This is a genomic window from Collinsella sp. 4_8_47FAA, from assembly GCF_000763055.1.
In the GTDB taxonomy this organism is placed as follows: Bacteria; Actinomycetota; Coriobacteriia; order Coriobacteriales; family Coriobacteriaceae; genus Collinsella.
Genome location: NZ_KN214134.1, coordinates 452,909 through 562,011, shown reverse-complemented (window position 1 = coordinate 562,011; position 109,103 = coordinate 452,909). Strand labels below are relative to the sequence as shown.

General features: G+C 60.5%; 89 protein-coding genes, 1 tRNA gene, 1 other RNA gene and 2 pseudogenes. 26 read left to right on the top strand and 67 right to left on the bottom strand.

The annotated features are described in order from the left end of the window. From HMPREF9463_RS10375 to HMPREF9463_RS02530, 5 genes and pseudogenes are all read left to right on the top strand, one after another. Positions 1–367: pseudogene (locus tag HMPREF9463_RS10375) on the top strand (lantibiotic ABC transporter permease); the annotation flags it as partial. Then, positions 360–548 carry a hypothetical protein gene (locus tag HMPREF9463_RS02550; RefSeq protein ID WP_035136941.1) on the top strand — a complete coding sequence of 63 codons (189 nt, stop codon included), beginning with the start codon at positions 360–362 and terminating at the stop codon, positions 546–548. The pseudogene HMPREF9463_RS10375 and the gene HMPREF9463_RS02550, both read left to right, overlap by 8 nt. A gap of 45 nt (positions 549–593) precedes the next feature. Further along, entirely contained in the window at positions 594–1,256 is a 663-nt protein-coding gene (locus HMPREF9463_RS02545) for a response regulator transcription factor (RefSeq protein WP_035136940.1), read from the top strand. Positions 1,257–1,282: 26 nt separating this feature from the next. Further along, entirely contained in the window at positions 1,283–2,680 is a 1,398-nt protein-coding gene (locus tag HMPREF9463_RS02540) for a sensor histidine kinase (RefSeq protein WP_052044020.1), read from the top strand. A 529-nt stretch (positions 2,681–3,209) separates the two neighbouring features. After that, entirely contained in the window at positions 3,210–3,884 is a 675-nt protein-coding gene (locus HMPREF9463_RS02530; RefSeq protein WP_035136936.1) for a DUF3800 domain-containing protein, read from the top strand. 242 nt (positions 3,885–4,126) lie between these two features. On the opposite strand, the gene HMPREF9463_RS02525 is transcribed toward HMPREF9463_RS02530, so the two are convergent. The 5 genes from HMPREF9463_RS02525 to guaA form a co-directional block, all read right to left on the bottom strand. After that, complete coding sequence (locus HMPREF9463_RS02525; RefSeq protein WP_035136934.1) at positions 4,127–4,711, bottom strand: hypothetical protein; 585 nt, start codon at positions 4,709–4,711, stop codon at positions 4,127–4,129. Positions 4,712–4,739: 28 nt separating this feature from the next. Further along, positions 4,740–5,168 (bottom strand): hypothetical protein, encoded by a 429-nt coding sequence (locus HMPREF9463_RS02520; protein ID WP_035136932.1) that lies wholly within the window; start codon positions 5,166–5,168, stop codon positions 4,740–4,742. Positions 5,169–5,373: 205 nt separating this feature from the next. Beyond that, positions 5,374–6,639 (bottom strand): ATP-binding protein, encoded by a 1,266-nt coding sequence (locus HMPREF9463_RS02515; protein ID WP_035136930.1) that lies wholly within the window; start codon positions 6,637–6,639, stop codon positions 5,374–5,376. 201 nt (positions 6,640–6,840) lie between these two features. Further along, a complete protein-coding gene (locus HMPREF9463_RS10660; protein WP_324249158.1) occupies positions 6,841–6,984 on the bottom strand; it encodes a hypothetical protein in 144 nt (47 codons plus the stop codon). A 111-nt stretch (positions 6,985–7,095) separates the two neighbouring features. Further along, positions 7,096–8,694 carry a glutamine-hydrolyzing GMP synthase gene (gene guaA / locus HMPREF9463_RS02510; RefSeq protein WP_035136929.1) on the bottom strand — a complete coding sequence of 533 codons (1,599 nt, stop codon included), beginning with the start codon at positions 8,692–8,694 and terminating at the stop codon, positions 7,096–7,098. A 267-nt stretch (positions 8,695–8,961) separates the two neighbouring features. Between guaA and HMPREF9463_RS02505 the strand changes: the two genes are divergently transcribed. Then, positions 8,962–9,975 carry an asparaginase gene (locus tag HMPREF9463_RS02505; protein ID WP_035136927.1) on the top strand — a complete coding sequence of 338 codons (1,014 nt, stop codon included), beginning with the start codon at positions 8,962–8,964 and terminating at the stop codon, positions 9,973–9,975. 321 nt (positions 9,976–10,296) lie between these two features. On the opposite strand, the gene HMPREF9463_RS11545 is transcribed toward HMPREF9463_RS02505, so the two are convergent. After that, entirely contained in the window at positions 10,297–10,515 is a 219-nt protein-coding gene (locus HMPREF9463_RS11545) for a helix-turn-helix domain-containing protein (protein WP_035136926.1), read from the bottom strand. A 76-nt stretch (positions 10,516–10,591) separates the two neighbouring features. Between HMPREF9463_RS11545 and HMPREF9463_RS02495 the strand changes: the two genes are divergently transcribed. Beyond that, positions 10,592–10,981: a hypothetical protein gene (locus HMPREF9463_RS02495; protein ID WP_035136925.1), complete on the top strand. Its 390-nt coding sequence runs from the start codon at positions 10,592–10,594 to the stop codon at positions 10,979–10,981. 9 nt (positions 10,982–10,990) lie between these two features. Here the strand turns inward: HMPREF9463_RS02495 and HMPREF9463_RS02490 are convergent, their stop codons facing one another. From HMPREF9463_RS02490 to HMPREF9463_RS02465, 6 genes are all read right to left on the bottom strand, one after another. After that, positions 10,991–11,374, bottom strand: coding sequence for a DUF1648 domain-containing protein (locus HMPREF9463_RS02490; protein ID WP_035136923.1), 384 nt, complete (start codon positions 11,372–11,374; stop codon positions 10,991–10,993). An 11-nt stretch (positions 11,375–11,385) separates the two neighbouring features. Beyond that, on the bottom strand, positions 11,386–12,462 hold the full coding sequence (ychF, locus tag HMPREF9463_RS02485) for a redox-regulated ATPase YchF (RefSeq protein ID WP_035136922.1): 1,077 nt from the start codon (positions 12,460–12,462) through the stop codon (positions 11,386–11,388). Positions 12,463–12,576: 114 nt separating this feature from the next. After that, on the bottom strand, positions 12,577–13,830 hold the full coding sequence (locus HMPREF9463_RS02480) for a 4Fe-4S binding protein (RefSeq protein ID WP_035136920.1): 1,254 nt from the start codon (positions 13,828–13,830) through the stop codon (positions 12,577–12,579). A 151-nt stretch (positions 13,831–13,981) separates the two neighbouring features. After that, positions 13,982–14,434: a glycerol dehydrogenase gene (locus HMPREF9463_RS02475; protein WP_147330582.1), complete on the bottom strand. Its 453-nt coding sequence runs from the start codon at positions 14,432–14,434 to the stop codon at positions 13,982–13,984. A gap of 30 nt (positions 14,435–14,464) precedes the next feature. Beyond that, positions 14,465–15,565 carry a glycerol dehydrogenase gene (locus tag HMPREF9463_RS02470; RefSeq protein ID WP_035136918.1) on the bottom strand — a complete coding sequence of 367 codons (1,101 nt, stop codon included), beginning with the start codon at positions 15,563–15,565 and terminating at the stop codon, positions 14,465–14,467. Positions 15,566–15,643: 78 nt separating this feature from the next. Beyond that, positions 15,644–16,867 (bottom strand): iron-containing alcohol dehydrogenase, encoded by a 1,224-nt coding sequence (locus tag HMPREF9463_RS02465; RefSeq protein ID WP_035136916.1) that lies wholly within the window; start codon positions 16,865–16,867, stop codon positions 15,644–15,646. Positions 16,868–17,367: 500 nt separating this feature from the next. On the opposite strand from HMPREF9463_RS02465, the gene HMPREF9463_RS02460 reads away from it, so the two are divergent. From HMPREF9463_RS02460 to HMPREF9463_RS02445, 4 genes are all read left to right on the top strand, one after another. Beyond that, positions 17,368–18,444, top strand: coding sequence for a tetratricopeptide repeat protein (locus HMPREF9463_RS02460; RefSeq protein ID WP_035136915.1), 1,077 nt, complete (start codon positions 17,368–17,370; stop codon positions 18,442–18,444). Continuing rightward, positions 18,444–19,487, top strand: coding sequence for a hypothetical protein (locus HMPREF9463_RS02455; protein ID WP_035136913.1), 1,044 nt, complete (start codon positions 18,444–18,446; stop codon positions 19,485–19,487). The genes HMPREF9463_RS02460 and HMPREF9463_RS02455 overlap by 1 nt, the downstream gene beginning before the upstream one ends. A gap of 45 nt (positions 19,488–19,532) precedes the next feature. Next, a complete protein-coding gene (locus HMPREF9463_RS11295) occupies positions 19,533–21,710 on the top strand; it encodes a MurT ligase domain-containing protein (RefSeq protein WP_035136912.1) in 2,178 nt (725 codons plus the stop codon). Positions 21,711–22,009: 299 nt separating this feature from the next. Next, a tRNA-Glu gene (locus tag HMPREF9463_RS02445) sits at positions 22,010–22,086 on the top strand. Between the two features lie 637 nt (positions 22,087–22,723). Here the strand turns inward: HMPREF9463_RS02445 and HMPREF9463_RS02440 are convergent. Then, on the bottom strand, positions 22,724–24,811 hold the full coding sequence (locus HMPREF9463_RS02440; RefSeq protein WP_035136911.1) for a glutamine synthetase III family protein: 2,088 nt from the start codon (positions 24,809–24,811) through the stop codon (positions 22,724–22,726). 426 nt (positions 24,812–25,237) lie between these two features. On the opposite strand from HMPREF9463_RS02440, the gene HMPREF9463_RS02435 reads away from it, so the two are divergent. The 6 genes from HMPREF9463_RS02435 (at position 25,238) to HMPREF9463_RS02410 (ending at position 32,627) form a co-directional block, all read left to right on the top strand. After that, entirely contained in the window at positions 25,238–26,110 is an 873-nt protein-coding gene (locus tag HMPREF9463_RS02435) for a methylenetetrahydrofolate reductase (RefSeq protein WP_035136910.1), read from the top strand. Further along, positions 26,110–26,898, top strand: coding sequence for a hypothetical protein (locus HMPREF9463_RS02430; protein WP_035136909.1), 789 nt, complete (start codon positions 26,110–26,112; stop codon positions 26,896–26,898). The genes HMPREF9463_RS02435 and HMPREF9463_RS02430 overlap by 1 nt, the downstream gene beginning before the upstream one ends. 10 nt (positions 26,899–26,908) lie before the next feature. After that, the gene (locus HMPREF9463_RS02425; protein ID WP_198019897.1) at positions 26,909–29,467 is read left to right on the top strand and encodes a homocysteine S-methyltransferase family protein; all 2,559 of its coding nucleotides are present in this window, start codon (positions 26,909–26,911) and stop codon (positions 29,465–29,467) included. Positions 29,468–29,575: 108 nt separating this feature from the next. Beyond that, a complete protein-coding gene (locus HMPREF9463_RS02420; RefSeq protein ID WP_035136908.1) occupies positions 29,576–30,940 on the top strand; it encodes a PFL family protein in 1,365 nt (454 codons plus the stop codon). A 480-nt stretch (positions 30,941–31,420) separates the two neighbouring features. Further along, entirely contained in the window at positions 31,421–32,146 is a 726-nt protein-coding gene (locus HMPREF9463_RS02415; RefSeq protein ID WP_148334139.1) for a methyltransferase domain-containing protein, read from the top strand. A gap of 181 nt (positions 32,147–32,327) precedes the next feature. Further along, positions 32,328–32,627, top strand: coding sequence for a YhbY family RNA-binding protein (locus HMPREF9463_RS02410; RefSeq protein WP_035136905.1), 300 nt, complete (start codon positions 32,328–32,330; stop codon positions 32,625–32,627). A gap of 53 nt (positions 32,628–32,680) precedes the next feature. On the opposite strand, the gene HMPREF9463_RS02405 is transcribed toward HMPREF9463_RS02410, so the two are convergent. The 8 genes from HMPREF9463_RS02405 to ssrA form a co-directional block, all read right to left on the bottom strand. Then, complete coding sequence (locus tag HMPREF9463_RS02405) at positions 32,681–35,680, bottom strand: AfsR/SARP family transcriptional regulator (protein ID WP_035136904.1); 3,000 nt, start codon at positions 35,678–35,680, stop codon at positions 32,681–32,683. Between the two features lie 472 nt (positions 35,681–36,152). Beyond that, the gene (gene nagB, locus HMPREF9463_RS02400) at positions 36,153–36,881 is read right to left on the bottom strand and encodes a glucosamine-6-phosphate deaminase (RefSeq protein WP_035136903.1); all 729 of its coding nucleotides are present in this window, start codon (positions 36,879–36,881) and stop codon (positions 36,153–36,155) included. A 272-nt stretch (positions 36,882–37,153) separates the two neighbouring features. Continuing rightward, positions 37,154–37,621 (bottom strand): PTS sugar transporter subunit IIA, encoded by a 468-nt coding sequence (locus HMPREF9463_RS02395; RefSeq protein WP_320676340.1) that lies wholly within the window; start codon positions 37,619–37,621, stop codon positions 37,154–37,156. A 101-nt stretch (positions 37,622–37,722) separates the two neighbouring features. Next, positions 37,723–39,060, bottom strand: a complete 1,338-nt coding sequence (glmM, locus tag HMPREF9463_RS02390) for a phosphoglucosamine mutase (RefSeq protein WP_035136901.1) — start codon at positions 39,058–39,060, stop codon at positions 37,723–37,725. A 122-nt stretch (positions 39,061–39,182) separates the two neighbouring features. Next, positions 39,183–39,578, bottom strand: a complete 396-nt coding sequence (rpsI, locus tag HMPREF9463_RS02385) for a 30S ribosomal protein S9 (RefSeq protein WP_022094634.1) — start codon at positions 39,576–39,578, stop codon at positions 39,183–39,185. 2 nt (positions 39,579–39,580) lie between these two features. Then, positions 39,581–40,024: a 50S ribosomal protein L13 gene (gene rplM, locus HMPREF9463_RS02380; RefSeq protein ID WP_022094635.1), complete on the bottom strand. Its 444-nt coding sequence runs from the start codon at positions 40,022–40,024 to the stop codon at positions 39,581–39,583. Positions 40,025–40,258: 234 nt separating this feature from the next. Beyond that, on the bottom strand, positions 40,259–41,137 hold the full coding sequence (locus HMPREF9463_RS02375) for a patatin-like phospholipase family protein (RefSeq protein WP_035136900.1): 879 nt from the start codon (positions 41,135–41,137) through the stop codon (positions 40,259–40,261). A gap of 627 nt (positions 41,138–41,764) precedes the next feature. Beyond that, positions 41,765–42,128: a transfer-messenger RNA gene (gene ssrA / locus HMPREF9463_RS10645) on the bottom strand. A 239-nt stretch (positions 42,129–42,367) separates the two neighbouring features. Here ssrA and HMPREF9463_RS02370 point away from each other — a divergent pair. After that, on the top strand, positions 42,368–42,802 hold the full coding sequence (locus HMPREF9463_RS02370; RefSeq protein ID WP_035136899.1) for a hypothetical protein: 435 nt from the start codon (positions 42,368–42,370) through the stop codon (positions 42,800–42,802). Positions 42,803–42,859: 57 nt separating this feature from the next. Here the strand turns inward: HMPREF9463_RS02370 and HMPREF9463_RS02365 are convergent, their stop codons facing one another. From HMPREF9463_RS02365 to HMPREF9463_RS02275, 18 genes are all read right to left on the bottom strand, one after another. Beyond that, positions 42,860–43,375, bottom strand: a complete 516-nt coding sequence (locus HMPREF9463_RS02365) for a type II toxin-antitoxin system VapC family toxin (RefSeq protein WP_198019896.1) — start codon at positions 43,373–43,375, stop codon at positions 42,860–42,862. Then, entirely contained in the window at positions 43,372–43,725 is a 354-nt protein-coding gene (locus HMPREF9463_RS11050; protein ID WP_198019895.1) for a hypothetical protein, read from the bottom strand. Before HMPREF9463_RS11050 ends, HMPREF9463_RS02365 begins: the two co-directional genes overlap by 4 nt. Positions 43,726–43,869: 144 nt before the next feature. After that, positions 43,870–45,885, bottom strand: a complete 2,016-nt coding sequence (locus HMPREF9463_RS02355) for a heavy metal translocating P-type ATPase (protein ID WP_232219729.1) — start codon at positions 45,883–45,885, stop codon at positions 43,870–43,872. A 78-nt stretch (positions 45,886–45,963) separates the two neighbouring features. After that, complete coding sequence (locus tag HMPREF9463_RS02350) at positions 45,964–46,209, bottom strand: DUF6110 family protein (RefSeq protein WP_035136895.1); 246 nt, start codon at positions 46,207–46,209, stop codon at positions 45,964–45,966. Between the two features lie 684 nt (positions 46,210–46,893). Then, complete coding sequence (gene gatB / locus HMPREF9463_RS02345) at positions 46,894–48,570, bottom strand: Asp-tRNA(Asn)/Glu-tRNA(Gln) amidotransferase subunit GatB (RefSeq protein WP_035136894.1); 1,677 nt, start codon at positions 48,568–48,570, stop codon at positions 46,894–46,896. After that, a complete protein-coding gene (gatA, locus tag HMPREF9463_RS02340) occupies positions 48,570–50,084 on the bottom strand; it encodes an Asp-tRNA(Asn)/Glu-tRNA(Gln) amidotransferase subunit GatA (RefSeq protein ID WP_035136892.1) in 1,515 nt (504 codons plus the stop codon). The genes gatB and gatA overlap by 1 nt, the downstream gene beginning before the upstream one ends. Next, positions 50,084–50,395, bottom strand: a complete 312-nt coding sequence (gatC, locus tag HMPREF9463_RS02335; RefSeq protein ID WP_035136890.1) for an Asp-tRNA(Asn)/Glu-tRNA(Gln) amidotransferase subunit GatC — start codon at positions 50,393–50,395, stop codon at positions 50,084–50,086. Before gatC ends, gatA begins: the two co-directional genes overlap by 1 nt. A gap of 327 nt (positions 50,396–50,722) precedes the next feature. Then, on the bottom strand, positions 50,723–51,646 hold the full coding sequence (locus HMPREF9463_RS02330; RefSeq protein WP_198019894.1) for a class C sortase: 924 nt from the start codon (positions 51,644–51,646) through the stop codon (positions 50,723–50,725). Between the two features lie 734 nt (positions 51,647–52,380). After that, positions 52,381–54,093 carry an isopeptide-forming domain-containing fimbrial protein gene (locus tag HMPREF9463_RS02320; protein WP_198019893.1) on the bottom strand — a complete coding sequence of 571 codons (1,713 nt, stop codon included), beginning with the start codon at positions 54,091–54,093 and terminating at the stop codon, positions 52,381–52,383. A gap of 114 nt (positions 54,094–54,207) precedes the next feature. Then, the gene (locus HMPREF9463_RS02315; RefSeq protein WP_148334137.1) at positions 54,208–55,878 is read right to left on the bottom strand and encodes an isopeptide-forming domain-containing fimbrial protein; all 1,671 of its coding nucleotides are present in this window, start codon (positions 55,876–55,878) and stop codon (positions 54,208–54,210) included. Beyond that, complete coding sequence (locus tag HMPREF9463_RS02310) at positions 55,871–59,281, bottom strand: Spy0128 family protein (RefSeq protein ID WP_035136886.1); 3,411 nt, start codon at positions 59,279–59,281, stop codon at positions 55,871–55,873. The genes HMPREF9463_RS02315 and HMPREF9463_RS02310 overlap by 8 nt, the downstream gene beginning before the upstream one ends. 506 nt (positions 59,282–59,787) lie before the next feature. Beyond that, positions 59,788–60,609: an HAD family hydrolase gene (locus HMPREF9463_RS02305; RefSeq protein WP_035136885.1), complete on the bottom strand. Its 822-nt coding sequence runs from the start codon at positions 60,607–60,609 to the stop codon at positions 59,788–59,790. Between the two features lie 216 nt (positions 60,610–60,825). Then, positions 60,826–62,106 carry an MFS transporter gene (locus tag HMPREF9463_RS02300; protein WP_052044016.1) on the bottom strand — a complete coding sequence of 427 codons (1,281 nt, stop codon included), beginning with the start codon at positions 62,104–62,106 and terminating at the stop codon, positions 60,826–60,828. 264 nt (positions 62,107–62,370) lie between these two features. After that, positions 62,371–63,675, bottom strand: a complete 1,305-nt coding sequence (gene mobB, locus HMPREF9463_RS11515) for a molybdopterin-guanine dinucleotide biosynthesis protein B (RefSeq protein ID WP_052044015.1) — start codon at positions 63,673–63,675, stop codon at positions 62,371–62,373. A gap of 4 nt (positions 63,676–63,679) precedes the next feature. Next, a complete protein-coding gene (gene moaA, locus HMPREF9463_RS02290; protein WP_232219728.1) occupies positions 63,680–64,735 on the bottom strand; it encodes a GTP 3',8-cyclase MoaA in 1,056 nt (351 codons plus the stop codon). Positions 64,736–64,968: 233 nt separating this feature from the next. Further along, positions 64,969–66,006: a hypothetical protein gene (locus HMPREF9463_RS02285; protein WP_035136884.1), complete on the bottom strand. Its 1,038-nt coding sequence runs from the start codon at positions 66,004–66,006 to the stop codon at positions 64,969–64,971. A gap of 215 nt (positions 66,007–66,221) precedes the next feature. Then, positions 66,222–68,120: an ABC transporter ATP-binding protein gene (locus tag HMPREF9463_RS02280; RefSeq protein WP_035136883.1), complete on the bottom strand. Its 1,899-nt coding sequence runs from the start codon at positions 68,118–68,120 to the stop codon at positions 66,222–66,224. Continuing rightward, positions 68,113–69,942: an ABC transporter ATP-binding protein gene (locus tag HMPREF9463_RS02275; RefSeq protein ID WP_084591745.1), complete on the bottom strand. Its 1,830-nt coding sequence runs from the start codon at positions 69,940–69,942 to the stop codon at positions 68,113–68,115. Before HMPREF9463_RS02275 ends, HMPREF9463_RS02280 begins: the two co-directional genes overlap by 8 nt. A 260-nt stretch (positions 69,943–70,202) precedes the next feature. Here HMPREF9463_RS02275 and HMPREF9463_RS02270 point away from each other — a divergent pair, with 260 nt between their 5' ends. Further along, a complete protein-coding gene (locus HMPREF9463_RS02270) occupies positions 70,203–71,549 on the top strand; it encodes an MATE family efflux transporter (protein WP_035136882.1) in 1,347 nt (448 codons plus the stop codon). Positions 71,550–71,686: 137 nt separating this feature from the next. Here the strand turns inward: HMPREF9463_RS02270 and HMPREF9463_RS02265 are convergent, their stop codons facing one another. From HMPREF9463_RS02265 to HMPREF9463_RS10360, 9 genes are all read right to left on the bottom strand, one after another. Further along, on the bottom strand, positions 71,687–72,022 hold the full coding sequence (locus HMPREF9463_RS02265) for a type II toxin-antitoxin system RelE/ParE family toxin (RefSeq protein WP_035136880.1): 336 nt from the start codon (positions 72,020–72,022) through the stop codon (positions 71,687–71,689). After that, positions 72,012–72,254 carry a type II toxin-antitoxin system prevent-host-death family antitoxin gene (locus HMPREF9463_RS11480; RefSeq protein ID WP_255360336.1) on the bottom strand — a complete coding sequence of 81 codons (243 nt, stop codon included), beginning with the start codon at positions 72,252–72,254 and terminating at the stop codon, positions 72,012–72,014. The genes HMPREF9463_RS02265 and HMPREF9463_RS11480 overlap by 11 nt, the downstream gene beginning before the upstream one ends. Before the next feature lie 135 nt (positions 72,255–72,389). After that, positions 72,390–72,812 carry a PIN domain-containing protein gene (locus HMPREF9463_RS02255; protein WP_035136878.1) on the bottom strand — a complete coding sequence of 141 codons (423 nt, stop codon included), beginning with the start codon at positions 72,810–72,812 and terminating at the stop codon, positions 72,390–72,392. Continuing rightward, positions 72,809–73,201 (bottom strand): type II toxin-antitoxin system Phd/YefM family antitoxin, encoded by a 393-nt coding sequence (locus HMPREF9463_RS02250; protein WP_035136876.1) that lies wholly within the window; start codon positions 73,199–73,201, stop codon positions 72,809–72,811. Before HMPREF9463_RS02250 ends, HMPREF9463_RS02255 begins: the two co-directional genes overlap by 4 nt. Positions 73,202–73,485: 284 nt before the next feature. After that, positions 73,486–75,714 carry an NAD-dependent DNA ligase LigA gene (ligA, locus tag HMPREF9463_RS02245; protein WP_035136875.1) on the bottom strand — a complete coding sequence of 743 codons (2,229 nt, stop codon included), beginning with the start codon at positions 75,712–75,714 and terminating at the stop codon, positions 73,486–73,488. A 448-nt stretch (positions 75,715–76,162) separates the two neighbouring features. Further along, the gene (locus HMPREF9463_RS02240) at positions 76,163–77,623 is read right to left on the bottom strand and encodes a S1C family serine protease (RefSeq protein WP_035136874.1); all 1,461 of its coding nucleotides are present in this window, start codon (positions 77,621–77,623) and stop codon (positions 76,163–76,165) included. A 208-nt stretch (positions 77,624–77,831) separates the two neighbouring features. Beyond that, positions 77,832–78,494 (bottom strand): response regulator transcription factor, encoded by a 663-nt coding sequence (locus tag HMPREF9463_RS02235; protein ID WP_006234733.1) that lies wholly within the window; start codon positions 78,492–78,494, stop codon positions 77,832–77,834. A 50-nt stretch (positions 78,495–78,544) separates the two neighbouring features. Then, entirely contained in the window at positions 78,545–79,882 is a 1,338-nt protein-coding gene (locus HMPREF9463_RS02230; RefSeq protein ID WP_035136873.1) for a glutamine synthetase family protein, read from the bottom strand. A gap of 134 nt (positions 79,883–80,016) precedes the next feature. After that, complete coding sequence (locus HMPREF9463_RS10360) at positions 80,017–81,039, bottom strand: LacI family DNA-binding transcriptional regulator (RefSeq protein WP_052044014.1); 1,023 nt, start codon at positions 81,037–81,039, stop codon at positions 80,017–80,019. 232 nt (positions 81,040–81,271) lie between these two features. Between HMPREF9463_RS10360 and HMPREF9463_RS02220 the strand changes: the two genes are divergently transcribed. After that, a complete protein-coding gene (locus tag HMPREF9463_RS02220; RefSeq protein ID WP_035136871.1) occupies positions 81,272–82,306 on the top strand; it encodes a sugar kinase in 1,035 nt (344 codons plus the stop codon). Positions 82,307–82,559: 253 nt separating this feature from the next. Then, positions 82,560–83,201: a bifunctional 4-hydroxy-2-oxoglutarate aldolase/2-dehydro-3-deoxy-phosphogluconate aldolase gene (gene eda, locus HMPREF9463_RS02215; protein ID WP_035136869.1), complete on the top strand. Its 642-nt coding sequence runs from the start codon at positions 82,560–82,562 to the stop codon at positions 83,199–83,201. A gap of 391 nt (positions 83,202–83,592) precedes the next feature. On the opposite strand, the gene HMPREF9463_RS02210 is transcribed toward eda, so the two are convergent. Beyond that, complete coding sequence (locus HMPREF9463_RS02210) at positions 83,593–84,285, bottom strand: GntR family transcriptional regulator (protein ID WP_035136868.1); 693 nt, start codon at positions 84,283–84,285, stop codon at positions 83,593–83,595. A gap of 503 nt (positions 84,286–84,788) precedes the next feature. Here HMPREF9463_RS02210 and HMPREF9463_RS02205 point away from each other — a divergent pair. Continuing rightward, positions 84,789–85,880, top strand: coding sequence for an ATP-binding protein (locus HMPREF9463_RS02205; RefSeq protein WP_052044013.1), 1,092 nt, complete (start codon positions 84,789–84,791; stop codon positions 85,878–85,880). Between the two features lie 230 nt (positions 85,881–86,110). On the opposite strand, the gene HMPREF9463_RS02200 is transcribed toward HMPREF9463_RS02205, so the two are convergent. The 6 genes from HMPREF9463_RS02200 to HMPREF9463_RS02175 all read right to left on the bottom strand — a co-directional run bounded on the left by HMPREF9463_RS02200 (position 86,111) and on the right by HMPREF9463_RS02175 (position 90,400). Next, complete coding sequence (locus HMPREF9463_RS02200) at positions 86,111–86,350, bottom strand: hypothetical protein (RefSeq protein WP_052044012.1); 240 nt, start codon at positions 86,348–86,350, stop codon at positions 86,111–86,113. Further along, positions 86,350–87,039: a site-specific integrase gene (locus HMPREF9463_RS10640; protein ID WP_232219727.1), complete on the bottom strand. Its 690-nt coding sequence runs from the start codon at positions 87,037–87,039 to the stop codon at positions 86,350–86,352. Before HMPREF9463_RS10640 ends, HMPREF9463_RS02200 begins: the two co-directional genes overlap by 1 nt. Positions 87,040–87,044: 5 nt before the next feature. After that, the gene (locus tag HMPREF9463_RS11275; RefSeq protein WP_035136866.1) at positions 87,045–87,380 is read right to left on the bottom strand and encodes a hypothetical protein; all 336 of its coding nucleotides are present in this window, start codon (positions 87,378–87,380) and stop codon (positions 87,045–87,047) included. A 587-nt stretch (positions 87,381–87,967) separates the two neighbouring features. After that, on the bottom strand, positions 87,968–88,276 hold the full coding sequence (locus tag HMPREF9463_RS02185) for an MGMT family protein (protein WP_006234744.1): 309 nt from the start codon (positions 88,274–88,276) through the stop codon (positions 87,968–87,970). Between the two features lie 174 nt (positions 88,277–88,450). Next, positions 88,451–88,957, bottom strand: coding sequence for a CBS domain-containing protein (locus HMPREF9463_RS02180; protein ID WP_006234745.1), 507 nt, complete (start codon positions 88,955–88,957; stop codon positions 88,451–88,453). A 3-nt stretch (positions 88,958–88,960) separates the two neighbouring features. Continuing rightward, entirely contained in the window at positions 88,961–90,400 is a 1,440-nt protein-coding gene (locus HMPREF9463_RS02175) for an MDR family MFS transporter (protein WP_035136865.1), read from the bottom strand. Positions 90,401–90,920: 520 nt separating this feature from the next. Between HMPREF9463_RS02175 and HMPREF9463_RS02170 the strand changes: the two genes are divergently transcribed. Further along, entirely contained in the window at positions 90,921–91,262 is a 342-nt protein-coding gene (locus tag HMPREF9463_RS02170; RefSeq protein WP_006234747.1) for an arsenate reductase family protein, read from the top strand. 187 nt (positions 91,263–91,449) lie between these two features. Here HMPREF9463_RS02170 and ilvD read toward each other — a convergent pair whose 3' ends face one another. Both ilvD and HMPREF9463_RS10635 read right to left on the bottom strand, forming a co-directional pair. Then, on the bottom strand, positions 91,450–93,228 hold the full coding sequence (gene ilvD, locus HMPREF9463_RS02165) for a dihydroxy-acid dehydratase (protein WP_198019891.1): 1,779 nt from the start codon (positions 93,226–93,228) through the stop codon (positions 91,450–91,452). 108 nt (positions 93,229–93,336) lie between these two features. Next, the gene (locus HMPREF9463_RS10635) at positions 93,337–93,516 is read right to left on the bottom strand and encodes a GntT/GntP/DsdX family permease (RefSeq protein ID WP_232219726.1); all 180 of its coding nucleotides are present in this window, start codon (positions 93,514–93,516) and stop codon (positions 93,337–93,339) included. Here HMPREF9463_RS10635 and HMPREF9463_RS02160 point away from each other — a divergent pair. Further along, the gene (locus HMPREF9463_RS02160) at positions 93,515–93,877 is read left to right on the top strand and encodes a FadR/GntR family transcriptional regulator (protein ID WP_232219725.1); all 363 of its coding nucleotides are present in this window, start codon (positions 93,515–93,517) and stop codon (positions 93,875–93,877) included. The genes HMPREF9463_RS10635 and HMPREF9463_RS02160 overlap by 2 nt on opposite strands. Positions 93,878–93,976: 99 nt before the next feature. Here HMPREF9463_RS02160 and HMPREF9463_RS02155 read toward each other — a convergent pair whose 3' ends face one another. The 4 genes and pseudogenes from HMPREF9463_RS02155 to kdpA form a co-directional block, all read right to left on the bottom strand. Beyond that, positions 93,977–95,926: an NAD(P)/FAD-dependent oxidoreductase gene (locus tag HMPREF9463_RS02155; RefSeq protein ID WP_035136864.1), complete on the bottom strand. Its 1,950-nt coding sequence runs from the start codon at positions 95,924–95,926 to the stop codon at positions 93,977–93,979. A 248-nt stretch (positions 95,927–96,174) separates the two neighbouring features. Next, positions 96,175–96,765 (bottom strand): potassium-transporting ATPase subunit KdpC, encoded by a 591-nt coding sequence (gene kdpC / locus HMPREF9463_RS02150; RefSeq protein WP_035136863.1) that lies wholly within the window; start codon positions 96,763–96,765, stop codon positions 96,175–96,177. A 12-nt stretch (positions 96,766–96,777) separates the two neighbouring features. After that, positions 96,778–98,839, bottom strand: a pseudogene (gene kdpB, locus HMPREF9463_RS11540) (potassium-transporting ATPase subunit KdpB). Positions 98,840–98,855: 16 nt separating this feature from the next. Next, positions 98,856–100,679 carry a potassium-transporting ATPase subunit KdpA gene (gene kdpA / locus HMPREF9463_RS02140; RefSeq protein ID WP_035136862.1) on the bottom strand — a complete coding sequence of 608 codons (1,824 nt, stop codon included), beginning with the start codon at positions 100,677–100,679 and terminating at the stop codon, positions 98,856–98,858. 334 nt (positions 100,680–101,013) lie between these two features. Here kdpA and HMPREF9463_RS02135 point away from each other — a divergent pair, with 334 nt between their 5' ends. Together HMPREF9463_RS02135 and HMPREF9463_RS02130 are read left to right on the top strand one after the other, a co-directional pair. Continuing rightward, positions 101,014–103,749: a sensor histidine kinase gene (locus HMPREF9463_RS02135; RefSeq protein WP_035136861.1), complete on the top strand. Its 2,736-nt coding sequence runs from the start codon at positions 101,014–101,016 to the stop codon at positions 103,747–103,749. Next, on the top strand, positions 103,742–104,446 hold the full coding sequence (locus HMPREF9463_RS02130) for a response regulator transcription factor (protein ID WP_035136859.1): 705 nt from the start codon (positions 103,742–103,744) through the stop codon (positions 104,444–104,446). The genes HMPREF9463_RS02135 and HMPREF9463_RS02130 overlap by 8 nt, the downstream gene beginning before the upstream one ends. Before the next feature lie 186 nt (positions 104,447–104,632). Here the strand turns inward: HMPREF9463_RS02130 and HMPREF9463_RS02125 are convergent, their stop codons facing one another. The 6 genes from HMPREF9463_RS02125 to HMPREF9463_RS02100 all read right to left on the bottom strand — a co-directional run. Next, complete coding sequence (locus HMPREF9463_RS02125) at positions 104,633–104,833, bottom strand: hypothetical protein (protein WP_035136858.1); 201 nt, start codon at positions 104,831–104,833, stop codon at positions 104,633–104,635. A gap of 175 nt (positions 104,834–105,008) precedes the next feature. After that, entirely contained in the window at positions 105,009–107,336 is a 2,328-nt protein-coding gene (locus tag HMPREF9463_RS02120) for a ferrous iron transporter B (protein WP_035136857.1), read from the bottom strand. Between the two features lie 123 nt (positions 107,337–107,459). Beyond that, entirely contained in the window at positions 107,460–107,681 is a 222-nt protein-coding gene (locus tag HMPREF9463_RS02115; protein ID WP_006234774.1) for a FeoA family protein, read from the bottom strand. A gap of 39 nt (positions 107,682–107,720) precedes the next feature. Then, complete coding sequence (locus tag HMPREF9463_RS02110; RefSeq protein ID WP_022094360.1) at positions 107,721–107,963, bottom strand: FeoA family protein; 243 nt, start codon at positions 107,961–107,963, stop codon at positions 107,721–107,723. A 188-nt stretch (positions 107,964–108,151) separates the two neighbouring features. After that, a complete protein-coding gene (locus HMPREF9463_RS02105) occupies positions 108,152–108,400 on the bottom strand; it encodes an HPr family phosphocarrier protein (protein WP_035136856.1) in 249 nt (82 codons plus the stop codon). A gap of 278 nt (positions 108,401–108,678) precedes the next feature. Further along, positions 108,679–109,103, bottom strand: a 425-nt coding sequence (locus HMPREF9463_RS02100) for an IS256 family transposase (protein WP_035136855.1), incomplete at its 5' end; no start/stop codon positions are given.

Sequence of the window (109,103 nt, the reverse complement as noted above, 5' to 3'; positions counted from 1 at the left end):
GGGCATCGTGCTGGGCAGCCTGCCCCTCTACGCGCTGGGGCTCGGCGTGGCCCTGCGCCTCAGCCGCAACGCCGCCATCTGCGCCGGTGCGGCGGGGATGCTCCTCGCGTTCTTCTCAGTGGGCGGACTTGCGCACGGCCTCATGACCGGCGAGCTCACCGGTGCCCTGGCGACGCCCCTGAGCTGGGTGCCGCTCGCCTGGCCCGCGCGCCTGGGGTCGCTCGGGATAGAGGCCTTCATCGACGCCGCACGCGCGGCGGCCCCTCTCCTCACGACTGCGCTCGCTGGCCTCGTGCTCGCCCTGGCAGCCGCCGCCGTCCTTCTGGCCTGGTTCTGCCGCTTCGAGGACGGGAGGGCAGATGAGTAGGAAGCCGCTCGCCGCCGTGCTCGCCCTCCTCTCCGCAGCGCTCGTCCTGGGCGGGAATGCCCTGCTCGACGCCGGCTGGGGGTCGGCGCTGCGCTCGATCGCCGACCGCGTGCTGCCCAACCCTGAGATCACCATGTGGGCGCCCGCGCCCGCGGCTGCGCGCGGGGCTCTGGACCGCTGAGCGCGGCGCAAGTACAATGCCGACGGGAGTTTCAGGAGGTCGAACATGGCGAGAATACTGGCAGTGGATGATGAACGGGCGATCCTCGACGCGCTCGCGCGCGTCCTCGGCCGCGACGGCCATGAGGTCGTCAAGGCAGCGGACCCGACGGCGGTCCCGGGGATGGACCTCTCGCGCTTCGACCTCGTGCTCTGTGACGTCATGATGCCGGGGCTCGACGGCTTCGAGCTCGTGCGGCAGATCCGCCCGGACTTCGACGGGCCCATCATCTTCCTGACCGCGCGCGTGGCCGAGGAGGACGCCGTGGCCGGCTACGGCCTAGGAGCCGACGACTACGTCCGCAAGCCCTTCGGGGCCGCGGAGCTGCGCGCCAAGGTCGCGGCCCATCTACGCCGTGAGCGCCGGCCGCGCTCGCACACCCTCTCCTTCGGGGAGGTGCGGATCGACCTCGGGGCGCGCGGCCTCGCCGTGGGCGGCGAGGCCGTTCCGCTCACGCCCACCGAGTACGCCATCTGCGAGTACCTCGCCCGCCACCCCGGGCAGGTCATGAGCCGCGCGCAGATCCGCGAGGCGGTGCTCGGCTGGGAGAGCGACGCCGACGACGCGGCCATATCCATGCAGGTCAGCCGCGCCCGGAGGAAACTCTCCGAGGCCGGCGCCGATCCGATCGCGACCGTCTGGGGGATGGGGTACAAGTGGCAGCTCTGAGGACCGGGGCGCGAGGTCGCGGGGGCATGCCGCTCTCCTTCGTCATCGCGCGCTACTTCGCCTACGCGTTCGCGGCGGTCGCCACGGCGTGGCTCGCCTCGTTCATGGCGCTCTCCGCGGCGATCAACGCGGGCTTCGTCTACGAGGCAAGCTGGGGGCCGGCCAATGCGCGCGAGGTCGCGGAGGGTCTGGCACGCGACGGCGTCTGCGGGCAGCAGGACGTGCCGACGGCGTACCGCTACCTCATCCTGAATAAGGACGGATACGTGCTGATGACAGACCTCGAGGGCACGCGGCTCGAGGACGCGACGGAAATGGCCCGTGCGGCACTCGCCACGGATCCGGGCACAGTGGAGATCGAGGGCGGGGGCTCGGGCCTCACCTACGCCGCGTTCCCGCTCAAGGGCGGCGGGGCCAGCGCACTCGTCAGCGAGTACCTGCCGCAGTGGGTCTCGCGCGACCTCGCCGGCCTGCTTCCCAACCCGCAGAATCTCATGCTCGTCGGCGCCGCTGCGGGAAGCGCGCTCGCGCTCGCGCTCGTGGCGCGCCGCGCGAGCCGCGTGATCTCGCACAAGATGGCGCCGCTCGCGGAGGCAGCGGGGCGCGTCGGCGCGGGAGAGCTCGACTTCGCGGTCGGCAGCACCAACGTGCGCGAGGTGAACGACGTCCTCGCCGCGATGGACGCCATGCGGGCCTCCCTCGCCGAGTCGCTCGAGGCCCGCTGGGCCGCGGAGCGGGGGCAGCGCGAGCAGGTGGCGTCGCTCGCCCACGACCTCAAGACGCCGCTCACCGTGCTGCGCGCCAACGCCGACTTCGTGGCGGAGGAGCTGGAAGACGAGAAAGACGCCGACCTCGCGGCCGCCGCGCGCGACATAGCCGGCGGTGTCGAAAGGCTCGACGGATACGTGCGCCTGCTCATCGAGGCCTCGCGCGGGTCCGGCGGGGCGGAGAGGACCCCCATGCGGCCGGCCGAGCTCTGCGAACAGGTCCTCGCCGAGGCCGCCCAGATCGCCCGGGCGCGAGGCGTGACGCTCGACGCGGCCACGGGCCCTGCTGTCGCGGGCGCGCCCGAGGCCCCGCTCGACCGAACCGCCCTGGCGCGAGCCGCCGCGAACCTCGTGGCCAACGCCGCCGAGCACGCGCGCTCGCGCGTGGCGGTCTCCTGCGACGTCGCGGGCGGGCACCTCGTCATCGAGGTCGCTGACGACGGACCGGGCTTCTCTCCCGCCGCCCTCGAACGTGGCTGCGAGCGCCTCTTCACAGACGACTCCTCCCGCTCCTCGCGCGACGGAGGCCGCCACTACGGGCTCGGCCTCCACGCCGCCTCCGAGGCCGCGAGCGCCCACGGGGGCTCCGTCTCGCTCGCCAACAGCCCCTCGGGCGGCGCGGTGGCCACCATCGCGGTCCCCCTGTGCGGGGCCTGACGACTCAGGCCCCGCACACCGGCGTGGCTCGCAACCAAACGTTTCCCGGACAATAATACCCGTTGCGGGGATCGCCCTGGCTAGTCGCCGCCCCATGTGCATGAGCATGTCGGCGATGCGAGTCGCCATCTCGTCCGCCGCTGGACGGATGTTGGCGACCCAGGACGCAAGGCCGGCCTGATCGGATGCCTCCGCCTCAAGCACGTCGCAAATGACGGCCGCGACCGCCCCGGGAGCCGCCCGCGGCCGGGCACGCGAGGAAGCCTCGAGACGAAAGGAGCTCGAGGACGACCATGACCAAGAGCATTAACAGGAGCCAGGTGAGGCTCATCGCATCGACCAACGCGATATTCGGCGCCGACGAGGCGTGCGCGATGCCGCGCATCAGCCGCGACGCCATGTACCGGCTCGCCCCCCTTGATCTTACCGTCAGAGCATGCTATAAGGTTATTGGTGGCTCATTAAGCTACCTCCAAGTGCCGGGGGAGTCCCCCGGCTATTTTTTTATCCATTCCATTAGGAGTCCCCATTGGCCAAGGAGCTCAGCATCTTCGTCGACGAGAGCGGCGACCGCGGCGGCAAAGCTCGCTACTACCTGCTCACACTCGTCTTTCACGACCAGGCAAACAGCATCGCCGAGGCGGTCACGGGCTATGAGGCCAAGCTTGCCAGGGCCGATCTCCCTAACATTCCGTTTCACTCCGAGCCTCTCATGAACGGGCACAAGGATTATGAGTTTCTTGACATCGAGCAGCGCAAGGTGATGCTCGCCTACTTCTCCTCGTTCGTCCGCAAACTTCCCATTTCCTATATCACGTTCGTCTACCGCCGCAGCCAGTTCGAAGACCCGGCAAGGCTAATGGAGCGCATGGGGCGCGACATCTCCTCCGCAATGATTGAACACCTGGGCTTCTTCCAGTCCTTCGACGATGTGAAGGTCTATTACGACAACGGTCAGGACATTGTCAAGCAGGCGCTCGACCGCTCGGTGGACAAGGTTCTCTCAAAAGGGGTCGTCCGACGCCGCAAGACCTCGATGACCGACTACCGCCTCGAGCAAGTGGCGGATTACCTCTGCACTATCGAACTTGCCTTGGTCAAGTACGAGGCCAAGGAGAACGGTGAGACGTACAACAAGTTCTTCGGAGGTATAGGCTCTTTCAAGAGGAACTGGCTCAAGCAAGCCCGCAGCAAGCGGATATAGGTGGTTCCGCAGTCTCGCAGGGAGCGGTCGTCTCTCCTCCGGCCAGGGCCCCAAGCGACACGCTTCGAGCAGCGATAGCGAAACGCAAGCAACGGCGTCGCGGGCGCCTCGTGCGCCATAGTGTCCATGTGGTCATCTCCTATCGTCTCAGCGTGGTAGCTGAAGATTCTAGGCGCTGGCCACACCCCTTTTCCGGGGCGCCAACACCAACGTTTAGCACACAAGGAGTTTGACGAGATGGCTCAGCGAGTATTGAATCTATCCGCCCATGCAGCCACGTCGAATAACTCCAGATTGGGGTAACTGACCGTTTCCCCCGTTTCTTTAAGACAGGCCTCCGCGGCGTTGCACAGCGAGCTCGCGAGCGACGCCGCATCAACGCGGAACGTCACGCTCTTAGTCGCACGCATCCCGCTCTTGGGCGACGGCCAGGAAGAGCAGAGGGCGTTGCACCCGTGGAGGACAAGCTCGAACTTGTAGTCGTAGTCGAAGCTCTCGTCTTTCTCGGGAGCATCGACCGACACATCGTAGTCGCCTGAATGCAACAGGGAGCACCGGAGCTTCCAGCACATCTTCCCATTAAAGATTTGACCTGGAATCGTTTCACCTTCGTTCGAGGGGTCTCCCGAAAACAGGAAGTCGTTTGCCGCCCAGTCATCAAACCACTTCACATACTGCCGCCCCGCCGCTCTCTTCCCGTTATGAAGGACGAGATTGGGATAAAGAAGCTGCCCCATGGCGTCGGGAATGGTAAGGGAAGACATAAGGGCTGGGATAAGGCAGTCTTTCTCAACCGCATTTCTAATCGATTCGACGAGTAGCTTCATTTCGATGCCTCAAAAAGTCTATGCGGTCTTATGCGAAGAAACGGCCGATCGGCCATGAGCCGAGCGTCGTTCGTGCTTCTTCGTCAAGTGACGCTCTGAGCGCAGAGGCCATGTCCGAGTCTCCGCGCAAGGCTGCTGCGCATGCTTTCGACAGCGCACTATCTGAATTCAGCTGGATTGCCATTAACTCAGATTTCTCCTCGCTAGTAAGATCTCGCTTTCGAGCGGCAATTTGATATCGATTTATCAGGGTTGCCTCTCGATCCGCAAAAGCTTCCAGGGCGTCTACGGTCATCTCGCAGCATTTCAGCAACTCTTCCTTACAGCACGCATCTTGATCGTAGGCTGATAGCATTTCAAGCATCTTGTCGTTGACGTAGGCAGAGCTAACTTCGGTGACTGGATACTGCTTCAACGTAGCGGCAAACACCTCGGCATCGATATTGGCAAGCCTCATATAGTCCTGCATCGTTTGGACGAACAGAGGCGCGACGACTACGGGGGCATCCCCCCTCGCCCCGGAAGAACACCGAGACCGTCAGGTCATCCAGTCGAAGCCCATCGACCATTCGGTACATATCTTCAGATACTTGGTAAAACACGAGCTTAATCGGATGGTTCCCCAGATTGGACCTAACTGCCTCGCGATGAATCGCATGGCCCTAGAGGAAAAAGTCCCTCGCGCTCACGATGCGGATGCCGTCGATATCCGTGTCGTAGGAACCCTGCCTCACGACCACGATCTTCTCGTGGTTGTCTCGTATCGACTTCAGAGGGGCGATCTCTCGCTCCCTGGTCTCGCTTGCGAACATCTCGTCAGTCGCCTGCACGTAGAGCACGCGCCCGTCCTTCGTCGCAACGAAGTCGACTTCCTTGCCATAGAGCTTGCCCACATGCACGCTCCATCCTTCGTAGAGCAGCTGGAGATACACGGCGTTCTCGAACAGGCGGCCAGTATCCGTGACCCTATAGCCGGCCATCCAGGTCCTGAAGCCGGTGTCGACGATGTACTCCTTTGGGTTCGTCTTGAGGAGCGCCTTGCCGTGCAAATCGTAACGCGTGGCACGATAGAACAGGAAGGCCTCCTCAAGCGCACCCACATACGAGGAAACGGTCTTGTTCGTGGTCTTCGGCCCCGCAGAAGTTAACGCGCCGGCGATTCGACTCGACGAGCACTCGTTGCCGATGTTGTCCGCCAGGAATTCGGCCACATGGCGCAGCAGGGAAGGGTCAGTCACCGCACTTTTGCCCTTCCCGCGCTCACGGTTGACAATATCACGCACGGCGATGGCTTCGTAGACGCCGGACATGTACGCCGAGTGCTGCGCCTGGGTCGTCGAGAGGGATGCGATGGCTGGCATGCCCCCGTACTCAAGGTAACGAGTAAGCATGTCGTCGAAGAGAACGGGATCCCCCTCGGGAGTGAGAGCCACCGAAGTTCCCGATACGAACTCGATTCCGCAGAAGTCGGCGAACTCGGAGAAGGACAGGGGCAGCATCTTTACCTCTACGTAGCGCCCGGAGAGATAGGTGGCCAGCTCGCTCGAGAGAAGATACGCATTCGAGCCCGTGAGGTAGATGTCACAATCGAAGTCGACCCTCATTGCGTTGACCGCATCCTGCCAGCCATCGATTCTCTGGGGCTCGTCTATGAAAACGTAGGTGCGACCCTTGTCCGACAGGCGCCCGCGAACGTAATCATAAAGCTGGTCCTCCGTCTTGATGCCCGTACCCTTGCTTTCCAGGTTGACGCTCACAAAGCCGCGGCCAGCGACTCCTTCAGACTCGATGGCCATCCTAATTAGATCGAGAAGGCTCGACTTGCCGCACCTGCGCACGCCCGTGATCACCTTGATGAGGTCGGTGTCATGGAAGAGCATCGCCTCCTCGAGGTATCTATCGCGGTTCCTGAGTCTGCCACCCTTCAAAAGCTGCTCCTAAAACTCGAATCTGGTTACACTTTTAGGAGTATCGTAACTCCACGCCACAAGATGAGCAAAGAGCGCACCTCGAGACGGATCGACCAAGGGGATTACGCACCTGCCGGGAGGCAGGGCAGCTTGCTCGATCGACGCGGACTACCAATTGATAAACCCCAAAAGCCGGACCGCACGGCGGCGCTCGTTTCGCTAAATCGGCTTGATGGGATGGCGAATCACGGTCTTGAGCTTCTCCGGCGCGTACTTGCGCGGGTCGGAGAGGTAAATCTCGTGACAGAGGCGGGATTCGGAGAAGTCGGGCGCATATCCCCGTTCCGCCGCAAATGCACGCATGGCGCCTATGATCGTCAGCTCGTCATCGTAAGGCCCGTATAGCAATGGGCGCGGATTCGGAAGATGCCGCGCCCATTGGCAAACACTATAGCATAGAATCGAACGTCTGTTCTACTCCCACTCGATGGTCGCGGGCGGCTTGGACGTGATGTCGTAGCACACGCGGTTGGCGCCGGGGACCTCGGCAACGATGCGGCCGGAGATGCGGGCCAGGACGTCGTAAGGCAGTTTGGCCCAGTCGGCGGTCATGGCATCGCTGGACTCGACGGCACGCAGGATGATCGGGCGCTGGTAGGTGCGCTCGTCGCCCATAACGCCAACGGACTTGATGTCAGGCAGGACCGCGAAATACTGCCAGCAGCTGTGCTCGGAGTTGCGCTCGCCGGTCTGCTCAAACAGACGCTGGTTGTAGGCGTCGAGCTCCTCGCGCACGATAGCGTCGGCGTTCTTGAGGATCTCGAGCTTCTCCTTGTCGACCGCGCCGATGATACGGATGGCAAGACCCGGGCCCGGGAAGGGCTGACGGAACACGATGTGACCCGGCAGGCCCAGCGCCAGACCAAGCGCGCGGACCTCGTCCTTAAAGAAGTGATCGAGCGGCTCGATAAGGTCGAAGTGCACGCCCTCGGGGAACGGGATCAGGTTGTGGTGGCTCTTGATGGTGGCCGTCTTGCCGCCCGTCTTGCGAGCGCCGGACTCGATGATGTCGGGGTAGATAGTGCCCTGAGCCAGGTACTTGACCGGCTTGCCATCGGTCTCGAGCTGCTGCGCCACGGCGAAGAACTCTTTCCAGAACTGCGTACCGATGATGCGGCGCTTCTCCTCGGGCTCGGTCACGCCAGCCAGAAGCTCGGCATAGCGGTCCTCGGCGTGAACGTGGATAAAGTCGACGTCAAACTGCTTGGTGAAGACCTCCTCCACCTGCTCGGGCTCGCCCTTGCGCAGCAGGCCGTGGTTGATGAACACGCAGGTCATCTGCTTGCCCACGGCGCGAGCGCCCAGCGCAGCCACGACGGAGGAGTCGACGCCACCGGACAGGGCCAGAATCACGCGGTCGTCGCCGACCTTCTCGCGGAACTCGGCCGTCATGGTCTCGACCAGGTTGTCCATGCTCCAGTTGGGCTCCAGGCCGCAGATCTCAAACAGGAAGTTGCTCAGCAGCTGCTGACCATACTCGGAGTGCTTGACCTCGGGGTGGAACTGCGTGGTGAAAATCTTGCGCTCGACGCACTCCATGGCAGCAACCGGGCACACGTCAGTGCTGGCGGTAACGGTAAAGCCCTCGGGCACCTCGGAAACGGCGTCGCGATGGCTCATCCACACGGTCTGCTCCATAGGCGTGGAGTTAAAGAGCTTGGCGCCGGCCGTGCGCGTGATGGTGGCACGGCCGTACTCGCCCACCTCGGAGTGGCCGACCTTGCCGCCGAGCGTCACGGCCGTGATCTGATGGCCGTAGCAAAAGCCCAGGACGGGAAGGCCCAGGTCAAAGATGGCAGGATCGATGGACGGAGCGTCCTCGGCATACACGGAAGCCGGGCCGCCGGAAAGGATGAGCGCAGAGGCGTTCATCTCGCGAATCTCGTCGGCCGAGATGTCGCAGGGGACGATCTCGGAATACACGTTGAGGTCGCGGACGCGACGGGCAATGAGCTGACCGTACTGCGCACCAAAGTCGAGTACGAGGACCTTTGCGGAAGCCTTTTGATCCATGGTTCCCCCTCTTGTTGGCGGGGAGCCGGTGCCCACCCGCGCGAATAAACGAGAATAACTTTCATAGTGTACACGTTATATGGGGTTTCTCGTCCCTCGCAGCCATCAGCGCACGGCAAACGCACGACCTGGGCCCCTATTTAACAACAATTGAAGTGTTACCAAACGTTACAGATGATGTAATACGTTTGAACATTGGACGCCCTGTGCCACAATACTGCCGAACGACTCCGCCTCTGCGGCGGCAAATACGATAGGAATACCAGCATGAAGCGCATCCTTCTCATCGCCACGGGCGGCACCATCGCATCGACCGAGGACGGCAACGGCCTCTCCCCCGCCCTGACCGGTGAGGAGCTCGCCCAGAGCGTCCCCGAGATCTCGGGGCTCTGCGAGCTCGACGTCGTGCAGCCCATGAACATCGACAGCACCAATATGCGCCCGAGTGACTGGATGCGGATCCGCGACGTCATCGTCGAGGGCTATGCCGACCACGACGGCTTCGTGATTCTGCACGGCACCGACACCATGAGTTACACCGCGGCAGCGCTTTCCTACCTGATTCAGGACAGCCCCAAGCCCATCGTGCTCACTGGCTCGCAAAAGCCCATGGGCAACCCCTTCACCGACGCCAAGCTCAACCTGTACCAAAGCCTGCTCTATGCACTCGATGAGCACTCGCACGACGTCTCGATCGTGTTTGGCGGCGTCGCCATTGCCGGCACGCGCGCCCGCAAGCAGCGCACCATGAGCTTTAACGCGTTCATTAGCGTCAACTATCCGCCCATCGCCTATATCCGCAACGGCCGCATCGTGCGCAACGGGCTTCACGGTACGCATCAGGGCGAAAACCCGGTGCATTTCTACGACAGCATCGACCCGCGCGTATTTGTACTCAAGCTTACGCCCGGCGTAAACCCGGGCATCCTCGACGCCCTAGCCGATAGCTACGACGCCGTGATTCTAGAGACCTTTGGCATTGGCGGTATCCCCGAGTTTGGTGAGTCGGGCGAGTCGTTCCAAGAGGCAATTTTCCGCTGGGTCGATTCGGGCCGCACCGTCGTTATGACCACGCAGGTCCCCGAAGAGGGCCTCGATCTGGGCGTTTATGAGGTTGGCCGTGCTTACGCCGATCATCCGGGCATTCTGCGCGGCGATGACATGACCACCGAGACGCTCGTGGCCAAAACCATGTGGGCGCTCGGCCAGTCACGCGATGCGGCTGAGATTCAGCGTCTGTTCCACAGCCAAGTCAACCATGACCGCATCCCGATGGCGTAGTCCCTAAGGCAGTTCCACTTATCGCAGCCTCAAACGACAGGTGGTCCCCCTCGGGCCGTGCAAAAATCGGAGTATTCTGCAATTTCTCCTCCGGACGCATAGAATCGGCCGATTATTAGACGAACTTTTAGGACGAAGGGTCCGTTTAGTAAATATTTATTCCTCATTTTTATTAAGCGTGTGGATTAACTACTGTCAAAAAGGCAAAGCCAGCCGCTCGAGCTACCATCTACGGCTGAACAAGTGCTGAATACTCGCGATTTTGCACATCGAAACCAGGGGGACCCGCCCAAAGAGCGTCAATTAGCAGCGAGGAACGCCCTATTCGATGCCCTCGAGAAGCTCTGACACCGTCATACCGAGTGCGGGCGCGATCTTAAATAGAACCTTGAGCGTGAAATTTGCCGTCCCATCTTCGATTCGGTCGAGGTAGGGTCGGCTGATTCCTGTCGCCACACAAAAATCAACCTTGGAGATACCAAGGTCCCTGCGTGTCTCTTCGACCCGCCTGCCAAGAATCTGTTTCGCACGTTCGTCCATGCAGCCGAGTTTGAAATGGAGCCGAACATAAACGTAAACTATAGTTTACGTTTTGCCGAATACACAGGAGTTTTCTATGTCGGGTTCTTCGGTCCGCATGTACCGAGCCACGCCTCGCACAAACAGCGCGCCGCCCAAGCTCGTCGTCGTTGAAGCAGAATGCCTTTCGCCCGATGAGCGCACAGCATTTGCATTGCTATCAAGTCGCGTCGTCGCCGTTCTGGTCCCTTGCCCGGCGCAAGGTGAACTTGCCATCCAATGCCAAGCGCACAGCTGCTCGCTCAATCAGGCTGCCGTAATCGCAACCAGCCAACGCGGCCTGCCGCTCCTTTTAGAAGCCGGCATCGTGCTCGCCCTTCGTGGCGCCGGATACGAAAACGAGGCCGCCGCCGACATGGTCTTTAAACCACGATCGAGCGGCGGCCTCGCAGCAGCCATTGAATATGCGTGCAGACTCGTTGCCTAAAAGGACAAGCTAGAAACCAAAGCCAAAGCCCGTTCCGGTAATCGCCGAGTACATAAAGTAAACGTTAACCACGTTGAAGAACACGCCCGTGATACAGCCGTTGCGCAGGTAGCGCTCGCACACGATGCGCGCCATGGCGGCGGAGTCATCATTGTTTTTAGCCTGGCGTCCTGCCGTAAAGTACGTCGCCACGCTCAGCAGCAGGTTGAGCACCGGCAGTGCCAGCAACTCATAGCTCTTGCCCCAGCGCGTCGCCTCGCCGGCGGCATTAAACTTTGTTGCCACCTCGGGACCAATGTTGGGGATAACACACGCTGCAACCACCAGCGGAATCACCGCAAGCACCAGCAGCGCGATGCCCATGTAGCCGGCTTTTTTTCCATATTTAAACATGCGCGTCGTCCTTACACGTTAAAGCGGAAGTGCACGACGTCGCCATCGGCCATGACATAGTCCTTGCCCTCAATACGCAGCTTGCCGGCGGCCTTGGCGCCCTGCTCGCCGCCGAGCTCGATGTAGTCGTCGTAGCCAATAACCTCGGCCTTAATAAAGCCGCGTTCAAAATCGGTGTGGATGACGCCGGCGGCCTGCGGGGCGGTCGCGCCCTGACGCACCGTCCAGGCCTTGACCTCCATCTCGCCGGCCGTAAAGAACGACTGCAGGCCGAGCAGCTTGTAGGCAGCCTGCGCGAGCACGTCCAGGCCGGGCTGCTCCAAGCCCAGGCTCTCCAGGTAGTCGGCGGCGTCCTCGGGATCGAGCTCGGAAAGCTCGGCCTCGATCTTGGCGCAGATAGGCAGCGGCTTGACGCCGTCGATGGGGGCCAGATCGTCGTTGAGCATATCCTCGTCCACGTTGGCCACATACAGGATGGGCTTCATGGTGAGCAGGAACAGGCCCTTGGCGGCGGCACGCTCCTCATCGGTCATCTCCATGGATGCGGCGCGCTTGCCCTCGTTGAGCCAGGCAAGCAGGCGCTTGGCCACCTCGAACTTGGGCATGAGCTCCTTGTCGCGCTTGGCCTCCTTCTCGAGCTTGGGCAGCTGCTTCTCGAGCGTGCCCATGTCGGCCAGGATAAGCTCGGTCATGATGGTGTCGGCATCGCCGGCGGGATCGACGAACTCGCCCGTGCGGCCCACCTCACGCATGACGTTGGGGTCCTTAAAGTAGCGTACGACCTCACAGATGGCATCGGTCTCGCGGATGTTTGCCAAGAACTGGTTGCCCAGGCCCTCGCCCTCGTTGGCACCCTTCACCAGGCCCGCGATGTCGACAAACTCGACCGTCGCCGGCACAATGCGGCCCGGGTTGACGATGTCGGCAAGCTTTTGCAGGCGGCTATCGGGCACATCGACGATACCCACGTTGGGGTCGATCGTGGCAAACGGGTAGTTGGCGGCAAGGCCGGTCTTTTTGGTAAGCGCGGTGAACAGCGTCGACTTGCCCACGTTGGGCAGGCCCACGATACCGATGGAAAGGGACACGACAGCTCCTTTTAGTACAGGTACTTCAAACTGTATAAGTATAGCGCCGCCGCGGTGTCCGGATTCGCCCGGATGCTGCGGCGGCGCAAATGAAGCAGAGATAGAGCTCGCTGACTAGTCCGCGAGCTTCTCCACCTGATCGAGCATCTTGTCAAGCTTGGCCTTTGCCTCGGCCTTGGCCTTCTGGGCCTCTTCGTGGGCCTTGGCCTTCTGAGCGGCCTTTTCCTCGGCCTCGGGGTCGACAACGACCAGATTGGACGCATCGTGCTCGACCAGCTTGAGCGCATGCTCGGGGCACACCTTGACGCAGGCTCCGCAACCTAGGCAATACGTGGACTCCAGTGCAAAGCGACCGCTTCCCACCAAATCGCAGGCAAACGTGGGGCACACGTTGACGCAATCGCCGCATGACGTGCACTTGTCAAAATCGCATTCCGGTGTGCTCACCTGCATATTCTGGGCAAGCTCGGGGTGGTTCTGCAGCGTCGAGAGCACCAGCTGCCGCCCGTGCGTGAGCGAACGGCGACGCTTGGTCGTCGTGGTGCCGCACATGGTGTTGAGCGTGCGCTCGAGCTGCGTGATCTGGTGACGGTGAGCCTTCAACTTCTGCGTCACCGAGGCCAGCGCCGCCGTCGCCGGATTGAGCTTGGTCACCGTCAGGCCCGTGGTGCGGGCAATCTTATCCATGTACTCCTTGCGCTCGTACTCGCGGCGCTTATGGCATTTGAGGCTCTTGGGGTCGACCTCCAGGCCCATGCCCGTACCCGCCCACTCCTCGGCGGTAGCAATGGCCTCGCCCAAAATGTCCTCGCCACCGGTGTTGCGGCACTTATCGCACACGCCCAGTGGCAGGTAGACGCTCACGTTGGGATAGTCCGCCAGTACCGAGAACCAGGTCTCGGCCGTAATATCGCCCACGCAGGCAACGACGACCTCGTTTTCGCGCGGCATGCGCTTGAGGGCGCGTGTGCAGGTGACGTAGGCGGTCTCGTGGCTCGTAGCAGCGGAGACGATATCGTCATACAGGTTTTTAGGCGCCAGGCGCGGCGAGATGATCGCCTCGGTCGGACAGGCAGCGGCGCACAGGCCGCACTTGCGACAGGAGTCGAGGATCTCGATGGCGTCTTCCTCGACCTCGATAGCGTTGACCGGGCACACGTCCATGCACGCGGCGCAACCGCTCTTTTCGTTTTTGCAGGTCAAGCACGGAATGGTGTTGCCGCGCGGACGCTCCTTGTAGTCGGCAGGATTCCACTGCGGCGCCGACGGATCGAGCGCGTCGGTCACGCCGCCAAGCGGGTTTTTAAGAAAGTCGAAACCCTTGCTGATCTCGATAATGTCATCAAACAGATCGTGTTCCTGCGCCATGCGCGGCCCCTCCCTGAGCAGTGCAAACAAGCAAGAGATAATGATACGCCATCGGCCCACGCCTCGGGTAAATTACACGCGGCGCATCTTTGCGGCAAATAGCCCATGGCTTATCGCCGCCCCGATTGCACAAGGTCGATCAAGCGCCAAGCTATGCCTCGCACATGAGCTGCACGAGCTTCTGTTTGGTCACCTTGGCCTGCTCGTTGGCCATGTTACGCTCGTTACTAAAGACCGCATTTGCAACACCTTGCAGGTCGACATCGGAAATCTCGCTGCACGGACCGTCATAAATCTTAAAGAACGGCTCGCTTAGATCTTCGCCCAGAAATCCATCGACGATCTGTTTGCACAGTCGATCCTCGGTGCCTTGGTCAAACAGGACATAGGCGGAGCACCCCAGCCATGACAGAAATCTGCCTTGACGCGAGAGCTCTCCCGGCCCCTGAACATACCGGCCCGGACCGCCATAAACCATGGGAGCGCCATACGAGAATCCGCCCTTCATCAAACAACGATTGGCGCAAAGTAACCTGCCCTCTGCACCAACTTGTGCATTGGAGACAGGCCACTTTGCACCATAGCAAAAAAGGGGCAAAGCCATCTGTCGGCTTTGCCCCTTCCTTACCTAAGTTTACTCATCCATGAGATAGTAGTGGCCCAGTGCGTCTGCACCCAGAATGGCGTTTGCGACCATCTCGGGCGTCACCTCAAAGGGCATGTTGCACATGGTGTCCTCGGGCGCGCAGGCGGCCTCGGCAACAATCATGGCCTGCTCGCGCGTAAGCTCGGCAACGCCAAGTTCCTTCATCGTGACCGGCAGGCCCAGCTCAATGCAGAAGCCCAAGACTTCCTCGAGCTTCTCGGTCGGGGCATCCTCGAGCACCAGCTGGACGATGGTGCCGAAGGCGACCTTCTCGCCGTGATACATGCCGTGGCACTCGGGCAGCATCGTCAGGCCATTGTGGATGGCATGAGCAGCAGCAAGGCCCGAGCTCTCAAAGCCAATGCCCGAAAGCAGCGTATTGGCCTCGATGATATGCTCGACGGCAGGCGTGAGCGCACCCTTCTCCAGCGCGACCTTGGCCTTGACGCCATCGGCCATAAGCGTCTCGTAGCAGAGCTTGGCGAGCGCCAGGCCGGCCATGCCGCCCTTGCCGCCAGCGCAGGTGCCGCCGTCGGCATCGTGCGTCGCCTGGGCCTCGAAATAGGTTGCGAGCGCATCGCCCATACCGGAAACCGTCAGGCGCACCGGGCTCGCCGCGATAACCGTCGTATCCATAAGGACGATATTGGGGTTTGCCTTAAGGAAGAGATACTTGTCGAACTGGCCGTCATCGGTATAAAGCACCGAAAGCGCCGAGCACGGTGCATCAGTCGAGGCGATGGTGGGGCAAATGATAACCGGGGACTCCAGGTAATAGGCGACAGCCTTCGCGGTGTCGAGGATCTTGCCGCCACCGACGCCGACGATGATGTCGCAACCGTTGTCACGAGCGAGCGCAACCAGGCGATCGACCTCGCCCTTGGAGCACTCACCGTTAAAGTCCTCAAACAGCAGCTCGGCCTTAGCCTCGGCAAAGCCGCCCTCGATCTTGGCGCCGACGCGCTTCTTGCCCGAAGGCGTCACGATGACGAGGGCCTTAGCGCCGAGCGGCTCGACATAGGAACCGAGCTTGGCCAGCTCGTCCGGACCCTGGATGTACTTGCTGGGGCTATTGAAAATTGCAGCCATAACTATCCCATTCTCTAAAAAAGAAAGGGGCTCCGTACGGATACGTGCGGAGCCCCTCGTTACGATAACAAGAGTCGATTAGAAATCGATGTCGGTGTCGTAGTAGCAGGCCTTGAGGATCTTCTCGAAGTCGGCAGCCTTGGTCTCACGCGGGTTCTCGGGCGTGCAGGCGTCCTGCTCGGCGTTCGCGGCGATCTCGGGCAGCTTGGCGAGGAACTCCTCCTCGGAAACCATCTGCGGGTTCTCGGCGTCGACCTTCACGCCACCATTCGCGTAATCCTTGATGGACTGCGGAATGTTGAGCTGGTCGTTGAGGTCGCGGATCTTCTGGACGAGCGCAGCGATGAGCTCCTCGTTGGTCTCGCCGGGAAGGTGCAGGATCTCCTTGGCCACGTAAGCGTAACGCTCGGCAGCACGGGGATCCTTGGAGTTCCACTGGATGACCTTGCCCAGGTACATGGCGTTAGCGGCACCGTGGATGATGTGGCCGTTCTCGAAGGCAGCACCGGTCTTGTGAGCCATGGAGTGAACGATGCCGAGCAGGCCCGAGGAGAAGGCGATACCGGCGATGCACTGAGCCTCGTGCATGTGCTGACGGGCCTCATGGTCGCCAGCATAGGACTTGGGCAGCCACTCGACGATCTCGCGGATGCCGTGCAGAGCGTTGGCGTCGGTGAACATAGAGGCGCAGGTGGAAACGTAGGCCTCCATGCAGTGGGTCAGAGCATCCATGCCGGTGTGAGCGCACAGCTTGGCGGGCATGGTGTAGGTGAGCTCGGGGTCGACGATGGCGACATCAGGGGTGATGTTGAAGTCGGCCAGCGGGTACTTGATGCCCTTGGCGTAGTCGGTGATGACGGAGAAGGCAGTGACCTCGGTAGCGGTACCGGAGGTAGAGGAGATGGCGCAGAAGTGAGCCTTCTGACGCAGCTCGGGGAAGCTGAACGGCTGGATGATGTTATCGAAGGACTCCTCGGGATACTCGTAGAAGACCCACATGGCCTTAGCGGCATCGATGGGCGAGCCGCCGCCGATGGCGATAATCCAGTCGGGCTCGAACTCGCGCATGGCCTCGGCGCCCTTCATGACCGTCTCGATGGACGGATCGGACTCGACGCCCTCGAACAGCTTGACCTCGAAGCCGCCCTCTTTGAGGTCGGCCTCGACGTCCTGCAGGAACCCGCCGCGACGCATAGAGCTGCCGCCAGAAACGATGATGGCCTTCTTGCCCTTGAGGTTCTTCACCTCGTGGCGAGCGCCCTCACCAAAGTACAGATCGCGAGGATTGGTAAAACGTCCCATACTGTGCCTCCTAAACAAGCCCCTCTTAGACTTGCGTATATAACGGAGCACCCAATTGGCTCCGTTAGGACCGGTTTGCGCGTTGCCGGCGATGACAATGCGCGATGTCTAAACGTCTCAACGCTCAGACAAACACTATTTTACCGTTCTGGTTGGTCAGTTATTCACCTAAAGCCGCCAATGATGAAACGTTTTTTCTATCCCTGAAGACCCTTGTGCGGCATTCATACTCCCAAGCTGGGCAAACGTTTTATCAAGGTTGACTACATATCCTGGGCAGGACGGTGCCCCTCCAAAATATGCACCGTTCGCCGCCAAAAATCGACCGTTTGCGGCACCGTGATACCACTCGGTCGTCCAAGGTGCCGACATTTGTGCGACATCCGTCTTCGTGGTGCAAAGGTGCAAGTCCAAGTGCGGCACCCCCGGTGTGCCACATGCGGGTAAACTAGAACCTTATATAGAAACATTTGAACCCTAACCGCAGCAAAGGAGGCCCCATGGCATTCGATCCCATTCAAGAGGATTGCCATCGCCTCGTTCTTGAGGCCTTGCGCCGCGACAATATCCCGCTCACCGACGCTGCCGCCGTAGAGCGTCTGATGGAACAATTCACCCGCAACCCCGCACCGCTCATCGTGCACGACCGCGACCGCGCCGGGCACCTCATTGCCAAGGTGGTCGAGGCTGTCGACTACCGCATTCCCTTTATCCCTGACGATACCCAGGCAGAGCAAGAAGAGACAGCTGCCGAGAACATGCTCCGCGAGGCGGCCGCACTCGATCCGGCCAACTGGGACGCTCAGCGCATGCTGACGGCACTCACCGCCGAATCCAACGAGGAATACGTACAGTACCTGGTGTCCAAGTGCGATGAGGTCGAGCACGACCTAGCGCTCAAAATCGCCTCGGCCCAGGACCCCTACGAGCGCGAGGCCGCAGGCGACCTTACGCGCCGCCCCTATCTGCGCTGGCTTGCCGCCTTGGCATCGCGCGCCCTCATTAGCGGCCGCTATCGCATGTCGCTCGAAGCCGCGAATCGCAGCTTGGACTTTGCGCCCAACGACCCCGCTGGTGTCCGCCACACCGCGATGCTCGCCATGGCAAAGCTCGAATACCCCGCCGAGGAGCTCAAGCGCTTTCGCTCCGCACACTCCGTGCCGTACCTCGCGAATACCCCACTGCGCCGCCGCCCCAAAGATGCGGAGCGCGACTTGGACCCGTGGACGCTCATCGCGCTGATGAGCACGGCTTGGCGCGAACTGGACTACGAGGGCGCCGAGCACTACCTGCGTATCCTTGTGCGCTCGTGTCCGCACGCAGCCGAGGCACTCTACTTCCAAACCGAGTTTCCCGATGGCGTCTATGCCCGCGTCAACGTGGGTGTGGGCTCCACCGACGAGCTTGTCCTTGCGCTGTCCGAGGCGACGCCGGTACTGCAGGAGGGCCTGGGCGCCCCCGACAACGCCAGCTTTGCCGCCTGGGTCGCCACCAACGACATCGTGCGCTCCCAAATCGATGAGCGCATACTGCGGGCGGCCGAGCAGGGTTTGCCGTTTAAGGGAGGAGACCTCTAATGGATCCGAGCGTCTACATCCCCGCCTACCTGGAGCGCGCCTACGTTGCGTCGCACCCCGAACTCACCGATGCAGCACGCGAGCTTGTCCATAACGACGTGAGCGTCAACCCTCATAAGTATGCGCAGACCGAGCATGCCCAGGCACTGCTGTCCTATGCCGGCGTTCATCGCCACCTGCTCGACGAGCTCCATCGCATCGAGGACATGGGCAGCGACGAGGAGTTTGAGCAGACGCGCAACCGCCTGTTCGACGATATGCGTGATGAGCTGCTCAAGATCGTCCGCATCGATGCGCATGTCCTCGATGCCCAGCTGCTCGCCATCATTTTGGCGGACACGCCCGTCGACGCCTGCCTGGGCGATCTGATGAAGCTCGAGGCGACCACGGCCGATTACCTGCAGCAAAGCGTGCCCGGGTTCGACATGGAAGCCCCGCACTACTGGGCCAATAATGTTTTGGCCGATGGTGTCACCGCAGCAGACCTTACCGTGAGCGAGCCGGCTCTTATCGGGTGGCTTCACACGCTCGAGGCCATCTCGCAGCTGTGCATGGCGAGCGCCCGCTACCGCGCTGCCGCCAACTACGCCCGCCGCGTCCTTAAGGCAGAAGGCTATCCCACCCGAGCCGCAGGCACCGTGCTGCTCGCCCTCGCTCGTCTGGAAGACGAGGACGGCTTTTTTGCCCTGGCCCACCAGCTCGAGGAAGAGATCGGGGCTGACGCGCTTGAGAACTCTCCTTGGTATCTGCTCGCCCGCACGATTCTGCTGTTCAAAACAAACAAGATGCGCCCGGCGACACGCGCGCTGCGTGAGTTTGCCAACCGTTGCGAGGGCGGTGCGTTCTTCTTACTGAACCCCATGTACCAGACACCGTACCTTCCCTGCCGGCCCGAGCCACACGATCCCTGGGATCTTTCGCACCAGGCCGTTTGGGAAGCGGACGGTATTATCTCGGACACTCCCGACTTTGCCCCCTGGGCCAATGCCTGCGAAGACGTGTCGCAGCTTGCCCAGGAATTTGCGCGCCGCTACGGTTTTTAGTGACGCACTCGACCCGACCATGTCGTTTACGTTAGGAACGGTTTCATGAACCTCCGCTCATCTCTTGCCTGCACCTCGAGCGATATCGCCCGCTGGGGGCTGCGCTCCGTCCTTAAGCGCCAGGGTGGCGTACTCCCCGGCCGTATCGCCATGAAGATCGACCCCGAGTTGCTGAGCGACCTCGCGGGCCTTGTCGACCGCAGCGTGGTGATTACGGGTACTAATGGCAAGACCACCACCTCCAACCTCATCGCCGACGCCGTTGCCGCCAGCGGCGCTACCGTGGTGTGCAACCGTGCCGGCAACAATATGGAGCCCGGTGTGGTGGGTGCTCTGCTCGAGGCCCGCAGTGGCCTTAAGCACACTGACAGCGGCAAGCGCGTGGGCGTTTTTGAATGCGATGAGCTCTACACCGTGCGCGTCCTGCCCAAGCTCAAGCCGACGTACTTTGTGCTGCTCAACCTGTTCCGCGACCAGCTAGACCGCTACGGTGAGATCGACCACACCCAAGACGTTATCGCCCATGCGTTGGAGCTCTCTCCGACGACAACGCTCATCCACAATGCCGACGACCCGTTGTGTGCCTCGATTGCCGCGCGCGTTCCCAACGCGAGCATTGCCTTTGGCATCGACGGCGCCACCAACACCGAGTCCGACCGCATTAGCGACTCGCGCTTTTGCTCGCAGTGCAACGCGCCGCTGGAGTATGACTACGTGCAATACGGCCAGCTTGGCGCATACCATTGCCCCTCGTGCGGTTGGGCACGCCCCGCACTGGTCCGCCGTGTGACGGGCGTGAAGCTCGGCTGCGACGGCTACGGCTTCGACCTGGTCTTTGGATCTGCGCCCGACGCGGCTGCCGTACACATCGCCACACGCTACAACGGTCTGTACATGGTCTATAACGTTGCCGCCGCCTTCTTTGCCGCACGCGAGTTGGGCGTGGACACGGCGTTTCTACAGCCTACGCTCGATGCCTACGTCCCCGCCGGCGGACGTATGGGCCGCTGGGAGATCGCCGGCCGTACCGTCGAGGCAAACCTGGCCAAAAATCCCGTGGGCTTCGATCGCCAGATCCAGTCCATTAAAACGGCAGGCGGCAGGCTCTGCGCCTTCTTCCTGAACGACAACGACGCCGACGGCCACGATGTCTCGTGGATCTACGACGTCGACTTCGAGCGCATCGCCGACACACCGGGTCTTGTCGCCTTTGCCGGAGGCACGCGTGCGCACGACATGCAGGTACGCCTCAAGTACGCCGGCATCGATGCCGCGATTATCTCGGACGTCGCGCAGGCAATTGGCGCCGTTGCGGATGAAGCCGCAGGCGACACTTTCTATGCCGTCGCCAACTACACGGCCTTCCCGCCGCTGGTCAAAGAACTCGATGGGCTGAAGGGTGCCGATGCAGCCACGGTTGCTGCCCGCGCTGCAACGTGTGCCGATGGCAGTGCCGTCCCCGTCGGCATCGCGCCAGTCGAGCTTTCGCGCCCGCTGCGCATCGTCTACCTGTACCCCGATGCCCTCAACCTCTACGGCGACGGCGGCAACGTTATCGCCCTCGAGCGTCGCTGCGCCTGGCGCGGCATCCCCGTTCGCGTGGACGAGGTCCGTATGGGCGAGTCACTCGATCTCACCGGTGCCGATATCGTCATGATGGGTGGCGGCTCCGACCGCGACCAGCTAGCCGTGGCACACGAGCTGCTCGCCCAAAAAGACAAGGTCGCATCCTATGTTGAGGATGGCGGCTCGCTGCTCGCCATCTGTGGCAGCTATCAGCTGCTCGGCCGTTCGTACTATATGGGCGAGGATCGCATTGAGGGTCTGGGGGTCATTGCCGCCGAAACCGTACGCGGCTCCGACCGCCTGATCGGCAACGTAGCCGTCAAAACCGACCTGGCACCTGAGCCCTTTGTGGGATTCGAGAACCATGGCGGCCGCACGCTTTTGGACGCCGATGCCACGCCGCTCGGAACGTCCGTCGTCACGGGCACCGGCAACAACGGCGACGATGGCTTTGAGGGCCTGATCTACAAGGGCGTCATCGGCACGTACCTGCATGGCCCGGCGCTGCCCAAGAACCCCGAGCTCGCCGACTGGTTGATCGCCCATGCCCTCGAGCGCCGTGGCGATGCACAGGCCGCCGCCCTGCTGCCGATCAAGCCCCTCGACGACACCTACGAGCACGCCGCCCACGACGCCGCCATGAAGCTCCTCCCCTAGCACCTCACCACCACAAAGGGGACAGGCACCTTTGTGGTGGTTTTGACCCATCCCAGCGGTTTGTCTCAATCTGTAACATCTAGACCGTTAAAAGTCGTCTTACTGTTACAGAATGAGATGTTCGTCCCGACGCCTGCCTTTTGTCTCGATCTGTAACAGCTAGAGCCGATTTGCCCGCCCAGATGTTACAGATTGAGATGTTTGAAGATCGGGATAGAGAGCCAGCTCCTATGTGGTGGTTTTCCAGTTTGCCAACGATATACGCGCCGGCAAAAAAGTCTGCTATACTCTTTCCCGCTGTCCCCATCGTCTAGCGGCCAAGGACGCCACCCTTTCAAGGTGGATATCGCGGGTTCGAATCCCGCTGGGGGCACCATTTGAAACTAGAAGCCCGTTGCCCTCGCGGTGACGGGCTTTTTTGCTATCCATGTGCCGGGATTCGAACCCGGCAGGGTGCGGAGCTGAGGAAACGCGCAAGCGTTTTCCAGCGCAGCACGCAAGGAGCGGAGCGACGCGGCGAAAGCGGGCGGCGCCAGCCGCACGCGGACATCCCGCTGGGGGCACCATTTTAGATGTGAAGCCCGTTACCCTCGCGGTAGCGGGCTTTTTGCTACCCATGCGCCGGGATTCGAACCCGGCAGAGTGCGGATCACGGCATCATCGCAAAGCCTGTGGGCAAAAAATAGCAAATATGAGTACTGTTACCAATTTAGTAACAGCGATTTCATGCCATCAGAAGGCGATTTAGACGCCAGGCGTCCTACGGCGGAAGAATTGCAGACGTTTATCGGCTAAGTACTTGTACATATGTTGCGTAACACTACATATTTTGCAAATAAATAATGCTACAGGACTTGTGACAGTACTCATATTTGACGTTTTTTGTCCACAACCCTTTATACCTAGGCAAGTCGGCGGCAAAACGGGCTTCAAAGCGTCCTTCGCAAACAAAAAGCCGGGGCCCGCGCGATGCGGGCCCCGGCTCAATACCGTGACGATATGTCAGTTACGTTCTACACATAGAACAGAATGTCGTCGTAGGTCGGAACCGGCCAGTAGTCGGCGGCCACGATCTCCTCCATGGCATCCACGGCGGCGCGCAGCGTATCCATAGCGGGAACGACCTCGTGTGCATACACATTGGCCTGTTCCTGGCCATCGAGGGCCTCGGCCTTCTGATGCACGGCGTCGAGCGCCTTAATGGAGTCGTTGATGGCAGTGATACCGTTGCAGAGCTTGTTGAGCGTATTCTGCTCGCACTGCATGGCGGCCTCGGCGCCGGCGGCGCGAATAGTCTCAAGGCCCTTAGCGACCTTGGTGGCATAGGCGGTAATGACCGGGCGATAGGTACGACGCGCCTCGCGAACCATCGTGGTAGCCTCGATGTTCATGAGCTTGTTGTACTTCTCGAGCTTGCAGTCGTAGCGGCACTGAGCCTCGGCCTTGGTCAGGACACCCGTCTCCTCGAAGAGCGCGATAGCCTTATCGGAAACAAAGGCGGGCAGGGCATCGGCCGTGGTCTTGTTGTTGGCAAGGCCGCGCTTCTCGGCCTCAATGGGCCACTCGTCGGAGTAACCGTCGCCGGAGAACAGGATGCGCTGGTGATCGGTCAACACCTTCTTGCAGTACTCGAGCGCGGCATCCTGGAACTCATCCTCGGGCGTACCCTCAAGCGCGTCGGCGAAGGACTTGAGCGACTTGGCCACGGCGGCATCGAGCACCAGGTTGGAGTCGGAGACGTTCTGCTCGGAGCCGCAGGCACGGAACTCGAACTTGTTGCCGGTGAAGGCGAACGGGGAGGTGCGGTTGCGGTCGGTGTTGTCCTGCATCAGCTTGGGCAGAGTATCGGCGCCCAAGTCGAGCACGCCGCGCGTGGCATGGACGGAAGCCTTGCCATCGATGATCTTCTCGACGACCTCGGTAAGCTGGTCGCCCAGGAAGATGGACATAATCGCCGGAGGAGCCTCGTTGGCGCCCAGACGATGGTCGTTACCGGCCGAGGCAACGGAGGCACGCAGGAGCTCCTGATAGTTATCGACGGCCTCGATCACCGCGGTGAGGAAGACGATGAACTGCAGGTTGTCGAGCGGAGTGTCGCCCGGATCGAGCAGATTCTCGGACTCGGTGCCAAGCGACCAGTTGTTGTGCTTGCCCGAACCATTGATGCCCTCAAAGGGCTTCTCGTGCAGCAGGCAGACCAAGTCGTGGCGGGAGGCGATGAGCTTCATCTTCTCCATCATGACCAGATTCTGGTCGATGGCCTCGTTGACTTCGCCATAGACGGGGGCAAGCTCATGCTGGCAGGGAGCAACCTCGTTGTGCTTGGTCTTGGCGGGAATGCCAAGCGCCCACAGCTCATCGTCCAGATCCTTCATATAGGCCGAGACGGTGGGGCGGATAGCGCCAAAGTAGTGCTCCTCGAGCTCCTGGCCCTTGCAGGGAGCGGCGCCAAAGAGGGTGCGGCCGGTAATGACCAGGTCCTTGCGCTTGCGGTAGGCGTCCTTCTTGATCAGGAAGTACTCCTGCTCGTCGCCCACGGAAGGAACGACCTTCTTGGGGGTCTTGCCAAACAGCGCCAAAACGCGCTTAGACTCACGCGAGAGCGCGGTCATGGAGCGCAGCAGCGGGGTCTTCTTGTCCAGGGCCTCGCCCGTGTAGGAGCAGAAAGCCGTGGGGATGCACAGGACATCGTCCTTGATAAAGGCGGGGCTGGTGGGGTCCCAAGCGGTGTAGCCACGGGCCTCGAAGGTAGCACGCAGGCCGCCGTTGGGGAAGCTGGAGGCATCGGGCTCGCCCTGGATGAGGTTCTTGCCCGTAAACTTGGTAATGGCGGTGCCGTCGTGGTTGGGCTCCAGGAAGCTGTCGTGCTTCTCGGAAGTAATGCCCGAAAGCGGCTGGAACCAGTGCGCGTAGTGCGTCGCGCCCTTGGAGATGGCCCAGACCTTCATGGCATGGGCAACGGCGTTGGCCACATCCAGGTCGAGCGGCTCACCGCCCTCGAGGGTTGCAGCAAGGCGCTTCCAAATGTCCTTGGGGAGGTAGTCCTTCATGACTTCCTCAGAGAACACCATGGTCCCGAAGCGGTCAGTAAGATCGGCCATACGGAACTCCCTTCGTATCGGCACCGCGTGAGAAGCGGTGTTGATTACTAACGAACGAGTCATAGCTTAGACTCGCCGTGTTTCCGCGACATTACCGTTATGTTGCTGTCGCGAAACCAATCAATGAGGTTACCCTATCGAGGCGGCGTTGCCACCCTCAACAGCCAATCAACTGTATAAATAGCAGACCTCTCTCCATGGTTTAAGGGTAGTCAATTTGGGATGGAGCTCTATTAACTGGTATTTTGCATCAGATACCAGTCTTTATAGTCCGTGCCTAGATTAGCCGCTCTGTTATAGAGAAAGCCGATAGCAAGGCATCTTTGATTGGTATCCTCAAATAGCGAGTGAAACTCCACCGTGGCACAGTGGTGCTGTAGAATCCTTACAACACATCACACTATTACGTATCTAGAGGAGCACGATATGCGCGTCGACGAGGTTTTTAAGCAGGCAGCATCCCAGGGCACCGCACCCGTTTCGTTTGAGATGTTCCCGCCCAAGGGCGAGCTGACCCTCGACACGGCTCGCGAAGTGGCAGGCAATCTGTGCAAGCTTTCGCCGAGCTTTGTCTCGGTCACCTGCTCGGCTGGCGGCTCGGGCAACGGCGCCACCACCGCCCCCATCGCGCATATGATTACGAGCGAATTCGATACACCCTCGGTGGCACACCTTACCTGCGTGGGCCGCTCGCACGCCGATATCGCCGCCAAGATCGACGAGTATCGCACTACCGGCGTGGAAAACATCCTGGCCCTGCGTGGAGATCTCCCTGCCGGCGCGACCGAGGACGACAAGCCCGCCTCCGACTACGCCTACGCCCGCGACCTCATCCCCGAGCTCGTCGACGCCGGCTTTTGCGTGGGCGCCGCAGCCTACCCCGAGGGCCACATTGCCTGTGAGGATCTCAACCTCTCGGTCGAACACCTCAAGCAAAAACAGGACGCCGGCGCGAGCTTCTTTGTGACGCAGCTCTTCTTTGATAACGAGTGCTTCTACCGTTTTCGCAAGCTTGCCGACAAGGCCGGCATCACCGTGCCCATTACCGCGGGCATCATGCCGTTTATGGGCAAGTCACAGATCAGCCGCATGGTCTTTATGTGCGGCGCGTCGCTGCCCTCCCCCGTCATCAAGATTCTCGCCAAGTACGAGAATGACCCCGAGAGCCTGCAGGCAGCTGGTGTAGATTATGCAGCCCGCCAGCTTTGCGACCTCAAGGAGCACGGCGCCGACGGCTTGCACCTGTACACTATGAACCGTCCTGCGATCGCCGCGACCATTATGGAGCGCCTGGGGTAATGGAAAAACCGCACATCGATACAACCACTGTCGAAGTGCCGGCCGACCTTGCGTCGCCGGCGCTCTACCGTGTCGATGCTGCGCACCATCCCCGTGTCGACCGTGCCGAGATGCTACGGTATCTGGGTTACGGCGGCCAGCAGATTGAGCCCGAACTGTCACGACGTATTGAGCTTGTCGTTGAACGTCTGGAACTGGACATTGAGCCCCGTGGCGTGCGCCGCGTATTTGCCGTCGATGCCACGAGCGTGGACGAGCAGGGCAAGCCTTGCATCCGTCTGGTCGGCACCAATGTTGAGCTGCGCGGTCGCGATATCTATCGACATCTTAAGGACGCCCGTATGGCTGCGCTCATGGCATGCACCCTCGGCATGGACGCCGAGCGTCGCCTGCGTACCACGGGAGCCCAGCAGCCCCTGGAGGGAGCCGTACTCGACGCCGCATGCTCTGCCTATGTAGAAGCCGCCGTCGAGCAGATGGACCAGCAGGTCAAGACTGCGGCCGCCGCGCACGGACTCGCCGGTAACTGGCGCTTCAGTCCCGGCTACGGCGACTGCCCGCTTACGGCACAGCGCTCGATCGTGGCCGCACTCAACGCCACGCGGCTCATCGGGCTTACCGTCACCCCCACCAGCCTGCTCATGCCCACCAAGAGCGTGACCGCGGTGATCGGCCTGTTTGATGGCGAGGTCCACGACGCCCAGAGCCGCCCCACCTGCACTATCTGCCGCATGCGCGAGCACTGCCGCTTCCGCGCCGCCCACACCACCTGCTATTCCAGCCATTAGGAGCTCATTGATGTTTACTCCGCTTATCACTCATGATCTGGATGGTGCCGCGCTGGCGGCGCCCGTTGATGCCGCACGCCGCAATGGCGCTGTTTACAAGACGCGCACGATCGACGACCTTCGCATTAAGGACGATCGTCTGCGCGCTGCCATCGAGGGCACGGGGCATCTATTGTTCGACGGCGGCATGGGCACCATGTTGCAGGCCGCCGGCATGAAGGCAGGCGCCCTGCCCGAGCTGCTCAACTTTGAGGAGCCCCAGGTCATTACCGATATTCAGCGTCAGTACGTCGAGGCCGGCTGCGACGTGATCACCGCCAACACCTTTGGCGCCAACGCCCACAAGCTCGACGGTGCCGCCACCGTGGCAGACGTCTTTGCCGCGGCCGTCACCTGCGCCCGCGAGGCCTGCGCCCGCTACGTCGCCGGTGACATCGGCCCCATCGGCGCGCTGCTTCGCCCCTTGGGCACCCTCAGCTTCGACGAGGCCTATGACCTCTTTGCCGAGGAGGTGCGCGCGGGCGTCGCCGCGGGCGTGGACCTCTTTATTATCGAGACCATGACCGACCTTGCCGAGATCAAGGCGGCCGTCCTCGCCTGCCGCGAGAACTCCGACCTGCCCGTCTTTGCCACTATGACCTTTGAGGAAGACGGTCGCACGTTCCTGGGTACGAGTCCCGAGGTGGCCGCCATCACGCTCGATGCCATCGGCGCCGACGTCCTGGGTATCAACTGCAGCCAGGGACCGGCCGAGCTCCGAGGGCTCGCCGCACGCATGCTCACCGTTACCGATAAGCCCGTTATGGTGCAGGCCAATGCAGGGCTCCCCCGTGTGGACGACGACGGTAACACCGTCTTTGATATCCAGGCCCCCGAATACGCCGAGGCCGTCGCCGGCATGATCGAGGACGGCGTGAGCGTTGTGGGCGGCTGCTGCGGCACCACGCCGGCACACATGGCCGCCCTGCGCACGCTTATCGACAACCACACGCCCAGCCCGCGCCACCGCAAGCCCAGCATGTCGATCACGAGCGCCCAGACGGTCGTGGACCTTCCCTGTGACGGTCACAAGATCGCCGTCATCGGCGAGCGCATCAATCCCACCGGCAAAAAGCGCCTGCAGCAGGCCCTGCGCGACGGTGACCTTGACTACGTCGTAAGCCAGGGCATCAGCCAGCAAGAGCAAGGTGCCGATATCCTGGACGTCAACGTGGGCCTGCCCGAGATCGACGAGGTCAAGATCATCCAGCAGGCCACCGAGCAGCTCCAGGGTTCCACGCTCCTGCCGCTGCAGATCGACTCCACCGACCCCGCAGCCGTCGAGGCCGCCGTGCGCCGCTACGCCGGCAAGCCCATCATCAACTCGGTCAATGGCAAACAGCAGATCATGGATGAGATCTTTCCGCTAGTCGCCCACTACGGCACCAACGTCGTCGGCCTCACGCTCGACGAAGGCGGCATCCCCGATACCGCCGAGGCTCGCTTCGCCATCGCCGAGCGCATCGTGGCCGAGGCTGCCCGCTACGGTATCGGCCCAGACCGCATCCTCATCGACTGCCTGGTCATGACCGCCTCGACCAATCAACGCCAGGCCGAACAGATCCTGCGCGCCATGTCCCTGTGCAAGGAGCGTCTGGGCGTCAAGTGCGCGCTCGGCGTGTCGAACATCAGCTTTGGCCTGCCCGCCCGCCCGTTGCTGGGCTCGGTCTTTTTGGCCGCCGCCTTCGGCGCGGGCCTGGACGCCCCCATCATGAACCCGGGCTCCAAGCGCTTTATGGACACCGTTTACAGCTATCGCGTCTTGAGCGTTGAGGACGAGGGCTCGACCGGATACATCGAGCGCTACGCCGGCTGGACCGATCCGTACAAGATCGCCGCGAACCCGGCGGCGGCCCAGGCGGTATCGACCGACGCCGCGCCCGCTGCTGGCACCGCCGGCACCGACGGCACCGACGACCCGATTCGTCGCATGGTCGTCTCGGGCCGCAAAGGCGAGATCGCTGCCGAGACTGAGCGTCTGCTGGCAGACCACGACGCCATGGACCTCATCAACAATCACTTTATCCCCGCCCTCGATGAGGTTGGCGTCCTCTTTGACCAGGGAAAGTTCTTCTTGCCGCAGCTCATGGCCTCGGCCGAGGCGGCACGCGTGGGCTTTGACACCATCAAGCGCCTGATGCCCGCCGGCGAGATTGCCGACAAGGGCAAGATCTGCGTGGCCACCGTCAAGGGCGATATCCACGACATCGGTAAGAACATCGTCAAAATGCTGCTCGACAACTACGGCTACACCGTCTTTGACCTAGGCCGCGACGTCGACCCGCAAGAGGTGCTCAAGACCGTACAGGAGCGCGACATCAAGCTCGTCGGCCTTTCGGCGCTTATGACCACCACCGTCGTGGCCATGGAAGAGACCATCAAGCTGCTTCATGCCGAGGTGCCGGGCGTCAAGATCATCGTAGGCGGTGCCGTGCTCACCCCCGAATATGCTAAGCAGATCGGCGCGGACTACTACGCCAAGGACGCCGCCGAAAGCGCTCGTATCGCCGAAGAGGTCTTTGGGCAGTAACACAACGGAAACAACCGAGCACCAAAACGTGCCGCACGCGCCACTTGGCACGTGCGGCACGTTAGAATAGATAAGACTATGCTCGTTTTGGCAGATAGGAGCGCAAGGATGGCGATCACGCCCGCAGAAATCGCGGAAACCCGCGGCATGGTTGAGGAGCAGAACCTCGACATCAGGACCATCACCATGGGTGTTTCGCTCATGGGTTGCGGCGACGAGAACCTCGACCGCATGTGCACGAAGATCTACGACCACGTGACGCACACGGCTGAGCACCTGGTCGAGACCGCCGAGAACCTCGAGCGCGAGTACGGTATCCCCATCGTCAACAAGCGCGTTTCCGTCACCCCGGTGGCGCAAATCGCCGCATGCTGCAAGGATGAGGACCTCACCCCCATCGCGCACGCCCTCGACCGCGCGGCCGAGACACTCGGCATCGATTACCTGGGCGGCTTCTCCGCACTCGTCCAGAAGGGCATCGGCGACGCCGACCGCCGCGTCATCCAGTCCATCCCCCAGGCGCTCGCCACCACCAGCCGCGTCTGCTCCAGCGTTAACGTCGCCAGCCTGCGCGCCGGCATCAACATGGACGCCGTGCTTATGGCCGCCCAAACCATCATCGATGCCGCTAAGCTCACGGCCGACCAGGATTCCGTCGGCGCTTCCAAGTTTGTCTGCTTTGCCAACATGGTCGAGGACTCCCCGTTTATGGCGGGCGCCGTCCACGGCGGTGGCGAGGCCGACGCCGTCATCAACGTAGGCGTTTCGGGCCCCGGCGTTATGGCCGCAGCCCTGGAGACACTACCCGATTCCGCATCGATGATGGAAGTCGCCGAGAAGATCAAGCAGACCGCCTTTAAGATCACCCGCGCCGGCGAGCTCATGAGCCGCGAGGCCGCCCATCGCCTGGGTGTCGAGAAGGGCATTGTCGACCTGTCGCTGGCTCCCACGCCCGCCATCGGCGACTCCGTCGCGCGCATCCTCGAGATCATCGGCGTGGGCACCTGCGGTGGCCCGGGCACGACCTGCGCGCTCGCCATGCTCAACGATGCCGTCAAGAAAGGCGGCGTCATGGCCAGCTCCAGCGTGGGCGGTCTCTCCGGCGCCTTTATCCCCGTGTCCGAGGATGCCGGCATGATCGCCGCCGTCGAGGCCGGCGCGCTTTCGCTCGAGAAGCTCGAGGCCATGACCTGCGTGTGCTCCGTTGGCCTGGACATGATCGCCATCCCCGGTGACACCCCGGTCGAGACCATCGCCGGCATCATCGCCGACGAGATGGCCATCGGCGTCATCAACAACAAGACCACGGCCGTGCGTGTGATTCCCGCCATCGGCAAGGGCGTGGGCGACTGCGTCGAGTACGGCGGCCTGTTTGGCCGTGCACCCATCATGCCGGTGAACCCCAACGCCGGCACCGTGCTTGCCCACCGCGGTGGTCGATTCCCGGCACCGCTGAACTCGCTGAAGAACTAGCTGAGGGGGACTGGCGAGGAGCCCCGGGGAGGGCAAATATATAAGGTCGCCTGCTCGGACAGTCCTGACTCGCACGGAGAGCACATTAAGTGCTCTCCGGCTCGTGCGGAACTCGCGATCGACCTTATATATTTGCCCTCCCCGGGGCTCCCGCACAACGGGACCTCAGTTAGGTTCTATCCCGGTTGCAGTTGCTTCGCTCCTGCACCACTTGGCTGGTGCGGCGATTTGGCGTTGGAACGGTTCTTTTTCTGATATATGCTGGTTGCGGCTCTTCTTTTGGGAGGAGTCGCTTTTTTGTTGCTAGGAGGTTGGCCCGTGGTTGATGGGGAGAATCGTTCTGAGCTGCTTGCTGCGGATTGGAATGGCGAATGGATGCGTCTGCAGGCCGCTCGGCATCGGGCTGATGATTCTTTTGAGTGGGATAAGCGGGCTCGGCATTTTCGTCCGTTGGAGACTGCCCCATATGCTCGGGATTTTATGAAATTGCTGGCGCTTGAGCCTGGTGAATCGGTGCTGGATATGGGATGTGGGGCTGGGTCGATTGCTATTCCGCTTGCGCAAGACGGGCATCCCGTGATTGCCGCTGACTTTTCCCCTGCCATGTTGGGCACCCTTGATGCTGGCATTGAGTACTATGGGCTCGAGGACCTGATTACGCCGCTTGAGCTTGCTTGGGACGATGATTGGGATTTGGTTGGGCCGGTTGCCAAGACTGTGGATGTTGCCTTTGCCAGTCGTTCCGTCACCACCAATGACCTAAAAGGCGCGCTTGCCAAGCTCGACCGCACGGCTCGCCGGCGTTGTGCCGTCACGATGGTCGCCAACTCCAGCCCGCGCTATGACCTGCACGTGATGAACGCCATTGGCGCCTCGGTTACCTGCAGTAATGGCTTTGTGTATGCCTTTAACATTCTCATTCAGATGGGTGCCCTGCCGCAGGTTACGTACTTTGAATCGCCTCGTCGCGACACCTTCGATAGCCTTGAGGCGGGCGTAGCGGACTTCTCCCGTATGCTCGAACATGGCAACGAGGATAAAATCGACCGTCTGCGCAACTACATCGCCCAGCACATGGTCGAGAATCCCCATGCCGGCGAGCCGGGATCCAAGGGCGTGCCGCAGGGGCGCTATATGCTCGACCATATCCGTAAGGTCCGCTGGGCCTTTATTGCCTGGACGCCAGTTTCTGCGAACCGCCTGTAGCCCAATTGCACCCGCGCCGCCTACCCGCTTGCAGCCCGCGCCGTCCGCCAGTTCGGCATCCGCATTCTTTGCGAACTGGGCAAACGTGCTCCACACCGCGCCGTTCCTGCGCTATCGTGGGACAGCTCACGTAGATTAAGGCCCCGTCGCGGGGCGCCCCATACATAGAAAGCGAGAACCCATGGCACTGACAGGAGCCCAGGTCAAGCAGCTTCGCAGCATGGCCCATCACCTCAACCCCGCCATCATCATCGGCAAGTCCGATATCAACGAGGGCACCGTCGAGCAGACGGTCGCCTATCTGGAGAAGCATGAGCTCGTTAAGTGCTCCGTGCTGGACGGCTCCAGCCTTTCTGCCCGCGAGGCCGCCGAGGAGCTCGCCGAGCGCTGCCACGCCGAAGTCGTCCAGGTCATCGGCCGCAAGTTCTCGCTGTATCGCGAGTCCTCGCGCAAGGATATCGAGAAGATCAAGCTCGTCTAAGCGCTCACGCATCGTGCGCCTGCGGGGCGTCCGGGTTACCCGGACGCCCTTTTTTATCGCACGACGGCCATGCGCTTAAGTCTGCCTTCGACCAAGCGCTCGTAGAGGCGCCGCGTCTCGGGCTCGGGCACGCCCGCAATCTGCTCTTTTAGATGGTGGACGTGTCCGCTGTACAAATCGATGATGTCACGGCGGCGACCCGCGGCGTTGTAGACGCGCATGGCACAGCGGACCATATCCTCGCGCGCCGTTTCCTGGCGAAGCCCCGCTTCGACCAGCCATATCGCCGACTGCAGATCGTTTTCCTCCAAGGCCTCGTTTGCCCCGCGAATCATGCTGTCGATAAACTTCGATTGCATAATGTGACGCATACGCACGAAATACGTTGGGTTACAGCCATTGGGAATATAGAGCGAGCCTGCATAGAGCTGCTCGACCTTTAGGCACAGCTCCACCAGGTGAGGTCCGCGCGCTCCCCCACGGTTTCCCAGAATCTCCCGGGTCATCTGCTCAAACAGCCGCACGTCGGTCTTAACGTAGTCACCGTTGAGTCCAATGCACTCGTTTTGAATGAGCACGCACGACTTGCCATCGGGCGTCGGCCCCAAGGCCGAACGCAAGCGCGATATCGTCGAATATAGGTTATTGCGAGCACGGTTGAACTCGGCATGGGGCCAAAGCTCCATGGCCAGAGTCTCGCGATCGACCAGCGCATCCATACTTAACGCAAGGCGTTCCGCGAGCGTTGCCGCCTTCTTGCGACGCCACATCTTGTCGGTAATGGGAAACCCGTCGCGCTCGGCACGAAATGCCCCAAACATACGAATCTCGATATGCTCGATCGTGTTGACGGCCTCGACCTCTTCAACCTGAAACAACCGCTCGCGCGCTTCGTCCAAATCGCCGTGTAGCGTGTATTTCGAAAGCTCGTGCACCGGAAGCTTTTTGCGAATCCTTGCACCAGGCTCGCCAAGACAATGCATGGCAAGGCGTGCAAAGAGCCGATACGACGGCTCCAGCATCCCCGGGCGGTTCATGGACATCCACGCCGCCAAATCGCTATCACGGCCCGCAGAGGCCAAGTGCAGCGCCACCATCCACGCCTCCGAGCCACGAACCTGCGTCTGGCTTATATCGAGTAGCTCCGCCTCCTCGCGCACCGTCATCATCGATGTGTTTCGTAAAAATGCCACGCGCTCCAGCAGCAGCGCGTTATCTCGCATATACGTTGCCGTTTCGTCAACAAGCTTGAGCACCTGGACGGCGCGGAACTTTGCGTTGACGGGGCGCCCCTCGGACATCGATTGCCACCCTTCGAGCAAAAGCCCAAAGAGCTGAAGCCGGTTGTCGCGTACGCGCACGGCAAAACGGTCGATCTCGCTAAACGCCGCTTCGTCGGTCACCGGCAAGCCGGCAAACAGGCGGCGCGCCGCCAGCACCATGCGCACCCAAATCGTCAGTGACCTCAGGCTACGGGCATCGAGCGCCTCGACCATCAGGGCAAGCTCGTCATCGCGCGCATCGATTCCCGCAAACGAACCGTCAAAAAGCTCCACCAGCATCCGGTCCGCCCGTATAAATAAGCCGGCGACATCCAGCTCGCAATCATACGCCCCATACTTCCTGAGCCCATCAAATGCATCGCCCACGTCCGCACATTCTGCCAGGCGGCGCTTTATCTCGATGTGCGCCGACAACATGTCGAGTGCGTCGCAGGAAGCCACGTGATCAGGAAACGAAAGCGTCGCAGGCAGCCCCAGCCCGCTTTGCCCGTAGCAAACGATGGTAAACGCCTGCGCCACTTTCCAAGAAAGCGGATCGATCTCCTGTGCAGCGCGCTCGCCCGCTCGCTCGATAACAGCTGCCATACATCGGGCAAGCTTGGCGTTGGAAATGCTTACCGCCGACAGGTACACGCCGAGAGCCTCGGACAGTGTCGGCTCGTACGACAATCCGTCGGCATTCATTGCCCCCAGCACCGCGCGGCAAACGTCAGCCCCATGTCCAGTCAAGGCCAGATCGACCCCATACTGCCCGGCAAGTTCGAGCACGACATTCCGGTCTAAAAAGGCGTCCGCCAGATCCATTGCCAAGTCGCACCGGCCCGCCTTGATTAAAATGCGGGCCGCACGCCGTATAAGTTCGGGGCTGATCTCGGCAATCAGTTTGCGCAGCCTAAGCCGCGCATTGCCCTCCGTTCCCATGCAGACAAAACTTCGTTCGGCAGGGTCAATACCGAATATGGGATAGTCGCGAACCAGATACGATTGGTCGACCATCGAAAGCCGTACACCGCATGCCTCGAGCTCTGCAATATTACCCTCGCCCATTAAAACCATAAGCCCCGCAACGTTAAACAGCGTGTTGTTCTCGAGAGAGGCCAAGTCGGCAAGTACCGCGCCGTATACGTTGACAATCTCGTTTTCGAGCAGTTGGGCGACGTCGCCCTGGCCATACAGCCCTGTCTGCAGCGCCGAGACAAGCTCGGGCACACCTTGCGTGAGCTGATAAAAATCGAGCGAGGTGCTAATCGAAAACGCCGAAGCCCAAGCCGAATACTCATAGGCATGCACCTTGAGCATCTGCGCGTTGACCTTTACCGAATCTCCCAGCCCGTGGATAAGCAGACGATTTGACGGACGGCATGTAAGAAGAATGCCCACCCCCGCTGCGCGCAGGCCGCGAATCATATCGATAAAGTCCTCGGTATCGCGCTGATCAAGAACCGGCACGTTATCGATTGCTATAAGCGAGTGCGGCTTGTCTTTGAGTTCCTCTGCAACCACCTCGAGCTGCATGAACACCTCGCGGCCAATGGCCCGGTCGGCCTCGATAACTCGCACCGACCCTCGCGTACCATCGCCTTTGGCCTCGCGAACATACTGCATCAGCACAGAAGTCTTACCAAACCCATCGGGCGCGTAGAGAAGCACGATTCCGGCTTGGCGGCCCTTGATAACCAGCTCGTTCATCAGCCGATCGCGGCGAATCATATAGCTCCCGCCTATCGACATCACTTCGAGGTCGCTCGTATTACCCAGATCTTGCACCATACCCGCTCCTCAACTCGACCACATGGATACCGTAACCGCATGACCACATCCACCACCCTATGAATAGCGTGGCACCATGTTTTTGGCTGCTCGTCGGTACGCATTCGGCAAGTTTTTGTACAGCGGGCACTGCTCGTTGTTTTTCCTTCGACAGATGACTGTTTATGCAGGTCAAATAGCTTGCTGAAATGTCCCATCTATTTAGCAGTCTACCGTAACGAAAGCGTTTTATTTGAGTTGCGCAACTCGCCTATTCACCGCTACCGCCTGCGACTATTTGGTGGTAATTTTGCATAGAATATGCTATTAAATGCATCATTCTATCTAGCGTGCACACGGTGCGCTTTTTGATAAGGATTGTTTCGCATGTGGTCTATGCTTATGGGCCGCGTAACGACCTGTCGCTTGCCCAGCAAAAAGGCCCCCGCAACGCGGAGGCCTCTCAAAACGCAATACGGTTTTCGCGGAGTCTTTACTCGCAGAGCGAAAGGGCAGCCTCGTCGGCGACCACGACGCAGTTGGTGTGCAGCTGCAGGATCGAAGCCGGGCACTCGGGCGTAACCGGACCATAGCACATGTCATGCACGGCCTGGGCCTTGGCCTCGCCGTTGGCGACGACCAGGATCATGCGGGCATACATGATGGTCTGGGTACCCATGGTGTAGGCCTGACGGGGCACGTCGTCGATGCTGTCGAACAGGCGGCTGTTGGCCTGAATGGTGCTCTCGGTGAGGTCGACGCAGTGCGTACCCTTGGAGAAGTGGTCATCGGGCTCGTTGAAGCCAATATGACCGTTATTACCAATGCCGAGCAGCTGCAGATCCGGGTAACCGGCGGCCGCGACGATCTTGTCGTACTCGGAGCAGGCAGCGGCGGCGTCGGGGTTGGAGCCATCGGGCACGTGCGTGTTGTTCAGATCGATATTGATGTGATCGAAGAAGTTCTCGCGCATAAAGTAGTGATAGCTCTGGGGATCGTCGTGCGAAAGGCCGCGATACTCGTCCAGGTTGTAGGTGCTGACCTCGGCAAAGTCGATGTCGCCCTTCTCGTACCAAGCAGCGAGCTGCTTGTAGGCACCGATCGGGGTGGAGCCGGTGGCAAGGCCCAGCACGCAATCCGGCTTGAGGATAACCTGGGCCGAGATGATATTAGCGGCCTTGCGGCTCATATCCTCGTAGTCTTTAGCTTTAATGATCTTCATTACGCGTCCTTTCTCGTACAAGAGAGGCAAGGCTCCCCTTACAAGCACTTGCCCGCGGCCCGCGTCGGCCGCAACCAACGTGTGCGGCCACCAGGGCGAGGTCGCGTAATGTATGCGTCTCGTGTCTAGCCGCGTCGAGGCCCCTGCCCGTCCACGGTGACCCAAAGCTGTTTAGCCTCGGACGTTTCCCATCTTGCCACGGAGGGCGTCCTCTTTCAAGGGCGCCCTCCGTAAACGTGATTGAATTGTAGGCTAAAGGCCAAACGGAGCGACTAGCGCTCACGCGCAACGATGAGTTGGTCCATCTCCTCGACATGCTCGCCAACGGAACCCTTGATGCTCGAGAACTCAACGGAGTTACACACCAAGATGGGAACCGTCACATCGTAGCCCTCGGCGGCAATTGCCTCGCGATCGAACTCGATGAGTACATCGCCCTTATGGACGATGTCGCCCACTTGCGCATGTACGGTAAAGTGCTTACCCTCGAGCTGAACAGTGTCCAAACCAACGTGGATGAGCACGTCCAGGCCATCGACCGTGTTAAGCGCAACGGCGTGTCCCGTGGGAAAAATAGCCTCGACCTTCGCGTCAGCCGGCGCGATCACCCGCGTACCCGTGGGCTGAATGGCAACGCCCTGGCCCAAAAGGCCAGTGGCAAACGTCTGATCGTTTACCTCGGAGAGCGGAATGACGTCGCCCGAGATGGGAGCATCCAGCGTAAGGACTCGACCACGCATACCAAAAGACCTTAGGACTTTAGTGAACATGCTCCCCCTCGGACATACCAATCAATCAAAATAACCGTATCAGTTTACCACTTGGCATCCGTTTTTGGCCATTAGGGAAGTTCGCGCTTGACAACCTCGACGATATCGTCAACAACGCGCTGGGTCAGCTCATGCGTCTCCGCCTCGGCCATCACGCGAACCAGCGGCTCGGTACCGCTCGGGCGCACCAAGATGCGGCCGCGACCGTTGAGCTCCTTCTCGGCGGCAGCGACGGCGTCCCAAATGGGCTGGCAATCGTCCAGGCCGGCCTTGTTGTCCGAATGCACGTTGACGAGCACCTGCGGGTACTTCTTCATGATGCCGGCAAGGTCGGTGAGGGTGCGGCCGGTGCGCTTGAGCACGGCCAGCAGCTGTAGAGCCGTCACCAAACCGTCGCCAGTGGTGTTGTGCTCAAGGAAGATGATGTGGCCGGACTGCTCGCCACCGATGACGGCACCGTCCTCGAGCATACGCTCAAGAACATAGCGGTCGCCTACGGCGGTCTGGACCATCTCAAAGCCCTGCTCCTTCATGGCAATGGAGAATCCCAGGTTGCACATGACGGTCGAGACGATCTCGGAGTTGGCAAGCTTGCCGCGAGCAGCAAGGTCGGAGCCGCAGATAGCCAGGATGTAGTCGCCATCGATCTCGTTGCCCTCGCTGTCCACGAACAGCACACGATCGGCGTCGCCGTCGTGGGCCAAGCCGATGTCGGCGTGGGTGCGGAGCACGAGCTCGCGCAGGGGCTCAAGATGGGTGGAGCCACACTCGACGTTGATGTCGGTGCCGCAGTAATCGGTGTTGATGGCATGGACCGTGGCGCCCAGGCGCTGCAGCGCGGCGGGCGTGGTCTGGCAGGAAGCACCGTGACCGCAGTCGACGGCAACGACCAGGCCATCGAGCTTAAGGCCGTCGAGAGTGCTGATAGCGTGATCGACATATGCCTTGCGGGCGTCCTTCATCTTGATGATGTGGCCCACACCAGCTCCGGTCGGCATCGTGTCGGCAGCCATGGCCTCCTCGGACATGACCCAGGCGCTGATCTCTTCCTCAACAGCATCGGGAAGCTTCATGCCCTTGCGGCTAAAGAACTTGATGCCGTTGAACTCCGGCGGATTGTGCGAAGCAGAAATGACGATGCCGCCATCGAGCTCGTTTTGAACGGTGAGCAGCGCCACAGCGGGCGTGGGGATAACGCCGCAGCAGTGCGGGCGGCCGCCCTCGGCCATAATGCCGGCGGTCAGAGCGCTCTCGAGCATGGTGCCCGAAAGGCGCGTGTCACGGCCGATGCAGATGTCCGGACCAAGAAACTTGGTCGCCGCGCGACCCAGGCGAAACGCGAGGTCGCACGAAAGATCGGCGTTGGCGACGCCACGGACGCCATCGGTACCGAAGATGTTCTGGGGCATAGGATCGCTCCTTCCCAAGTGGGCAAAACGAAGCCGCCCACCCTAGTCGAAAAGAAAAGCGGGACCCACCGAGCAATCGGTAGGCCCCGCTTGTACATTGTATCTCGAAAGGAGATAAAACCTTAGCGCTTGGAGAACTGGGGAGCGCGGCGGGCCTTCTTGAGGCCGTACTTCTTGCGCTCGACCACGCGAGCATCGCGCGTAAGGAAACCGGCCTTCTTGAGGTCAGCACGGTAGTCGCCAGCGTTCAGAAGAGCGCGAGCGATGCCCAGGCGCAGAGCGCCGGACTGACCGGAGATGCCGCCGCCATCGCACAGAGCGATAACGTCGAACTGACCGGCGGTGTCGGTCACCTTGAAGGGAGCAAGGGCGTTCTCAACGAGTTGATGACGGCCGAAATACTGCTCGGCGTCACGCTTGTTGATGGTCACCTTGCCGGTGCCGGGGACGAGACGGACGCGGGCGACGGCGTTCTTACGACGGCCGGTACCCTGGTAGACAACGGTGTTCTCAGCCATCTTTAAGCCTCCAGCTCAATCTTCGTGGGGTTCTGGGCAGCGTGCGGATGCTCGGCACCAGCGTAGACCTTAAGCTTGGTCATCTGGGCACGGCCGAGGGTGGTCTTGGGCAGCATGCCGCGAACGGCGCGCTCGATGACCTTCTCCGGGTGCTTCTCCATAGCCTGGCGGAAGCTCTCAGCCTTGAGGCCGCCGTTGTAGCCGCTGTGGCGATAATAGGTCTTCGTGTCGGCCTTGTTACCGGTAAGCTGGACCTTATCGGCGTTGATGACGACAACGAAGTCGCCGCAGTCGCTGTTGGGCGTGAACTGGGGCTTGTTCTTACCGCGCAGGATCATTGCGATCTGGGTGGCAAGACGGCCCAGGACAGCACCATCGGCGTCGACGAGAACCCAGTTGCGCTGGACCTCGCCCTGCTTGGCGTAGTGAGTCGATTTCGAAATCACTTAGACTCCTCCATGTACAGTACGTGTTGTTACAGAGATTCACGGGGCTCTGCAAGTAACCTGTCCATATTACCCCGCTCGTCGCCCGAGTCAACAGGTATTTTGGCTCCGACCAGAGTTTCTGCACATGTCGTCCATGCCAGGTGCCTTCACGAGACAGGGCCCAGAAATCCCTCGGCGTGCGAATGGTTCTCTGGGCCCCTGTCTTTTGTCGCCTTTTGCGGGTCAGTCGTCTTAGCGCTCAACGAACTGCTGTATTTGCGCGAGCAGGCGCTTTGCCTCTTGGCGGCCCTGGATATACAAGTCGAGCAACTTGGCCGGATCGTGTTCGACATGGCCGACCTCGACCGGCTTTTGCGGAGCGACGACCAACGCACGGCCCTCGCGCTCATACTTCCACAGGTGCATGCGCTGGATGTTGTAACGGTCGTGGCGCGTCTCGATGGCCTCGAGCAGATAGGGATAGTCGCCATAGCGCGCACGCGCGGCCGGCATAAACTCGTAGGGCGCCTTTTCGTACGAGCGGTCCTGCGTAAGCACGACGACCGCACGATTGTATCCGGCCTCTTCCAGCACGTGCTCGACAGGCACCGAATCTGCCACACCGCCGTCGACGTACTTGTGACCATCAATCTCGACCGGCGGCGTCACCAGCGGCAACGAGGTCGAGGCGCGCACGCAATCGATATCGAGCATGGCGTTTTTGACGGGCAGGTAGGCAGCGGTGCCAAATAACATGTCCGTCACGACAGCATACATTTCGATGGGGCTCGCGTCGAAGGTCTCGTTATCGAAGGGGTCTAGGCGATCCTGCACGTCGTTGAAAATAAAGTCGTAGCCGACGATGGAGCCCGTGGACGCAAACGATGCGGCACCCATGTAGCGGCTGTCGTTGCAGAAAGCCAGGTTGATGCGGTTGGCACGGCCGATCTGGTGCGACTTGTAGTTCACGCCGTTGAGGGCACCGGCCGATACGCCATATACCGCCGGAATCTCGACACCGGCCTCCATGAGAACGTCGAGCACGCCTGCGGTAAATTGCCCGCGAAAACTACCGCCCTCCAGGACGAGCGCGACCTTGCCAGCATTTTTCGCCTTATCTTCTACAGTCATGATGACCTCCTACCGTTGCGTTTTGGCTTTCTTCTACCCAGTTTTGCGGAGGAGAGCGCGCAGGTTTTGGAGTTGAGAAGGACGGGGCGGTCGGTGGGAAAGCGCGTCCCGGTCTCAGAACTAATTCCGGGTCTCAGTTTCCGCTGAGCCCGCCATCCGGAAAGTGAATCCCATTCCGAGCTTAGATTCCGGGTCGCAGTTTCCGCTAGAGGCGTCATCCGGAAACTACGTCCCGGTCTGAGCGCGGATTCCGGGATGCGCTTTCCGCCTGGGCTGCCATTGGGAAAGCGTGTCCCGGTCTGCGTTGCCAAGGCGCTTTCTCTACGCCCGCGCCCTGCATAGAGTTCTATTCTCCGCGGTACGGGGGGATTCACTGATGTGGGGCACGGCGGGCTGAGATTCGATAAACATCGCATCCATATTGGGCTGATAGTTTGCGCGGAGAATCCGCGTATTTGCTTCGCAAATCCGCACCGGCTTCGGCCGCCTGCCGGCGTCCTCGCCCGCGGGCTAAAAACGCTTACGCGTTTTCTTTACGCCCGCGCCCTGCATAGAGCTCGATTCTCCGCGGTATCTGTAAGTAATAAAAAGGCAGGTAGAGACACTTCTCTACCTGCCTGTTACTTGTGGTGGAGGCGCGGAGAATCGAACTCCGGTCCACGAAAGCCCCCTGATTGGCATCTCCAAGCTCAGTCGCTGGTTTAGTCTCGGACGCTTTGCGCGCAGCGACACGCTCGCGGCATCCCAACCGGTTCGGTCTTAGCCCGCGCCATACCGATTACGTACGCAGGAGCATTCCCCTAACATGACGTCGCGCCGGTGTCGGGGAAATCACCGGGTTGACGCGCCGCTATAAACTAAGCAGCAAGAGCCATAGGCTCAAAAGAAGAGTTGTTGTCAATTCAATTTGACGGTACCCCTGTTTAACGAGGCGAGGAGACCTCGGCTTGCTTCCTCTCTCAGAGCTATCGTGTCGAAACCAGTCGCCCCCGAATGTCGGGAAAGTCTGGATGGTATCGGGCCTGTAAACACCCGATAACCGTCGATTTTTCAAGGAGCACGCGGGGTAAGCCCCGCTCGTGGATAGCTATCTTACCACGTTCTAAAGGCAGACAGCTGTTCTATGCACGAGCTGTGAAGACCCTAATGTGCACCACACTTCGCACTTTTGCCACCGAACGCGTCACGTATATTTTCGCCAAGCAAAATTGACCCGTCGAAAGGACCGTTATGGATACCAAGCAGCAACTCGTCAATGCCCTCGCAGGCCTGGGCTCAACCATTACCGAAGCTATGGATGTCATCGAAGGCTTTGTCCCCTGCGGACATCCCGCCCTCACGGTTTCGAACGCCCTTGTTGCGCTGAACGCCGACGATGATGCAGCTCTCGCCCAGCAGTTTGAGACCGTCGAGGGCTTTATCGACCACGTGAGTGAGAACCGCGGCGTGACCGCCTACCACGGCATCGCGGTCGAGCTCGCTGGTCCCAAAGCCGATCTGTTCGCAGCAATCCGCGAGGTAGGCGCCCTTATGCAGACCGCAGGCGTCAAGAACACCCAGGTCAACGAGTGGGTCTACCGCAGTCTGGCAGCACTCGACAACTCCGACGAAAAGGCAGCCAAGCAGCTCGCAGAAAGTCCCGCCATTAAGGCCGAGCTTTTGTAAATAGCAGACGCGGGCCCCTGGCGCATCGTCGTCCAAGAGGCCCGCAAACAGTTCGCATCAACCGATAGCCGCGCCGCCACGTTCCGCCAAAGCAAGAATTGGCATCATTTGACGAGGTGTCTTTGCTGCAAGATCGGCATGTTCGAGCAGCTTGCGATCGTTAGTTACCAAGTAATCAACCTGCGCGCGCTTGCACGCGGCGAGCACCAAGTTGTCTTCGTAATCGCGATGGAGCGCTAAGTATTTGTCGGCCAGCCAAAGGTCCGACGCATCTGCACCCACGGCCGTGGCGTTTTCGGTCATGTTCCGAACAAACGCCAACGCCGCATCGCCAATTGCACGGGCAGATGCCTCGTCGAGCGCTCCCCCGCTGGCAAGAACGCTACGCTTGAGCTCGTGTTGGACAACGTACAGCACGTCCTTAGCGATATGCACCGGGAAGAACAGCAACGCCCCCGTCTCCGTCGCCTGCCCAATAAACGCACGCGCGGCAAGCGACTCGGCATGGTCGACGCAAAACGAATCAACCCATACATTGGCATCCACCATTATTTTGAGGGGAGCCCCGCTCACAGGATCATCCCCTTTTGGCGATAGCGCTCGTCCATGGCTTCGGAATAGATTGCGTCCCAGTCGCGATCGTCGGATACGGGCGACGCAGCGATGCCCAGGTCCGCGTAAAGCTGATCCACGGCCGCCCATGATGCGGCGAATGGCGTATCGGGCGCGACGGTCTGCTGCCGGTCGTCGACGGCCGCAAGCACTTCCTTGCACTGCCCGCCACCCTGCGCGACCTTGGCCACCACCTTTTTGATGAGCTCGGGCAGTGACCCGCCCGAAAGCCGCAGCGCCTCCTCGGCACGATTCTTGACCTGGCGATCCACGCGAACGTTCACCTGCGCCATGCCGCTAACAGCACCCACGTCGATCCCGCTCCCTTCAATTGCTATCCATGCTAGCATCACTATATAGACAAGCTAGCACATGGTCAAACGCAAAAAGGCCTGCGCCTGGACGGCATCGATGCCGTCCAGGCGCAGGCCAGATAACGTAGACGAACACGTTTGCTAGCGCAGATATGCCTTCGCATTGCTCAGGCTGTAGGCAATCGTCGAGCCGTTGTGCAGCAGCGATGACGCCTGCGGGGTAATCGCGCCGGTAATGCCCAGCGCCAGGAGCGCTGAGTTAGTGAGCATCACCTTAGAATAGGAACTCGTCAGACGATCAACGAGGCCCTGGCTCATGCGGCGCAGACGAACGATCGCGGCCAGATCCGTGTCGGTCAGGATGATGTCGGCGACCTCCTTGGCGATGTCGCTTCCGCCACCCATCGCCAGGCCCACGTCAGCCAAACCGAGTGCCGGAGAATCGTTAACGCCGTCGCCCACCATGGCAACGTGACGGCCCTCGCGCTTGATTTGCTCCACGTAGGCGTACTTGTCCTCAGGCAGCAGCTCGGCCTTAAACTCGTCGACTCCCGCCTCGCGCGCAATGCGCTCGGCCGTGCGCTCGGAGTCGCCCGTGAGCATAACGACATGCCTAACACCCAGCGCATGCAGGTCGGCGATGGCCTCACGGACCCCGGACTTGAGCGGATCCTCGATACCGAGCACGCCCACGACCGTGCCGTCGACCGCCAGGTACAGCGGCGACAAGCCCTGCATCTGGGACTCGATTTGCTCCTTGATGTCGGACTCGAGCTGCGCGCTCTCGTCCTCAAACACAAAGTGTGCCGAGCCGATAATCGCGCGACGCCCTTCGATGGACGAAGCGATGCCGTGCGCCACGATGTACTCGACGGCAGCATGGCGCTCGCGGTGCTCGAGCCCGCGCTCACGTGCCGCATTGACCACGGCGCGTGCCACCGGATGCGGAAAATGCTCCTCCAAGCAAGCGGAAAGGCGCAGGACCTCGTCCTCGCTCCAACCATCGGTGGTGAGCACGCAGGCAAGACGCGGCTGCGCCTCGGTAAGCGTGCCCGTCTTATCAAACACAATGGTGTCGGCCTTGGCAAACGACTCAAAGTACTTCGCACCCTTGACCATGACGCCCATCTTGGCAGCATCGCTCATGGCAGTCATGACGGCGACGGAACCCGTGAGCTTGAGTGCGCACGAGTAGTCGACCATCAGCGCCGCTGAGGTCTTGATGAGGCTGCGGGTGGTAAGCGCAACCAGGCCCGCGAGCAGGAAGTTCCACGGGACGATCTTGTTGGCAAGGTTTTCCATGTGCGACTGGCCCTCGGACTTGAGCGAGTCGGCCGCCTGCACGAGCGAGACGATCGAGCGGAGCTTGGTCTGGGCCGTATTGGCGCGCACGCGCACCAAGATGCTGCCGTCTTCCACGACGGTTCCGGCGAACACGTCGTCGCCCACGCTGCGCTCGACGGCCAGCGGCTCGCCGGTCAGGGTCGCCTGGTTGACCATAGCGCTCCCCTGCTCGACAACACCGTCGATGCAAATGGACATGCCGGTGCGCACGGCGACCAGATCGCCGGGCTCAAGCTCGGTCGCGGCAACACTTACCTCGGTGTCGCCGACGACCTTTTGCGCCTTGTCGGGCACATCGAGCAGCGAGTTGATGAGCTCGTTTTCGCTCATGGCGCGGGTGTAGTCCTCGAGCAGCTCGCCCACGTTGAGCAGGAACATTGTCTGGCCCGCGGTGTCGACATCACGCTTGACGAACGAAATGCCGATGGCCGAAGCGTCGAGCACAGGAACGGTCAGGCGCGGCTGCGCCAGCTCATGAAGGGCAGCGCGCAAAAATGCCATGTAACCGGCCACGACAAACACCGCACGCAGCGGCGTAGGCAGAAACCAGCGGCGCGCGTAGTGGGCGCCGATAAGTGTGGCGAGATCCATGACGAGCTTGTGCTTGCGTGGCTCAAGCTGCATCACGTAACCCGTCTTTGCGTCGGCAATGGCCTGAGCGTCAAGCGCACCGACGGCGGCCAGCACGGCATCGCGGTGCGGCTCGTCGTATTCGAGCGCCATCTGGCCAATGCGGCCGTAGACGCGCACCTTGCGCACGCCGTCGATGTCGCCGCTGAGCTTTAAAAGCGCATCGAGATCGCTCTCTGGCACAGGACCCGCCAACTGGAGGCGGGTCCTGCCGGGGATCTCGCTGATAATCGAGAATCTCATAGTTTGTGCCTGGGAGCGCTACTCGGCTGCGTTGTCCGCGGCGGCCTCGCTCTGGGTGATGTAAGCAGCCTCGGCAACCATGTCGTCGACATTAGCCTTGGCCTGCTCGACCATGTCCTGGTAGCCGTTCTTGATGCGCATGCCGCACGCGATACCCTGCACGCAGGCGTTCTTTACCGGAGCGCTGGTGAGCAGCTTGATGCCAGCCGTACCGAGCAGAAAACCGCCACCAACAAGCAGGGTGTTGAACGTGGACTTCTTCATGATGTCTCTCCCTTTTGCCGCATTGGACGCGGCACAGTGCCTCAGCACCCGAGTAAACAAGTTTACTCGAGCACACTTTTAGAAAATAGTTTAGTTTATCTAACTATTAAGTTCAACAAAGGTTAACTTTTTGGAAATCTTGAGGCACGGAACAGCCGACTTCTGGCGATCCGTCTGCCGCAACGTACATCTCCGGCATCCATGAAAGGCTCTCCCCCGACCCGACGAATCGAGGTCTAATACTTTTCCGCGAAGTGAACGAGCAAAATCGGACCCCCGAAACATCTGCATTTTTCGCCAGCAAAACCGCAGGAAAAACTCGACAAATCCGCAGGAAACAGAGCCCAAAAAGTGTCGATGCTACAGGGGTCCAAATAAGGTCGTTCACTTCTCGGGAAAAGTATTAACCTTCGATTTCCACAGCTCCGAAAAAATGTGACAAAGGGACAGTCTCTTTGTCACCCGCACAAAAATGGGCACGCCAACGGCGCGCCCATTCACTCTATTCAATTCAGCTTACCTGACCCGAACGGCCGAGTCGTCACGGAACCGAGGGGCCGGGCGCGGGGCCTTGCCTCTCAATGAGTTCCGCACGAACAGGAGGCGCCAGTGGCGCCTCCGTCGTGAGTCAGGACTGTCCGAAATTGAGAGGCAAGGCCCTGCGCCCGGCCCCTCGGTTCCCGCTTACGAGAGCGACGTTCTCAGCAACTCGTTGAAGAGCTTCGGGTTGCCCTTGCCGCGGCTCGCCTTCATGCACTGACCCACCAAAAAGCCGATGACCTTCTGGTTGCCGTCACGATACTGCTGAGCCTGATCGGCACAGTTTGCCAGCACCTCGTCCACGATCGGCTGCAGCGCGCCGGCATCGCTCACCTGACGCATGCCGCGCTTGTCGACAATCTTGTTGGGATCGTCGCCGGTCTGAGCCATGGCCTCAAAGACCTCGTGCGCTTGATTGGAGCTGATGGCATCGGTCGCCAGCAGCTTGGCGAGTGCCGCCACCTGAGCCGGCGCGATGCCGGACTCGGTCAGCGAGACGCCCGCGCCCTTAAGGTAGGCGATCATCTCGTTCACCAGCAGGTTTGCGACCGTCTGGGCCTCCTTGCCAGCCATGCCGGCAGCGGCAGCCTCAAAGAACTCGGCAAACTCGGGGTCGCCGGCAATCTGCTCGGCGTCGGCCGCCTTAATGCCAAAGTCGGTCTCAAAACGGGCGCGCTTGGCATCGGGCAGCTCGGGAATCTCGCCACGGCAGCGGTCGATGAACTCGTCGTCCAGGTCGAACGGCGCTAGGTCGGGATCGGGGAACAGGCGGTAGTCGTCTGCCGTTTCCTTCACACGCATGACCACGGTGCGCTTGCGGCTGGGCTCCCAGTGACGGGTCTCCTGGTAGATGATGCCGCCCTCCTCGAGCACCTCGGCCTGGCGGCAAATCTCGTAGGCAAGGCCGTCATGCAGGCTCTTAAACGAGTTGAGGTTCTTAAGCTCGGTCTTGGTGCCCAGTTTGGTCTCGCCGCGGCGGCGCAGCGACACGTTGCCGTCGCAGCGCATGGAACCCTTCTCCATGGAGCAGTCCGAAATGCCCAGCGTCACAAAAATGCGACGGAGCTTCTCCATAAACAGGCGAGCCTCCTCGGGCGTACGCAGGTCGGGCTCAGTCACGAGCTCAATCAAAGGCGTGCCGCAGCGGTTGTAGTCGACGAGCGACTCGGCCGCGGCGGTAATGCGGCCCTCGGCGCCGCCCACGTGCACCATCTTGGCGGCGTCCTCCTCCATATGGATGCGCAGGATGCGAATGGGCACCGTGTAGGAACCGTCCTCGCGGCGCTCGGGCATCTGCAGGTTGGACGCATCATAGCTGGCCAGGTGGCCGGCACGCTGGTTGCCCTCGCGCATGGTCGACGTCATGGATGTGGACAGGCCCTCGGCGTTGGCCGAGGCGCTCGCCAGGCTCTGGGCCTCGGCCTCACCAAACGCGCAGTCGGGGCGCTCGGCGGCACCGCGACCGGTCACGTCCAGATCCAGGTGACCGTACATGGAAAAGGCGACCGGACCCTGCGTGGTCTGGAAGTTCTTGGCCATATCGGGATAGAAGTAGTGCTTGCGGTAGAACATCGAGTGGCGCTGGATCTCGCAGTTGGTGGCGAGACCGGCCTTGACGATGCTCTCGATGGCGCGCTTGTTGGGCACCGGCAGGGCGCCGGGCAGGCCCAGGCACACCGGGCACACGTTGGCGTTGGGCTCGTCATCGTGGCTGAGCTTGCAGTTGCAAAACATCTTAGTATCGAGTGCGGTGAGCTCGGTATGGATCTCCAGGCCGATCACGGCCTCCCAATCCTGCAGGACCTCGGAAAGCTCCTTCATTACAGCTCGCCTCCCTTCCCGGCAAAATCGGGCGCGACGGAAAGCGCGGGCGCACCCGTGGCGGCATCGGCAAAGCCGCGCTCCAGGGCGCGGGCAAACGTGAGCAGCTGACGGTCCTTAAAGGCCGGACCCACCAGCTGGGCAGAAACGGGCAGCTGAGTATCCTCGCCCAGGCCCAGCGGCACCGAGATACCACCGTTGCCGCAAATGTTGAGCGAGATGGTGTACAGGTCGGAGAGGTACATCTGCGTGGGGTCGCTGATCTCGCCAAACTTAAAAGCCGTGCGCGGCGAGGCGGGCATGAGGATGGTGTCCACCTTGGCATACGCGGCGTCGTAGTCCTGCGTGATGAGCGTGCGGGCCTTTTGCGCAGCGTAGTAGTACTTGTCGTACACGCCCGAGCTCAGCAGGTAGGCGCCGAGCATCTGACGGCGCTTGGCCTCGGCGCCAAAGCCGTGGGCGCGCGAAAGCGAGCTCTGGTCGGACAGGTTGGCGCAGCCCTCCTCCTGGTAGCCGCAGCGAATGCCGTCGAAGCGGGCCAGGTTGGAGAACGCCTCGGCCGGGCCGATGACGTAGTAGGCGGCGATAGCGGCGTCCAGGTGCGGCAGGTCGACCTCGACCAGCTCGGCGCCCTGGTTCTGCAGCTCCTGGGCGGCGCGCTGAACAGCAGCCTTGACCTCGGGCGTCAGACCATCGGCCTCCATAAACGCGGGGATGATGCCCACGCGCTTGCCCTCGATGCTGTCGTTGAGATGCTCGGTAAAGTCGACGGCGCAATCCTGGCTGGTGCAGTCGTACGGATCGTGGCCCGCGCCGGTAAGCGCATTCATGGCCAGCGCGACATCCTCGACCGTGCGGCCAAAGGGGCCCACCTGGTCGAGCGACGAGCCAAAGGCGACCACGCCGTAACGGCTCACGGCACCATACGTGGGCTTAAAGCCCACCACGCCGCACAGCGACGCCGGCTGGCGAATGGAGCCGCCGGTGTCCGAGCCCAGCGAGAGCGCGACCTCGCCCGCGGCGACGGCGGCAGCGGAGCCGCCCGAGGAGCCGCCGGGCACGCGCTCGGTATCCCAGGGGTTGTTGGTGCGGTGGAACGCCGAACTCTCGGTGGAGCTGCCAAAGGCAAACTCGTCCATGTTGGCCTTGCCCATGGGCAGGCAGCCGGCATCGAGCATGCGCTGGACGCAGGTGGCGGTGTAGACGCTCTGGTAGTTCTCGAGCATGCGGGAAGCGCAGGTGGTGCGCGTGCCCACGAGGTTCATGTTGTCCTTAATGGCCAGCGGCACGCCCGCGAGCGGGGGCAGCGGCTTGCCTGCGGCACGGTCGGCATCCACGCGCGCAGCGGCCTCGAGCGCAAGCTCGGGCGCCACCTGCAGGAATGCCTGGACCCCGCCCTCGCGCGCCTCGATGGCGGCAAGGGAAGCCTGGGCCACCTCGGTAGCGGTAAAGTCGCCGGCAACAACGCCCGCGGCGATCCGGGCGGCGGTAAGGGAATCGAAGCTCTGCGCCATTACTCGCTCTCCCCCTCTCCCAAAATGGACGGCACGCGGAAGTAGCGGTCGCGCGCGCTGCCGGCGTTTTCGAGCGCGACGTCGAGCGGCAGGTCGCGCTCGGGCTCGCGCAGGTCATCGCCCATCACGTTGGACAGGCTTCCGATGGGATGGAACGTGGGCTCCACGTCGGGCAAGTCATATTGCAAGACGGGCTCGAGCATCTGGACGGCGTCGTTCATGTAGGACGTCATCTGGGCGAGCTCGTCATCGGTCAGTGCGATCTTTGCGTACTCGGCGATGCCGCGCACGTCTTTCTCGCTGAGTGCCATAGGCGCTCCCTTCCGCATAACAGATAAACCGCTCTAGTATACAAGGCAACGCCGGCTTGGAGCAGGCGCTTTACCCAAATGCAGCGAAAACGTAACGAGGACGGCGGTCTGGCAGGCGGCGGGCTGGCAGTTCTGCAGCGAAACCGCACCGTCCATAGCGAAAACCGCGTCGCCCACAACGAGAAGCATCCCGCCCACAACGAAAACCATCACAACATTCGACGTTTTTCGCCATAATCGAGATTTTCATCGAATGTTGTGATGGCTTGGAAGCCCCCGACCACCCCAAAGGTGCCTGTCCCCATTGTGGTGGTTCTGGACGATGTCTTATGCCGAGGCCTTGGCCTTGCGGCGCTTACGGACCGCGTGGATCACGATGTCCAGCAGTAACAGCACAATGGCCACGACCACAATGAGCACGGCAAACTCGCGCTTGCCCCAGTGGCGGCCGGCCAGCGACTTTTGCTTGTCGACGTCCTTCTTGTTGTACTTGGTGCGCACGCAATGCACCAGCAGGCGATGGTCGTTCACGCCGTAGGGCGTGCAGGTGACGAGCGTCACCTTGTCGGCACCGGGCTCGATGGTCAGCGACTCCATCTCCTCGGGCAGCACCACCTCGGAGTCCACCATCTTGTAGGCGAGCGTCTTGTTCATGGTGTGCAGCAGTACCAGGTCGCCGGGCTCCAGCGAGTGGATGTCATCGAACATGCTCAGGTTACGCATGCCCGAGTGCGCGGTGAGCACGCAATGCGTCGAGGTGCCGCCCACCGGCAGGCTCGTGCCCTCCAGGTGGCCGACGCCCGCCATAAGGACTTCTTCGCTCGTACCGTGGTAGATGGGCATGCTCACGTCGATGGAGGGGATCTCGACCCAGCTCATCATGGGGTCGCGGTCAAAGATGAGTTGCTGGGCGTAGGGCTCAATCTGGTCGGCAGGGAGCTCGGTGGCCTCGCCCGCCAGCTGCTCGTTAAAGGAGCGCGCCTGGAGCAGGATGCGCTCGCGCTCCTCGGCAGATAGCGCGTCCACGGTGCTGGACACGGTGCTGATCTGGTTGAACACGCCCGAGGCCTCGAGCCGGTCCAAGATCCACGGCCAGGTCATAAGGCCCACGCCAATAAGGATAATGACGATGGTGATGAGCCGGTCGGCCCAGCGCGGCAGCCGCTTGCGGCGGCGCTTGGACTTGGGCTTGGACTGAGGTTTGGGCTGAGGGCTTGAGCCGCCGTTGTCCGCGGCGTTATTGCTCTTCATATGTTTGGCGCCCTGCACCATCGCCGGTCACTCCTCTACAGCTCAGGTTGTCTAAACAAATAATAGCCGATTAGCGAGCTTCCGCGCCGGACAACGCAGCTAGACTGCACCGTCCAGTCGAGGATAAGCCAGCATTTGAGTTTTCAAAATGTCCCGAATCGACTGGGCGATTCGGGATACAATGTCAATAGAAAACGACGCACCCCGCGTAAATGTACGAGAGCGCGGGCGGCCTAGTTTTCTGGTTTTGTTAAATGCCCGGGCTCCGAACCCCGGGCATTCTTGTTTGCGCTTGCGACGCAAATGCCGTCCACCGTCCGCACCGCGCGTGCGCCTACGGACCTTAAGCCGAACCTCATACGAGTCAAGAAACGCGATGACGAACGTGCCCACCGCCGCGAGGGCGGCGAGCGCGTTAAGGAATTTCAGCATTTGGGGACCTCCGATTGAGTCGTCGGCCGCCCGCGCACGGGATGCGTCGCAAGGGTATTTTACTGCGAGTGCATGCACCCACGGCTGGTAAACGCAATAATTGCAAACATCTGTTCGATATTCATACGCTCGATCCATCGGGCAATGGAGCCTGGCTGCGCTACCAAAAAACGGGGCAGACTCCAGTGCGGAGTCTGCCCCGAAAAGAGAATGGCAAAGCAAGAACGTGGATGGACGAGAAAAGTGTCCGCAAGTCTCATGGCCAACACATCCCACCTGCCAAAGGGATGGGTGAGCGAGCGTTACTCCTGCTCGGACTCCTCAGCCTGCTTACGGCTGCGGATGAGGTGCGCCACGCCGATGCACAGCACCGCGCCACCAGCGATCCAAGTGAAGGTCACGCCGTTAAGACCGGTGAGCGGGAGGCCAGAGCCCTTCTTGTTCTGGATGGTGACTGGGATCTTGGTCGTGGTCACGCTTTTCTCAGTCTTAGCAGTTGCCATATTGGAGCTGGACTCCACCTTAAGATTCGTCAGTGCACCAGTCGCATCATACGTAGGCGTCACCGTAATGGTAAATGGATCGATGGTGTTGTAACCTGCAGGCGTCTCGCTCTCGGTGATCTCGTATGTGCCCTCAACAAGACCGGGAATAAATACCTTGCCATCAGTATTAGTCGTAAACACTCCGGCATGGCCTGCGTCGTCGACGAGCCCACCTTCCCGCGTCAGCCATTTTCCGCCATTGGGAATTTCGGTGTCCCCCTCCTTGGTCACTTTGACCTTAAAGCTGGCAACGAGCTTCTTGTCCGTATTATCTGAGTCGGCCTTAGTGACATCGAGACCAAAGACGTAGTCAGTGACTTCATCCGACTCGGAAGTGCCAGTGCCGGTAGACATGGGATCGTTGGAATAGACGAGCTTGACCTCATTGGTGGCGCCGTCGGCCTTGTATTCGACTTGACTGTTGAGCTTAGCCTTGTAGGTTACGACCACGCTGGAATTAGCATCGACTTTAATCGCTGCGCCAGTTTTATCCTTCACAGACTTAAGGTTGCTAAAAGTAATGGTGAGATTTTCCTTCTTATTGGCGTTGTCTTGCCCTAAAGCCACCTTATATCCATTATTAGCATCTTGCACGACCTCGGTCTGCTTGCCCTTGTTGTCAATATAAACGTGGAGATCCTTCGCTGCGTCATTGGAGTCCTTCACAACCTCAAGACCCTTGCTCAACGTGTCCTGAAATACATACTCATACTTATTGAACGTAGCGATGTTACTGGCAACGTGGCCAGTCAGTTTATATTCGACCTCCTCGCCAATATACGAGTCGCTTACCTTTCCCCAGTTCGCGCCCTCGAGCACCCGCTTCTCGACGGTTGGAATGCTGGTCTTCTCGGTAACGGTCACGCCTTTACCACCAACAACAGCAAAGATCGGCGAAGTGCCAGTATTCTTCTCTGGCTTCTCTTCGGTGCCCAAGGTACTTTTATCAGTCACAAAAAGATAGTAGCCTTGCAGAGCATTGCCCTTGTTGTCCTTGGGCTCAAAAACAGTGTCAGAGGCAAAGGATGTCGCCGTTTGACCTACGCTTCCTTCAACTGCCTTTGCCAATCCGTTAAACAAATTGTTGTTCTCGATAGCGGTCGTCTTGCCAGTACCCTCCGTATGGTCGGTCAGATATTTGGCGGCGGCCTGCGCTGTAGAGTTTTCGTCAATACCAGAGTTGGGCACGGTTTTAAGATATCCAAGGACGGCGCTCCTCGCTTCACCGCTCGCCCAATCAATGTTCGAGACGACCTTGTTGTCGTCTTCATCCACGACATTTGCCTTGAAAATCTGGTATGCCTTGTACTTCACATCGCCATTCGCATTGTTCTTATTGATGGTGATGCTGTTATTCGGAGCCGCCGCGCCCTCAGCAAACGCCATGGTCACCGGGGCCATCACGCCGCCGAAGCTCAGCGCTGCCGTGAGGCCGGCGGTTACTGCCAGGCGTGCGATGTTCTTGCTCATGCTCATCTTCTTTTCCTCTGCTTTCTGCTTGAAGTCCGTTTGATCTAAATCTGTCTGTCTGTGTCTTAGCATCTGCTTCGCTACGTCTCGCCCCGCTCTCTGTGGGGCTGCCAGCTACTCTTTATGGCTGCCACCTCCCCGCTTGACCAGGAGCGCGACCACGATGAGCGCGGCTCCGGCGACCGCTGCGGCGGCCGCGGCGTACATTGCCATATCGCCAGTCGAGGGCATAAAGCCTCCGGTGGTAATGCTAGGGGGTGTGCCGGTGGGCGTGTTGATGAGCGACGCCTCCAGGCTGCCCGTCGACCCGTCCGCGCTGTCGGCGCGCAGGGGCGACTCGGCGGTAATGGTGAGCTTGGGCTTGGCGGCGGCCACCTGGTCGACGTCCAGGCCCTCGGCCTTGACCGTCACGGAGCGCGTACCCTCAAAGGCGGCGTAGCCCTTGGGTGCCTTGAGCTCGCGGACCTCCAGCTTGCCCGAGTCCACGCCCGAGACGGTCACGCGGCCGTCCTCGCCCGTGGTGACGGTGACCTTGCCCTCCGCATTCCACGTGCCGTCGGCGGCCAGCGTGCGACCACGGTCGTCGGCGATGCTCAGGACCGCCCCGGCAAGCGGCTTGTCGCCGTCGCTACCGCGCTTGGTGAGCGCGAGATCCCAGGTGTAGGCGCACGCATCATCGCTCGGCGTGCGGGTGAATCCGGCGTCGCCGGACTGGTCGGCAAAGGGAGAGCGCGGGTAGCGCAGGTAGACCTCGTTGGGGTTGCCCTTAGCGATGCCGTGGTTGCATGCGCTGTTGAGCGGCGCATTGTACACGGCGACCACGCGGGCGCCCGCGGCAAAGGTGTCGGCCCCGCCGAGCGCGGCGATTAGGTCGCCGGTGCGCACGGTGAAGGTCTTACCGTCGGCCGCTACCTTGGTGGCGCACTGGGCCGTGATGTCGGTCCAGCCCTTCGCGGGCTCGGTGCCGACGCGGCCGTCCTTGCCGGTCTGGACCGCGTCAAAGCCGCCGTCTGCGCCCGCCGCCACGTACACGCGCATGCTCGCGGCCACCTTGGAGGGGTCGAGCCCCGCGCTCATGGTGTCGACGAACCGCACCGTATAGGTGTCGTAGGCGGTGAGCCCGGCCGGGACCGTGGCGGAGAGGCGCCAGTACAGGTCGTCGGCGACCGTGGCGTCGGCGGCCTTCTGCCAGGCGGCGGTGCTGTCCTCCAGCACATGCTTGGACACCTTGGGGGTCGCCGCCTTGGGCTTGACGGTGACGGCGCTGCCGCCCACCAGGGCCATAATCGGCGCGGTGCCGGCCTCGCCCCGGGCGATGGCGTCGTCTTTGGCGACGATGAGCCAGTAGCCGCAGGGCAGCTCGGCCGCCGTGCCCGCGTTAAGGGCCACGGACTCGGCGTCAGAGCTCTGGAGGGAACGAGCGAGCTGTGCGCTCAGCGCGCTCGTAAGGTGGGAATCGGCGTTGAGCCACTCGGCAGCTTCCTGCGCGGTGGTCTGGGAATTGGGCATGCCGGCGCTGTGCAGCACAGGCAGCGCGGCGTCGCGCACGGCGTCGCTTGCCCAGGCGAGATCGGTGGCGATCTTGGCGTCGCTGTCGCCGTCGACGACGTTGGCGCTAAAGATCTGGTAGGCGTCGTAGCTGCTCGCCACGGTGCCGCTCACCGTGATGGAACCGGTCGAGGTCGGCGCGGCCTGCGCGGAAGCGGGGAAGACAACCGCGCAGGTGCCGATCAGGAGGGCAAGCAGCGCAAACAAGACTGGGAAGGAGCAAACTTTCTTATTCACGACGCTTACCCCCCTTCGCATTCGCCTTGCGACGAATGTGCATCCAGGCCGCAGCAGCGCAAAGCACCGCCGCGCCGGCAAGGTACGTCAGAGTGACGCCCGACATACCAGAAAGGGGCAAAGAGGTGGAGTAGGTGTTGGTGAAGGTGGGGTTAGGGGTTGAATTCGCGCTCACATTATCGTTGGCGTCGACCTCGTAGTAGACCGGCGTGCATTTCAGCGTGCCGTCATCGTTGTCCGTTGCCGTTACCACGACCTTGAACCTCTTGGTGTCGTTCTTGTAGCCTTCGTGTTTGGTGCCATCGGCCTTGCTGGCGTCGCATTCACGGATGTAGTAGGTGAACGTTGCTTTGCCATTGGTAAGATCATTGATGCCCAGTGGACCGATTGGTACCGGATCGAACGTTACTGTCTGAGAATTTCTCGACTCAGCAGAAGTATATTTGGTCTGAGGGGGTGTCTCCGTGTTGTCGGAATTCTCAGCATACAGCTCGAACTTGAACCTCTTCATCTCGCCGCCGTCGACCTTCTTGGTCACCTGAGGTGTCCAAGAGCCCGAGGTCTGGTAGGGCGCGAGCTCGTTCGTAAACGCAGGTTTGGAGGCGTTGCCGATTTTTACGGTCGAGACGGTCTTATCGTTCGCATCTTCGCTCCAACTATAGAAGTCAGATCCGCACACGGTGAAGTCCGCTGCGCCTTCTTTTTTTACGGATACTGTGGAAGCGCTCCTATCAACTCCATAACGATTAATCTTGATCCCCAAGAGGCTGGTCGTATTAACTGGTGTCGTACCAACCTTTATATGTATTTTGTAAATGGCCTTATCAAAGGTCGTGCCTTCCTCACTGATAGGGACTTCAACAAGGTAGAGGTCGTAATTGCCCGACTGGTAGTTCGCAGCCGTATCAATGACGATCTCTCCACTTTCATTAACGGTAACCTCGGACGTCACCTCGCATCCGTTTGCGTTAAGTGAGCCGTCCGTATTCCAATACGGCTCCCCAGCTGAATCGGCGGCTTTACCCAACAGCTTGAACTTATAGCCGTGGCCCGTGAGGCCTTGCGGTTTGCCGTCCTTCATGAGGACCTTGTTAGCCTTGACCTTGATTGCAGGATACACGTCCAGGGAAGTAACCTCACCGACGATGAGGTCGCCGTTGGTCATGATGCCGCCGCCGTGGGTGTAAGAGTAGTTACCGCTGATGATGGTCGTAGCCGCTGACTGTGCATCAATTTTAGCCTGATCGGTAGGATGGGCCTCAAGGCCGAACATGTACTTAGCCTCGGCACCGCCGTTGGCATCGATTTTGATCTCATTGTTATCGCAGGTGCCATGCCAGCCAGCTGAGCCGCCACCGAGCATCTTGCCAAGAACAACGGCAATCGTCTTATCCGCGCCTTGCATATCGCGTACCAAGAAGAAATCCTTATGGCCGAACTTCTTGAAATTATCCGTGATGTATGCAGGCAGCTGGTCTTGCTTTTTTCCGTCGCCACCAGCGGAATAATGGGGCTCGTTCAAAGGAGTGCCATCTTGACCAACGTTATCAGTATTGTTATAGATAGCAGCACCATCGGAGTGCGAGACGATCGTCTCACCTGTAGGGCACGCACCAATTCCGCCACTCCAGCCGCCGGCCTTATTGTCAGTGATGAGCGATTTGAGAATGTTGAGTCTGCCGTTCTTCTGAATGAAGATACCGCCGCCGCCCCAGTCGCCCTTGCGACCTTCGCCAGAGTTAGAGCCCGTCATGGTCTTGTTGTTGGTGATATATATCTTGCCGTCAGCGTCAGCGTCAATTGTCGCGTGCGTACCAGTGCTGATACGCAGACCGCCGCCTTCGGCGTTCTCCGCCACGTTGCCCGCGATTGTACCGCCCGTCATTTTGAACGTAATCGCCTGGCTCCAAAAGCCAGCGTAGATTCCGCCGCCAGCCTCATGGGAGTAGTTGGCCGTAACAGAACCGCCCGTCATGGTCAGTGATCCCTTTTTATTATCACTGCTCGTTGATGCAATGCCGCCGCCACCGAGGAGACCGTTGTTGTAAATGTCCTGATTAGTGACTTGAGCTTCAACTCGGTTGTTAGTTATATTGGCAGAACCACTGATGGTTACGGTTGCACCCTTGGTATAAACACCGCCACCGTAGCCGCCGGTGTCGGCGGTATCGCCCCTGCCGACAGAAACGGCATACGTAGCGTTGCCCGAGATGACACCACCGGAGAGATCCAACGTGACACCGCTGTCGGCAAAAATTCCACCACCGGAAGCAGCCTTATTCGCTGCAATCACGCCGCCGGTCATATTGAGTGAACCCGCTGCCATGCACAGGCCACCGCCCCAGCCACCGCCGTTGCCGTTGGTGACGTAACCGCCAGAAATATAAACAGCGCCCTGAGAGAAAATAACGTGGCCGTCGTTGCCCAGGGCACGAGGCGTTGTGATCATGCCACCCTGAAGGTTGAGCGTGCCCCCATCCTCAACGGAAATGACTTGATTTACATAGCCCTTTTTGCATGCAACGATAGCGCCGAAATTGGCAACAGTGTGCTGGTAGGTCGTTTCCCTAGTACCAAAACCGTTAGGCGTGCTTTCAGTTACGTAGTATGTAAGTGATTGTGGAACACTTTCATCAATGAACTGCATCTCTGCTGGCTGACCAGGTTCACCACTGGTAGCTTCAGTCTTCGAGTCATTCGCCTCACCTTTGACAGTTAGCGTATAGCCCTTTGAAATTGTGATAAATGCACGAACAGGCTCTTTGGTTTCCTGCATAGGGTTACCGTTGCTGTAATAAAGCTTGTGATTCGCAAGGTCGATCGTAGTGTCGTGATTGATTAAGATCGGATCGCTCGAACTAATATCAGCAGTCAGACGCAGCTTTGCGGGCTTTTTCGCCGCGGGAAGGTCAAGGTACGTAGACAGGTCTTTATCTCCCTCCAGCAGCGCGAACCCATCCTTATCTGTTTTAAGTCCCGGAACCTCACCTTCATTTGCAACAGTAGCGACCTTATCGACAGACTGTCCATCATCCGCGGGCTGCGCAGCGCTCTCGGCTCCCGCGCCATCGGCAGCCGGATCCGCCGCAGCAGCGTCTTCTCCCTCGCCACCCTCAGCGTCGTCACTTTTCCGGTTTTCGGCGTCTTTGCCCGTGGAATTGCCTGCACCGGCCTCCTCGCCCAAAACGTTCTCGTCTGCACCGGCGTCCTCGCCCAAAGCGCTCGCGTCTGCAACGGTCGCCTCGGCAGAATCTGTCTGGACATCGTTGGCAATGGCCTGCGAGATCGGAGGCATGACGAGCGACAGTACCAGGCTCAACACGGAGGCTCCGCACAAAACGCCTGCCAGTACGCGGCGCGTCGCTTTTTTACTCTGCTTAGTTTTTTCTGAATTCGCTTTCATCGATGTCTCCTCCCCAAGAGACCGCGATCTTGCTCTTTCACCATCAAACGTATCTGCGCAATCTGTAATTGCGCTCGCGTAGTAATACTATTGTAACTATTGTTTAAACATCCGAGCAACAAAACCGACATTTTTGTAGCCAGTTCTCAATTCTCTTGATATTTACTCAGATTTGCTTTCGTTTATTCGCTCTGAAATATCTGTTTCTACTGGTAATTAAGTTAGTTATCAGTTTTTTAATAGCATTTTATTTATTTGCACAACATTTTGCTCAAGAGCAAGCATCCTGTGAACGGTCGAAAATCGACCGTGAACGGTAGGTCATTAACCGGGAGGAATAGACTACCAAATTGATGGGAATATCTTTAACTCATCGGTGGTTAGAAATGTAATGTTCAGACAACCATATCTGAATTTTCACACAGATTTTCGGTATCAATTCGCCCAAATCGCCTGAGGCCGCCACAAAGGCGCCTGCCCCCTTTGTGGCGGTTCCCCCCCCTGCGCTACAGCAGATGTTCCTCGATAAAGATCGCGATGCCGTCTTTGTCGTTGCTCGCGGTTACAAAGTCGGCGGCGGCACGGGTGGCGTCGCTGCCGTTTGCCATGGCCACGCCCACGCCGGCGTCGGCCACCATGCAGGTGTCGTTGTCGGCATCGCCAAACACGCAGATGTTCTGGAGCTCCATGTCGTTGAGCTCCGCCACGCGCACAAGGCCGCGCGTCTTGGACACGCGCGGATCCATGAACTCGTAGAGCCGCTGCGTGGTCTGCAGGGCCGCTGCCTTAACAGTGTCATCGGCAAACGTCGACGCCCGCTCTATCACCCGCGGCATTACCTCGGGCGCCATGGTAAACATCACCTTGGGCTGCGGCTCGCGCAAAAACTCGGCAAAATCGACCACCTGGTAGGGCACGCCATCGACGCGCGACAGGTGCTCGACGCACGCGTTGCTCTCGGGCACGTAGAACACGCCGTCTCGGGGGCAGACGGGCGTTGCCGGAAGGTCCGCCATGTGCTTGCAGATGCGCGCGATGGTCTCGCCCGGCAGCGGATAGCTCAGCTCGTTGATGTCGTGCGCACGGTCGATGACCTCGGCGCCACCGCAGCCCACCATCACGTCTACCAGGCCTTCGATGCCCCAGAGCTTGTACATGGCCTCGGTCGCGTGGGCGTCGCGCCCGGTGCACAGGCCAAAGAGCACGCCGCGCTCGCGCAGGGCGCGAATCGCCGCCACGGTGCGCGGGGACACCGTGTGCTGGCTCGTGAGCAGCGTGCCGTCGATATCGCAGAACACGGCTTTGATGTGGCTGAAGATGGTGTCCATGAAGGCCTTTCTGGGTTGTGCGGCGGTGTGGGGTGTATTCGCAAACGGCGTACATGGTATACCAAGGCACGGGCCGTTGGAACCCAATCGCCACAAAGGTGCCTGCCCCCCTTGTGGTGACCGGACCCGAAGGGTGGCCGGACCCGGGGCGCGAACCATCACAACATTCGACGTTTTTCGGCAAAATCGCGATTTTCGCTGAATGTTGTGATGGTTTTACTGCCTTGCAGAACGATCGAAATGCCGGCGGCCAAACAGCAGCATCGCCGCGGGAACCGCCGTCACGACCATGCCCGCCCCCACGAGCGTCTGTTGCACGCCAAACGTCGCCGCCAGCCACGGGGCAATAGCCAGCGGGGCCACGCCGGCGAACATATTGCCAAAGCCCATGACCGAGTTCACGCGACCGAGCTGCTCGAGCGGGGCCGTCGTTTGCACGATCGTGTTGTGGAGCGGGTTGACGATGCCCCAAGCTATGCCCAGTGCAATCTGGCCGACGAGGGCTACACCCACGTACGGTGTCCCCACATAGAGCAAACTTCCCAGGCCCACGGACATGAGCGCCACGAGCAGGGTTTTAAGGTTGACCAGGTGCGGCGGCAAGCGGAGCGCGAGGACGGCGCCCAGCACCGCGCCAACACCGCTGGCCGACGAGAGCCAGCCCATCCATTCGACACCGACATGTAGGACATCGCGGTAGAAGAACGACTCCAGTGGATCGAAGGCACCATAGCCAAAGTTCGAAAGAAAGATAATGAAGAACAGCAGGGCGAGGACGCTATTGGTAAAGACCGTCTTGATGCTGGTCGCGAAGGTTGCGCGGGTGGACGTGCTGGGGTTGGAGCTTTGTCCCGCACGCTCCCCTTCCTCTGCCGAATCGGCATCCGCATGCCCGGCGACATGGCTGGTCTGCGGCCTAAAGCCCCAACCGGCGACGAGTGCCAGCACGGTAAAGATCATCATGAGCACGAACACCGCGCGCGACGACGCAGCAGCCGCGACAAAGCCGCCCAGCGTAGGGCCAACGATGATGCTCACGTTTGAGAACATGGCGATGGCGGAGTTGATGTCTTTGAGCTCGACAGGATCGTCGGTGAGGTAGGCCGGATAGGATGTGGCGATGGACTGGGCGAACCCCATCACGAAGCCCAGGAGCACCGCGCCGAGCAGGACGATGCCAGTCGCGCTGCCAAAGACGATGATCGCCGCGCCGGTTGCCAGCGTGCCGACGATACTCAGCAAGAAATGACGGCGCGGGCCCCAGGCGTCGAGCACCGCGCCACCCGCAAAGGATCCCAGGATCACGAATACGTTCATAAACAGGACGGCCAGCGATGTCGCCACGACCGAGGCATCGTCTGCATAGGTGAGCGTTCCGATGACGCCGATAAAGTAGCTGGTCTGAAAACCGGTGTAGATGAGAAAGCGCATCGCCACCAGGCGCTTGGCCTGCACGGACAGCGATGATTGAGGCTTTGAGAAAAGAGGGGCGAGCACGGAGACTCCTTGTTTCATACGAATACGGGCGGCGGGCATTCGCCGCCGTCTGTCAAATCAATCTATCCGCATGAAACATTAAGGACGCATCAAGCCCCTTTTCTCCGTTTTTCGCCCGTCATGAACTACTTGGTAGATTGTAAGGCATGTCCCACACATCTACTAAAGCAAAAACCACCACAAAGGTGCCTGGCCCCTTTGTGGTGGAAATGACGTTTGCCCAGATAAAACCTGGCAAAATAAACCTGTCTTTTTTGGCAGGTTTTAGGCCAGATGGTCCTGAATCAGATCGCAGATGGCTCGGGCGTCGTTGATGTTGATGGCTCGGGTCGCGAAGCCGGCATCGAATGCCTGGCGCGCCAGAGCCTCGTTGCAGGCAAGGGCCAGCGTGTGACCATCGACCAGATCGAGCGAGCTCTTGCCGCGCAGACGGTCAACACCGGAGCGCGCGACGACGATGTTGTCGAAGCCCTCGGTCTTGTAGCCCTCGATGATCACCACGTCGACATCGTTGTAGCGCGACAGCAGCTCGCGCGCGGGCATCTCGTCCTCCTCGCGCGTGTCGGCGTACTCCGCCCAGCGCGTGGCGCAGATGAGGCCCACGTGCTTGGATCCGGCCTGGTGATGGCGCCACGTATCCTTAGCGGGCACATCGATATCAAAGCCGTGATGCCCATGATGTTTGAGCGAACCCACGCGCAGGCCGCGGCGGGTGAGCTCGGCGATAACCTTCTCGACAAGCGTGGTCTTGCCCGAGTTCTGGTAGCCGATAAACGCGATCGCAGGGACGGCCGGTGCCGGAGCTGCGGGCGCGACGGCGACGGGTACGTTCGCGGGTGCGGCACCGTCAGCGGCCACGGCCTCAACAGCAGCAGCCTGACGCTCTGCGCGATCCCACACACCCGAGCGGCCGCCCTCCTTGTGCAGCAGACGCACGTCGACGATCTCCATGCCACGATCGACTGCCTTGCACATGTCATAGATCGTTAGGCACGCGGCACTCGCGCCGGTCAGGGCCTCCATCTCGATACCCGTCTTGCCCGTCACGCCGGCCGTAACCAGCACGTGAAAGCCAACCTGCCCGTCCGCGCGCGCCGGCGCCCAGCCCTCGGGCACGTCCTCGGCCGGCGTCCCCGCCGGAGCGATGGGCGCAATGTCGCACTTGCTCTTGGTAATGAGCAACGGATGGCACATGGGAATGATGTCGCTCGTACGCTTGATGGCCATGATGCCCGCCACGCGCGCGCAGGCAAGTACATCGCCCTTTTTGGCGCGGTCCTGCAGCACCATGGCCTGCGTCTCGGGGTGCATGAGGATGGTGCCCTCGGCGATGGCAATGCGATGGGTCTCGGCCTTGTCGGACACGTCGACCATGCGTACCTCGCCCTTGGCGTCCACGTGCGTCAGCTCATCGCGACGGGCGTCACGGGCGGGCTCGGCGACAGCGCTGGCAGACGGCTGCACGGACGTGTCGGCGCTGCCAGCATTCGCCGCAGCCGTGGCTTTATGGGCAGACATCGCGGCCCTGCGAGCGGCCTTGGTGGCATCGGCGTACCTGCTCTTGGCCATATGATCATCCTCCGATTTGGGACATAAATCGTTGCGTGCCCTCAATTATCGCGTGTTCCTGCGGTTTGTGGGCCACGGCATCGCGCCAAATCGAAAGTACCTGCATATCATCACCACGGCGCAACGCCTCACGCACCGAATACTCGGCATCGCTGAACAGGCACGGACGCACGTTGCCATCGGCCGTCAGGCGCAGACGGTTGCAATTCGCACAAAAATGATTGGACATGGCGCTAATAAAGCCAACCGTCCCCGCCGCGCCCGGAAAGTGCCAATAGCGCGCAGGGCCCGCGCCGGCAGGAGCGTCGTTGATGTCGAGCGGCTCGAGCTCGCCCAGTCCCGCCGCGGCGGCCCCGGCATTGATGCGCGCCCGCAACTCATCACTCGGCACGGTGTCGCTCGCGTCCCACAGCTCGGGATTGAGCGCGGGCGCATGCGGGTCCACAGCGCAATGCGAGCTCGTGCGCTCGTCGCCGATGGGCATGTATTCGATAAAGCGCAGATGAATGGGGCGGTCGACGGTCAGCCGTGCGAGGGCCGCCACATCCTGGTTGAGCCGGCGCACCACAACGCAGTTCACCTTAACCGGCTCAAAGCCCCAGGCCAGCGCCGCGTCGATGCCAGCCATGGTCTGCTCGAGTCGGCCCAGGCGCGTGATCTTTCCAAAGAGCGTAGGGTCGAGTGTGTCGAGCGAAATGTTGACGCGGTTAAGCCCAGCATCTTTGAGCTGCGGTGCCAGCTTGGGCAGCAGGGCGCCATTGGTGGTAAGCGAGATGTCCTCGATCTGCGGAATCGCGCGGATGTCGCGAATGAGCGGAATGATACGGCGGCTGACCAGCGGCTCGCCACCCGTCAGGCGCACGCGGCGAATGCCCTCCCCCGCCACCAGGCGCACAAAGCGGGCGATTTCCTCGGCGCTGAGCAGCTCGTCGTGCGCACGGGGCGCCACGCCATCGGCCGGCATGCAGTAAATGCAGCGGAAATTGCACTTGTCGGTAACGGCAATGCGCAGGTAGTTGATATCGCGGCCAAAGCCGTCATGTTGCACGCGCCCGTCCACGCAGCCCTCCCCTCACGCGGCGTTTTATTCTTCGGAAAACATAATACCCCACGAGAGAATCATGCCGACACCCGTACGACAGGACAGGTCGCTTCGAGCAAAACGGACTTTCTAGGCCCATCCTCAGCACAGACCATCACAACATTCGATGCTTTTCCCGTTTTTGGCAAAAAACGTCGAATGTTGTGATGGTTTACCTGCCCACAGCACCCCGTAGAAGGGCCAAAGCGCCCCTAAAGGCTGCCGTCCCAGTGCCGGATCACGAACTCTCGCAGGTCGTTTTGACGTTTCTGAAACACCTCGCTTCGGTCGCACTTAAGGCCCATAGCGAGTGCGATGGCGTTCATCGCCCGGTGCAATTGCAGCTGGTGGGCAAACTGAGTCCCGGTGAGGACGATCATCCTAAAGCCCAGCGCGCTCAGCACGGTCATACGCTCCGCGTCCGACGCGCTGCGCTGTTTATCAAGATGGTCCGAGCCGTTGTATTCAATCCCCGTACCGCTCGCAGGCGCATATACGTCGATCTCGAAATACCCGGCCTTTGCGAGATACTTGAACTCGTTGGGAACATCGACCCGATGGTTGAGCTCAACCTTGGCGTATCCCAACCCTCCCTGGGAACGCTTTGCTACGACCATGATTGCGGTGGCCGTCTCCATGGGCGACCGCGCGCCATCGTGCACGCGCTTGAGCACGGCGGCCGCGTGTATAGCCCCCTGACGAGATCGGTTCTCATTGCAATAGGCAATCAAGTCGGCAACGGTATACCTCTGCCCCATCTCGATATAATCGCCTGTCGACAGATGATTCAAATGGTATCGGGCGCAGATTTCGTAGCCATATTCCAACTGCTCGGGCTCACTCATCCACGAACCCGCTTGGACAAAGCACATGGCCTCATCAACCACCAGAAGGCCCTCTGCCACCTCGATAAGATGGCCTGGAGGTACCGGCGCCCCAAACACGTGGCACCTAAATCCAGCCGGCGTCGAGCGCTCAAAATCAAAGTTGACGAGCGTGTCGATATGATCGAGCTCTTCTCGTGGAATACCGATCGAGACCAGATAGTCGGTAACGATCCCGACTGCCGTTGAAGCCCTCAGCCCTTTGGCATCGAGTCCCAATTTGGGCAGGTCCGCAGTCGGCTCTGCCTCGTTAGCAAGCGAGTCCTCATCGTATAGGCTGCTTGCTCGCGAGAGCGGCTCGGACGGGCGCGCCACGTTGTGGTACAGCCAGGCGGTCTTATGGGACAGGACGATCGGCAGGTCCATGAGCCCTCCAATGGAGTCGGATAACCAACCTTATTCCCCTGCTCACGGGTCCGCACACCTTCGTGCACAAGAAAGCGATTCCACCCGGTCGAGTGGCAGAAAAACCATCACAACATTCGATGCTTTTCCCGATTTTGGCGAAAAACGTCGAATGTTGTGATGGTTTGAGGCAAGGTGAGGGGCACGGAGGGGTCAAAGTATCGTGCTCGAACGGGTTAATCCAGCTCTTTTAAGCCATGCGCCAGCTGCCAGTACTCGCCGTGCTGGGCGAGTAGCTCTTCGTGCGTGCCGCGCTCGATGATGCGGCCGTGTTCGAGGACCATGATGGCGTCGGCGTCGCGGACAGTGGACAGGCGGTGCGCGATCATAAACGTGGTGCGACCGCGCATGATGCGGTCCATACCGCGCTCGATGAGCTTTTCGGTACGCGTGTCAATGGAGCTCGTGGCCTCGTCCAGGATGAGCACCGGCGGATCGGCGACGGCCACGCGCGCGATGGCGAGCAGCTGGCGCTGGCCCTGCGACAGGTTGGCGCCATCGGCCGTGACCGGTGTGTCGTACCCTCTAGGCAGGCGGCGGATAAACGAATCCGCGCAGGCGGCCTCGGCAGCGGCGCGCACCTCCTCGTCGGTCGCGTCGAGCTTGCCAAAGCGGATGTTCTGCGCAATGGTGCCGCTAAACAGGTGCGTGTCCTGCAGCACAATGCCGAGCGACCCGCGCAGGCTGGCCTTGGCAATGTGCTTGACGTCGATGCCGTCGTACGTGATCTCGCCGTCATCGACCTCGTAGAAGCGGTTGATGAGGTTGGTAATGGTCGTCTTGCCGGCGCCCGTCGAGCCCACAAACGCGATCTTTTGCCCCGGCTTGGCAAACAGGTTGAGATCCGTGAGCACACGGGTGCCCGGCACGTAGGAAAAGTCCACGGCATGGAAGCGCACGTCGCCGGCAAGCGGGACCAAGCCGCACGTGAGCTCGGTGCCGTCGGCGGCCACCGCGCGGCCCGACTCATCAACGGCTGCCACGTCATGCAGATGCCCATACGCGCCCACGCCCTGGCCCTCGGGAATCTTCCACGCCCACGCGGCGTCGCCCGTCTGCACCAGCTCCACGCAGCCCTCGTCCACCTCGGGCTCAAGGTCCATGGCGGCAAACAGGCGCTCGGCACCGGCCAACGCGTTGAGCAAGAAGTTGCCGAGCTGCGTAAACTGGTTGATGGGCATGGCGGCCTGGCGCACAAAGACCAGGTAGCTCGCGAGCGCACCTACGTCGGCGAGCCCCTTGATGCAGAGCATGCCGCCCGCCACGGCGACGATGGCATAGTTGACGTAGCCAATCACGACAGTCATGGGCACCATGGAGTTGGCATAGCTCACGGCGGCGGTGCCGGTGCGGCGAAGCTCGTCGTTGCGGCAGGCAAAGCCGGCGACATTCGCCGCCTCACGGTTAAAGACCTTGATGACCTTTTGACCCGAGACCATCTCTTCGATATATCCGTCCAGGTCGCCAAGCGATGCCTGCTGGGCAGCAAAGAAACGCTTAGAGCGCGCGCCCGAGTAGCGCGCATACAGCACAATGGCCGCATCGCACACGAGTGTGATAATCGTGAGCTGCCAGTTAAGGATGATGAGCATAGCCGTGGTGCCCACAACCTGAATGGCGGCCTGAATCACGTTGGCAAAGCTGTTGTTAAGCGCCTCGGAGACGGTGTCGACGTCGTTGGTGAAAAAACTCATGATGTCGCCCGAGCGCGTGCTGTCAAAATAACTGAGCGGCAGCGTCTGGATGTGCGCGAACAGGTCGCGGCGAATATCGGACACCACGTGTTGGGCCGCGCGCACCATGATCTGTGAGTAGCCCAGGGCCGAGAGCACGCCCGCGGCGTAGATGATCGCCGTCAGGATGACCTGCTTGGCGAGCAGTTCCTCCCCGCCCGTGGCCAAACCGTTAACGATGGGGCGCACCATGTAGGTGCCGGCGAGGCTCGCGATGGCGGCGACGGAGGCGAGCACGCCCACCGCGAGCAACGAGAACTTGGCATGCCCCATGTAGGAGAGCAAGCGACGCACAGTGCGCTTGAGGTCGGCCGGGCGTGCTTGGGCTGCGGTCTTAGGCATGGCGCTCACCCCCTTCCAAGGGTGATCCGCATGCGACAGAGGAAAACGGATCATTCGCGCAGCCACCGTCGTTGCCATCGCCGGCGTCCGCGTTCCCCGCAAACTCCATCTGCGAGGCGTAAATCTCCTGGTATATGTTGTCGCCCGCCAGCAGTTCCTCGTGCGTGCCCACGCCGTGGACACGACCGTCGTCCAGCACCACAATGCGATCGGCATCCATGACACTCGCGATGCGCTGGGCGATGATGAGCACGGTCGCATCGGGAATCCGAGCGATATGCTCGCGAATCTTTGCGTCGGTCGCCATATCGACCGCGCTGGTGGAGTCATCAAAAATGAGCACGCGCGGATGCTTGAGCAGCGTGCGCGCGATGCACAGGCGTTGCTTCTGGCCACCCGAAACACCAGCGCCGCCTTGGCCCAACTCGCCGTCCAGCCCGCCGATGCGATCAAGGAACTCGTCCACGCACGCCGCGCGGCAAGCCGCGAGGAGTTCATCGTCCGACGCCTGCGGATTGCCCCACTGCAGGTTCTCGCGCACGGTACCCGTAAACAGCACATTCTTTTGCAGCACAATGCCCACAGCGTCGCGTAGAGTCGCGAGGTCGTAGTCGCGCACGTCGCGTCCGCCCACAAGCACGGCGCCCTCGGTAGCGTCGTACAGGCGCGCAATCAGCTGCACAAGCGAGCTCTTGCCCGATCCCGTACCGCCGAGGATGCCCACCGTCGAGCCGCTCTCGATGCGAAGGTCGATATGCTCGAGCACATCCTCGGCTGCATCCGCGCGGTATTTAAAGGAAACGTCGCGAAACTCGATACTGCCGTCCGCTGGCGCCGCAATCGCGAGGTCTCCCGCGGGGTTGGCGATAAAGGGCTCCTCATCGAGCACCTCGGCGATACGGCCCACACTCGTAAGAGCGCGCGTGAGCAGCAAAAACACGTTGGAAATCATCATGAGCGAATTCATGATCAGCAGGACGTAGCTCATAAAGCCCGTGAGCGAGCCCACGCCCAGCTTGCCGGCGAGAATCATGCGACCGCCAATCCACAGGATGGAGAGCGCAGCCACGTACATCGACAGCTGAAACACCGGCAGGTTGAGCACCGCGTTGCCAAAGGTCTTCGTCGCAGTGCCGGCGAGCTCGGTATTGACGGTGTCGAACTTGGCCTCCTCGTGCTCGGTACGAACGTAGGCCTTGACGGCACGCACGGCGGTGAGGTCTTCCTGTACCACGCCGTTGAGGTGGTCCATCGAGGTCTGGAGTTGGCGGTAGAGCGGACTGACGCGATAGGTGATGACGCCCAGTACGATTGCCAGCACGGGCAAGATGATCGCAAAGACGGTGGCGAGCGGGCGCGACAGCATCAGCGCGTAGATAAGGCCGACGATAAGCGTCACCGGGCCGCGCACCATAGGGCGAAAGCCGTTGCCCACAGCATTTTGGATAACGGTGATGTCCGTGGTCATGCGGGTGACGAGCGAGCTGGCGTCGTAGTTGTCCAGGTTACCAAAAGCGAGCGTCTGAATCTTTTTGTACTCGGCCTCGCGCAGGTTAGCGCCTAGGCCCGAGGCAACGCGGGCGGACGTGCGGGCATAACCCAAGCCCAGTACCAGCGAAAGCGCAGCGCACACCAACATGTACGCGCCCTGCAGCAGCATGTAGTTGATATCACCCGCAGGCACGCCCACGTCGATGATGTTGGCCATGATGACCGGGATAAACAGCTCGAGCACCGTCTCGACCGACACAAAGAACACGCCGAGGATGGCATCGCGACGGTATGCCCCTAGATAGGAAAACAGTATTTTGAGATTGCGCACGCAGGTTCAACCCCCATCAAACGTTGTTCGCAAACGCACGTATTATTGCGCGCCGAATAATGGTGTCAAGTATTCCGAAATCGTTTTCTGCAAGGTTAGCGCCGGCGGCGAGTTCTCGTGATGTGTGTCCATATTCACTCGGAATAATGGTGCGCGAGACTTTTTCATTTCGGCGTCAACACAAACCTTGACTCTACAATCGTTGTAGGGTTTTCACTACACTGGTAGCTAAACGAACCCAGCCAGAAAGTGCCCCGCCCATGGAACACGACCTCACACGCGGCAATGTCCTCAAGACCATCGCGGTCTTTGCCCTGCCCTACATGCTCTCGTACTTTTTGCAGATGCTCTACGGCATGGCCGACCTGTACATGATGGGGCAGTTTAGCGGCGCCGCCGGCATCACCGCCGTGGGCAATGGCGCGCAGACGCTCTATATCATTACCGTGACGCTCGTGGGCCTGGCCATGGGAACGACGGTCATCGTCGGCCACGCCGTGGGCTCGCGCCGCTTCGACCGCGCCGAGACCGCCATCGGCAACACCATCACACTCTTTATGGGTGTCTCGGTGGTGCTGGCCGCTGTCCTGCTCGCACTGTGCCCGCAAATCGTGGCACTCATTGGCACGCCGGCCGAGGCAGTCGAAGGTACCGCCGCCTACCTGCGTATCTGCTTTATGGGCATTCCCTTTATCGCCGCGTACAATATCCTCTCGGCCATCTTTCGCGGCCTGGGCGATTCGCGCTCGCCTATGTACGTGATCGGCGTGGCATGCATCATCAACATCGCGCTCGATTTTCTGTTTATCGGCCACATGGGGCTCGGCCCCGTGGGCGCGGCGCTCGGCACGGTGACCGCGCAGACGGCCAGCGTTGCCCTCGCGCTTGTGTGGCTCAAGAGCCGCCGCACGAACATCCACGTTAAGCGTAGCGACCTGCGCCCCCAGCCCGAGGTGCTCGGCAGTATTCTTAAGATCGGCGTGCCCGTGGCCGTGCAGGACGGCTGCATCCAGGTGGCGTTTATGTTTATCACCGTCATCGCCAACCATCGTGGCCTGGTCGACGCCGCTGCCGTGGGCCTGGTCGAGAAGATGATCAGCTTTTTGTTCATTGTGCCGAGTTCCATGGGCGCCACCGTCAGCGCGCTCACGGCGCAAAACGCCGGCGCGGGCAAGGGCGACCGCGCTCGTCAGGTACTCAAGGACGCCATGACCATCTCGGTGGTGTACGGCTGTCTGATTACGGTGCTGATGTGGCTAGTGGCGCCGGCGTTTATCGGCTTTTTTGCCAAGGACCCCGCGGTGGTCGCGGCCGGTACCGGCTATATGCACAGTTATATTTTCGATGCAATCTTTGCCGGCATCCACATTTGCTTTAGCGGCTTTTTCGCTGCATACGGCAAGAGCTACATCGGCTTTGCGCACAACGTGCTGGCCGTGGCGCTCATTCGCGTGCCGGGCGCGTGGCTGCTGTCGAACGCCTATTCCGACACGCTGTTTCCCATGGGTATCGCTTCGCCGTGCGGATCGATTTTGTCGGCCGTCATCTGTGTTGTCGCGTTTACCGTGCTCAACCGGCGCGGGGCTTTTGACAAGTTGGCAGCGTAGCGGGACGACGCGAAATCGCCCTTATCGACGACATCATCAGCGACGACCCGGCGACCCAAGTGACGCGGATCGCGGTGCCGGTTGCCCCAGCAAAGTAAGAACCGCCCGGAAGGCATCATACTTCCGGGCGGTTCTTACTAATCATCATCTAGCAACTCGAATCGATTTCTAGATATCACCAATGCGGCATAATCTTGGCTTTGGTGAAAAACATGGGCAATCACAACGTCCTCGTTATCGTAGTAATAAAGCATTACATAAGAATTAACGAGGCAAGCATGGTAACCAAGCACTGCAAGCTCGGGCAACTTCGATAAGCCGTAGTCAACTACACCACTTTGAAGAAGCTGGAGCTGACTACGGTATTTATCAGGAAAGTGCCGGGCGGTAAAAATACCATGCCCCAATAGATAATCAACGATATCGTCAACTTCTTGTTCAGCTGTAGGCAGAATCTTGACGTTATAGGCCATATTTTGCCTCAAGGTCATCGAGGGCCTCAAAGGCATCACGCGCCGTGCCGGCAGCACGCTCCCGCTCGGCCACAGCTATACGAGCCATCAGGCGAGCCTTAGCCTGTTCCTGAACCATGAGGTCGTAGTCCTCGGATCGAAGTACAACAAATTTGCTATAGCCGTTTTTTGTAACAGTCACTGGACCAGGAGTAGTTTCAACGAGCTCCGAGAATTTCGCGGTGTCCCGCATATCTTTAATTGGAACGCAAACGGGCATGTTCAACTCCAATCATAATTATGTACATAATTATGAAGTGTAGCTCAACTAACGAGCGTCGGCTACAGAAGATCTACCACACTGGAGACAGTCCTCGATATGGCGGTTTTACTCCTCCGGAATCGGAAACGCACGGATGAACTCTGCAGGCGAGAAGGTCTTGATGGTCGAGCGCACAAAAGCGGCGCGGTCACGCGTGATAATAAAGTCCACGCCGGCACGCTCGGCCATCGCACGGATACAGCCGTCCTCAAAGTCCGGCTCATCGGAATAGGCGGAGGTAAAACAAGCTTCTTGGTCGAGAGGCTCTACCGAGTAGCTCTTAAGGCAGTCACGCACTACCTCGCGGGCGCGTGCCTCGCCTGTCTGTTTGGTGAGAATGTAGTACGCGTCCTTGAGAGAGCAGGCCGAAACAACGCCCTCGATAAGCCCCACGTCGACGAGCCCCTTGATCGTTTGCGCCGCTGCGTGCTCCGGCCGGCCCGGAAGCACGCAATCGAGCAGAAAATTGGTATCGAGAAATGCCCTCATAGGTAGCGCTCCCTTGCGACGCGCTTTTCATCTTCAACCGTCATCGTATCGAGCGGCGTTCCCTTTGGCATGTTAGCCACGATATCGAGATACTCCTGGTAGTCCTCATCCTCCGCGAGCATCTCGCGAATCTCCTTCCAGGTGATCTTGGGATGCCACATCGTACCCACGTCGCGCTTGGGCTTGTCCGAGCCGCGCGTCGGCTTTGCGTCCCCACGCTCCTGGACGGCGTCATATTCCACCGCAACGGGGCTTTCATAGTCGAGCGGCACGATCTTGAACAACGGCTTGCTCCGCTTGAAGACCACAACCTCCTCGCCATCATTGGCAACCCTTTCGGCCACCTGCGTAAGGTTTTGGCGCAGTTCCGAAAACGCGACGGTAACCATAACTGCTCCTCTCAACATATATCTTTACTGCTAAGTATACACGTTAATGTTAATGTTAAAGTGTATAAAACTCATCACGATGGGGCAGCCCTGTTGTGGGACCTCACTGCGGGGCCCCTTTGCTTTGTATGAATCTTCTATCGCTCCGGAACGACACCGCTCCGCAGGGTCACCCTCAGCAACCTACATGACGCGGATCATGCTGCCCGCCACCACGCCCAAATAAAAACCTCCCGGAAAGTATCAACCTTTCCGGGAGGTTTTCTAATTTGATTATCGATGCACTAAGCCTGGGGTACCTCACCAGTCGCCAGGATCTGCTCGAGTGCATCCTCATCCAGCACGGGCACACCCAGCTGCTCGGCCTTGGTGAGCTTGGAGCCCGCTTTGGGGCCGGCGATCAGGTAGCTCGTCTTCTTTGAAACACTGCCCGAAACCTTGGCGCCGAGTACCTTGAGCGCCGCACCCGCCTCGTCGCGGGTGCGGTTGGCGAGCGTGCCGGTGAGCACGAAGGTCAGACCCGCGAGCGGTTGTGCATCGGCGAGCTCGCCCGCCACGCCCGCGTCGGCTGCGGCTTGTGCATGCGCGGCGCCCAAGTCGACCTCGAGCGACAGGCCCGCCTGGCGCAGGCGCTCCAGCACGGCAAGGTTTTCGGGCACGGCCAGGAACTGCTTGACGCTCGCCGCAATCTTGGGACCGATGCCCTCACACTCGGCAATGTCCTCTTCGCTCGCCAAGATGAGCTTGTCGATCGACAGGAATCGCTCGGCGATGACCTCGCCCACACTCTTGCCCACGTGGCGGATGCCCAGGGCAAACAGCACGCGACCGAGCGGCTGGCTCTTGGACTTGTTGAGCTCGGCGATAATTTTCTCGGCCGTCTTGAGGCCTACCGGAATGGGATCGCCCTTCTTGACGCCCTTTTTGCTGTTGGAGCTGGCGTACACGCGGCCCGTGTCCAGGCCGGCGATGTCGTCGACCGTGAGCTGGTAGAAGTCCGCGACATCGTGGATCAGGCCGGCGGCGATCATCTTGTCGACGATCTCGTCGCCCAGGCCATCGACGTCCATGCAGCCGCGGCTCACCCAGTGAAGCAGGCGCTCCTTGAGCTGCGCGGGGCAGTCGATGGAAACGCAACGGTAGGCGACCTCGCCGTCCTCGTGGACCACGGGGCTGCCGCACACGGGGCAGACCTCGGGCATGTGCCAGTCGGCCGAATCGACCGGGCGCTTGTCGAGCACCGGACCCACGACCTCGGGGATCACGTCACCCGCCTTGTGCACGATGATAGTGTCGCCCTCGCGCACGTTTTTTCGACGGATCTCGTCGATGTTGTGCAGCGTGGCGCGCGCGATGGTGGAGCCGGCGACCGTCACCGGGTCAAACTCGGCGACCGGCGTGAGCACACCGGTGCGGCCCACCTGGATGCGAATTTCGCGCAGGACGGTCTGCTTTTCCTCGGGCGGGAACTTAAAAGCAATGGCCCAGCGCGGTGCGCGGGCGGTAAAGCCCAGGTCGAGCTGCTGCTGGAAGCTGTCAACCTTTACGACCACGCCGTCGATGTCGTAGTCCAGGTCACCGCGATGCTCGAGGGCCTGGGCGCAGAACTCGTGGACCTCGGCCGGCGTGGCACAACGAGCCACGTTAGGGTTGACGCTAAAGCCGGCGCTACGCAGCCAATCGAGGAACTCGCGCTGGCTGTGGACGTGCAGCGGGTCGGTATCGGCGATGGCATAGATAAAGGTGGCCAGGTCGCGGCGCGCCGTGACCTTGGGATCCTTTTGGCGCAGGCTGCCGGCGGCGGCGTTGCGCGGGTTGGCGAAGGGGTCGCGCCCCTCGGCATCGGCCTCTTCATTCAGACGGACAAAGCTGCCCTTGGGCATATAGACCTCGCCGCGTACCTCAATGGTGCGCTCGCGGTCGGTACCCATGTGGGCGAGCGCCGGCTCGGACAGGTGCATGGGCACATCCTTGATGGTACGGACGTTGAGCGACACGTCCTCGCCCGTGGTGCCGTCACCGCGCGTGGCCGCACGTACGAAGCTGCCGTTTTGGTAGGTAAGCGCCACGCCAAGGCCGTCGATCTTAAGCTCGCAGGTATAGGTGACGCTGCCGGCACCGAGGGCATCCTCAGTGCGTTGGAGCCACGCGTCGAGTTCGTCCAGATCCATGGCATCGTCCATGGAATACATGCGTGCCATGTGCGTGACCGGCGTAAACTGCTCGCTCACGTAGCCGCCCACGCGCTGGGTATAGCTGTCGGGCGTCACCAGGTCGGGGTAGGTCGCCTCGATTTCCTGCAGCTCAACAAGCATTTTGTCAAAGGCGGCATCCGTGATCTCGGGCGCATCGAGCATGTAGTAGCGATAGGCGTGGTAATCGAGCTCGTGGCGCAGCTCGGCCGCGCGCGCTGCCGCCTGGGCACGGGCATCGGCCGGTGCAGCGGCATCCGCACTCGCGGGAGTTTCGGCATCGATGTCCACACCGTCACCAAACAGGCTCGATTGCTCCATAGCGGCACTCCTTCGCTCGATTTCAAACGGATACTAGAGTACCACCGGTCGCAACGGGGCCGAATAGCGGTCTCAAACCGCACCGAATCGGCAGCGGCCGGACCGGGGTGGACAGTTAGTTCAGATACGTATAAATCCTAGAGCTGAATCAGGCACGAACACCCCTGTTTCAACTAATTTGGGCTCCTCGAGACCATGTAAACGTCCCGCTCTCCCTTCCAAACACCCATTCGAGCCCCATCCCAATCAAAAATTGCTCAAAACGCATCCCAAGCTGCCCCAGATTTATACGTATCTGAACTAACTGTCCAGACCATTCCGGACCAGGCCTCTTGTCAGCCCCAAGCGATCCGTTTTCCTCCGTCCCCAACGGATCAATAAGAAAAGAGGGGCTGTCCCACACTTGGCGGGACAGCCCCTCTGGCTTCGGCATATGCGAAACGGCTCGCTAGTAGCCCTGGCCGTAGCCCTGGCCCTGACCCTGCTGGCCCAGCAGCTCCTCCAGGTACTGGCGCAGCTGCTCGTCGGTAATACCGCCGTTGCCGGTGTCGGTCGAGCTGTCGTCCTGCTGCTGGTTCTGCAACTCCTCGTCGGAGCCCAGCTCGACGGTGACCTTTTTCTCTTCCTTGCCGCGCATGAGTGTGATCTCGACCTTCTCGCCCACCTCGTGGCTGCGCAGCGCGATGATCAGGCCATCGGCGCTCGTAATCTCATCGTCGCCCAGCTTGGTGATGACGTCGCCCTCCTGAATGCCGGCCTTGGCGGCAGGACCATCCTCAACGACGCTCGCCACATACGCGCCGCTATCGGTGCTCAGCTTGTTGGTGCGGGCGTTAAGCGCATTGACGCTCGAAAGCGTAGCTCCCATGTACGGATGCACCGGCGTCTTGCCGTCGATGATCTGGTCGGCAATGTTCTTGGCGTAATTGACCGGAATGGCAAAGCCAACACCCGAGCTGGAGCCCGAGTAGCTCTCGATGAGCGAGTTGATGCCCACCAGCTCACCGTTGTCGTTGACGAGCGCGCCGCCGGAGTTGCCCGGGTTGATGGCGGCATCGGTCTGAATCATGTTGGCATAGATGGTGTTACCGCTGGTAGAGCTCATGGCCGTGGAACGATAGAGCGCCGACACGATACCCGTGGAGACAGACTGCTCGTTGCCGAACGGCGAGCCGATCGCCATAACCCACTCGCCAACGTTGAGCTTGGAGGAGTCGCCAATTTCGATCGGCGTAAGCTTGGAGGCGTCGGCGTCCTTGAGCTTGATGACGGCCAGGTCGCTCGAGGCGTCGTTGCCCACGAACTCGGCCTCGTAGGTGGTGCCGTCGTCCATGGTAACCACGTACTGGTCATAGCCATCGACCACGTGGTTGTTGGTGAGGATGTGGCCCTCGGTATCGAGCACAACGCCCGAACCGACGCTGCCCGAGCTGTCCGACTCGTCGGCAGACTGCGAAAGCGAGCCATTCTGGCTGCCGCTCGAAGTGGCAGTAATGGAAACCACGGAGGGCAATGCCTTGGCAGAAACGGCCTCGGCCAGCGTGGTGTCCTCGGAATCAATCGTAATCTTTTGCGTCGACGAACCCGAAGTACCCGCCGTCACGGCATTCTTGCCGCCACCGATATCGAGCGTACCGCTCATAATGAGCGCGATGACCAGCAGGGCGCCGCAGGCACAGCCGGCGAGTGCCGTAATAAAGATCGGCAGCTTTTTGGTCTTGGTCTTGACCACCGTGTGCTTGTTCACGACCTGCTGACCGACGAGCGGCTTGCCGGTCTGCGTGTCGTAGGCCTGCACGTAGGGAATGTTGCCGTCGGCAGGCGTCGACTCAACCTGTACGCGCGGTTGCTGCTGAGTCTCGCCGGCGTGGCCCGCATCCTGGGGATGCTGGGAATCGTACTCGCTCATAGCTGCGATCCTTTCGTCAAATAACCAAAGGCCCGCCAAACATGTGGCGGGCCATCATTGTTCACGTTGAGTTGTACCCCAATATGCGGGTGCACGTGTATGAGAACGCAATCTTTTAGGAAGGCTTAAGTTCTTCTGCAAACCCGAAAGGAACCCGCACATGCGGCAAAACCACCACAAAGGTGCCTGTCCCCTTTGTGGTGGAAATCTAGTCCTTAAACAGATAGCCCACACCGCGGACGGTGGTGATGTGTGCCGCGATCTGCGGGCCCACCTTGGAGCGGATGCGTCGAATGTGCACGTCGACGGTGCGCGTACCACCGCAGTACTCAAAGCCCCACACGCGGTGCAGCAGCACCTCGCGGCTGTAGGCACGGTTGGGATGCGTCGCCAAAAAGCTCAGCAGCGAGTACTCCATCAGCGTCAGGTCGATGGGCTCGTTATCGAGCGTCACCTGGTAGGTGGCCAAGTTGATCTCGAGGTTATCGATATTGAGCACATCGTCGGCGGTAACGGTCTCCTCCTCGCCCATCAGGCGCTGCGCGCGAGCCTTGAGCTCGTTGGGCGTCGCCGTGGGGCATACAAAGTCGGCATGCGCGTGATTGGGCAGGCGCAGGGTGCCGAGCGCCTCATCGTCGACGATCACCAACATGGGGACGCCGCCGCGATCGTCAAGCCACTTGGCAATCTGATCGATGCGGTCGCTGCGGATGCCATCGGAATCGAGAATCAGCAGGTCAAAGTCGTGCGCTGCAGTCGGCGAATCGGGGGTTGCCAGGCTCACCTCGACACCCAGGGTGGTCGTCAAGCTGCGGGCAAACTCGTGGAAGCGCGTCGTGCGCGCCATGAACAGGGCACTCTTTTCGGACATATCGGCCTCCAAGGAAATGAGCTCAATCGTACTGGAACAAGTCAGCGCGATTAGGAGTTCGCCAGGTAGTGCTTGATCTCCCACTCGGTGATCGTAGACTCAAACTTATGCCACTCGTCGCGCTTCTTTTTAAGGAAGAAGCTGTGGATGTGCTCGCCGAGGGCATCCTTCATAAACTGCGAGTCCTCAAACACGTCGAGCGCCTCTTTGAGCGAGCGCGGCAGCGGCGTGTAGCCGGCCTCGACCATCTGGCGGTCGGTAAGCTTGAGCGTCTCGGCCGTGGCCTCGGGCGGGAGCTCCAGCTTGCGCTCAATGCCGTCCAGACCAGCCGCCAGCGTGACGGCGTTGACCAGGTACGGGTTGGCCATGGGATCGGGACTGCGCAGCTCGATGCGCGTGGACAGCTGCTTGCCGGGCTTGTAGACCGGAATGCGGACCATGCTCGCGCGGTTGCGCAGGCCCCACGTGGCGTACTGCGGCACGGAGTCGCCGCCTGTGGTGATGCGCTTGTACGAGTTGACCGTTGGGTTGGTGATGGCGCTGATCTCGCGGGCATGCGCCAGAATGCCGGCCATATAGTGCTTGGCGACGTCGGAGAGGTGGTACTTCTCGTCGTCCTCGCCCCAAAAGACGTTGTTGCCGTCGTGGTCGAATAGCGACTGGCACAGGAACATAGCGCTGCCGTCCTCGCCCGCCAACGGCTTGGGCATAAAGGAGGCGTGGCACCCGCTCTCGTAAGCTTGCTGCTTAATGATGAGTTTGGCCGTGGTGATGGCGTCGGACATGCTCAGGGCCTCGGCGTGGCGCAGGCTCATGCCGTGCTGCGAGCGGCCGGCGGCGTGGAAGGTGTACTCCACGGGCACGGACATCTTCTCGAGCGTGAGGACCGTGTTGCGACGCAGGTCGCGGGCGGCATCGCTCACCGAAAGATCGAAGTAGCCCACGTTGTCGAGCGGCTCGGGGGTGTGCTCGTCGGGGAAGTAGTAATACTCCAGCTCGGCGCCCACGTTGAGCAGGTAGCCAGCCTTCTCGGCCTTGCGGAACATGCGGCGCAGGGCATCGCGCGGATCGCCGGCGAAGGGCTTGCGGTCGGGGGTGCACACATCGCAGAACACGCGGGCGACGCCGTTGTGGCTCGGGCGCCACGGCAGAATCTGGAAGGTCGAAGCATCGGGGAATGCGAGCATGTCGGCTTCCTCGGGCGTAGCAAAGCCCTCGATGGCCGAGCCGTCAAAGCCAATGCCCTCCTCAAAAGCGACCTCGAGGTCCTCGGGGCTAATGGCAAAGTTCTTGAGGCGGCCGAGAATGTCGACAAACCACAGACGCACAAAGCGGATGTCACGCTGCTCTACGGAGCGGAGTACGTAATCGATGTTCTGCTGGTTCATGTCGCTCCCCTTTCTTTCGGGCGGGTTTCGACTGGTCTATATCGCAGATACTATCGCAGAAAAATGTTTCCGCAGGGTTAAAGCGTATCAAGCGCTCAAAAAACGTGCGCGAACAGGCCGTTGCGAACGAGCGACTAGCGCGAGGTCGAAGCTCGGTGTTCGATGTGGCCGGGGATCTCGATGCGTTTGGGCGCCAGCTTTGCGGCCTCGCCCACGGTGGTGGTAACGACGTCGATGCGCTCGGAAAGGCGCTCGACTACGCGCTCGGCAATGGTGAGGGTGTCCTGCGCGGCCGTGGTGACGCCGCCAAAGAGCACATGGTTCCAGGGGTAGTCGTCAAACGTCGCGATCTTGAGCCCCGCCGGCAGCGAGGGACCAAGCTGCGCCAGCGCCTCGGTCAGACGCAGGAAAACCAGGCCGTTGACGGCGATAAGGCCGAGCCTTTTGCCCGCGTAGTCGCGGATGGTCTTGTCCAAACGGCCAACGCCCGTGGCGCCACCGTCGGCCAGGGTGACGACCTCGCCCGCAAGGCCGCGGCGCGAAAGCTCGTCAGCAAAGGCCTCGGCGCGCTCGCGACGCACGGGGCTATCGTCGCTTGCCTCGGTGAGCAGGCATAGGCGCTCGCTGCCCGCAGCGGCCAGGGCGTCTACCAACCCGGCGACCAGCTCACGGTTGTTAGATGTCACCAGATCTACACCGCCGTCGGCAACATCGCGGTCGAGCAGCACAACGGGCAGACGTCCCGCTGCCGCGGCGATCGCCCCGTCATTACCTCCGCAGGTGTTGACGACCAGGCCGTCCACGCCGGCATCGATAAGTCTGGTGAGCGACTCTGCTTCCTTTGCGGGGTCGTTGCCGCTAATGGCCGTCATGAGCGAGCAGCCGCGCGCGGCGGCGCTGGCGGAAAGTCCTTCGAGCATGGCGCTCGAGAACGGGTTGGCGATGTCGGCCAGGATCACACCGATGAGGTTGGTGCGCGAGCTGCGCAGATTGCGCGCGGCGGCACGCGGGCGATAGCCAGTGCGCTCGATAACCGCCGCGATGCGAGCACGGGTTTCCTCGGTCATTTGTCCGGGGCGGTTGTTGAGATAGCGCGAGACCGTGGCCGGACTCACGCCCGCCTCGGCGGCAATGTCCTTGATTCTCATCTGCGCCATAGCGCACCCCGTTTCCCAATGTCGGCAGTCTGAGCCATTTTAGGCATTTTTTAAAAATCTCGGTTGCAAAACGCTGTAGGTGAGTATACTACAACTCGAAACGAAACCGATTTCGTAAACCGATTTCGGCGAGCGTTGGCACGCAGGTGCAAAGACGCACCCTACCGTCTTGGCACCTGCGTGCCAACGCCATATCAAAGGTGTACGCACGAGTAAAAGGAGCTGCGCGACCATGGGTAAAACGGTTCTTACCTTCGGCGAGATCATGATGAGACTCTCACCCAAAGACCACCTGCGTATTGAGCAGGCAACCGAGTTTGACGTCCGCTACGGCGGCGCCGAGGCCAACACTGCGCTTTCCCTGGCCTACCAGGGCGACAAGGCCGCTTACGTCTCCGTTGTCCCGGCCAACCGTCTGGGCGAGTGCGCCCTGCGTTCGCTGAAGGCCTACGGCGTCGACACCACGCGCGTCGTGCGTCAGGGCGACCGTCTTGGCTCCTACGTCTTTGAGGTCGGTGCCTCGCAGCGCGGCAACGGCTGCGTCTACGACCGCAAGTACTCTGCCATCAACATGGCCAAGCGCGATATTTTTGACTGGGACGAGATCCTCAAGGGCATCGATGTCTTCTACTTCTCCGGCGTGACGCCCGCCGTCTCCGATGAGATGGCCGCTGCCTGCAAGGATGCGCTCGCCGCCTGCCGCGCCAAGGGCATCACCACCGTGTGCGACGTGAACTATCGCGGCAAGATGTGGTCGCCCGAGAAGTCGCAGGCCACCATGAAGGAACTCCTGCCGCTCGTCGACATCTGCATCGCCAACGACGAGGATGCGCCCGCCGGCCTCGGCATGACCTGCGTCTCTGGTTCCCTTGCCCATGGCATCGAGGAGCGCGACACCTATGTCGAGATGGCCCGTCAGATCTGCGCCGAATACGGCTGCGAAAAGGTTGCCTCGGTCGTTCGCAACATCTCCTGCGTCGAGCGCTCCATCTGGATGGGCATGCTCTTTGACGCCGAGAGCGGCGAGCACTGGTTCTCCCCTGCTCACGACGTACACGTGCTCGAGGGTGTTGCCGCCGGCGACGCTTTCAACGCCGGCCTCGTCCATGCCCTCATCAACGACTTTGACCCGCAGGACGCCGTCAACTACGCGATTGCAGCCTCGATCCTCAAACTCACCATCAAGGGCGATTCCAACTTGGTGACCGCAGGCGAGATTGCAGCCGTGGCATCCGCCGCCGACGGTGGCACCCGCGTCGCGCGCTAGTCCGTCTCCATTCCGCGGGCCGCAGCCTTCCAATCCCATACCCCCGCGGCCCGCTCCCCGATTCCTCCGGCCGGGCAAAACCACCAGTCCCATTCCGGTTTTGCCTGGCATTCCCTACATGACTGGTCGAGCAGCCGGTTTTGGAATTGCTTGAACCCCAAGCAGTGCCTCCGATAACCAATCCAAAATCGGCTCCTGACCAGCACATTTGGCAATCACGCGCCCATGCGCGCCACACATCGAAAGGAACATCATGTTCGATCAGTTCTACACCACGCTTGAGTCCCTGGGCATCGTGCCGGTCGTTGTGCTCGACAAGGTCGAGGACGCCGCTCCGCTCGCCCACGCCCTTATGGCAGCTGGCATGAAGTCCGCCGAGGTCACCTTCCGCACCGCCTGCGCCGCCGAGTGCATCGCCGCTATGGCCGAGGCCGAGCCCGAAATGTGCGTTGGCGCCGGCACTGTCCTGACCGTCGAGCAGGTTGAGCAGGCCCGCGCCGCCGGTGCCAAGTTCATCGTCTCCCCGGGTTACAACGAGGACGTCGTGAAGCACTGCATCGACATCGACCTGCCCGTCCTTCCCGGCACCGTGACCCCCTCCGAGGTCACCGCAGCCGAGAACCTGGGCCTCAAGGTCACCAAGTTCTTCCCCGCGTCCCAGTATGGCGGCCTGAACACCATCAAGGCCCTCGCCGCTCCGTTTGTCGGTCACCGCTTTATGCCTACCGGCGGCGTGAGCACCGCCAACGTCGAGGAGTACCTGAGCTCCTCCGCCATCATCGCCTGCGGTGGCACCTGGATGGTCAAGCCGGCCCTGTTTGCCGACGGCGACTTCTCCAAGGTCGAGCAGATCGCCCACGAGGCCATGGACGTCGTCAAGAAGGTCCGCGGCTAGGTTTAGCTCTCTATCGTGAAAGGGGGCGTGCCCTAAACCTCGCCCCCTTTCTTTTAAAGCGGCTCGGAAGCGCGCCGTTTCCGTCACGAACAAGAACCAAAACCGTCTTGTATGCTGATAGAACGTGACGGAAGCGACACGCCCCCGAGCCGCTTTGCCTACTCGGCTGGCAACCGCGCCCAGTTGAGCCACATCGACAAAAACCGAGCCATCAAAACAGCTGCGGCGCCGTCTGGAGGAATGGACCCTTGCTTCCGGTCTTTTCCTCCAAGCGGCGCCGCAGCTTTGTGCCCCGGTTACGCCCCAACGCAGTTGCGGTGAAATAGGGACTGTTTGCGCCACCCAGGCCGCAAAACAGTCCCTATTTCACCGCAACTTATATGGGGATTGATTAGATGGCCGAGTCTTTGGACAGCTCAAAATAGTCGGGATGCAAGGCGATAACCGGGCCCTGCTCCTCGGGCATCAGGTGCAAGTGCGTCTCTGCCAGATAGCTCGCCGCATCGGTATCGCCCCTCTTAATGGCCTCGAGAATCCGGCGATGCTGCCGACGAATCGGCTCCCAATCCAGGTCCTGCGACACCATACGCAACCAGTTGTATCGCTCAAAATGTGTGTTGACGCTCTTCATCCAATCCCACAACATGTGACGGCCGGCAATCTCAAAACACGTCTCATGGAACAGGTTGTCCAGATCGAAAAAGCGACGCGTTTCGCTATGGTCGAGCGACTCGGACTCGGCAAGAATCTGCTCGAGCCGCTGCTTTTGCTCGGACGTAGCAGCCGAACAGCATTTAATAAGCACGCTTCTCTCGAGCTTCTCGCGCAAGAAACAGGCGTTCTCGGCGCGCTCCATGCTGATTTTTGAGACATAGGTGCCGCTTTTGGGACGCGTTTCCACCAGCTCCTGCTCACGCAGGCGCACAAAGGATTCGCGAATGGGCGTGCGCCCGATTCCCGTCTCCTTTTCCAGACCAATCGCCGAAAGGCGCGTGCCGGGCTTGAGCTCGGCATAGATGATCTTGGAGCGCAATGCGTTGTACGCCTGGTCTTGCAGGCTCTGATAATGCTGGTGTTGTTCCATAAAGCCCTCGGATAAGTCCTCGGTTAGTCGAATACCACCATGCAATACTATCGCATCGACACGCCCCAGCTCCCAATCAGTCTTTTTGGGACGAGGCTCTTTTAGCTACCCTGGCCCGCAGATCGGCCCCCTTACCACAAAAGTGGCCCATCTACTACGTTAACATGGATAGCCTCGGCCATACCGAAAACCGTGAAAACAAAACCGCAGGTAGACAGCTTGTCGATTTTCGAAAAAGCCGGCTATGGTTGACCTCTGCGGCTTAAACGTAGTAGATAGGCCCTTTTCGTGGCGCAGCACTACTGCACCCCAAATTGGCACCCCGAGCCCTCGTGAGTTGCCAACAAGCTGTTCGCCCAGCGCTTTATCCGCGCGGCATTCGGAAAATAGCACCACCGTAAGAACCCGCGAACAGCGCTATACGTTGCTATATCTCACTATACTTTGCTATATCTTGCTATACTTTGCTATATCTTGCTATATCTTGAGCAAAGGCGGCTCACATGCAAACAAACCCTTTTAAGCCCACAGCAGGTAAAACACCTCCCACGATTATCGGCCGCGAAGATGTACTCGAAGAATTCAGTGAAGGCCTCACCAACGGGCCTGGTGCCCCGGGGCGCCTAATGCGCATAGCCGGCGTCCGTGGAACGGGCAAGACGGTCCTCCTTGACGAGTGCTCACGTTTGGCGCAAAGCCGTGGCTGGACGGTCATAAAAGAGGTCGCAACCGAGGGACTTTGCCAGCGCATTCTCGAACAGCTGCAGCCCAAATTCCAGGCAAAACACGCCAGATTTGAGCCCACCGTAGCTGGCATATCCATCGGCAGCATAGATATTGAGCGAATCGGCCCATCGCTACGCGACGCCATGAGACAGACAATATCCAAGAATGGAAATGGCCTGCTCATCACTCTCGACGAGGTTCAAGACGCAGAGCTCGATGAGGTCCGAACGCTCTCCATTGCGATTCAGCAGGTTATCGGCGAAGACCTTGATATCGCCTTTGTTTTTGCTGGGCTGCCTTCGATGATTGAAAGCATCATCAACGGAAAGACACTTACGTTTTTGCGCCGTGCCCTCCCCTTTGACCTGAAGGCTGTGGCAGTAACCGAAGTGTCGTACTCCCTCGAGGAAACCATTGAAGCGTCTGGCATGGAGTTGCAGCCAGGTATTGCCGGCCAACTTGCCGAGGCAACGCAAGGTTATCCTTTCATGATCCAACTCGTTGGATACTACGCATGGCAGTTGGCGAGACGCGCACATACAGCGATTATTGGAGAAGAAGAAGCCGAGCGCGGCATTGCAACGGCACGCGAACGCTTCTGTGCCATGGTGATTGAGCCCGCGCTACAGTGCATTCCGCCCACGTGCATCGCTTATCTGCTGAGCATGGCATCTTTGGGGCAGACGAGCTCGACCAGCATGGTTGCCGATGCCCTAAACAAAACGCCTCAACAGGTGAGTTCCGTCCGCAGCCGCCTGTTAAGAGAATCGATTATCGAGGCTCCCTCGTACGGCAAGGTCTCATTTGCCATCCCCTACATGCGCGACTACCTCTACGAGCACAAAGCCGAACTGGAAGTTGAACTGTAGAAACGGCAACTGCCCTGCAAGACGAAAACCGTTTTCGTACGGATTTAAAGCAGACGTAAACGATTTTCGTCTTGATTTGCGTACGGAATTAAGACATAAATTGCGCTTTCGTACGCTTATTACCAAACGCAAATTGTTTTCGTCCGGCCATGCGTCCCCAATCTAGACGAAAAGAGCCCCGAGCTCAAAAATCGGGGCTCGATGTAAGTTCTAGGGTGTCAGAAGTTACATCAGCCGCTTACGACCGCTCTGTCTATCTCTCCGAGCGGGACGGGCGCCGATGCCCTGATCTCTGCCATGTCGAGGTGCGAGATCAAATCCTTGGCGCGCTCGCCGGAGTGGTATGCCTTGTTCGGCGCCACCTTCCTGTAGAGCTTCTTGAGCTTCGTCTTCCCCTTGTTGCCCGGCGGCATCTCCGTCTCAGGTGGCAGCCCTAGGAAGGACAGGACGCCGGGCAGGTCGCACAGCATCACGTCCTCGATGTCGGCCTTGGCCGCCAGGTCGACGACTCTCTGCGCTGTCGGCGAGATGTTCGGGGTGCTGCTACCGCCCGCTGGTTCGGAAGCTGGCGGGCAGTAGCGGCAGTAGCGGCAGTAGCGGTGTGGCTCGATAGGCCCGAATATCCGTAAGGAAGGTGCTCGCTCTCATATGTGCTGATATGCCTCGCCTCGCGAACCTTGGGATGCTTCCTGAGGTAATCCCTCAATTCGAGCCACTCTTTATGCTCATAACGCTTCGAAATCGTTTCCCCGTCGACAGTTTCCTTCACATAATGGTATGTTCGAACGCCTTCGAACTTGTCGAACCCGTTCTCGACGCTGAAGTTTCTGGACCAGCGCGAAAACCCATTCAGGTCCATGAAGTTGACTTGGGGATGCCTGTCTTTCGTTCGTTCGAATGAGTGGACGAGCGGAGTGCCTTTGACTTGTTCCAGGCCGAAGGCTTCCATTTCGCGGGCCTGCTCCTTTTTCCAGAATTCGAGATACGACGTCAGCGTCTCGCTTATCGAGATCCTCCGCACGCTTTTCTTGCTTTTGGGCGAGCGAACGCTTCGATCGGCCGCGAACTGCTGCTCAATGAGGATGCTTCTGTTCTCGACGGAGACATCGGACCACGTCATCCCGAGGGCTTCTGCCCTTCTCATGTCGGTGTCGAGCATGAGCATCACGCATGTGATGTGCGCGTCCGGTTCTCGATTGAGTAGGATGTCGAGTAGGCGAGCGGCGTGATGGTTCCTTCGCGGTTGTCGTGGAACTTTTTTGCGTACGAGCCGACGGTGTCCCTCGATTTTTGGACGTAGGTGCCGCTGTTGAGTTCTGCCTTGTAGGCTTCGAGCGCGGCGTCGACCTCTCGGCTTTTGGTGGTATGTATGGTCTGCCACGGCGAATAGCGGTATTTGCCCGTGATCGGATCCTTGCCGAGGCTGTGACGGTAGCGCCACGTGTATTTGTCGCGGCGTTGCTTCGTTCCTTTGCCTATGACGAGAGGTCGGTCGTTCATCGTGTTCCTTGCCTGAAGTGCCTGAGAATCGCGCTCGGTTGCGCGGAATGGCGCAAAGGGCTGGGGCGGGTGGGCATTACCCTTGGTGGTGGGCCCTGCGTGGGGTCACACCCCAAGGGTAATGCTCCGCCTGACCGCTTTCAAGCTCGTTGTGGGTCGAATTTGGGTCGAATTATTCCGCGTACTTTTCTTTCGTAAATCTATGAAAACATCAAATGACCTGGAGTTATATTGACTTCAATTTAGGTCGAAATGTCTGAATGAAACAACGTCGTAGCGACCTCATAACCCGAAGGTCGGTGGTTCAAATCCGCCCCCCCCGCGACCATGAAACTTCAGGTCGGAAGCATAAAAGCTCCCGACCTTTTTCTTTGTCTAGGGGTTTCGGCATCTCTCGTTCTTTGGGTACCTCGAGGCGGGCAATCAGATAGATGCTTACGAGTATCATAGGGTCTTTTTACGTCGCGGTCGTGTCTCGTACTGGTGCGCCGCTCTTTGTGGGACGTGTCACTTTGCCATAGGTTGTCCGGCGGCGGGGCGCAGGTCGTTCCCCGTGGCGTCGCTCCTTTCGACGCTACGCTGCCTGGCTACTCGTTCCACTGGTGCTTTTTCATGTCGACGCAGCCGTTGTCTCGGAAGGCGACTCCTTCCTCCGTCAGTAGTGCTCGCTGGTCGGGGAAGTTTGGCGCGAGGCGTCCCGCGTGGTTGACGACGCGGTGGCAGGGATAATCGCCGTAGCGATCCGCCTCGCTCAGCACCGCTCCGACCAGGCGAGAGTTTTTCTCCCTGCCGATGAGGCGCGCTATCTGACCGTACGAGGCGACGCATCCCGCCGGAATCTCTGCCACGACGGAGAGAATCTCATAAACCAAATCTTCGTCCAGGACTTTTCCCATCGTATCGCTCCCGTGTTCGCTTTTGCCTTCGGGGGCGCGGCGCCGATCACCCGTGCTGCGATTTTCGCAGCTCCCCTTACCGAAGCATCGAGGGAAAGCGTGTGCGTATCAAGGTTGTCTGGTCCAGTTGCTGGCTCGATGCCTCGAGATGTTCGCCTCAAGTGCGACCTGCCCCTATTGGAAAAGGATGCCGAAGATGTATTTGGTGATGGCGGAGCGGCGGATGACCCCCACGAGTTTGCCCTCGTCATCAACCACAGGAAGCTTCTTGAACTTCTTCTTCGCCAGCAGCGCGGCGACGCGGGCGATGCTCTGCTCGGGACGGGCACACACTACCTGGCGCGTCGCGAAATCCATGACGCAGCGATCCTTCAGGTCTTCGATGCGCTGCTCAAGGCTCTGATCGTCGAAGTACAGCATGGACGCGTCGCCGCCCGTGAAGATGGTGTGAGCGCGATGCTGCGCGATGGCTCCCATGACATCGCCGTCGGAGATGAACCCGACCACCTGGTTGCGCTCATCGATTACGGGCATGCTGCTCACCTCGTTTTCGGCGAGCATGCGCACCACGTCGGAAATCGTGCAATCCTGCGTGCAGGTGAACGGCTCTTCAATCATGATGCTCGAAACGGGCGTCCCCTCGAGCTCGAGCGGGATGCGCTCGGACAGAATCTCGGACATCGCTTATGCCTCCTTCGTTTTCGGTGCGGTTTTCTTGGTGCGCACGCTGAATATGGCGCAGATAAGGGAAACGAGGCCGATTGCCGCGCACACCTTGTAAGCGACGCCCGCGCCCACGGCGGTGGCTACTTGAATGCTCGCATCGACGCCGGCCGACGCGGTGACGCTTGTCATGACCGTGATGATGAGCGCCGTGCACAAACCGCCGGCGACCTGGCGGCCGGTGTTCGCGATGGCGTTGCCGTGGGCGATCATGTCATTTTTCAAGGCATTGACACCCCATGTGTTCACCGGCATGTTCGCGAGCGACTGGCCGGCGGACTGCAGCATGCAGAACAGCGCAACCACCAAGATGGGCGTGTTTACCGTCGAAAGCGAGAGCAGGAACAGGGCGCCGGTCATGAGGGCCAGGCCGACGATCGAGATGGCACGCGGACCGAACTTGTCGAACACCACGCCGGAGATAGGGCTGATGATGATGCCCACCGCCGCGGCGGGAAGCATGGCCATGCCGGTTTCGAAGGCCGAAGCGCCAAGCGAGGTTTGCAGCAGCAACGGCAACAGCGTGTTGGTGACCAGGCATGCGGCGTTGATGAGCGTGACGATGATGGCGGCCACGCGGAACTCGCGCGTCTTGAGCGTGCCCAGTTGAAGCAGCGGGTCCTCGATTTTGCCCTGGCGTACGACGAACAGCACCAAGCACACGACACCCGCGACGATCGAGCCGAGCACCACGGGGTTGCCCCAACCCATCGACGAGGCGCTCGAGAACCCGTAGAGAAGTCCGCCGAAGGCGATGGTGGAGAGGACGACCGAGGGCAGGTCGAGCTTGGGGTTCTTCAGCTCGCCCACGTTTTTCAGCATGAACACGCCCAGCACCAGCACGAGAATTGCGAGGGGGACGATGGCGCCGATCATGGTGCGCCAGCCGTACGTGTCGATCACCGCACCGCCTACGACGGGGCCGACCGCGGGACCCGCCGACATGACGATGCCCGCCATGCCCATAGCCGTTCCTCGTTTCTCGACGGGGAACACCAGCATGGGAACCACCGAGACAAGCGGCATGAGCACGCCTGAGCCCGCCGCTTGCAACACGCGACCGATGATGAGGAACAGGAAATCAGGGGCTGCGGCGCACAGCAGCGTGCCCAGCGCGAACACCAGCGTCGCCCCGAAGAATAGCGCGCGGGTGCTGAACTTGTCGATAAGGAACGCCGAAACGGGGACCATGATGCCGCTCACCAGCGGGTATATGGACATGATCCACTGGGCAGTCGAGGCATCGATGGCGAAATCGGACATGATGACCGGCAGCGCAGGCGACATCACCGTTTGGTTCAGTAGCGCCAAGAAGGCACCCAGGACGACGACCGCGACGATGCGGATCTGGGTACCGGTAATGCGCCCATTGGCGGGCGCGACCGTACAATTATCAGACATAAGCTTCCTTCGTATCTATTCGATTCTTCGCCGAAGGCGCGTCGGCCCACGGGCGAAATAACATGCACGTGCTATGCGTGCATCAGATACGACAGGAAGAAAGCGGCTGCTCAGAGCGCACTTGGGGAACAACAGGAGAGGCCCCGTATACCAGGGGCCGCCGAATTGCGATGTATGCTTTGGTCAAATCCTTCATAGCGGGGAGGTATTTTAGCAGCCGACTTCGCCCCTTTCAAGGGATGTAACCCAGACGTTGATTTTCTTCACCGAGGCGCCATCGTTGACGGGTGGCGTGCTTCTCTATCGCCACACCGCGGGGCGAGGGAACGCCGCGGCGAGCTTGTACATCGGCTATGTGTGCAGCTGTGAGCGTGTCGCCGGCGCGCACTGGGCGCCAGTCCGATCCGGCCGACTCTTGCCGACGGTCGGTCGCCGTCCTCCTCCATCTCCGCCTGCTCTGTTTTTGCTCGGCTCCCTTGTCGCATCATGGACGGACGAGAATTGAGCGAAGGCGGTACGTATGAACATCCAGATATTCGGCACGAAGAAAAGCTTCGATACTAAGAAGGCGCAGCGCTATTTCAAGGAACGTCGTGTGAAGTTCCAGTTCATCGACTTGAAGGAAAAGGGGATGAGCAAAGGCGAGCTCGAAAGCGTGGCGCGCGCCGTCGGCGGGATCGACGCTGTGATCGATCCAAAGGCGAAAGATGCCGACACGGTTGCGCTCGTACAGTATCTTGCTGCCGACCAGAAATTCGAAAAGGTGCTCGATAACCAGCAGATTCTTCGTGAGCCCATCGTTCGCAACGGCCGCCAGGCAACCGTTGGCTACGAGCCTGACGTGTGGAAGGGCTGGGAATAAAGCGGCTGGGAATAAAGCGAAGCGCCCACGCCCGTGGTTTTATCCACGGACGCGGGCGCTTGCGTAAGACGTCTCTTGTCGTTTGAGTGGAGCGCCCCGGCGGCGCTGAACAACGCGCCCCGGTGACGTGGCTCGGGGCTCTTTGTGCCGCACATCTATGAGAGGAGATATTTGATGCGCATGGGCGCTACTCCATGTAGCCACCCTGAATGGCGGAAACTGCATGCTCGGTAAAGAACTTGAGCGTGCCGGAGGTATAGCGATTAGCCTTGGGCTTCCAAGCGGCTCGGCGCTCGGCCAGGACGGCATCGATCTCGGCCGGCTCCATCTCCTTGCCGGCGATGCCCACAATAGACAGCGAGCGCTCGGGGATGTTGATCTGGATAAGGTCGCCCTCCTCGATCAGGGCAATCGGGCCGCCCACGGCAGCCTCGGGCGAAACGTGACCGATAGCCGGGCCCTTGGAGGCGCCGGAGAAGCGGCCATCGGTGATAAGGGCAATGCTCGCACCCAGCTCGGGATCGCTGGCGATAGCCTCGGTGGTGTAGAACATCTCGGGCATACCGGAACCCTTGGGGCCCTCATAGCGAATGATGACGGCGTCGCCGGGCTTGACCTCGTGCGTCAGGACGGCGTGGATAGCGTCCTCCTCGCAGTCGAACGGACGCGCCTTAAGCGTGGCCTGGAACATCTCGCGCGGAACAACCGTGTGCTTGACGACGGCGCCCTCGGGAGCAAGGTTGCCGTGGAGGATGGCGATGGAGCCGTCGGTACCAAAGGCCTGGTCAAACGGGCGAATGATGTCCTCGCGCTTGAGGTTCCACTTCTCCAGGTAGCGGCCGCACTTCTCGTAGTAACCGTTGTTCTTAAGGTCCTCGAGGTTTTCGCCGAGGGTCTTGCCGGTGACGGTCATGACATCGAGGTGGAGCATCGACTTGATCTCCTCCATGATGCGCGGCACGCCGCCCGCATAGTAGAAGAACTGCGCCGGCCACTCACCTGCGGGGCGAACGTTGAGCAGGTAGTGGGCGCCACGGTGCAGGCGATCGAAGTCGTCGGCGGACATCTCGATGCCAAACTCGCGGGCAATCGCGGGGATATGCAGCAGCGAGTTGGTGGAGCCCGAAATGGCACCGTGGACCATAATGAGGTTCTCGAAGGACTCCTTGGTCACGATGTCGCGCGGGCACAGGTTGTGTTCGGAGAGCCACACGGACTGACGGCCGGCCTCGCGCGCAAACTCACGCAGATCGGAGCTGGTTGCGGGCAGCAGGGCCGTGCCGGGGAGCATAAGGCCCAGGGCCTCGGCGGTAACCTGCATGGTCGACGCGGTGCCCATAAACGAGCAGGCACCGCAGCTGGGGCATGCGTTGTGCTTGGCAAACTCAAGCTCCTCGCGGGAGATCTCGCCGCGCTCGTAGCGGGCAGAAATCGCGCCGAGCTGTTCCAGGGTCAACAAATCGGGACCGGCATCCATGACACCGCCGGTAACGACGATGGAGGGGATGTTGATGCGGCCCATGGCCATGAGGTTCGCAGGCAGGCCCTTATCGCAGCTGGCGACAAAGACACCGGCGTCGAACGGGGTGGCCTTGGCATGGATCTCGATCATGTTGGCGATCATGTCGCGGCTGGGCAGCGAGTAGTTGATGCCGTCGTGGCCCTGTGCCTCGCCATCGCAGATATCGGTGCAGAAGTAACGGGCACCGTGACCGCCAGCCTCGGCAACGCCAGCACGGACCTCCTCGACCAGCTCAAACAGGCCGGCAGAACCCGGGTGCGAGTCGCCGAACGTCGACTCGATAATGACCTGCGGCTTGTCCAGATCCTCGATGGACCAGCCAGAGCCCAGACGCAGCGGGTCCATCTCGGGGCTGATGGTGCGAAACTTGCCGGAACGCGGCTGCAGCTTGGCAACCAGGTCGGCTGCCTCCTGCTGAATCTGTGCCTTGGTCTTCTCGTCCATGATGCTCTCCTCTTTTGATTTGAACGGTTGTACCAATCGTTGGTTAATGAATCAGGTGTAAATGGGTACCGAGCGATGCACTCGGCAAAAGATGCTTAGCTACGCGAACTAGGCGAAGAACGAAATCACCAGGGCGCAGGCAAGACCCGAAAGGCCGATGAGCGTCTCCATAATGGTCCAGGACTTGAGGGTGGTTTTCTCGTCAATCTCCAGGAACGAGGAGCACATCCAAAAACCGGCATCGTTGACGTGCGAGAGGGCCGTGGCACCGCCGCAGATAGCACGCATGGCGGCCGAGCACGCAACCAACGACCAGGTCGTCTGTATCAAAGAGCTCTGCGACGAATCCGAGCGCCTGGCCGAGGCCGGTGAGGATTACTCCACCGCCGACACCGCGTTCCACAATGCCATTGCCGAGAGCTCCGGAAACCTCGTCGTTCCCCGCCTGATGGGCGTGCTCAAGGCATCCGTCCCCCTCTTTATCGACGTGACCGGCAAAAAGCTCGTCGAGGAAACTATCCGCACGCACCGCGATGTGGCCGACGCCATCGCCTCGCGCGATCCCACCGCCGCGCACGACGCGATGTATCTGCACCTGGTGTATAACCGCAACATGATTGCGGAGGGAGCAGAAACAAAAGGCATTTAGGGCCCGACAATAATCTTTCTTTGGCAAAACGCAGGCGGCGGCTGCCCAACACACAGGGCAGCCGCCGCTTTTTGCAATCGAATGGTGCAAAGGGGTTGACTAGAGCTCGCAAGCAACCTTGTAGCCATCGCCGATGGCGTCGCGGATGTTGCCGCACTTGTTGGCATCGCCCAACACGTGGGTGGTAACGCCGGCTGCAGCAAGGTCGTCGGCCAACTTGGTATTGGGACGATAGCCCATGGCAAGTACCAGCGTATCGGCATCGGCGATGGTGTGGATCTCGCCGTCCTTTTCGTAGCTGATGGCATCCTCGGTAATCTCGGTCACCTTGGCCTCGGTCAGCACGTGAACGCCCTTGGAGAGCATGCGCGTGATGAGCACCGCGCGACCGGCGCCGCCCTCGTTGGCGGCGAGCGTCTTGGTCATCTCGATGACGGTGACGTCGCGATTGGCCGGCGACAGATCGTTGACCAACGGGGCCAGGTAGTCGGCCGTCTCGCAACCGACGGTGCCGCCGCCCACGATGACAATCTTCTTGCCCGGGAAAGCCTTGCCGCCCAACAGGTCGTCAGCCGTCATGACCTGCTTAAATCCCTGCATGAAGGCCGGGGCGATGGGCTCGGCGCCATAGGCCAGGACGACCTCGTAGCCGGCGTAGTCACGCTGAATGTCCTCGGCAGTAAGCTCGGTGCCAAATACGCACTTCACGCCGGCCTCGGCCAGACGACGATACTGATACTTGATCACACGGGTGAGTTCCTGCTTTGCCGGCGGAACGGCTGCGATGCGCATCTCGCCGCCCGGCTCGTCCTGCTTATCCACGAGCACCACGTTGTGGCCGCGCTTGGCGGCAATGTAGGCTGCCTCCATGCCCGCAGGACCAGCGCCCACAACCAGTACGTTCTTGGCCTCGGCGGCAGGCTCGTAACCGGCCTCGTCGCGCTCAACATCGGGGTTGACGGTGCAGGAGATGCGCTTGCCAAACATAATGCCGTTCAGGCAGCGCAGGCAGCCAATGCAGGGGCGGATGTCGTCGGCGTTGCCGGCGGCTGCCTTGTTGCAGAACTCGGCATCGCACAGATTGGCGCGGCCCATCATGCAGATGTCGGCAGCACCGTCCTCGATCAGTTCCTCGGCAATCCATGCCTCGTTAATGCGGCCGACCGTGGCAACGGGAATGTTGACGTGCTTTTTGATCTCGCGCGAGCAGGCGGCGTGCGAGGCCTGCTGAGTACCGGCGGCGGGAATTGCGGAGCCGCGCTTGATGGTGGTACCACCCGACACATGAATCATGTCGACGCCGGCCTTCTCCAGGCGACGCGAGACGTAGATCATGTCGTTGAGGGTCAGGCCGCCATCGGTGTACTCGTCGCCCGAGATACGGACGTCGATGATAAAGTCCTTGCCGCAGCGCTCGCGAATCTCGGCGATGACCTCGAGCAGGAAGCGCATACGGGCGTCGAGCGAGCCGCCGTACTCATCGGTACGCTTGTTATAGAGCGGGGTCAAGAAACCGCCGAGCATGCCGTGGGCGTGCGCCGCATGGACCTCGACGCCATCGACACCGGCCTTCTGCATACGCACGGCGGCGTCGCCAAACTGGTGCGTGAGCTCGTGGATCTCATCGACCGTAATGGGGCGCGGTGCCTCGCGGGCGTAAGACGGGCCCACAAAGGACGGAGCGATCAGGCGAGGCGTGCCCGGAATGTTAAAGGCCATGTAGGCGGGGTGGAAGAGCTGCGGCATGATCTTGCAGCCATACTCGTGGACGGCCGCGGCGAGCTTTTCCCAGCCAGGGATAAACGTGTCGTCGTAGCAGCACATGTCACCCGGCAGATAGGTATAGGTGGGCTCGACTGTCACGACCTCGGTAATGATGAGGCCCACGCCGCCCTTGGCACGGGCACGGTAATGATCGACCAAGTCGTCGGTCACATAGCCATGATCGGCCAGGTTCGTGGACACCGGCGGCATAAAGACGCGGTTCTTGACCTCGGTCGTACCGACCTTGATCGGGCTAAAGAGCATCGGATAGGCGGATGACTCCATACAGGGTTCCTTTCGTTTGAGCCGCTCGGCGGCAGTTGCTAACGTACTTATCGTATCAGCAACCGCCGCGTCCGTACCCGCTCGCACTCCCCACCTTCAATCCCGACCCTCACAAAAAAGTTGCGGTGGAATACGGAGTAGGTGAGGCTTTTGACAGCCAAGACAGTCCGTATTTCACCGCAACTGATGGGCGGGGTGGAATTGAGGGCTCAGATAGCCAGTCATGCCCTCATCCGCCACTCCCTCACCTACAGCGCGCCGTCCAGCATAAGGTTCACCTTGAGCACGTTGACCGTGGGCTCGCCGAACACGCCGAGGAAACGGCCCTTGGTGCACGCGGCGATGATGTCGCGCACCTCGTCCTCACTTTTGCCCGTGGCCTTGGCAAGGCGCGGGACCTGGTACTCGGCGGCATCCGGAGAGATCTCCGGGTCGAGGCCGGACCCCGAGCACGTCACCAGGTCGACGGGCACAGCGTCCATATCGGCATCGGGGTTGGCGGCGCGGATCTTCTTCACGCGTGCGTCCACAAGCTGCCGATACTCCTCACTCGCCGGGGACAGGTTGGACGGGGCACCATACGCCATGAGCTCGCCGTCTTCGCCTTCGACAATTGACACGTTCTGGATACGACCCCACATGTGGGCTTCGTCATCGAAGTTCTGGCCGATGAGCTCGGAACCCACAACCTTGTCGTCGACCGTAATAAGCGATCCGTTCGCCTGGTACGGAAACGCAAGCTGCGCGACGCCGGTCACCACAAGCGTGTACCCCAGGCCGCAGACAACGGTAAACAGCGCGAACACGCCCAGTGCGCGCGATGCAACACCTTTGAACATACAAACCTCCGTCTACATCATGCCAATGCCGAACAAGGCCAGCAGCATGTCGATAATCTTGATGAATACGAACGGCGCCACGATACCGCCCAGACCCCACACCAGCAGGTTGTGGGTCAGCAGCTGGCCGGACGAAAGCTCGCGGTACTTCACACCTTTCAGGGCGGCAGGAATCAGCGCGACGATGACCAGCGCGTTGTAGATAATGGCGGACAGCACGGCAGTCAACGGGCTGGTGAGCCCCAGGATGTTGAGGGCGTCCAACCCGGGGTAGATCGGCGAGAATAGCGCCGGGATGATGGCGAAATACTTGGCGACGTCGTTGGCGACCGAGAAGGTCGTGAGCGAGCCGCGGGTCATGAGCAGTTGCTTGCCGATACGCACGATATCGATGAGCTTGGTGGGGCTGGAGTCGAGGTCGACCATGTTGCCGGCCTCCTTGGCAGCCTGGGTTCCCGTGTTCATGGCCACGGCGACATCCGCCTGCGCCAGCGCCGGCGCGTCGTTGGTGCCGTCGCCGGTCATGGCGACCAGGTGGCCCTCACGCTGGAACTCGCGGATCTTCTCGAGCTTGCCCTCAGGGGTGGCCTCGGCCAGGAAGTCGTCAACGCCGGCCTCGGCGGCGATTGCCGCGGCGGTGAGCGGGTTGTCGCCCGTCACCATGATGGTCTTGATGCCCATCTTGCGCAGGTCGGCGAACTTCTCCTTAACGCCGGACTTGATGATGTCCTTGAGGTACACAACGCCCAGCACGCGGCAATTCTTGGTCACGACCAGCGGGGTGCCGCCGGCCTTGGCGATGCGCTCGACGGCCTCGTCGCACTCCTGGGAGAACACGCCGCCGGCTGCCTCCACATAGGTGCGCACGGAATCGGCAGCGCCCTTGCGGATCTCATTGCCCTCGTAGTTCACACCGGACATGCGGGTCGCCGCGGTGAAGGGGATGAACTCCATACCCTTATCCTCGAGTGTGCGGCCGCGCAGACCGAACTGCTCCTTGGCGAGCACGACGATGGAACGGCCTTCGGGGGTCGTCGTCGGCCAGCGAGGAAAGCTGGGCGGCATCGGCCAGCTCCGCGGGATCGATGCCGTCGACCGGGATGAACTCGGCGGCTTGGCGGTTACCCAGGGTGATGGTGCCGGTCTTGTCGAGCATGAGGATGTCGACGTCGCCGGCGGCCTCGATGGCGCGGCCGGACATGGCCAGCACGTTGGCCTCGTTCAGACGGCTCATGCCGGCGATGCCGATGGCGGAAAGAAGGGCGCCGATGGTAGTAGGAGCCAGGCACACGAGCAGCGCCACGAGCGTGGTCACGGCCGTGGGGTTGTCCATGTCGTTAAGACCGACCGAGAAGCAGGAGTAACAATACAGGGCCAGCGTGACCAGGATAAAGACGATGGAGAGGGCCACCAGGAAGATCTCCAGAGCGATCTCGTTAGGGGTCTTCTTGCGCGCGGCACCCTCGACCATCGCGATCATCTTGTCCAGGAAGCTCTGGCCGGGCTCACTGGAGATCTTGACGATGATCCAGTCGGACAGTACCGTGGTACCGCCGGTAACGGCAGAGCGGTCGCCGCCGGCCTCGCGGACCACGGGGGCGGACTCGCCGGTGATGGCGGACTCGTCAACGGAAGCAGCGCCCTCGATGACGTCGCCGTCGCCGGGAATCTGCTCGCCGGCGCGTACGATCACCAGGTCGCCGCGCGTGAGCTCGGTGCCGGGAACGACGGTGAAGTGCTCCTTGTCCTCAACGGACTCGATGCGATGGGCCTCGACATCCTTTTTGGCCGCACGCAGGGAATCGGCCTGGGCCTTACCGCGGCCCTCGGCAAGCGCCTCGGCGAAGTTCGAGAACAGGTCGGTAAGCCACAGGATGACCGCGATGGCGACCACATAGTAGGTGGGCACACCCGCGTCCTGCACACCGAAAATGGAAGCGACGGCCAGGACGGAGGTCATGACGGCGGAAAGCCACACCAGGAACATGACCGGGTTTTGAATCTGGACGCGAGGATCCAGCTTGGCAAACGAGTCGCGGACCGCGCGGCCCATCATGTCTTTTTGCATAGTCATAAATCTGCGCCCTCCTTTACGCAATCATCTGGAAGAACTCGGCAACGGGGCCAAGCGCCAGGGCCGGGAAGAAGCTCAGGGCACCGATCAGCAGAACGATGAACACGAGCAGGAATACGAACATGCCGTTGGTGGTAGACAGGGTACCGGCGCTCTCGGCGACCTTGCCCTTCTTGGCCAGCGAGCCGGCGATAGCCAGCGTACCGATGATGGGCATGAAGCGGGCGAACAGCATCTCGAGGCCGAGCATGACGTTGATCCAGGGAATGTTGCAGTTCATGCCTGCAAACGCCGAGCCGTTGTTGCCGCCGCATGAGGTGAAGGCATACAGCGCCTCGGAGAAGCCGTGCACGCCACCATTGTTGAGCTGGTCGGCAAGACCGGGCACCATGCAGGCGATGGCCGAGCACACCAGAATGGCAAACGGAGTTGCCAAGCACAGGACAACTGCCCAGCGCATCTCGCCCGGCTCGATCTTCTTGCCCAGGAACTCAGGCGTGCGTCCGACCATGAGGCCGGCGATGAACACTGTGAGGATGGCGAAGCCGATCATGCCGTACAGGCCGCAGCCCACGCCGCCGAAGACGACCTCGCCCAGAGCAATCTGGAGCATCTGGACAAAACCGCCCAGCGGGGTGTAGGAGTCGTGCATGGAGTTAACCGAGCCGTTGGAAGCAGCCGTCGTGAAAGCGGACCAGGTAGAAGAGGAGGCGATACCGAAACGGCTCTCCTTGCCCTCCATATTGCCGCCGGCCTGGCCGTCGGTCATCTCGATATTGACCGCTCCGCCATCGGCCAGCTGCGGGGTGCCCGCATGCTCGTTGACGGCGATGATGCCGGTGAAGATCACCAGCAGGATGAACATGGCGGCAAAGATGGCCTTGCCCTGCTTGGTGTTCTTGACGCCGATACCGAAAGCGAAGCAACAGGCGGCCGGGATCAGCAGCAGGCTGGTCATCTCGATGATGTTGGTGAAGGCACTGGGGTTCTCATACGGATGGGCGGAGTTCACGCCGAAGAAGCCGCCGCCGTTGGTGCCGGACTGCTTGATGGCGACCTGAGGAGCCGCGGGACCCTGGGGCAGGAACTGCTCGGTGACCACGCGCGCGCCCTCGACAACCTTGCCGTCGACCTTGACCGTGTCGCCCTCGATCTGGGCGCCGTCGATGACGCTCCAGCCGCCGTCTGCATTAGGCTGAACAGCGACGGGTTCTACGAGCTCAGCCTTCTGAGCCGGCTGGAAGTTGGAGATGACGCCACCGGCAGCCAGGCAGATGCCGAACACGAGGTTCAGCGGGATGAGCACATACAGGACGGTGCGGGTGAGGTCGACCCAGAAGGAACCCAGACCCTGCTCCTTGACCTGACGGAAGCCGCGGATCAGCGCGAACATGACCGCGATACCGGTGCCGGCGGACAAGAAGTTCTGCACGGTGAGACCCATGAACTGCACAAGGTAGGACAGGGTGGTCTCACCGGAGTAGGACTGCCAGTTGGTGTTGGTTATGAAGGAAGCAGCCGTATTGAACGACAGGTCCCATGACACACCCGGCAGGTGCTGGGGATTGCCTGGCAAGAAGGACTGAAGCGCCTGGAGTGCCACAAGAGTCACGAGGCCGATCCCCGAAAAGACCAGCACGCTCGCCAGATAGCGCCTACACCCCATCTGTTCTGCCGCGTCGATGCGAAGCAGACGATAGACGCCACGCTCCACAGGAGCAATCACAGGCGACAGGAACGTATGCTCACCATCCATGATATGGGCCATGAACCGACCGAGCGGAACGGCCAGGACGACGAGTACGGCAAAGTACAAGATGTACTGAATCGCAGCGTCCATAGTTTACGAATCACTCCTCATCAGAATGTAGATGTAATAGATAAGAAGTCCAATGCAGACGACTCCGATGATGGGAATGAGGATGTCCATTTACCGCCCCTTTCACACGCGGTCCGATGTCTCGGACGCCTGCCCTCGCAAGCGTCTGGGGACAGTAAACGCTTCTAGGGATTAAAGAGGCGTGAGGGCCGGGGCTCACGTCCTTAAGATGCCGTAAAGATGCAGGTAGAAAGCACTATTGCAGCTGCAGTGCGCCTATACTCGACCTCGCGAGCATACAGTGGTGTCTTCACCGCGTATGCACGCATGGACAACGCTTCAGAAAGGCTACGCTATGCAGCGCGACGCATCGGACACTCGCGTCAATCCAGACCTCATCCTCAAGGCAATTGAGAAAGACGGGGTCGCCGATGACACTCGAACCAGCCGGGGACACCTCAAGATTTTCTTTGGCTACGCTGCTGGCACAGGCAAAACCTATGCGATGCTTCAAGCCGCCCACGCCGCCAAGCGGCGAGGTGTCGACGTCGTCGCGGGATACATCGAGCCGCACGAACGTCCGGCAACTGCCCATCTTGCACAAGGGCTTGAGAACGTGCCCTGTAAACTCATCGAGCACAACGGCATTGCGCTCAGCGAGTTCGATCTAGATGCGGCTATCGAACGCGCCCCTCAGCTCATCCTCGTCGACGAGCTCGCCCATACGAATGCGCCGGGGTCTCGCCACGACAAACGCTATCGAGACGTCGAGGAACTTCTACATGCGGGCATCGACGTCTATACGACCGTGAACGTTCAGCATATCGAGAGCCTAAACGACATGGTTGCATCCATCACCGGCGTTGTCGTGAGCGAACGAATCCCCGACCGTATCTTCGATGATGCCGACCAGGTCGAGCTCGTCGACATAGAGCCCGAAGACCTACTTGAGCGCCTTCGCGCCGGCCTCGTCTACCGTCCCGCGCAAGCCGCCCGAGCGCAACAGCATTTTTTTACCGTCGAGAACCTCACCGCACTCCGAGAAATCGCGCTGCGCCGCTGCGCCGATCGCACCGGCCACCTCACAGACGCCGCACGCGTGCTGGGAAACCGTGACTACTACACCAGGGAGCGTATCTTAGTCTGTGTCTCCCCGGCGCCGACCAATCCCCGCATCGTCCGTGCCGCCGCGCGCATGGCGAAAGCGTTTCGCAGCGAGCTCGTCGCCCTGTTCGTAGAGAGCCCGCACACGCAAGCCATGAGCGATAATGAGCGTACCAAGCTTGCAGCCAATATCGCCCTAGCCGAGCAGCTCGGAGCACATATGGAAACCGTCTATGGCGACGACATCGCGTTTCAGATCTCCGAGTTCGCGCGCCTGTCGGGTATTTCGAAGATCGTCATGGGGCGCACGGGCGAGCGCAGCAGCGTCCGTCAGGCCCTCTTTGGCCGCAAATCTCTCGTAGAACAGCTCATAACATTCGCCCCGAACCTCGACATTTACATCATTCCAGACCAGTCGACTCCGCCCTCCCGGCCCAAAGGACGCCGCCGTACGCTCGCCCTGCAGCCGCCCAACAGCCGAAACGTGCTTCGCACGCTGGCCCTCTCTCTTGTCGCCACGGCGATCGGCACGGCTTTCCGCCATCTGGGATTTGCCGATTCCAGCATCATATCCCTCTATATCCTCACGGCCCTGCTGACCGCCGTCACCACGACGGGGCGTATCTGCACGATCGTATCGAGCGTGCTCTCTGTAGTGCTTTACAACTTCTGCTTCGTCACGCCTCTGTTTTCGCTCGCCAGCTACGACCGAAGCTATCTGGTCACATTCGGCATCATGTTCGCTACCGCTATGGTCGCCGGCGAGTTAACTGCGCGCATCGCCGACAACGCCCGTACCTCCGCCGAGAACGCATTCAAAACGCGCGTACTCCTCGAAACGAACCAGCTCTTGCAGCAAGCCCATAGCGCGGAGGAGTGCGCCCGCGTCGCCATGAACCAACTCATCAAACTGCTAAAACTCGACGTGGTCTTCTACACCGCCGAACACGGCACGCTCGGCAAAGCGCTCTATGAGTCCGCTGGCACCGAAAACCGATCCGCGTCGCTGCTCACCGACTACGAGCGCGCCGTTGCAACCTGGACCTACACCAACAACAAGCGCGCGGGCGCAAGCACGCGGACCCTGCCTGAGGCACACTGTCTCTACCTCGCGGTTCGCACCGGCGACAAGGTATTCGGTGTCATCGGCATCGCCCTGGAGGGGCGCGAGATCGAAGCCTTCGAGCATTCGATCGTCCTATCTATCGTAGGTGAATGCGCCTTGGCGCTCGAAAGCGACCGGGCGGCGCAAGAGCGCGAAGAGGCTGCGGTCTTGGCGAAAAACGAGCAGCTGCGCGCCAACCTTTTGCGCTCCATCGGCCACGATTTGAGGACACCCCTCACGGCTATATCCGGATCTGCGGCAATCCTTCGGAAGAGCGACGAGAAGCTCAGCCTCGAACAGCGCTGCGATCTTGCCGATGCCATCTACGATGATTCCCTCTGGCTTATCGATACCGTGGAGAACCTCCTCGCCATCACACGCGTCGAGGACGGCACCATTCGCCTCAACTTAACATCCGAGCTCATCGACGAGGTCATCGAGGCCGCCCTCAGCCATGTCGCCCAAGCATCGCATGGACGTACCGTCACCATCGAGCACACTGACGACATCCTGCTGGTGCGCATCGACGTCCATCTCATCATGCAAGTGCTTACGAATCTCATCATGAACGCCTTCAAATACACACCCGAGGACTCGACTGTCACCATCAGCGCACGTCGCGAGGGTGCGTTCGTCGTGGTGGACGTCGCAGACGATGGGCCGGGTGTGGCAGACTGCGACAAGCCTCATATCTTTGAGCGCTTCTTCACCTCAAGCAATACGCGGCCCGTGGATTCGCGTCGAAGCATCGGCCTTGGGCTGTCGCTCTGCCGCTCCATCGTGGAGGCGCATGGCGGCGTCATCGAAGTTCGCGACAACCACCCCCATGGGGCCGTCTTCCGTTTTACCCTGCCCACCGAGGAGATCGAGATTCATGAATAATGCCGCTAAGCCACGCATCCTCCTGGTCGAAGATGACCCGACCGTTCAAAACCTCGTTTCGACCGCGCTTGACCTCCACGGCTATGTCGTGAGCAAGGTTTGCGACGGCCAGGCCGCCATCATGGATGCGGTGTCGCACGGCCCCAGCCTCATCATGCTCGACCTCGGCCTTCCCGACATTGACGGTATCGAGGTCATCACGAAGATCCGAAGCTGGTCGGCAGTCCCCATTATCGTCATTTCGGCGCGCACCGAAGATTCCGACAAGATTGCAGCACTTGACTCAGGGGCAGACGACTACCTCACCAAGCCCTTTTCTGTGGATGAGTTGCTCGCGCGCGTCCGTGCGAATTTGAGGCGCTCCTCGATGACGTTGAGCGAGTCGACAGAAGCGAGCACGTTCGACAACGGTCCGCTGCATATCGACTACGCCGCGGGATACGCGACGAAAGACGGACGCGAGCTCTCGCTCACGCCAACCGAGTACAAATTGCTCGTCCTTCTGGCAAAAAACGTCGACAAGGTGCTCACCCACACCTTCATCACCCGCGAGATATGGGGCACGAGCTGGGACAGCGATCTGGCGAGCTTGCGCGTGTTCATGCGCACCCTGCGCAAGAAGATCGAGACAGACCCCTCTCACCCCAAGATGATTCAGACACACATGGGCGTCGGGTACCGCATGCAGCGTCTCTAGCTCCACCCCACAAAAAGTTGCGGTGGAATACGGAGTAGATGAGGCCTTTGACAGCCAAAACAGTCCGTATTTCACCGCAACTGATTTAACGATACCCAAAAATACTCTTCAACTCGCCGCGCTCGCGTCCAAATACGCAAAGTGCCCCGCGGACGGATACCCGCGGGGCACTTGGATGTCTGGGCCTTACTTGATACCGCGGCCCAAGTCTTCGGCGATTTTGTCTACGCCCTTAAGCGCGGCGCACGTCTTTTTGTTAGAACAATGCCCCGTGCAAACGCCACCCTGAGCGCAGTCGGCGCAGGTGCCCTTGCGGTAGATGCGCACGCACACGGCAACAAACGCAATACCGATTACAGCCAGTACAACAATATCGATAGGTGCCATAGCAAGCCTCCTCTAGTTAGCCATCACTTACTTTACCCCATTCTCCACCTACCAAAAAGGGACAGGTTTATTTTGGTCGGTTTTATCTGCGGAAACGCCACATCTCCCCCACCAAAAAGCCCGAGTGTCGCTGGGACACCCGGGCTCGTGGAAAGGGGTTGATCCTTATTCGGACTTAAGCGGAAACTGCGGCGGAAGCAGCGTTGGTCTCGTCCTCATCGGTCCATGCATGTTTGGGCATGGGGCGGAAAATCTGGAAGAGCATCGCAACCAACAGCACGATGGCCACAATCGTCCAGATACCAAACTGCCCAAGAACAAGCAGGTTGTAGAACTGGTTGATGAACAGGCCGATGACCCAAGCGAAGGCGCACTCGTAACCGATGGCAATCGCGGTCCATTTGCCGGAGTCCATCTGGTTGCGGATGGTGCCCATGGCGGCAAAGCACGGAGCGCACAGCAGGTTGAACGCGCCAAAGGCAACGCAAGCGCCCATGGTCGGGAACATGCCGGCGAACGCGGTCCACAGGCTCGGGTCGGTCTCGGCGGCATCGGCAACGGACAGCAGCGAGCCGGCAGTGGCGACGACGTTCTCCTTAGCGACAAGGCCAGAGACGGTCAGCGCGGTAGCCTGCCAGGTGCTAAAGCCGAGCGGGGCGAAGATCCAGGCAACCAGGTTGCCCAACATAGCGAGCACGGAGTAGTCCATAAACTCCTCGGGGATGCCGTCCATCGCAGGCAGGAAGCCAAAGGAACCGTTGTAGCTACCAAAGTTGGACAGGAACCAAACGACGACGGTGGACGCGAAGATGACCGTGCCGGCCTTCTTGATAAAGGCCCAGCAGCGCTCCCACACGTGCAGCGCCCAAGAGCGAATCGCCGGGAAGTGGTAGGCAGGAAGCTCCATAACGAACGGCGTCGGGCGACCGGCGAAGAGCTTGGTCTTCTTGAGCATGAGGCCCGAGGCGATAACGGCAAAGACACCCAGGAAGTAGAAGAGCGGGCTAATCCACGCGGCGGTGGTGGAAGAATCGCCGATGATGGAGCCCATGAGCAGGGCGATGATCGGCAGCTTGGCGCCACAGGGAATGAACGTGGTGGTCATGACCGTCATGCGGCGGTCCTTCTCGTTCTCGATGGTCTTGGTGGCCATGACGCCGGGGACGCCGCAGCCCGAGGACACGAGCATGGGGATAAAGGACTTACCGGACAGGCCAAAGCGACGGAACACGCGGTCCATGATGAAGGCGACGCGGGCCATATAGCCGCAGTCCTCCAGGAAGGACAGCATGACGAACAGCAGGAACATCTGCGGTACAAAGCCGAAGATGGCACCCAAACCGCCGACGATGCCGTCGCAGACCAGCGAATCGACCAGGCCACCGTCCTCGGTGCCGCCTGCCACGAGGGCATCGTGCACCACGGTGGTGATGCCGGGGACATAGGGGCCATACTCCGCCGGATCAACCGAGTCGGCATTGTCGCCCGCAGCCTCGACGGCCGCGTCGTAGGCGTCGCGGCCCTGACCGAGCACGTACCAACCGTCGGTACCGAAGAGCTGGTCGTTGGTGAAGTCGGTCACCGTGCCGCCCAGGGTGGAAACGGCGATGTAATACACGCAGAACATGATGACCACAAAGATCGGCAGGCCCAGAATACGGTTGGTAACCATGCGGTCGATCTTCTCGGAGGTGCTCATCTTTGCCGGAGCCTTGGTGAGGCACTCGTCGATGATGTGGGCAATGACGCCGTAGCGCTCGCCGGTGATGATGGACTCGGCGTCGTCGTCGCAGTCCTGCTCGCACTGGGCGACCAGCTGCTCCACGCGAGCGGCCTTCTCCTTGGTGAGGTTGATGAGCTTGCAGGCGTCTGTATCACGCTCGAACAGCTTGACGGCGTAATAGCGGCGCTTGTTGGCGGGAACGCTCGCCGGAAGGTTGTTCTCGATGTGGTCCAGAACGTCCTCGATAGAAGAATCGAACTTGTGCTCCGGCACCTGGCCCTTGGAAGCAGCGGACTTCTTAACCTGCTCGAACAGCTCCTTGATGCCCTTGTTCTTAAGAGCCGAGATCATCATGACCGGGCAGCCGAGCTTCTTGGACAGCTTGTCAGTGTCGATCTTGTCACCGTTCTTCTCGACCAAGTCGGCCATGTTGAGGGCGACGACCACGGGCAGGCCGGTCTCGATAACCTGAAGCGCCAGATACAGGTTGCGCTCGAGGTTGGTGGCATCGACAACCTGGACGACAACATCGGGCTCGCCGCTCATGAGGTAATCGCGCGAGCATTGTTCCTCGGGACTGTAGGGGGAAAGCGAGTAGATGCCGGGGAGGTCCGTAATGGTAACGTTCTTGTCGCTTAGGAGCTTGGCTTCCTTTTTCTCAACCGTGACGCCGGGCCAGTTGCCAACGTAGCCGTTGGCGCCGGTGATCAGGTTCAAAAGCGTGGTCTTGCCGCAGTTGGGGTTGCCCGCCAGCGCGACATGGATCTGAGAATCCGCCATTCAATCCTTCTTCCTTGTGTACCTGTGCTGCTTTCTCCGCGCAGGCTGGATAATGTGCTTCAAAGTTGCTGCATTAAGTTAGAAATACCTAACTTTACCTGCAGAAATACACGCCGCGAGCCCTTACTGGACCTCGACGACGGCCGCCTCCTCCTTGCGGATGGAAAGCTCGTAGCCGCGCACGTTGATCTCGACCGGATCACCGAGCGGTGCAACCTTCACGACCTTGAACGAAGTGCCCTTGATGAGCCCCAGGTCCATAAGGTGGCGGCGAAGCGCACCCTCACCGTGAAGCTTGACGATGGTGGAGCTCTCGCCCACCTTAACGTCACCCAACGTCTTCATCCTCTTGTCCCCCTTTCGGTTTTTATGAAATGCTGCGGACTAACCGACGGTCATGATGTGCATGGCAACCTTGGAATCGATGCCAAAGCGTGCGCCCAACACCGTGACGATGATATTGGCACCACTCGAGCTCACCACGTGGATTTCGTTACCCTCGACAAAGCCGAGGTCCTTGAGGTGGTGTTTCATGTCCTCATTGCCCTTTACACGAGACACGCGCACGGTTTCGCCCGCTTTTACCATCGAAAGCGGCATGGCCGGCATCTGCGGTCCGCAAGACATGAGTGGCTCCTAACGTCAGTTCGTCCTCAACATCGACGCGATAAAAGTTAACCACGTCTATGTTCGCTTTAGTAAACTAGCACGTGGTTAACTTTTTGGAAAGGGTCCCTATTCAGATTTCGAAAAAGTTTCCTATATGAAACAAAAAGGCGCGGCAAAGAGCTGTCCTTTGCCGCGCCCTGTCATGCTTAGAGCGAGAGGTTTCTGATCGACGTGACGCACGAGGCCTCATCCACGCCCGAAACGCGGAACACGATATCTTCGCCACATTCGCCGTAGAGAGCCATGAGTCCCATGACATCGCGGCCATCCGTGTGGCGATCGCCGATGCTGACTGACACGTCGCTACGATGCTTGGCAATGATGTCATAGAGCAGCGCAACCGGGCGGGCATGTAATCCCAACGGATCTTTAATCGTCTTTGTAAACTCGACCATGTCCCCTCCCACGACATCGCACATTCGGCCGGCAAAACCCAGCCACGTGGTAGCTATTGTAGCGTTAGATGCTTCTCGAGAGCTCCTCTGAACACCTCGTGGTCAAAAAGTGGCAAATATGAGTACTGTCACCAATTTAGTAGCAGCAAAATCGAGAGCAAATTGCCTAATTTGAGCGATTCGAAGAGGTTGAAAGCCGTCAAACGCCCTTTAAAGGGGGTGGCGCGCGCAGACGTGGTGTAAGAGCGTCCTGAGGTCCGTCGCTGCAAGTCCCGATGTTACTCCTTCTTGAGACCGCGCCTCTCGACTATCTCGTCCACTATCTCCCTGGCGCGCCGCCCGAGCGCGCGGCGCCTCCCCTCTGTCGGGGCCGGCCTGTCCGCGGGCTCGGCGAAGCCCTCGGCGGCCGAGGCCTCGGAGAACACGCGCTGCTGGGACCACTGCCCCTCGGTCTCCATGAGGCTCGCGCACGTCAGGCGCAGCATCGACTCCCTCGAGGGGAAGGACTGCACGACCCTGTAGCGGCGCTTGATCTCGCGGTTGGCGCGCTCCTGGACGTTGTTGGTGCGGAGCTTGGCCCAGTGCGCCCTGGGGAAGGCCGTGAACGCCAGCGCGGAGTCCTCGGCCTGCTCGAAGACCTCGCCGGCCCTGGCGGACACCGACGCCACCCAGGGCGCCGCCTCGGCCCACACGCAGCGCGCGA

What these genes read in the sequence shown, in the direction of transcription:
- HMPREF9463_RS02550 (WP_035136941.1), top strand. Translation starts at nt 360, where the DNA reads ATGAGTAGGAAGCCGCTCGCCGCCGTGCTCGCCCTCCTCTCCGCAGCG.
- HMPREF9463_RS02545 (WP_035136940.1), top strand. Translation starts at nt 594, where the DNA reads ATGGCGAGAATACTGGCAGTGGATGATGAACGGGCGATCCTCGACGCG.
- HMPREF9463_RS02540 (WP_052044020.1), top strand. Translation starts at nt 1,283, where the DNA reads ATGCCGCTCTCCTTCGTCATCGCGCGCTACTTCGCCTACGCGTTCGCG.
- HMPREF9463_RS02525 (WP_035136934.1), bottom strand. Translation starts at nt 4,711, where the DNA reads ATGAAGCTACTCGTCGAATCGATTAGAAATGCGGTTGAGAAAGACTGC.
- HMPREF9463_RS02520 (WP_035136932.1), bottom strand. Translation starts at nt 5,168, where the DNA reads ATGAGGCTTGCCAATATCGATGCCGAGGTGTTTGCCGCTACGTTGAAG.
- HMPREF9463_RS10660 (WP_324249158.1), bottom strand. Translation starts at nt 6,984, where the DNA reads ATGCGTGCATTTGCGGCGGAACGGGGATATGCGCCCGACTTCTCCGAA.
- guaA (WP_035136929.1), bottom strand. Translation starts at nt 8,694, where the DNA reads ATGGATCAAAAGGCTTCCGCAAAGGTCCTCGTACTCGACTTTGGTGCG.
- HMPREF9463_RS02505 (WP_035136927.1), top strand. Translation starts at nt 8,962, where the DNA reads ATGAAGCGCATCCTTCTCATCGCCACGGGCGGCACCATCGCATCGACC.
- HMPREF9463_RS11545 (WP_035136926.1), bottom strand. Translation starts at nt 10,515, where the DNA reads ATGGACGAACGTGCGAAACAGATTCTTGGCAGGCGGGTCGAAGAGACA.
- HMPREF9463_RS02495 (WP_035136925.1), top strand. Translation starts at nt 10,592, where the DNA reads ATGTCGGGTTCTTCGGTCCGCATGTACCGAGCCACGCCTCGCACAAAC.
- HMPREF9463_RS02490 (WP_035136923.1), bottom strand. Translation starts at nt 11,374, where the DNA reads ATGTTTAAATATGGAAAAAAAGCCGGCTACATGGGCATCGCGCTGCTG.
- HMPREF9463_RS02480 (WP_035136920.1), bottom strand. Translation starts at nt 13,830, where the DNA reads ATGGCGCAGGAACACGATCTGTTTGATGACATTATCGAGATCAGCAAG.
- HMPREF9463_RS02475 (WP_147330582.1), bottom strand. Translation starts at nt 14,434, where the DNA reads ATGGCTTTGCCCCTTTTTTGCTATGGTGCAAAGTGGCCTGTCTCCAAT.
- HMPREF9463_RS02470 (WP_035136918.1), bottom strand. Translation starts at nt 15,565, where the DNA reads ATGGCTGCAATTTTCAATAGCCCCAGCAAGTACATCCAGGGTCCGGAC.
- HMPREF9463_RS02465 (WP_035136916.1), bottom strand. Translation starts at nt 16,867, where the DNA reads ATGGGACGTTTTACCAATCCTCGCGATCTGTACTTTGGTGAGGGCGCT.
- HMPREF9463_RS02460 (WP_035136915.1), top strand. Translation starts at nt 17,368, where the DNA reads ATGGCATTCGATCCCATTCAAGAGGATTGCCATCGCCTCGTTCTTGAG.
- HMPREF9463_RS02455 (WP_035136913.1), top strand. Translation starts at nt 18,444, where the DNA reads ATGGATCCGAGCGTCTACATCCCCGCCTACCTGGAGCGCGCCTACGTT.
- HMPREF9463_RS11295 (WP_035136912.1), top strand. Translation starts at nt 19,533, where the DNA reads ATGAACCTCCGCTCATCTCTTGCCTGCACCTCGAGCGATATCGCCCGC.
- HMPREF9463_RS02440 (WP_035136911.1), bottom strand. Translation starts at nt 24,811, where the DNA reads ATGGCCGATCTTACTGACCGCTTCGGGACCATGGTGTTCTCTGAGGAA.
- HMPREF9463_RS02435 (WP_035136910.1), top strand. Translation starts at nt 25,238, where the DNA reads ATGCGCGTCGACGAGGTTTTTAAGCAGGCAGCATCCCAGGGCACCGCA.
- HMPREF9463_RS02430 (WP_035136909.1), top strand. Translation starts at nt 26,110, where the DNA reads ATGGAAAAACCGCACATCGATACAACCACTGTCGAAGTGCCGGCCGAC.
- HMPREF9463_RS02425 (WP_198019897.1), top strand. Translation starts at nt 26,909, where the DNA reads ATGTTTACTCCGCTTATCACTCATGATCTGGATGGTGCCGCGCTGGCG.
- HMPREF9463_RS02420 (WP_035136908.1), top strand. Translation starts at nt 29,576, where the DNA reads ATGGCGATCACGCCCGCAGAAATCGCGGAAACCCGCGGCATGGTTGAG.
- HMPREF9463_RS02415 (WP_148334139.1), top strand. Translation starts at nt 31,421, where the DNA reads ATGAAATTGCTGGCGCTTGAGCCTGGTGAATCGGTGCTGGATATGGGA.
- HMPREF9463_RS02410 (WP_035136905.1), top strand. Translation starts at nt 32,328, where the DNA reads ATGGCACTGACAGGAGCCCAGGTCAAGCAGCTTCGCAGCATGGCCCAT.
- HMPREF9463_RS02405 (WP_035136904.1), bottom strand. Translation starts at nt 35,680, where the DNA reads ATGGTGCAAGATCTGGGTAATACGAGCGACCTCGAAGTGATGTCGATA.
- nagB (WP_035136903.1), bottom strand. Translation starts at nt 36,881, where the DNA reads ATGAAGATCATTAAAGCTAAAGACTACGAGGATATGAGCCGCAAGGCC.
- HMPREF9463_RS02395 (WP_320676340.1), bottom strand. Translation starts at nt 37,621, where the DNA reads ATGCGTGGTCGAGTCCTTACGCTGGATGCTCCCATCTCGGGCGACGTC.
- glmM (WP_035136901.1), bottom strand. Translation starts at nt 39,060, where the DNA reads ATGCCCCAGAACATCTTCGGTACCGATGGCGTCCGTGGCGTCGCCAAC.
- rpsI (WP_022094634.1), bottom strand. Translation starts at nt 39,578, where the DNA reads ATGGCTGAGAACACCGTTGTCTACCAGGGTACCGGCCGTCGTAAGAAC.
- HMPREF9463_RS02375 (WP_035136900.1), bottom strand. Translation starts at nt 41,137, where the DNA reads ATGACTGTAGAAGATAAGGCGAAAAATGCTGGCAAGGTCGCGCTCGTC.
- HMPREF9463_RS02370 (WP_035136899.1), top strand. Translation starts at nt 42,368, where the DNA reads ATGGATACCAAGCAGCAACTCGTCAATGCCCTCGCAGGCCTGGGCTCA.
- HMPREF9463_RS02350 (WP_035136895.1), bottom strand. Translation starts at nt 46,209, where the DNA reads ATGAAGAAGTCCACGTTCAACACCCTGCTTGTTGGTGGCGGTTTTCTG.
- gatB (WP_035136894.1), bottom strand. Translation starts at nt 48,570, where the DNA reads ATGAAGGAGCTTTCCGAGGTCCTGCAGGATTGGGAGGCCGTGATCGGC.
- gatA (WP_035136892.1), bottom strand. Translation starts at nt 50,084, where the DNA reads ATGGCGCAGAGCTTCGATTCCCTTACCGCCGCCCGGATCGCCGCGGGC.
- gatC (WP_035136890.1), bottom strand. Translation starts at nt 50,395, where the DNA reads ATGGCACTCAGCGAGAAAGACGTGCGCGGCATCGCCGAGTACGCAAAG.
- HMPREF9463_RS02330 (WP_198019894.1), bottom strand. Translation starts at nt 51,646, where the DNA reads ATGAAGAGCAATAACGCCGCGGACAACGGCGGCTCAAGCCCTCAGCCC.
- HMPREF9463_RS02320 (WP_198019893.1), bottom strand. Translation starts at nt 54,093, where the DNA reads ATGAGCAAGAACATCGCACGCCTGGCAGTAACCGCCGGCCTCACGGCA.
- HMPREF9463_RS02310 (WP_035136886.1), bottom strand. Translation starts at nt 59,281, where the DNA reads ATGAAAGCGAATTCAGAAAAAACTAAGCAGAGTAAAAAAGCGACGCGC.
- HMPREF9463_RS02305 (WP_035136885.1), bottom strand. Translation starts at nt 60,609, where the DNA reads ATGGACACCATCTTCAGCCACATCAAAGCCGTGTTCTGCGATATCGAC.
- mobB (WP_052044015.1), bottom strand. Translation starts at nt 63,675, where the DNA reads ATGGCCAAGAGCAGGTACGCCGATGCCACCAAGGCCGCTCGCAGGGCC.
- HMPREF9463_RS02285 (WP_035136884.1), bottom strand. Translation starts at nt 66,006, where the DNA reads ATGGACCTGCCGATCGTCCTGTCCCATAAGACCGCCTGGCTGTACCAC.
- HMPREF9463_RS02280 (WP_035136883.1), bottom strand. Translation starts at nt 68,120, where the DNA reads ATGCCTAAGACCGCAGCCCAAGCACGCCCGGCCGACCTCAAGCGCACT.
- HMPREF9463_RS02270 (WP_035136882.1), top strand. Translation starts at nt 70,203, where the DNA reads ATGGAACACGACCTCACACGCGGCAATGTCCTCAAGACCATCGCGGTC.
- HMPREF9463_RS02265 (WP_035136880.1), bottom strand. Translation starts at nt 72,022, where the DNA reads ATGGCCTATAACGTCAAGATTCTGCCTACAGCTGAACAAGAAGTTGAC.
- HMPREF9463_RS11480 (WP_255360336.1), bottom strand. Translation starts at nt 72,254, where the DNA reads ATGCGGGACACCGCGAAATTCTCGGAGCTCGTTGAAACTACTCCTGGT.
- HMPREF9463_RS02255 (WP_035136878.1), bottom strand. Translation starts at nt 72,812, where the DNA reads ATGAGGGCATTTCTCGATACCAATTTTCTGCTCGATTGCGTGCTTCCG.
- HMPREF9463_RS02250 (WP_035136876.1), bottom strand. Translation starts at nt 73,201, where the DNA reads ATGGTTACCGTCGCGTTTTCGGAACTGCGCCAAAACCTTACGCAGGTG.
- ligA (WP_035136875.1), bottom strand. Translation starts at nt 75,714, where the DNA reads ATGGAGCAATCGAGCCTGTTTGGTGACGGTGTGGACATCGATGCCGAA.
- HMPREF9463_RS02240 (WP_035136874.1), bottom strand. Translation starts at nt 77,623, where the DNA reads ATGAGCGAGTACGATTCCCAGCATCCCCAGGATGCGGGCCACGCCGGC.
- HMPREF9463_RS02235 (WP_006234733.1), bottom strand. Translation starts at nt 78,494, where the DNA reads ATGTCCGAAAAGAGTGCCCTGTTCATGGCGCGCACGACGCGCTTCCAC.
- HMPREF9463_RS02230 (WP_035136873.1), bottom strand. Translation starts at nt 79,882, where the DNA reads ATGAACCAGCAGAACATCGATTACGTACTCCGCTCCGTAGAGCAGCGT.
- HMPREF9463_RS10360 (WP_052044014.1), bottom strand. Translation starts at nt 81,039, where the DNA reads ATGGCGCAGATGAGAATCAAGGACATTGCCGCCGAGGCGGGCGTGAGT.
- HMPREF9463_RS02220 (WP_035136871.1), top strand. Translation starts at nt 81,272, where the DNA reads ATGGGTAAAACGGTTCTTACCTTCGGCGAGATCATGATGAGACTCTCA.
- eda (WP_035136869.1), top strand. Translation starts at nt 82,560, where the DNA reads ATGTTCGATCAGTTCTACACCACGCTTGAGTCCCTGGGCATCGTGCCG.
- HMPREF9463_RS02210 (WP_035136868.1), bottom strand. Translation starts at nt 84,285, where the DNA reads ATGGAACAACACCAGCATTATCAGAGCCTGCAAGACCAGGCGTACAAC.
- HMPREF9463_RS02205 (WP_052044013.1), top strand. Translation starts at nt 84,789, where the DNA reads ATGCAAACAAACCCTTTTAAGCCCACAGCAGGTAAAACACCTCCCACG.
- HMPREF9463_RS02200 (WP_052044012.1), bottom strand. Translation starts at nt 86,350, where the DNA reads ATGCTGTGCGACCTGCCCGGCGTCCTGTCCTTCCTAGGGCTGCCACCT.
- HMPREF9463_RS10640 (WP_232219727.1), bottom strand. Translation starts at nt 87,039, where the DNA reads ATGCTCGACACCGACATGAGAAGGGCAGAAGCCCTCGGGATGACGTGG.
- HMPREF9463_RS11275 (WP_035136866.1), bottom strand. Translation starts at nt 87,380, where the DNA reads ATGAACGACCGACCTCTCGTCATAGGCAAAGGAACGAAGCAACGCCGC.
- HMPREF9463_RS02185 (WP_006234744.1), bottom strand. Translation starts at nt 88,276, where the DNA reads ATGGGAAAAGTCCTGGACGAAGATTTGGTTTATGAGATTCTCTCCGTC.
- HMPREF9463_RS02180 (WP_006234745.1), bottom strand. Translation starts at nt 88,957, where the DNA reads ATGTCCGAGATTCTGTCCGAGCGCATCCCGCTCGAGCTCGAGGGGACG.
- HMPREF9463_RS02175 (WP_035136865.1), bottom strand. Translation starts at nt 90,400, where the DNA reads ATGTCTGATAATTGTACGGTCGCGCCCGCCAATGGGCGCATTACCGGT.
- HMPREF9463_RS02170 (WP_006234747.1), top strand. Translation starts at nt 90,921, where the DNA reads ATGAACATCCAGATATTCGGCACGAAGAAAAGCTTCGATACTAAGAAG.
- ilvD (WP_198019891.1), bottom strand. Translation starts at nt 93,228, where the DNA reads ATGGACGAGAAGACCAAGGCACAGATTCAGCAGGAGGCAGCCGACCTG.
- HMPREF9463_RS02160 (WP_232219725.1), top strand. Translation starts at nt 93,515, where the DNA reads ATGGCGGCCGAGCACGCAACCAACGACCAGGTCGTCTGTATCAAAGAG.
- HMPREF9463_RS10635 (WP_232219726.1), bottom strand. Translation starts at nt 93,516, where the DNA reads ATGCGTGCTATCTGCGGCGGTGCCACGGCCCTCTCGCACGTCAACGAT.
- HMPREF9463_RS02155 (WP_035136864.1), bottom strand. Translation starts at nt 95,926, where the DNA reads ATGGAGTCATCCGCCTATCCGATGCTCTTTAGCCCGATCAAGGTCGGT.
- kdpC (WP_035136863.1), bottom strand. Translation starts at nt 96,765, where the DNA reads ATGTTCAAAGGTGTTGCATCGCGCGCACTGGGCGTGTTCGCGCTGTTT.
- kdpA (WP_035136862.1), bottom strand. Translation starts at nt 100,679, where the DNA reads ATGGACGCTGCGATTCAGTACATCTTGTACTTTGCCGTACTCGTCGTC.
- HMPREF9463_RS02135 (WP_035136861.1), top strand. Translation starts at nt 101,014, where the DNA reads ATGCAGCGCGACGCATCGGACACTCGCGTCAATCCAGACCTCATCCTC.
- HMPREF9463_RS02130 (WP_035136859.1), top strand. Translation starts at nt 103,742, where the DNA reads ATGAATAATGCCGCTAAGCCACGCATCCTCCTGGTCGAAGATGACCCG.
- HMPREF9463_RS02125 (WP_035136858.1), bottom strand. Translation starts at nt 104,833, where the DNA reads ATGGCACCTATCGATATTGTTGTACTGGCTGTAATCGGTATTGCGTTT.
- HMPREF9463_RS02120 (WP_035136857.1), bottom strand. Translation starts at nt 107,336, where the DNA reads ATGGCGGATTCTCAGATCCATGTCGCGCTGGCGGGCAACCCCAACTGC.
- HMPREF9463_RS02115 (WP_006234774.1), bottom strand. Translation starts at nt 107,681, where the DNA reads ATGAAGACGTTGGGTGACGTTAAGGTGGGCGAGAGCTCCACCATCGTC.
- HMPREF9463_RS02110 (WP_022094360.1), bottom strand. Translation starts at nt 107,963, where the DNA reads ATGTCTTGCGGACCGCAGATGCCGGCCATGCCGCTTTCGATGGTAAAA.
- HMPREF9463_RS02105 (WP_035136856.1), bottom strand. Translation starts at nt 108,400, where the DNA reads ATGGTCGAGTTTACAAAGACGATTAAAGATCCGTTGGGATTACATGCC.